We start from the raw sequence: 113509 nt of genomic DNA on the forward strand, positions 1-113509 counted from the left end.
GCCAAAGCCATGTCCAATGATGAAGCCGGAGGAGAATGCCGGGATTTACGAGATAGAATAGGCGAAAAGGTGTGGCAAGGTGTGGCAGAGACGTTGATTTTTCAAAGGATTTTATTTCAGGCCAAGTGTGGCGGCATCCCTGGCAAACGTTTGAAAGCGCTAGACTTGGTTATTCCGGGCGAGGCTCCCAAACTTTCTCAATGCTTTGACATTTCGGCGTTAGATACAATTAGGCAAGCTTTTGTAGCGAGTGACTGGTACGGTTCACCGGTGGACGCATTGGCCGCGTCTAATTTCATCCCGATTTTTAGCTCGGGCGTACCTCGCGATCATGCCGGCCGGGCACCTCTTGTCGTCGTATAGAACGGCCTCGCCTGGGGCTAATGATGAAACTGTCGGTTTTTGCTTTACGACCTTCATTGCAGCCTCTACCGGCGCGAAGCCAGCCGAGAACAGAACTGCCGATGCGTGCGTTTCATTGTCCCCTCCGTCCATTCGTGAGTGCTAATAGATATAGCGGATTGGACTCGAAGGAAACTTCGCAATCGGATTAGCTCGAAACCGTAACAGGTCGGAGATTTTTAAAGCGGGTGCATCCAGCGTCCGCCAAGCAATTATTTGACAAACAATCATATTTTTGAAAATGAGCGCCTCTCCAGGAGTAAACCTCCAAGGCAAAAGCCGGGCGCTGCGGTCTGGCTGAATTGCCGAAATCAATCCGCTGTGATCCGATATGCCGGCCATTGAACAGGAAATTCGACAGGACGCGCGCATTCCGCCCGGCTATAGCGTTCGGGAGCTTCTGGCGTCGCCGCTGTTTGCAATGTCGCTGACGGAGGCGGCGAGCCGCCTCATAGCCATTTATCATGAGGCGCCGCGCGCGGTGCGCTATACGTCTGATCTGCGCCGTTGGCTCGTCGCCCAGGCCGCGCTCGCCTTCTATTTCGAGCGTCGGACGGATGCGAGCGGCGAGGATCTGACGGTGACGCGTCTTACCGAGTTCGCGCCGCTGCACCAATTCGCCAGCAGGAATACGATCGCTTCCTATATAGCGCAGATGCGCCAGTACAAGCTCTTCACCGAACTGGAGAGCCAGGACAAGAGACTGCGGCCGTTGGCGCTTTCCGAAGCGGCGGAGCATCTTATCCGCAACTGGTTCGACAGCCATATGGCATCGCTGGACAGGTTGGACGGGGGGAGAGCGGCTTGCTCTTTCCCAGGCCGACCCACGGCTGCTTTACTATTCCCATCCGCCCGCTGCCCGGGCACTCATCGCCGATCCGCGCTGGAACGATCCGCCGGAAAGCGTGAAGACCTTCACGTTCACCAATCTCGGCAGCAATGTGATTCATGACCTGGTGGCCCGTTTTCCCTCGGGCAATACGCTTTCCGAGCGCTGCTATGGTGGCGAACTGAGGCCGGGAGATCTTGCAAGCCGCTACCATGTCTCGCGCACGCAGATCGTGCGCGTGCTGAACCGTGCGAGAACCCTCGGCGACATCGGCTGGGACGGATCGCAATATGGCGAGAAATTCTGGATTTCCGCCCGCCTGATCGAAGATCATCGGGGATGGCAGGCCGTCAAATTCGAAGCGCTGTCGAGGTCGATGAGCGACGCTTGCGCGCAGATATACACATAGTGCGGCGTTCAGGCGCGATGCACTTCGCAACTCTGGGCGCACTGACGCTATCGTGTCGTCTCGCTGTCCAGCAGCCCGCAGCAGAATATGGCGATCAGCGCTGCGATGATGAAGAAGTCGAACAGCGTGAGATACTCGAAAAAGGCAGACATGGCCTGCACCTCCTCCATTTCCTCCGGTTGTAAGAATACCACAAACCAACTTTTTGTTCCAAACAAGAGTTGCAGTCCCGGCCGCGCCGGACGGCAGCCGGTTCAAGCGGGAGGATTCTTGCCGCAGTTGTTTACTGTGCCTTGAAAGCGCACGCCGCGGAGATTAAGAGGACGGGTGACAATGCCGCGTTCAACGGGCGAGAGGATATGATGGATTTCGAAGCAGCACGCGCAAAGATGGTCGACAACCAGATCCGTACGACGGACGTCACGTCGCATTCCGTGCTGACGGCCTTCCTGACGGTGCCCCGCGAGGCCTTCGTGCCGGAGAAATCCAAGGCTCTGGCCTATATCGACAACGATGTCGAAATCTCCCCGGCAGCGGGCGGCAAGTCGGCGCGCTTCCTGATGGAAGCTTCGCCGCTGGCAAAGCTGCTGCAACTTGCTGCCATCACCACGGACGATGCGGTTCTCGAAGTCGGCTGTGGCACGGGCTACACCTCGGCTCTGCTGGCCATGCTTGCCGGTTCGGTGGCTGCGCTTGAATGCGACGAAGCGCTTGCAGCCGAAGCAAAGAAGAACCTTTCCGGCTACGCCAACGTTTCCGTCGTCACCGGCGCGCTGGAGCAGGGCAACAGTGCCGGCGCGCCCTACGATCTGATCTTCGTCAATGGCTCCGTCGAGGAGATCCCCGCTGCCCTTCTTGACCAGCTCGCCGAGGGCGGCCGTCTTGTCACCGTTCAGGGCTACGGCAACGCCGCCCGCGCCAAGGTGTTCTTCAGCGAAAACGGCGCTGTTTCGGAAAACGTGTTCTTCAATGCTTCGGTCAAGCCGTTGCCGGGCTTTGCCAAGGTTCGAGAGTTCGTCTTCTGAGCGCAATTTTCAGGATTTATGAAGCGGGCGCCTCGGGGCGCCCGTTTTGTTTTCGGCCTGTCGCAAAAGCGTCAGCGGCGCTGGCCTAGACTGCCGCAACAAAACTGTGCACGGGCGCATTCATTTGATTCGCGCTGATTTTTTTCATGTCTGGGGTATTCTAAGGTCTGGGTGATTCGGATGCCCACTCCACGCAATCCGATCTTGTTGCAGGGATAACGGGGATAGATATGGCTCAGCCAAGCGTAGTGCGTGAACCGTCCATGGAAGAGATTCTGGCGTCGATCCGCCAGATCATCGAGAGCAATGAGCCGGGCGCGGGCAGGGCGATTTCGCCGTCCCTGCCGCCTGTCTACGGCGCCGATGACGAGGAGAGCGACTCAAACATCCATCTGACGGTCGACGAGACTTATGCTGACGTCGAGTTCCCCGAGCCTATGATGATGTCCGATCCGCGTTTCGTCGCGGCGAATTCGGCAGGCAGCCGCGAAGCCGAAGCGCCGGCGCCGGCGCGGGCGATGTCGCTTGCCGATGTTGCTGCCCGCGTTCGTGCCGCCTCGGAGCGTACCGCACCGCAACCGCAGCGCGAAGCGCCGCCGGTCTTTCATCAACTGGAACCGGCCGGATCCCCCGACCAGGAAGCCCGCCATCCGGCGGAGGCCGTTTCAGCACCTTTTGGTGCTCCGCCGCCGGCCGCAATCCCGGCACCGGCCGTTGCGCAGGCAGAACGCGTTGACATGCCGCAGCCAGCCGCCGCAGAACCGGCGCAGCGGGCTGCCGTCCCGCCGGCCGCCGACGCTGAAGAAGAGCGTTTGCCGAATGTCGCCGAAGAAACCCAGAGCCTGATTTCGCAGAGCGCCGGCCTGCAGGTTGCACGCTCGTTCGAGGAGCTTGCGCTTGCGATTGATGGCGCCGAGCGCCGCTCGCTGGACGAGATTGCCGAGGACATGCTGCGCCCGATGCTGCGCGAGTGGCTGGACGACAACCTGCCGACTCTTGTCGAACGGCTGGTGCGCGAAGAAATCGAACGCGTGGCGCGCGGCCCGCGCCGCTGACCGGGACCGCTTTTATCGAACAAGCCGCTCCGGTCTCCGGGGCGGCTTTTTTATTGACTTGCCGTCAGCCATCCTATTTACAACCCCCATCCTAAAACCCCGAAGTTTGGTCATAAAATGCTCGACAAGACCTATGATTCCGCCGCAGTCGAACCGAAAATCGCCGCGAAATGGGATGAGGCCGATGCGTTCCGCGCGGGCGCCAACAAGAAGCCCGGCGCCGAGACCTTCACGATCGTCATCCCGCCGCCGAACGTGACCGGTTCGCTGCACATGGGACATGCGCTGAATAATACGCTGCAGGACATCATGATCCGCTTTGAGCGCATGCGCGGCAAGGACGTGCTCTGGCAGCCGGGCATGGACCATGCGGGCATCGCCACACAGATGGTCGTCGAGCGCAAGCTGATGGAACAGCAGCTGCCGGGCCGGCGCGAGATGGGCCGCGACGCCTTCATCGAGAAGGTCTGGGAGTGGAAGGCGGAATCGGGCGGCTTGATCTTCAACCAGCTGAAGCGCCTAGGTGCTTCCTGCGACTGGTCGCGCGAACGGTTCACGATGGACGACGGGCTCTCGGAGGCGGTTCTCGAGGTTTTCGTCACCCTCTACAAAGAGGGTCTGATCTACAAGGACAAACGCCTCGTCAACTGGGACCCGAAGCTTCTGACGGCGATCTCCGACATGGAAGTCGAGCAGGTTGAGGTCAAAGGCAATCTCTGGCATTTGCGCTATCCGCTTGAAGAGGGCGTCACCTATCAGCATCCCGTAGCCTTTGACGAGGAGGGTAAACCCACCGACTTCGAAACGCGCGACTACCTGGTTGTTGCGACGACGCGGCCCGAGACCATGCTCGGCGATACTGGCGTCGCGGTGAATCCCGAAGACGAGCGCTACAAAGCGATCATCGGCAAACACGTCATTTTGCCGATCGTCGGCCGCAAGATTCCGATCGTTGCCGACACCTACGCCGATCCGACGGCCGGCACCGGCGCCGTCAAGGTCACCCCTGCACACGACTTCAACGACTTCGACGTTGCCAAGCGCACGGGCCTGCGTGCGATCAACGTGCTCAATACCGATGCTTCGGTTACCATCAAGGACAACGAGGACTTCCTGGAAGGTCTCGGCCATCCGGCCGCCTTGCATGGCGCCTGGGACCGGCTGGAAGGCCAGGATCGCTTCACGGCACGGAAGATCATCGTCGAGATTTTCGAGGAGGCGGGCCTGCTCGACAAGATCGAGCCGCACATACATACGGTCCCGCACGGCGACCGTGGCGGGGTGCCGATCGAGCCGCGTTTGACCGAACAATGGTGGGTGGACAACAAGACGCTTGCGAAGCCTGCCATCGCATCGGTCCGTGAAGGCCGCACCCAGTTTGTTCCGAAGAACTGGGAGAATACTTACTTCCAGTGGATGGAGAACATCCAGCCCTGGTGCATTTCCCGCCAGCTCTGGTGGGGCCATCAGATCCCGGCCTGGTATGGTCCGGACGGCCAGGTCTTCGTCGAGAAAACCGAGGAGGAGGCGCTGCAGGCTGCGATCCAGCATTACCTCTCGCACGAAGGCCCGATGAAGGCCTATGTCGAGGACCTCTTGGAAAATTTCAAGCCGGGCGAAATCCTGACGCGCGACGAGGACGTTCTCGACACCTGGTTCTCCTCAGCGCTCTGGCCTTTCTCCACTCTCGGCTGGCCGGAGCAGACGCCGGAACTGGCGCGGTACTACCCGACGAACGTTCTCGTCACAGGCTTCGACATCATACCGTTTTGGGTGGTTCGTATGATGCAGATGGGCCTGCACTTCATGAAGGACGAGGACGGCAATCCGATCGAGCCCTTCCATACCGTCTATATCCACGCGCTCGTCCGCGACAAGAACGGCCAGAAGATGTCGAAGTCGAAGGGCAACGTCATCGATCCGCTCGAACTGATGGACGAATACGGCGCCGACGCATTGCGCTTCACGCTGGCGATCATGGCTGCACAGGGCCGCGATGTTAAGCTCGATCCGGCCCGCATCGCCGGCTACCGGAACTTCGGCACCAAGCTTTGGAACGCCACGCGCTTTGCCGAAATGAACGGTGTCAAAAGCGATCCGAACTTCGTACCGGAGGCGACGGGGCTGACGATCAACCGCTGGATCCTGACGGAGCTTGCCCGTACGGAACGTGACGTAACGGAAGCAATCGAATCCTACCGCTTCAACGATGCGGCCGGTGCGCTTTACCGGTTCGTCTGGAATCAGGTCTGCGACTGGTACCTGGAACTGCTGAAGCCGGTCTTCAGCGGTGAAGACGAGGGCGCGAAGAAAGAGGCTCAGGCCTGCAGCGCGTATGTTCTCGAAGAGATCTACAAGTTGCTGCATCCGTTCATGCCGTTCATGACCGAGGAGCTTTGGGCGCATACAGCAGGCGAAGGCGTCGAGCGCGATACGCTGATCTGCCATGCCGAATGGCCGGCGCCGTCCTATGCCGACAATGCTGCAGCCGACGAGATCAACTGGCTGATCGACCTCGTCTCCGGCATCCGCTCGGTTCGCGCCGAAATGAACGTTCCGCCGTCGGCGACTGCGCCGCTGGCGGTCGTCAAGGCCAACAATCTGACGCGCGAACGGCTTGCCCGTCACGAGGCCGCGATCAAGCGCCTTGCCCGTGTCGAAGCGATTACGCTTGCCGATAGCGCCCCGAAGGGGGCAGCGCAGATCGTCGTCGCCGAAGCGACCGCCTGCCTGCCGCTCGGCAGCCTGATCGATCTTTCGGTTGAAAAAACTCGCTTGGAAAAGGCAATCACCAAGACCGAAGGAGAGATCGCGCGCATCAACGGCAAGCTTTCCAACGAGAAGTTCGTCGCCAATGCCAATCCGGACGTAGTGGAAGCGGAGCGCGAGAGGCTGGCCGAATTCCAGAGCCAGATCGCAAGCCTCAAGGTAGCGCTGTCGCGCGTCATTGAAGCCTAGGCTTCCCCTTGGCGTATAATACCTGAAGGCGTCCGGTTTGGTCGGACGCCTTTTTTACGCCGTTGGAATGATTCGATCGTCCTGGCTGAATATTCCCGGCTGCAAACATACAGTTTTGCGAATTTATGAAATGAACTGCCTCTCGGGGCGAAAATCACGACTGTTGTCAGATTGATACAGATCACCCGATGTGTGGAATGACAATCCAAAAATACCCATAAATGATTAGGGTATTAGGATAAAATTTTATGAACAAAAAATATTGACGTGCCCGTCAATTCCTTACGTCAATTTAACACCTCTCCCGCATTGTGGCTGCAAGAAGGCGCAAGTTGCCATTTATCACGATCGCCTGCACTCTGCCGCCATTGGAGTGCTTAAGTGGGGGAGACACAGTTGGCATCTCGTATGTTTTTCAAAGGCGTAGCATCGCTCGCCGTCCTTTCGTCCATCGCCTCGCCATCGTTTGCGGGCGGGCTGGAGCGCGGCGGGTATAATATCGATCTTCTGTTTGATCCTTCGCGCTTTGCGGTCGAATCCACGGCCACTTTCGTGATGCCGCAGCGCAAGCTGAAGAATGTGGATGATATCAACCCTGCGAACGGTGATCTCAACGCGATCCCGGGATACTCTACCTCGGCGGATGACAGCGAAGATTACTGGTCTCCCCGTATCGGCGCCAAGGCTGCAATCGGCGATGCGGACTGCATGTTCGATTATTCGCAGCCCTATGGTGCTCACACCAATCCAGGTGCTCGCTGGGCGGGCGCAAACGACAACATCGAGACGAAGGTCAACAGCGACAACTATGCTCTGACCTGCTCTTACAAATTCGACATGGGGCCAGGTCAGTTTCGCGTGATTGGTGGCGCCAATTACCTCGAAATGGATGGTTTCAAGGAACGCCTCCTAGTTCCACCGGAGCTCCTTGGCCTTCTGGGGCTTCCTGGAAGCGGTGTGGGTCGTCTTGATCTTGAGGGGGACGGCTGGGGATGGCGAGCCGGCGTGGCTTACGAAATTCCGGAATATGCGCTTCGTGCGAGCTTGATGTACTACAGTGAAGTCAAGCTCAACGAAGTCACGGGAACGGTGGACTTGACGCAGGTGCCGGCCGCCCTTCATCCCCTCGGAGGACTGATCATTCCGGTAGAGGGATCGACGGCGATGCCGGATGCTGTCGAACTGAAGCTCCAATCAGGGATTGCACCAGATTGGCTTGCATTCGGCTCAGTCAAATGGACGGACTGGAGCCAATTGCAGCGCATCCCGTTCTACAATAGCGGTGTCGAAATCACCTCCCTCGATCTGGGTTATCGAGACGGCTGGACAATCACCGGCGGTGTCGGTCACAAGTTCAATGATCAGTGGAGCGGCGCCGTCAGTGTCACTTGGGACCGCGGCACATCTCAGGAATTCGGTTCGCAGACCGACAGTTGGCTGCTCGGTGCCGGTGTTTCCTATTCGCCGAACAAGAACGTCGAGTTCCGCTTTGGTGGCGTGCTCGGCATCTTGACGAGCGGGGATTCGTCTCCGACCACGATTGACGGTGTTGGTGTGGGCGACGAGGCGACATACGAGTTCGACAACGATCTGGTGACGGCGCTCTCGACATCCCTCAAAGTCAAATTCTGATCTTGCATCAACGACGTAGAAGAGCCCGGCAAAAACGCCGGGCTTTTCTTTGCGCCCGCCGTATTAACCTTGCTCCAAGTCATCTCATTTTGTGACGATTCAGCAACACATTTTTACGACAGTTCGCATATCATGCCGGCGGGGCGAGTTTGTCCATTTCCCGCCACAAACAGGGCGCAGCGATATTTGCGGGCGAGGGAATGGCAGGCGTAGGGTACGTTTAAGAAGCAAGATGGGTCGAGTTTTTTCCGCGACGGGCAAAGAGCGTATGAGCGCCGGCTTTGATGCCGCTTCTTGTGCGATTCAGCTTTTCCCGCAAGGCGATTCCGCCCAAAAAATTCACTCAGAAGTCACGCACCCAAGCTGTCTTTCCCCCGATGATACGGCGCCCATTGTCGCCGCACGCAGGCACCGCGATCACGCCAGCACCGGTTTGGTCACATTTGGTGTTTACGAATATTTGAAAGGCGGAAGGACGCTTGTTCGCTCCGCAGGAATGACGCCGCAGGCATTGCAGGCGGACCAGGCCGGAACGCGGGTGGTCTATCGCGATGCGCAAAAAATTCAGGCTCTCGAAGAAGGGCCGAAGGCTGGATGCGACGCGGGCAAAGGGGCCATTGAGCCCGCCGCGGGATCGCTCGCCTGGAGGAATACGCCGGGAAGCCGGGCAGCGGAGTATATGCTGCCATGGCGGTCTGCGATGGAAGCGAAAGAAACCGAGTGAAATGCTGACATCCGAGTTCAGACTTTTCAGATTTACGCTTATGGGGCTGTCTATCGCGCTTTCGGCGGCGATATCCTCCCCGGCCAAGGCATTCGATATCAATGCAGGCGTCACCAAGGAATCCGGTCCCTTCGATCTCTTCAAGTTCGGCTTCAAGGCCTATAAGAGCGGCCAGAAGGAAGAGGCCATCGAAGCCTATAAATACGCCGCCGAAAAGGGCCATACCGGTTCGCGCTGGGCGCTCGCCAATATGTATGCCGACGGCGATGGCGTCGCCCAGGACGATTTCGAAGCCTTCAAGATATACAGTGAAATCGCCCAGCAGGGCGTGGAGCCCGGCTCCGAAGATACCGGCTTCTTCATCAACGCGCTTTTGTCGCTCGCCAACTATTACAAGCACGGCATTCCCGGCAGCCCGGTGCGGACCGATCTCAGCCAGGCCCGCCAGCTCTATTTCCAGGTCGCATCGACCTTCGGCGTCGCTGAAGCGCAGTTCCAGCTCGCGCAGATGATGCTGTCGGGCGACGGCGGCACGCGCAGTCCGCAGCAGGCGAAGAAGTGGCTGAACCAGGCCCGCAAGAGCGGCCACCCCGGCGCCATGTCGGTCTTCGGCAATATTCTCTTCCAGGAAGGCCAGTCGGCACGCGGCCTGGCGCTGATGACGGCGGCGCTCGACCGCTGCAAGCCGAAGGATTGCGGCTGGATGGAATCGCTGCAGGAGCAGGCCTTCTCGGTCGCGACCGAAGGTGATCGCCGCACGGCTGTTTCGCTCTCCCACAAGATCGCGACCGGCAGCGATTAATCTGCGACCTTAAGCTGCGAAGTCGAAATAGGCGACGACCGGAACGTGGTCGGACGGCTTTTCCCAGGCCCGTACATGCTTTTCGATCGCCACCGACGTCATGTGATCGGCGGCCTCCGGCGAAAGCATCAGGTGATCGATCCGGATGCCGTTGTTCTTCTGCCAGGCGCCGGCCTGGTAATCCCAGAAGGAATAGAGCTGAACGGCGTCGCTCGAGGTGCGGACGGCATCGGTAAGCCCGAGATTTTCGAGCCTGCGGAAGGCCTCGCGCGTTTGCGGCAGGAAGAGCGCATCGCTTTCCCAGACCTTCGGATCGAAGCAGTCGTGCGGTTCGGGGATCACGTTGTAGTCGCCGGCGAGGATGAAGACGTCCTCATAGGCGAGGCGCGAGACCGCAAATTGGCGCAGCCGCTCCATCCAGGCGAGCTTGTAAGGATATTTTTCGGTGTCGACGGGATTGCCGTTCGGCAGATAGAGGCAGCAGACGCGAAGGGCGCGATTGCCGGGGATCGAGAACACGGCTTCGAGAAAACGCGCCTGCTCGTCGAGAGCATCGCCCGGCAGCCCGCGGCTCACCTCGTCCGGCGTGGTCTTGGAAAGGATCGCAACGCCATTGAAACCCTTCTGGCCATGCGTTTCGACGTGATAGCCCATCGCCTCGATCTCGAGCCGCGGGAAAGCCTCGTCGATCGTCTTGATCTCCTGCAGGCAGACGATGTCCGGATCGGAATCCTTGAGCCATTGCGTGAGGTTGTCGATGCGCGCCTTGACGCCGTTGATGTTCCAGGTCGCGATCTTCATAGGTTGTTCCTTTTGCGGCTTCGTGCCTGATCTTTTATCGTGCCGTCCCACGTGCGGACAAGACGATAAACCAGCCGGAAGGGATACTTCGGCCGGTTCGATGTGGATAGACAGGCAAGCTTTAAATCGAGAAGCTGGTGCCGCAGCCGCAGCTTGCAACCGCGTTCGGGTTCTTGATCTGGAAGGATTGACCGAGAAGGTTGTCGACGAAGTCGATTTCCGAGCCTGCCATATAGACCAGCGACAGGCTGTCGATCAGTACCTTGGCGTTGTTCTTCTCGATGACGATGTCATCGTCCCGGGCATCGCCGGTAAGATCGAACTTGTATGAAAAACCCGAGCAGCCGCCGCCTTCGACGGAAACGCGCAGCGCGTTCTTGCCGGTTTCGGCACCGACGATCGCCGCGATTCGTTTTGCCGCCGCGTCGGAAAGGGTTACACTTGTATCCGTCATGTTTCCTCCTGCCGGGGTCAAGATCCGGAGAGAATTGATACTGGCCGATGAAACGTCAAACGGCCGATATCAAAAGAATTTACCACATGCGTTGTCGGAACGCATTATTCGGCAAAGCAGTTAAGAAAGCGCCTCTTTGCCGTTTATGTTGGCTATAGGTATGAAGAGCGCGATGCGGCGTCAATGGGCGAGGTGGCTGCGCGATGTTGAATGACGGTGAAAAATGAAGATCGACAGGCAGGCGTTGGGTTTTGGAAATGGCGAGCGGGCAACCTATGCGGCAGACCCCTGGACGACGCGCGGAAGGCTTTATGCCGAAAGCTGCAGCCCGACGCGTTCCGAATTTCAGCGCGATCGCGACCGCATCGTCCATACGACGGCTTTTCGCCGTCTGAAGCACAAGACGCAGGTCTTCATCGCGCAGGATGGCGATCATTATCGTACGCGCCTGACGCACACGATCGAGGTCGCCCAGATCGCCCGTGCCCTGGCGCGCGCCCTGAAGCTTGACGAGGACCTGGCGGAGGGCGTGGCGCTCGTCCACGACTTTGGCCACACGCCTTTCGGCCACACCGGCGAGGACGCGCTGCACGAGGTGCTCCTGCCCTATGGCGGCTTCGACCATAACGCCCAGTCGCTCCGCATCGTCACCAAGCTGGAGCGGCGCTATGCCGAATTCGACGGCATCAACCTGACCTGGGAGAGCCTCGAAGGCCTCGTGAAGCACAATGGGCCGCTGCTGACGAAGGACGGGCAGGGCACGCGCGGGCCGGTGCCGCAGCCGATCCTCGATTACTGCGAAATCCACGACCTCGAACTTGCGACCTTCGCCAGCCTCGAAGCGCAGGTGGCAGCGATCGCCGACGACATTGCCTATAACACCCATGACATCGACGATGGTCTGCGTTCGGGCTACCTGACGTTCGAGATGCTGGAGGAAATTCCCTTCCTCGCCGGACTGATGGCCGAGGTCCGCGCGCGCTACCCCCATCTTGAGAAGAGCCGGTTCACGCATGAGATCATGCGCCGGCAGATCACGCGCATGGTCGAAGATGTCATTGCCGTCGCCCAGGAGCGCCTGACTGAGGTGAAACCGAAAAGCGTGAAGGATGTACGCGAGGCCGGCAAGGTGATCGCAACCTTCTCGCAGGCGATGTCGCAGACCGACAGGCAGATCAAGCAGATGCTCTTCAAGCGCATCTACCGCCATCCCGACATCATGCGCATCCGCGCAGGCGCCGCAACGATCGTCACCGATCTTTTCGCCGCCTACATGGCCAATCCGAAGGAGATGCAGAGCCATTACTGGGTCGATCATATTGCCGGCCTTGCCGATGCGCCGAAAGCCCGCCATGTCGGCGATTATCTGGCGGGCATGACCGACACCTATGCAATCAGCGCCCACAGGCGATTGTTTGACCGCACTCCGGATTTGCGATAGGCAGCGGGCGCCGCGGCAGGAGCTGCGGCAGAGCCTATGCATGGAAGAGTGCGATGAACCTTTTTACCGACTTCGAAGCCAGGATTAAGAACGCCCTTGAACAGATTGATATCGTCAAGGAAAAGCGATCCGAGCTCGATTTCGGCCGCATCGCCGTCGAGCCGCCGCGTGATGCAAGCCACGGCGATGTCGCGACCAATGCCGCGATGGTGCTGGCAAAGCCGCTGGGGACCAATCCGCGCGCGCTCGCCGAAATCATCATCGCCAAGTTGAAAGAAGATGCCGAGGTAGCCGACGTCTCCGTCGCCGGTCCCGGCTTCATCAACATCAGGCTTTCCATCGGCTACTGGCAGCGCTTGCTTGCTTCGATCATCGAGGCTGGAACCGACTACGGCCGCTCGAAGCTTGGCGCCGGCAAGAAGGTCAATGTCGAATATGTCTCGGCAAACCCGACCGGCCCGATGCATGTCGGCCATTGCCGCGGCGCCGTCGTCGGAGACGCGCTGGCTAATCTGCTTGCCTTCGCCGGCTATGCCGTCGAGAAGGAATACTACATCAACGATGCAGGCTCGCAGATCGACGTGCTGGCGCGCTCGGTCTTCCTGCGCTACCGCGAAGCGCTCGGCGAAAGCATCGGCGATATCCCGCCCGGCTTTTATCCGGGCGATTATCTGATCCCGGTCGGAAAGTCCCTTGCTGGCGACTATGGCGTGCGGCTGCACAACATGCCGGAAGAGCAGTGGATGCCGATCGTCAAGGATCGCGCGATCGCCGCGATGATGACGATGATCCGCGAGGATCTCGCAGCTCTCAACGTGCATCACGACATCTTCTTTTCCGAGCGGATGCTGCATGATGCCGGCGCTGCCGCGATCCGCACCGCGATCAATGATCTGACCTTCAAGGGCTTCGTCTACAAGGGCGCGCTGCCGCCGCCGAAGGGCCAGGTGCCCGAAGACTGGGAAGACCGCGAGCAGACGCTCTTCCGCTCGACGGAAGTCGGCGACGACATGGATCGCCCACTTATCAAGTCGGATGGCTCCTACACCTATTTCGCCGCGGATGTCGCCTATTTCAAGAACAAGTTCGATCGCGGCTTCGACGAAATGATCTATGTGCTCGGCGCCGACCACGGCGGATACGTGAAGCGCCTGGAGGCCGTTGCCCGCGCCGTTTCCCAAGGAAAATCGAAGCTCACCGTTCTGCTTTGCCAGCTCGTGAAGCTCTATCGCAACGGCGAGCCGGTGAAGATGTCGAAACGCTCCGGCGACTTCGTGACGCTGCGCGACGTGGTCGAGGAAGTGGGCCGCGATTCGGTTCGCTTCATGATGCTCTACCGCAAGAACTCCGAGCCGCTCGACTTCGATTTCGCCAAGGTAACGGAACATTCGAAAGACAATCCGGTCTTTTACGTGCAGTATGCGCATGCCCGCTGCATGTCGGTTTTCCGCCAGGCGAAGGAGGCGTTTCCGGATCTTGACCTATCGCCCGCAGACCTTGCGGAAGCGGTCTCCGGCATCTACGATCCCACGGAATTGCAGCTGGTTGCGAAGGCTGCAGAGTTCCCGCGCATCGTCGAATCTGCGGCACAGTCGCAAGAGCCCCATCGCATCGCGTTTTACCTGTATGATCTCGCAAGTTTCTTCCATGCGCACTGGAATAAAGGTAAAGATCAAACGGACTTACGATTTGTTAACGATAAGAACCGAGAATCGAGTATTGCCAGACTTGGGCTGGTGTATGCTGTCGCTTCGGTTTTGAAGTCGGGACTCGCCATTACAGGCACTGCCGCACCGGATGAAATGCGATAACGTCACCATTTCCCCACATTGCGCTGGCATTTGACCGCGTGGGTTTACGGGTGGGATGAGTATGGCTGACAAACAACTGGCGTATGATACGCGAAAGAAGACGGAGCTTTTCGATGAAGGCGATCCGCTGGCTGAGCTTGCGCGTATCGTAGGCTTCGAGCCGCGCATAGCCGCCAATACGGTTGCTGACGTGCCCCGGCAGGAGCCGGCATTCAATCTCGAGGACGAGCTTCTTCGCGAATTCGAGCGTTTCGACGCTCCGCGTCCGCTCGCCGGCCTCGATCGTCCGGCCGAACCTGCCGCCGAGGAATATGACTATCCCGCAGCCGAGGCCATCGTCGAGCCGGAGCCTGTCGATCCGCCGGCTGCCGCATCGCCCGCCGGGGAGGAGGCCGAGGTCCTTTCCGCCGCCGATTGGGTCGCGCCCCAGGCGTCCGAACCGGTTTTCGGTGGCGCCCGCGATCTGATTGAGGAGCTCGAGCTCTCGATCGGCGGTCCCACGGTTCAAATTCCGCAGGCTTCAGCCCCTGCCAAGGCGCCGCAGTGGTCGGCTGCCAGCATCAAGCTTCCGCTTGCAAACTTCCATGCCGCCCGCCGCGACGAGCCGGTTGAAGCGCCCGTAAAAGCCGTTGCGCCTGTCGAGGCGGTCGCCGCTCCCGAACAGCAGCCCGAGCCTGTTGCGCATGTTCAGCCCGTTATCCAGATCCAGCCCGAGCCGGTAATGGAGCCGGTTATGGAGCCGGTCGCCTTTGATCCGGCCGAGGAATTCGAAACGGCTGCTCCGCAGGGCTTTCCGGCCGAACTCGATCGCCATGACGAAGTGGTCATGGATGAAGCGCCAACCCAGGCAATGCTTGCGCCGGTGGAGGCGCCGGTTGCGATGGAGCCGCGGGCTGAAGCTGAACCCTTCGATCTGGTTGCTGCCGCAACGGAAGGCGTCGTACAGGCGGACGCCGCGCTGACTGAAGCACCTCCCGAAGATCAGCCGATCGCCTTCGATTTCGATGATCTGCTGGCGGACGTCTCCCGTTATCCGGTTCCTCAGCGCGCGGCCTCTGCGCCCGAGGAGCCGAAGGCGGCACCTTTCGAGGAGTGGGAGCCGCTGGTCGTCACGCCCGTTGCTGCTGCACCTGTCGCCGCTCCAGTGGTTGCTGCTGCTGCTGCCGCCGCCGAAGTTCCCGCTGTGGCCGCACCTGCCAAGCAGGATGCTGACAGCGAAGATCCGTTTGCCGGCCACGATTTCGAACTCGATCTCGAAGGCATCGAACTCGAACTCGCCGATCTAGATTTTGCCGAGCCTGCAAAGGCGCCGGAACCTGCTCCTGTCGTTACGGCAGCGCCGCCTGCCGTGGTTGTCGCGCGGCCAGTCGGGCAGGTTGCTGCCGCTTCGCTTTACGATGGGCCGCATCCCGCAGCCGTGGAGAGCGTGACCGCTGCAGCCGATGCCGATGAAGATCTGCCCTTCGATGCCTCGATGATTGCTGAGGCCGACCATCATCCCGAGACTGTCGAGGACATGCATGTGCCGTCGCTGCCGCCCGTCGAGCAGCCGGCGCCGGCTGCGCCGGTAAACGACTTCGATTTCGACGTCGACGCGGAAATTGCAAGCCTCTTCGAAACGTCGGTCCAAAAGGAACCGGCTGCGGCGGCACCTGCTTGGGCTCCAGAAGCGGCACCCGCTTGGGCTCCTGCAGCAGCCGCTGCCGTTGTTGCAGCAGCGCCGGTGGCGGCTCGGCCGCAGTCGGCCGGCGGACTTGACGAATTCGAGCGTGCGCTCGAGGAGGATTTCCGCCGCAGCGTTCGTGAACCCGTTCGCCGCGCCGAAGCGCCGGCCGAGGTCCGTATCCAATCCGCGGCCGAGGCCGAGGACATGGGCCGCGCCCGTTCCATGAAGCGGTTGCTTGCGGCTGCCGCTCTGATCGTCGTCTTCGCCGGCGGTGCCTACGGCGTCTATTCGGTTGTTACCGACGGCGGCCTCGGCATTGCTGGCGGCGAACCGCGCGTGATCGTGGCCGACAAGGAACCGGTCAAGATCGTCCCGGAAAATCCGGGCGGCAAGACTGTGCCAAACCAGGACAAGGCGGTCTATGACCGCGTTGCCGGTGCCACCGAAGCGCCGAAGCAGAAGGCGCTCGTTTCATCCGACGAAGAGCCCGTCGATGTCGTTCAGCGCACCCTGACGCCCGAAGTTCTGCCGGAAGACAACGACGGACCCATCGCCGATAATCCGGCAAGTACGCCGGTCGGCGATACGCAGGACCCGCGTCTGCTTCCGAACGAGGACACGGCGCAGAACGGTGCTGCGGCCGAAGAGGGCCCCGATGGCGATCGTCCGCCGGCCGTTGCACCGCGCAAGGTTCGCACAATGATCGTCAAGCCGGACGGAACGCTGGTTGCCCGCGAAGAGCCTGCCGCACCGGTTGAAGAGCCCGCCGTTCAGCCGCCTGCCGCTGTGACGGCCTCTAAAGGTTCGGCGGCAAGCTTCCCGGCGGCCAACGAGGTCGCCTCTGCCGATATCCGCGCGACGCCTGTTGAAACGACCACCGTCGCGCCGCTGCCTGCCGCTCAGCAGCCATCCACGTCTACCCTGGAAAAGGTTGCCGCTGCAGATCCGGCAAATGCAAAGGTCGATCAGCCTGTTCCCCCGGTTCAGGCACCGCCCGCCGCTGAAAAGCCTGCCGATACGGCGCCGGTACCTATGGCCCGTCCGGCCGAGCAGCCGGTCGATGTCGTCGGCACCGTGACCGAAAGAGGCAATGTCCGCCCGGCCGAACAGCAGCCGAAGCCGGCTGAAGTGGCATCCGTCGAGCCTGCCGCTGCCAAGCCGCAGCAGGCTGCAACGGCTGGCGGATACGGCATGCAGATCGCGTCGTTGCCGTCCGAAGCAGAGGCGAACAAATCCTATGCGAGCCTGTCGAAGAAGTTTGCAAGCGTTCTCGGCGGCCGCAGCTTTGAAATCCGAAAGGCCGAAATCGCCGGTAAAGGCACGTTCTACCGCGTCCGGATCCCGGCCGGCTCGAAGGACGAGGCCGCAGCCCTTTGCCAGCAATATCGCTCAGCCGGAGGCAGCTGCCTGATTTCGAAGTAAACGATTGATCGTTTGATCCGGAGCGGCGGGCATGTCCCGCCGCTTTTTTTGTGTGCTGCTTTCCTGTGAATGGCGCTTGACCTTACTCGCAATTCCCCGACAGGCCTCTATGATTCGGACATGACCGAATCAAAAGCGATGATCCTGGGCTGTAGCGGCCTGTCACTCACCCCTGAAGAAAAGGCCTTCTACAAGGCTGAGCGGCCCTGGGGCTTCATCCTCTTCGGCCGCAATATCTCCGAACCGCAGCAAATCGCCGATCTCGTCGCCGAAATGCGCGAAAGCGTCGGCTGGCACGCGCCTGTGCTGATTGATCAGGAAGGTGGTCGCGTGCAGCGCATCCGCCCGCCGATCCTGCAGCACTATCCCTCCGGCCAGGCGCTCGGGGATATCTACCGGCGCAATCGCGAGCAGGGGTTGCGCGCGGCATGGCTGATGTCGCGGTTGCACGCCTTCGATCTTCTCAAATTCGGCATCAATGTCGATTGCCTGCCTGTTCTCGACGTGCCGGTCGAAGGCAGCAGCAGCGTTATCGGCAACCGCGCCTATGGCGGCGATCCGAAAACCGTCGCCGATATGGGGCGTGCCGCGGCCGAGGGGCTGAAGGCCGGCGGGGTGCTGCCGGTGATGAAGCATATGCCGGGCCACGGCCGCGGCTTTGCCGATTCCCACCACGAACTGCCGGTCGTCACGGTCTCGCGCGATGAACTGGAAGCGCACGACTTTCCCCCCTTCATCGCCATGAAGGACGAGCTTGCGGCAATGACCTGCCACGTCGTCTTTACGGCGATCGATCCGGACAATCCGGCGACGACCTCCAGCAAGGTGATCGACGGCGTGATCCGAAAGCGCATCGGTTTCAAGGGCCTGTTGCTTTCCGATGATACGTCGATGAACGCCTTAGCCGGGACAATCGGCGAGCGGGCTGCAAATATCATTGCAGGCGGATGCGATATCGTGCTGCATTGCAATGGCCATATGGACGAGATGCAGCAGGTCGTGGCAAACACGCCGGTATTGGCGCATGCCGCGCTGGAGCGGGCAAATGCCGTGCTGGCGGGCTTCCCAAAAGTCGACCAGGCGGACGAGGCGGCGATCCGCGCCGAATTCGACGGAATGTTCGCAACCGTCTGAGCGATGGAAGAGAGGCAGAGGTGAACACGGTCAAAGGCACAGAGTGGACACAGGCGGCGGCAACGCCGATGGACAAGCTTTGGCAGGACAATGGTGCCGACCGCGCGAGCCATGAGCCGGCGCTGGTGATCGACGTCGCCGGCTTCGAAGGCCCGCTTGATCTCCTCCTCTACCTCGCCCGCAACCAGAAGGTCGATCTTTCGCGCATTTCGGTGCTGGCGCTTGCCGAGCAGTATCTGCAGTTCATCGAAACCGCTCGCCGCATCCGCATCGAGCTTGCCGCCGATTATCTCGTGATGGCGGCGTGGCTCGCCTATCTCAAGTCCCGCCTGCTGATCCCGCAGCAGGTCAAGGACGACGGTCCCTCCGGCGAGGAGATGGCCGCAACGCTTGCCTTCCGCCTGAAACGCCTCGAAGCCATGCGCGAGGCTGCAAGCGGGCTCGTCAATCGCAACCGTCTCGGCCGTGATATCTTTGCCCGCGGCGCGCCTGAGCATATTCCGGACCGGCAAAAATCCGCGTACGAGGCAAGCCTTTACGATCTCCTGACCGCCTATGCGTCGCTCCGCCAGCGCCAGGCCGTGACCCAGGTCACGATCGCGCGCCGCACCGTCTGGTCCCTGACCGATGCCCGCGAACTGCTGACGCGCATGATTGGCGACATCGGCGGCTGGACGGTGCTGGAGCATTACCTGCTGCGTTATCTGGCATCGCCGGAAGAGCGCGTCACGGCAATCGCCAGCGCCTTTGCCGCCTCGCTTGAACTCGTACGCGAGGGCAAGCTGGAGATCCGCCAGGACGCCGCCTTCGAGCCGCTCTATATGCGCCGGGGACCGAAGTATGCGACCCTGCAGGTGGTCGAGCAGGAGACGCCCGCTTGATGGATTCCAGAGACGATATCGGCCGTGGTGAAGGCAAGGGCGCTTTTCACGAGAATTTCCAGGCGGAGATGGAGGCCGAGCGCATCGCCGAGGCCCTGGTCTTTGCTTCCTCGCAGCCGGTTTCCGAAGCCTTCATCGCCGATCGCTTGCCGAGAAATTTCAACGTTCGCGCCGTCATGCTCCGGCTCAAGGAGCAGTATGCGCCGCGCGGCGTCAACCTTATCCAGGTGGATGATGCCTGGGCCTTTCGCACCGCCGCCGATCTCTCCTTCGTCATCCGCCGCGACGACAACGAGGTCAAGAAGCTGTCGCGTGCCGCCCTTGAGGTTCTGGCGATCATTGCCTATCACCAGCCGGTCACCCGCGCCGAGATCGAAGATATCCGCGGCGTGCAAACCTCACGCGGCACGCTGGACGTGCTGATGGAAGCAGGCTGGGTGCGCTTCCGCGGCCGCCGCCGCACGCCCGGCCGGCCGGTGACGCTCGGCACGACCCGCGATTTCCTTGATCATTTCGGCCTCGAGGAACTTCGCGACCTGCCCGGGTTGGAGGAGCTGAAGGGTGCCGGCCTTCTTTCCGGCCGCATTCCCGCGAATTTCAACATCCCATCGCCCTTGATGAGCGACGAACTGACCGAGGACGAGGATCCGATCACGCAGATGGACCTTGAGGAATTGGGCCTTCTCGCGCCCGGCGGCGCCTCCGAAGATTAGTGTCATCCGGTCTTTGTTTTGACACCGACGACGAAAACAATAGAGATCACTATAATTCGATACCCGGACGACTTGTCATTATGGGCGAAGCCGTGACATTAAGCGTCAATTCAAGGGGAGTTTCGATATTGGAAACGATGTCGGAAACTCTTACATCGAAGAAAGATCGCAACAGGGAGTATGCGTAATGGGTTCTTTTAGCATGTGGCACTGGTTGATCGTTCTGGTCATCGTGCTGTTGCTGTTCGGCCGCGGTAAGATTCCGGAGCTCATGGGCGACGTTGCCAAGGGCATCAAGAGCTTCAAGAAGGGCATCAACGACGAAGAAGCGCCGGACACGGCGAAGACCGTCGATCACAAGGCCGACGAACCGAAGTAACAAGTCCGGGAACGGGTGGCTTTTGCCCCGCTTCCCCTCCAGGAGCCTTGAATGTTCGATATTGGCTGGACCGAGTTGCTTGTCATCGCGGTCGTGTTAATCGTCGTCGTCGGTCCGAAGGATCTGCCGCCGATGCTGCGCGCTTTCGGCAAGATGACGCAGCGTGCCCGCAAGGTCGCCGGCGAATTCCGCGCCCAGTTCGACGAGGCGTTGCGGGAGGCGGATCTCGATGACGTGCGACAGACGATCAGCGATGCGCAGCGGCTTAATCCGGCAAACAGCCTGCGCGAGGCGATGAACCCGCTTCGCCAGATGGGCAACGACATCAAGGCCGACCTGCAGAAGACAACGGCGGTCGAAAACAAGGCCGAAGCGCCGCCGGTTACCGTGCCGGCGCCGTCGATGAGCCTGCCCGAAACGCCGCCTGTCGTCGCGCCGGCTCCGGAAGCGGCGCCCGCACCAGCCGTCGCCGAAAAGCCGAAGGCCGTGCGCAAGTCGCGCGCTGCCGCCGAAAAGGCGCTGCCTGCGGCTGCAACCGGGGTTGCTCCTGCTGCACAGCCGAAGCGTGCGGCTGCTGCAAAGACCGCCGCCGCCGCGACAGAACCGGCCGCAGCAACAAAGGCTGCGCCAGCAAAGCCTGCTTTGGCAAAGAAGACTGCAGCCGCTCCGAAGAAGACGGCGACCAAGAAGAAGGACGAGGCATGAGCGGTGATATCGAAGACAAGCCGCAGCCGTTGATCGAGCACCTGATGGAGCTGCGCACGCGGCTGATCTGGGCGATCGGCGCGTTTTTCGTCGCCTTTATCGTCTGCTTCATCTTCGCCAAGCATCTCTTCAACGCCCTGGTCTACCCTTACAAATGGGCAGTCAGCTGGGCGGGCCTCGATGTAACGAAGGCGCAGCTCATCTATACGGCTCCGCAGGAGTTCTTCTTCACGCAGGTGAAGGTCGCGATGTTCGGCGGCCTTGTGATCGCCTTCCCAATCATTGCCGCGCAAATCTACAAGTTCGTCGCCCCCGGCCTCTACAAGAACGAGCGCGCGGCCTTCCTGCCGTTCCTGATCGCATCGCCGGTCCTGTTTCTGCTTGGAGGCGCACTCGTCTATTTCTTCTTCACGCCGATGGTCATGTGGTTCTTCCTGACCATGCAGCAGGCGCCGGGAGAAGGCGATGTCGCGATCTCGCTGCTGCCAAGGGTTTCGGAATATCTGAGCCTCATCATGACGCTCGTCTTCTCCTTCGGTCTCGTGTTCCAGCTTCCGGTCGTCACGACGCTGCTTGCGCGCGTCGGCCTGCTCACCTCGCAGTGGCTTGCCGAGAAGCGCAAGTTTGCGATCGTGCTCGCCTTCGTCGTCGCCGCCGTGCTGACGCCGCCCGATCCGATGTCCCAGATCGGCCTTGCACTGCCGACGATCCTTCTCTACGAGATTGCCATCTACGCTGCGCGAATCGTGGAGCGCCAGCGTTCCCGGCAGGCGGTCGAAGAGGCGGACGGGTCTGCGGACGTTGCCAAGACGGACAGCGTCTGAGCGGTTCTCCGAAATTCCCTCCTGAACGCATGCAAAATATCCGGTCGAGGCCCGGTCAGGCTTTGGCCGGTCATGTCCTTCGTAACGACCCGGAACGACAATGCTCGATATCAAATGGATCCGTGAGAATCCCGAGGCGCTCGATGAAGCACTGGCCAAGCGCGGTGCGGAGCCCTTGGCCCAAAGCCTCATAGCTCTCGATGAGAAGCGCCGCTCCGCCGTACAGAAGGTGCAGGACCTGCAGTCCCGCCGCAACGCCGCCTCCAGGGAGATCGGCGCGGCGATGGCGCAGAAGAACAGCGAGGTTGCCGAAAAGCTGAGGGCCGAAGTCGCCGAGATGAAGGTTTCGCTGCCGGCGGCCGAAGAGGAAGACCGCCAGCTGACGGCCGAGCTCAACGACGCGCTGGCGCGCGTTCCGAACGTGCCCCTCGACGACGTACCGGTCGGCAAGGACGAGCACGACAACGTCATCGCTCGCACGGTCGGCGAAATGCCGCGCTGGAACCACACGCCGAAGGAACATTTCGAAATCGGCGAAACCCTCGGCTACATGGATTTCGAACGTGCCGCCAAGCTTTCCGGTTCGCGCTTCACGGTGCTGACAGGACCGCTTGCGAGGCTCGAGCGGGCGCTCGGTCAGTTCATGATCGACCTCCACACGACGGAACATGGCTATAGCGAAGTCAGCTCGCCGCTGATGGTGCGCGACGAGGCCGTGTTCGGCACCGCACAGCTTCCAAAGTTCGCGGAAGACCTCTTCAGGACGACGGACGGCCGCTGGCTGATCCCGACGGCTGAAGTAACGCTGACAAATCTGGTCTCGGGTGAGATTCTCGAGCAGGAAAAGCTGCCGCTCCGCTTCACCGCGCTGACCCCGTCCTTTCGTTCTGAGGCAGGTTCGGCAGGGCGCGATACGCGCGGCATGCTGCGCCAGCACCAGTTCTGGAAGTGCGAACTCGTCTCGATCACCGACGCCGAGAGCTCGATCGCCGAGCATGAACGCATGACGGCCTGCGCCGAAGAAGTGCTGAAGCGCCTCGGCCTGCATTTCCGCACGATGACGCTCTGCACCGGCGACATGGGCTTCGGCTCGCGCAAGACCTACGATATCGAGGTCTGGCTGCCGGGGCAGAACGCCTATCGCGAAATCTCGTCCTGCTCGGTCTGCGGCGATTTCCAGGCGCGGCGCATGAATGCGCGCTATCGCGGCAAGGATGACAAGAGCACGAAGTTCGTTCACACGCTGAACGGCTCCGGCACCGCCGTCGGCCGCTGCCTGATCGCAGTGCTCGAAAACTACCTGAACGAGGACGGCTCGGTGACTATCCCCGACGCGCTGCTGCCCTATATGGGCGGTTTGACGAAGATCGAACGGGCGGCCTGAAGCGATGCGCATTCTGCTCACCAATGACGACGGCATCCATGCCGATGGTCTCGCGGCACTTGAGCGGATTGCGCGCACTCTTTCCGACGATGTCTGGATCGTCGCGCCGGAAACGGATCAGAGCGGCCTGGCTCATTCACTGAGCCTTTCGGAGCCGCTTCGTCTGCGTCAGGTGGCCGACAAGCATTTCGCGCTCCGCGGCACGCCGACCGACTGCGTCATCATGGGCATCAAGCAGGTGATGGACATCAAGCCTGACCTCGTGCTTTCGGGCGTCAATTCAGGCTCGAACGTCGCCGACGATGTCACCTATTCGGGCACCATCGCCGGCGCGATCGAAGGCACGATGCAAGGTGTGCGCTCCTTTGCGCTGAGCCAGGCCTATAGCTATTCCGACGGCGCGCGCATCGTGCCGTGGGAGGTCGCCGAGGCCCATGCGCCGGCGCTACTCGACAGGCTGATGACGGTCGACCTGCCGGAAGGCACTTTCCTCAACCTCAATTTCCCGAACTGCCGTCCGCAGGATGTGCAGGGTGCCGAAGTCACAGCCCAGGGCAAGCTCGCCTTCAACCTGCAGATCGATGCGCGCTCCGACGGCCGCGGCTTGCCCTATTATTGGCTGAAGTTCGGCGAGCGTGGCGGCGCCTTTACAGAGGGCACGGATATTCACGCGCTGAAGCATAATAAGATTTCGGTAACACCTTTGAAACTGGATCTGACCGATTATTCCGTGAAGGACCGCGTGGCGCGGGCGCTTTCAGGTACGGAGTAGGACGTTTTGACGGCACGGCTGGTCGAGAAGGAAGGTTTTGCGGCACTCGTCTTGAGGCTGCGGGCGGAGGGTATCTCAGACATCGATCTCCTGACTGCCGTCGAGCAGACGCCGCGCTCGCTTTTCGTGCCGCCGCAATTTTCCGACGACGCCTATTCCACCCGGACGATCCCGATCGAGTGCGGCTCGTTCCTGGAAGGCGTCGATCTTGCCGTTCGCATCCTGCATCTTCTGAAGGTCAAGCCCGGTCAGCGTGTGCTCGAAGTGGGTACCGGCAGTGGCTTCACCGCAGCTGTCATCGGCCGCATCGCCGAGCGCGTGCTGACGATCGACCGCTACAAGACGCTGACGGCCAATGCGCAGCGCCGCATGGATCAGCTCGGCCTTCGCAGCATCGTCGTCCGGCAAGCCGATGGCAGCAACGGCCTGCAGGGCGAGGGGACTTTCGACCGCATCCTGGTGACGGCTGCTTTCAATTCCATGCCGCGCTTTTATGCGGACCAGCTCGTCTCCGGCGGTTCGATGATCGCGCCGCTGATGATCTCCGAGGGCCAGTGCCGCATGGTCCGGCTGACGAAGACCGGCAGCCGCTTCGAGCGCGAAGAGCTTTTCGACGTACCTTATTTGCCCATCGTGCCGAGATTGGCTTCCCAGCTCTGAGGCCATTTTGGCGAGCATTTCCAGTGTGTCCGGCGGCTATGATTTCTCACCCGCAAAACTATGGTTATCAATTCCTCAAAAAAATCGCACTGATTCCAGCGCTTTAACCGGGTGGTAACACTAACGCGCTTTAATATACCCACGAATGGTTGAGTTATGAGTGGGTCGAGTCATGCGTTTTAGCGTTTCGCCAAAGTTCGGAAAGCCGGCCGGCAATCTCTTGTTTATTGCCTTGCTGGCAAGCACCGCGACGGGCTGCAGTTCGGATGTGACCCGCTTCGGCGGCCTCTTTGCCGGGTCGGGCCAGGATCAGATGACGACCGGTTCTGTACCGAGGCGGAACATGAGTGGCTCGCAGGGCGATCCGGTCCCGAGCGCCGATCTTCAGTCCGGAATGGCTCAGCCCTCATACAATGCCAGCAATGACGCACTGAATCAGCCCTATCCGGCGACGACCGGAACGACAAGCTCCAGCGCGCGCCTTGCGTCTGCTCCAGTTTCTGTCCAGCGCACCGAACTTGCCGCGCCGACGGGCGCATCCCCCGCGCCGTCGCGCGAAAAGCAGATCGCCATGGCGCAGCCGTTCCCGGCGGCTCCTTCCGGCTCGCAGGCTCCCCGCCAGAGGCAGGCTGCCCCGAAGCTGGCTGCGCCCGATCCGATGACGACAGGCACGACGCCGAAGGTGTCCGGATGGTCGGCGGCCAACGCGCCTGCTGTCCTGGTGCGTCCGGGCGAAAATCTCGCAACGCTCGCCAACCGCTACGGCGTTCCCGAAAAGGAAATCCTCCGCGTCAACAACATGAAGTCGGCGGCTGCCATCAAGCCGGGCGAAACGATCCTCATCCCGACCTTCAACGGCGGCAGGAATGCTGCCAAGGCTTCCGCGCAGGCCGCCGACCTTTCCAAGACCGGGAAGCTTCCGCAGCCTTCGAAGACGCCGGACCAGAATCTCGCGGTGTTGCCGGGCGCAAACGCTGCTCGCGACAAGTCGCAGGCAAGCGCGGATGCTGCCGCGGGCAAGATTGCGGCCGGTGCCGGAAAGGACCCGAATGCGGGCGGCGGCACTTACACGGTCAAGCCGGGCGATTCCCTGGCCAAGATTGCCAAGGCGACCGGCACGAAGATCGATGATCTCAAGGCTGCGAACAACCTTTCCGCAAGTTCGATCCGCATCGGCCAGACACTGACGATCCCGAACGGTTCTAGTTCCGCCGATCAGACGAAGACTGCGTCCATTCCGGCCAAAGCCGAACCGAAGCCTGCTGCTCTGGCCGCAGTTGAAACGGCGTCCGCTCAGCCGGCCGCCTACCAGGCGCCGGTCGCAACGCAGACCGTCGACGAAGTCGAGAAGAAGTCCGATGTCGCCTCCGCAGCCCCCGAATCGACCGGCATCGGCAAATATCGCTGGCCGGTGCGCGGCGCCGTCATCGCCGCTTACGGCGCGAACGTCAATGGCAGCCGCAACGACGGTATCGACATCTCGGTGCCGCAGGGCACGCCGATCAAGGCCGCCGAAAACGGCGTGGTCATCTATGCCGGTAACGGTTTGAAGGAGCTCGGCAACACCGTCCTCATCCGCCACGACGACGGCACGGTGACCGTCTACGGCAATGCCGACACGCTGAGCGTCGCCCGTGGCCAGAAGATCCAGCGCGGCCAGACCGTCGCCGTCTCCGGCATGAGCGGCAGCGTCAAGCAACCGCAGGTCCACTTTGAAGTCCGCAAGGACGCCTCGCCGGTCAATCCGATCACCTTCCTCGAGTAGGTAAAGCGTCTCGGGGAAGTGCAAAAGCCCGGCTGACCGCCGGGCTTTTGTCGTTTTGCAGCAGCCGTAGCTCGGCTCAGTCGCGGGCGAGCACGACGCGCATGCGCCCTGCGAGATCCTGGATGTACTGCCATGCGACACGCCCGGAGCGCGCACCGCGCGTGGTCGCCCATTCCAGCGCTTCCGCATGCATCTTCTTTCGATCGAGCGTCAGCTTGAAATGCTCGGCATAGCCGTCGATCATCGTGAGATAGTCTTCCTGGCTGCATTTGTGGAAGCCGAGCCAAAGGCCGAAACGGTCGGAAAGCGATACCTTCTCTTCGACGGCCTCGGATGGATTGATCGCGGTCGACTGCTCGTTCTCCATCATATGCCGCGGCAGCAGGTGGCGACGGTTGGAGGTAGCGTAGAAAAGCACGTTGTCCGGACGGCCTTCGATGCCGCCGTCCAGCGCTGCCTTGAGCGACTTGTAGGCGGTATCGTCATGGTCGAAGGAAAGGTCGTCGCAGAAAACGATGACGCGATGCGGCACCTCCTTCAGGATATCAAGCAGGGTCGGAAGGCTCGCAATGTCTTCGCGATGCACTTCCACAAGCTTCAGCGAAACGCCGCTTTCGCGCCGCACGTCCTCATGCACGGCTTTGACCAGCGACGACTTGCCCATGCCGCGCGCGCCCCAGAGCAGCACGTTGTTGGCGGCAAATCCCTCGGCAAAGCGCACCGTGTTTTCGTGCAGGATGTCACGCACGTGGTCGACGCCGCGGATGAGCTTCAAGGCAACACGGTTCGGCCGCGCGACGGGCTGCAGATGCGTGCGGGCAGGCGACCAGACGAAACAGTCGGCGCCATTCCAGTCGTTGACGCCGGGCGCCGGGCCTGCCAGCCGCTCGACCGCATTGGCAAGCCGCCTCAGCTCCTGCAAAATGACGCTGTTCAATTCTTCGGCCATTGCATGTCCTCCTGAATTTCCTGCCGCGGCATGCGCGCCCGAGGGTTTCGACGCGCAGTAGCATGGCCTTTCCACAGCGGAAAGGTTATGAGACAGGGGAATCGGTACGCCCGCAGGCTGTTTTTGTTGCATTCGTTCTTGCCGCAACTATAGTCCGGCCACCCGAAAAAGAGAGGCGGATATACGCCGCCCGTAGTTGAGGAGCTTATCCATGTTCATCACCCCGGCATTTGCCCAGGCCGCACCGGATGCCGCTGCGTCGCCCTTCGGCTCCGGCTTCGAAATGATCATCTTGTTCGTGCCGCTGATGGTCGTCTGGTACTTCCTGCTGATCCGTCCGCAGCGCGCCCAGGCCAAGAAGCGTGCAGAAACCTTAAGCGCGATCCGCCGCGGCGACCAGGTCGTCACGGCCGGTGGCCTCGTCGGCAAGGTAACGAAGGTCGTCGACGACAAGGAACTGGAAGTCGAAATCGCTGAAGGCGTGCGCGTTCGCGTGGTCCGCAGCGGCATCGCCGACGTTCGCGTGAAGGGCGAGCCCGTAAAGGCAGACGCCGCGTAATTCCGGCAGGCAGATCAGCCGGATCAGAGGTGTCGAGACTGAAATGCTCCATCTTTCCCGTTGGAAAACAGTTCTGATCTGGCTCATTGTCTTTGTGGCGGCGCTCGGCGCCGCCCCAAATCTTTTCACGGACGTCTCGCTGCCGGGCTGGATACCGCACAAGCGGGTGGCTCTCGGCCTCGATCTTCAGGGCGGTTCGCATATCGTGCTGAAGGCGGAGCGATCCGACATCGTCAGGAAGCGGCTCGAAAACACCGTTGCGAGCGTGCGCGGCAGGCTGCGCGAAGCGGGAATTCGCTATACGGGCCTTGCCGGCAATGGGCAGACCATTCGGGTCCGCATCACCGATCCGAACCAGATCGATCGGGCCGTCAGCGTTCTGACGCCGCTGATAGCTGCCGCAACCGGAGCCCGGGATCCCGACGTCACGCTCTCGAAAGGCAATGACGGCCAGCTGACGCTGCAAATCACCGGCAAGGCGATCGGCCGAAGCCTGTCGGCGGCGCTCACACAATCGGTCGATATCGTTGGCCGCCGTGCCGTCGAGGCAGGCGGGATCGATCCTGTCATCGAAACCCGCGGCCCGGATCGATTGTCCGTGCAGGTGCGGGGTCTCGCCGACCCGCAGCGGTTCAAGGATCTTTTGAGCCAGGATGGCCGGCTTTCCTTCCACCTGATCGATAGCAGCATGTCGCCGCAGGATGCGATGAGCGGCACCGTGCCGGCGCGCTCGCGGATCGTCTATTCGCAGGACGACCCGCCGAACGCCTTTCTTGTAGAGCGCACGGAAGTGCTGTCGTCGGCCGATCTGAGCGATTTCCAGGTCGAGCCTGGCAACGACGAAGACAGTTCCATCCTGACCTTTCGCTTTAATCCCGAGCGTGCCAGGCGATTTGCCGAGCTGACGCAGAACAATGTGGGGCGGTCCCTCGCGATCCTCCTGGACGATCAGGTCATTGCCGCACCCGATATCCGCGAACCGGTCACCGGCAATAGGGGCGAGATACCGCTCAACTATTCGCAGGAAGAAACGGAAGACCTCGCCGCAATCTTGCGCTCCGGGGCGCTTCCCGTAACGCTGACGATTGTCGAAGAGCGGACGATCGATCCCGGTCTCGGCGCCGGATCCATCCTCTCCGGCCTCGTCGCAGGGTTTGTCGGCGCCGTTTTCGTGATCGGCCTGATGGTAGCGTTCTACGGTATCCTCGGTGTGATTGCCGGCGCTGCGCTTGTGGTCAACATCATGATGATCCTTGCGATTCTCAGTCTGTCGGGAGCGCCGCTGACCTTGCCGGGTGTTGCAGGCATCGTGCTGACGATCGGCATTGCGGTCGATGCCACCGTTCTGATCTACGAACGCATCCGCGAAGAGGTCAAAGGCGGCGCGCATCTCGATCAGGCGATCGGCGTAGGCTATTCCAGAGCCTTTATGACCGTCGTCGATGCCAATATCACGACCTTGATTGCCGCCGCGATCCTCTTCTACCTCGGAAGCGATGCGATACGCGGCTTTGCGGTCACGCTTGCGATCGGCATTCTAACGACGGCGTTCACTGCCTTCCTCTTCACACGCCCGCTGGTCGTTGCCTGGGTGCGCCACCGCCGCCTCAAGCATCTGCCGAAGAGCGTCCACACCGATCTCTTCGACGGCACGAACATCCGCTTCATGGGCATCCGCCGCTACAGCTTCACCGCGCTTGCGGCCCTTTCGCTCGTTTCCATGCTGGCCGTAACGACGATTGGCATGAATCTCGGCATCGATTTCACGGGCGGCTCCGTCATCGAAGTGAGATCCAAGCAGGGACCGGCCGATCTTGAGGATATCCGTTCGCGGCTGAGCCAACTGAATATAGGCGATATCCAGGCCAGGCGCCTGCGCGATGCCTCAAACGCCATCATCCGCATTGAAGCGCAGGGCGGCGGCGAAAATGCCGAGCAGTCGGCAATCACCCTCGTGCGCAGCGAGCTTGCGGACCAGTATGATTTCCGCCGCGTCGAAGTCGTCGGCCCCGCCGTTTCCGGCGAGCTGACGAAGACGGCGACGCTCGGCGTTCTTGCTTCGCTTGCGGCGATCCTCGTCTACATCTGGTTCCGCTTCGAGTGGCAGTTCGCCGTCGGCGCCATCATCGCGACGCTGCACGACGTCATCCTGACGCTCGGTTCCTTCGTCGTCACCGGGATCGAATTCAATCTGACGAGCATCGCCGCATTGCTTGTGATCGTCGGCTATTCGCTGAACGACACCGTCGTCGTTTACGACCGCATGCGCGAAAACCTGAAGCACTTCAGGAGGATGCCGCTACCGATCCTGATCGACGCCTCGATCAACCAGACGCTGTCGCGCACGATCCTGACGTCTGCCACGACGCTGCTTGCGCTGCTTGCGCTCTACCTCTTCGGCGGCGAGGTCATCCGCTCCTTCGCGCTCGTCATGCTTTTCGGCGTTGCCGTCGGAACCTTCTCCTCCATTTATATTGCAGCACCGGTACTGATCCTCTTCAGGCTTCGCCCGAAGACCCTCGACGAGAAAGAGGATGGGGCCACCGATGAAAAATCCGGAAAGGCCACAGTGTAAGCCATGGCTAAAGGCATCGAAATCCGCGAGGCCCATTTCCCCGGCCGCGCTCCCGTCGACACGTACGGAAATGGCGGCTTCCGCTTTGCCGATATGTCGCATCGCGGCTCCATCCTCTGCCTTCCATCCGGCATCTACGGCTGGGACATGGATATGTCGAAGGCGCTCTCCGTCGAGAGTTTCCGGAGAGTGCTGGATGAGGCAGATGACATCGAGGTTCTGCTCGTCGGGACAGGCACCGAGCTTCGCCGCTTGCCGCCGGAGCTGAAGGATGCCCTGAAGGCCCGCGGTATTTCCTCCGACCCGATGAGCACGGGTGCTGCCGTCCGCACCTTCAACATCATGCTCGCAGAATCGCGCGCCGTCGCGGCGGCCCTGATCGCGGTCTGACAATGACGGACAAACCGATGAGCAACCAGGAGATCTGCCTGGCGATGCTGCGCGACAGCGACCGCGATCGCTATCTCGCCTGCCTTTTGTCTCCGCAGGACAAGCGCGGCGCACTCGCAGCCCTTTACGCCTTCAATGCCGAACTCGCCCGCATCCGCGATCTCGTGCACGAGCCGCTGCCCGGTGAGGTGCGCATGCAATACTGGCGCGATCTGCTGGAAGGCAGCGCCCACGGCTCGACCGAGGCCAATCCTGTTGCCGCATCCTTGCTGAGCGCGATCGAGGCCCACCGCCTGCCGCGCCAGACGCTCATCGACATGATCGATGCGCGCATCTTCGATCTCTACGACGATCCGATGGAAACGCGCACCTCACTCGAAGGCTATGCCGGAGAGACGGCCTCCGCGCTGATCCAGCTGGCAAGCCTCGTCTTGTCGGCGGACGAGGCGGCGAAATCCGCGGAGGCCGCGGGCCATGCCGGTGTCGCACAGGCTATTGCCGGCATGCTGCTGCTGATGCCGCTGCACCGCCATCGCGGCCAGCTCTATATTCCGCTCGAAATTCTGAGCGCCACCGGACTCGATCGCGATAGCTTTTTGGCGGGCAAGGACAAGGCGCGCATTTCCGCTGCTATCGAAGCCTTCGTCGGTCTTGGCCGCGATCATCTCGCAAAGGCTCGTGCGGTCGTGCTCCCGCCCGCCATTTTCCCAGCCTTCCTGCCTGTGACGCTTGCCGAGCCAATGCTGATGAAGGCGCAGAAGGCTGGTGCTGCACTGTTTGATCAATCGCTGCAACAGCCGCAATGGCGCCGTCAGCTCGGCATGACGCTGGCGCTGATGCGCAAGAAAATCTGAATCTGTTCAAATTCGCGCAAGGCTCGGACACTATAAGCGGACAACCGCTAAGCCTGAATCGGAGAAAACGGCGTTGAGCATGATCGTCTGGTCCGTCATTTTTGCCCTTGTGGTCTTCCTGGCCTTCGTCGCGACCCGTTTGGCGGCGCAGAACAAGGATGAGGAGGGCTTTCACGATACCGGTCTCGCCATCCTGGAATTCAATCGTGCCTTCCCGCACGAGGCGATCCGCCAGCTTCAGGCGACGGCCGACGGTCAGGTGGTTTTCGTGCGACTGCACGACAACAAGGCGGGCTTCATGCGCAATATGCACCGCCACTTCTCCTGCCATGTGCTGGAGCCGGGCAGGGTGCGCGTCGTCAGTTCGGAAACGGGAAGGGGCCTGGTCATCGATTTCCTCGATCACCCGCATCACAACGGCGTTTTCGAATTCGCTTCCGCCAAGGAGGCGGCCGAAGTTTCGCTCTGGCTGCTCGGCAATTACGTCGCCGACGCAGACCTTGCGCTCCCGCCGACCGAAAGGCCGGCAGCCAACAATCAGTAAAACTCAGGCGCTCTCTGCAAAGGGCGCGCTCTGGCCGAGCCATGCGGCGCAATCGGCAAGCGCGCGCTTGGCGATCAGCTGCCGCTTCAGGATGGTCTTGTCCTTGCCGCGGAAGCGTTTGACGCCCTCCGGCTTGACGATCGAGCCGGGCTGCAGGTCCGGAAACAGGCCGAAATTGATGTTCATCGGCTGGAAGGAGCGCTTGCCCGGTTCCTCGTCGGTGACGAGATGCCCGCCGGTGATATGTCCAAGCAGCGAACCCAGAGCCGTGGTCGCCGGCGGCAGCAATACCGCTTCGCCCTTGCGTTCGGCGGCGGCGAAACGCCCCGCCATCAGCCCGACGCTGGCGCTTTCGACATAGCCCTCGCAGCCGGTGATCTGGCCGGCAAACCGCAGCCCCGGCCGCGACTTCAAGGTCAGCGACGGATCGAGCAACGTCGGCGAATTGATATAGGTGTTGCGGTGCAGGCCGCCGAGGCGGGCGAATTCGGCGTTCTGCAGGCCCGGGATCATCCGGAAGATTTCCGCCTGCGCGCCGTATTTCAGTTTCGTCTGGAACCCGACCATGTTATAGAGCGTACCTAGCGCATTGTCCTGACGAAGCTGCACGACGGCATAGGCTTTGACGGATGGATTGTGCGCGTTGGTCAGCCCCATCGGCTTCATGGGCCCGTGGCGAAGCGTCTCGCGACCGCGCTCCGCCATCACTTCGATCGGCAAGCAGCCGTCGAAATAGGGCGTGCCTTCCCACTCCTTGAAGCCGACGGTGTCGCCAGCGATCAGCGCGTCGACGAAGGCATTATACTGCTCCTCGTCCATCGGGCAGTTGATATAGTCCTTGCCGGTGCCGCCGGGACCGACCTTGTCGTAGCGCGACTGATACCAGCAGATGTCCATGTCGATGCTGTCGCGATAGACGATCGGTGCAATCGCATCGAAGAAGGCAAGCGCGTCCGCACCCGTTTCTTCCTGGATTGCCGCAGCCAGTGACGGCGCCGTCAGCGGTCCGGTGGCAACGATGGCCAGATCCCACTCCTTCGGCGGCAGCCCGGTCACTTCCTCGCGAACGACGCTGACGAGCGGATGGTCGTCGATCACCTTCGTCACCGCGTCGGAAAAGGCCTCGCGATCGACGGCGAGCGCCCCGCCCGCTGGAACCTGATGCTTGTCGGCGCAGGCCATGATGAGCGAGCCTGCCATGCGCATTTCGGCGTGGATCACGCCGACGGCATTGCTCGTCGCGTCGTCGGAGCGGAAGGAATTGGAGCAGACGAGCTCCGCAAGGCCGTCGGTCTTATGCGCATCCGTGCCGCGCACGCCACGCATTTCGTGCAGGATGACCGGCACGCCGGCATTGGCAATCTGCCATGCGGCCTCCGAGCCGGCGAGCCCGCCGCCGACGACGTGGATAGGGGAATAGGAAGAGGTCTTGTTCATGCGCGGCTGATATCACGCCCGGCGCGAACAGGGAACTCCCGGCGTGAAAAAGCCGAACCAGGCGGCAAATGCCACAAGATACCGATCCCGAAATTGTGGCTGGCGATTGCACCAGGGGATCGTGTGTCGCAGTCGTCGAGGAATTGCCCAGCACTTCCTCCTTGGCGTGGATTCCGTCGAATCCATAGGCTCTCTGGCGAGCGCCACGCGGATCTCGTGACGCGCGTGCCAGTCTATATCGGTGCGGCAGTCTCTGTGAAAAAGCATGGCCTCATGCCGGCACCAGTTCCGTCGCTCCGCACTCGAATTTTGCCGAAACCCTGCCGGTCTGGTCCCGTCGCGACGTCTTCTGCCGTTTGCTTGCAGCAACCGGCGCCGCTGCGGCCTGTTCGGTTTCGCTGACGATCCGCCGCAAAGCCTCGCGCGACTTTTCAGCGAATTTCCGCTGCACTGGATTGTCGTAGTTATATTGCTCGACCATGGCGAAGACGCGTGCAGCCTCCGGCTGGCGGCCCGCCGCCGCCAGTGCCACGCCTTGCTTGTAGTACGCCTGCGCGTCGTAGGGCGAGCGTTCGATGATGCGGCCGAAAGTCCTCGCAGCCTCCTCGTAGCTGCCGAGCGCGAGTTGCGTGTCTCCAAGACGCAGATAGACCGGATTCGGGTCGTCGATGCGGCCGATAAGCGCCGTGAAGCCGGCCTCGGCTTCGTGCAGCTTGCCCTTCTCGAACATCAGGCTCGCCAGCCCGAACTCCGCACCCATATGGCTGGGGACGGTTTCGAGAAGCTGCCGGAACGCCGCTTCGGCAAAAGCTTTGGCGCCGTCGCGGTACATCTGCAGCGCTTGGTCGTAGACGAAGGGGATGCTGCGGGGATGGATCACGTCACCGAGATTGCGGCCGCTGCGCGTGCGGAACAATGTGCAGCTGATCCGGCGCTCGTCGGGGCCGAACATGTATTTATAGGGCTCGTTGCCGCGCAGGAAGTCGTATGTCTTGAATCCGTCCGCGATCGCCCTGCGAATGCAGTAGCCATGCAGGATGAGGCCGGGCGAGGGCGTCTTCCAGGTCTCGTCGCGGCCGGTGATGTAAAAGAGGATCGACTTCTTCTGCCGGTCGACGATGTTGGCCAGTGCGCCGAGCGGCCGGTCGCCGTACCACATCACCGGCACATCGAGATTGCCGTCCTTGAAGCTGTCCATCAGCAATTGGCGCGTCGCGCCGATCAGCCGTTCGGTGCGTTCCTTGCCCTTCCGCCCAATCCACTTCGTGCGCCACAGCTCGAAGAGAATATCGAGGTCGCGGTCGATGGTTTCCGGCGTCGCCATCGTGATGCGATAGTCGTCGTCGCTCTCGACCTTGCGCAGGAAGCGCCGCAGTTTCTGGCGCGTCTGGCTGCTCATCTTCTGTTCCAGATAGTCGTCAAAGCTCGGTGGCAGCGTGACGACCGGGCAGATGCAGTTGTCTATGTTCTCGGGATTTTGCGGGGAGCTGTCGCGGAACATCACCTCCGGCCCCTGCAGCGCGCGAACCAGTGCTTCGCGCCGTTGCGGAGGGCCGCTGAAATACTCCAGCTTCAGATGCGTCCAATTCTGCCGTTTCAGATAGGCGGCAAATCCGGCGATCGCGTGCTGCTCATAGTCCGGCTGCGCGATGAAGCCGGTATAGTCGGCCGAAAAATTGCCGGCCATGATGATCTCGTCGAAAAAGACGCCGGTCTTCTTGTCATGCTGGGTGGTGACACGCAGAGGAAAGAAGGCGACGTAGGGAGAGCGATCCTCCCGTTCGCGCAGCGCTAAGATGAACCAGCGTTTGCGATGAAAAAGATAGGACTTGAGCCATATCCAGGACAGGAAGTGTTGCGCATGAGGATCGTCCATATAGACCCGATCCCAGTCTTCGCGGACAGCCTCGAAGCCGGCCTCGGTGTCGATCACGTCAATGCGCATGGTCCCCTCCCAATACCCATAACACATTCGGGAGGCTTCATTCTAAGGGCAAATGCAGGGCTTCAAATATGCCGTTCGGATGAAACGTTTGTATTAAATATGATTAGCCGCCGGGGGTTAGGAGCAGGGGCTAAAGCTCGCCGGATACATGCGAGCTTGCGTTGATGAAGCTCCAGAGCGATTGGCTGATCGAGACGATCTCGGCGATCGATTTCTCCAGCGCCGCAATCTCCTTTTCGTCGAGTTGCTCGACCTTGCCGTAGCTGATTTCCTTGTCGTCCTCGACGAAGCGCATCAGTTGCGTGCCGGAGATCTGGCCCTTGTCGTCGAAGGAATAGATGCAGTGGTTATACTTGTTGCGCATCTTGGATTCCTTCTTCATGCGCGACATGGCGTGAAGAACGGCCTTGCGGTCTGCTGCTGGCGTGGAATGCAGCTTTGCGAGGCGCTCGACCAGGTCGATCCTCGCCCGTGTCGTGTTGAGCGTCAGGAACACGACGATCGCCGCGTCCTTCTGGATTTTGAGAAGGTGGGCAATGATGTAGATCAGCAGGCTTTCCGTATTGGTCCAGACATAGTTCAGGCGGCCGACCCGCAGCAGCACGTCAGACATAGCCGCCATGAAAGCCTCCCTCCGTCGATCCTCTGGTGAAACGATACTTCAGATCGCCGTGAGAGGCTTTTGTTTTCTTTTGCTGACTGCTGCCATCAGCGTTCCTTGAATGCACGCGACATGCTGTCGGTGATCGGTTTCGTCAGATACTCGAAGAAAGTGCGTTCGGATGTCTGGATCAGCACGTCGGCCGGCATGCCGGGCACCGGATGGAAGCCGTGAACCCGGCTGATCTCGTCGTCGGGTATTTGGACACGCACGATATAGACATCCTTCACCTGCTGGCCGGCATTTTCCTCGATCGAGTCTGCGGAAACGTAGAAGACGTTGCCGTTGAGCACCGGCGTCGTGCGCCGGTTGAGCGCCGAAAGGCGTATGGCCGCCGTCTGGCCCTCATGCAACTGGTCGATCGACGTGCGCAGTACCTGCGCTTCGATGATGAGCGGCACATGCGCGGGCAGGATTTCCATGATCGGCTTGCCGGTGGTGATGACGCCGCCTGCGGTGTGATAATAGCTGCGCACGACGGTGCCGTTGACCGGCGAGCGGATGACCGTGCGCTCGAGGACGCCTGCTGCTTCGCGAACCTGCTCGCGCACGCTGTCGAGCTCGGATTCGGCAGTTTCCAGCGCGTCGAGTGCGGCCTGCTTATTGGAGTTGACGGCGATGACCGCTTCCTGACGGAACTTGGCGACTTCCGCCTCGCTTTCATTGAGCTCGCCCGTCAGCCGCGATATATCGCCCAGTGCATCGGCCATGGCGCGTTCGATCGCCAGAAGGTCGGTCTTGCGCATATAGCCGACCTTGACGAGACGCGCCTTGGAATCGCGCTCTTCGGTCAGAAGAGACAGCTGGCGCTCGAAGGCCTCCTTCTGGCCGTTGTATCCCTTGAAGCGGTACTCCAGCGATTTGATGTTCTTATCGATGAGGTTGAGCTGTTCTTCCAGCTTGATCTGCTTGCTGTGGAAAACAACGTTCTGGCTCTGGATGATCGCGTTGACGTCTGGGTCGCTCGCCTCGGCCATGACGATGTCGGGTATCTTGAATTGGCGGGCGCCTTGGGCCTCGGCGCGCAGCCGAGCCACCACCGCTTCAAGGCGCAGGCGCCGCAGCTTCAGCATCCGCTCGTTGGAGAGCGCGGCCGTCGGGTCGAGTGTCACCAGAACATCGCCTTCCTTGACGACATCGCCTTCGCTGACGCTCATTTCCTTGATGATACCGCCTTCGAGATGCTGCACGATCTTGTTGTTGCCGGTTGCGACGAAGCTGCCCTGCGCGATGATTGCGGAGGCAAGCGGTGCGGTTGCCGCCCAGAAGCCGAAGCCGCCGAAGGAAGCGAAAAGGACGCCGAGCCCGATGATGCTGTGATAGCGGATGGAGCGCGGCACCTCGCTGTACCATTCGATCGGGTTGCCGGCCGGTTGCGGCTTTTTACTCACCATTGTCGTTACCTTCGATACGCGGCGGCTGCCGGCCGTTACTCTTGGAAAGCGCTTCCATGACCTCGGTACGCTCGCCGAACATGGCGACGGAGCCCTCCTTCAGAAGCAGGATCTTGTCGACGCACTGAAGCAGGGCGGGGCGCTGCGTGATCGTTACCGTCGTGATGCCCTTTTTCTTCGCATGGATGAGGGCACGTGCAAGCGCTGCCTCGCCCTGCGAATCGAGGTTGGAGTTCGGCTCGTCGAGAACGACGAACTTCGGATCGCCGAAGAACGCACGGGCAAGCGCGATACGCTGTTTCTGGCCGCCGGAAAGCGGAGCACCATCGGCGGCAACGATCGTCTCGTAGCCCTGTGGGAAGCTCGCGATCAGCTCATGCACGTCGGCAAGCACGGCCGCCTCGTAGATCTGCTGGTCTTCGACGTCGTCGCGCATGCGCGATATGTTGGCCTTGATCGTACCGGGAAAGAGCTGAACGTCCTGCGGCAGATAGCCGATGCTTTCGCCGAACTGCCGTTGGTCCCAGTTGCGCAGGTCCATGAGGTCCAGGCGCACGTTGCCGGAAGTCGGCAGGATCGAGCCGACGAGCATCTTGCCGAGCGTCGTCTTGCCGGAGCCGGAATTGCCGATGATCGCCAGCGATTCGCCCTTCTTCAGGGAGAAGGAGATGCCGTTCAGGATCACCTTCTTCTGCGGCGGCGGTACGAAGAGAATACGCTCGACATCCAGCCGGCCTTCCGGATTGGGCAGCCGCAGCCGCGGAAAGTTCAGCGGCGAGGTGATCAGCAGCTGCTTGATCCTGCCAAAGGCAGACGCCGACTTGTTGAACTGCTGCCAGCCTTCGATTGCACCTTCGATCGGCGCCAGCGCGCGGCCCGAAACGATCGAGGCCGCAATCACCATGCCGCCCGTCATCTCGCCCGAAAGCGACAGATGCGCGCCCCAGCCGAGCAGCGCGACCTGCGTGATCATGCGGCAGGCCTTCGAGACGCCGGAAAAGACGATATTCCGGTCCTGCGCCGAGACATGCGATTTCAGCGAGCCGGCCGTCTCTCGGCCCCACATCTTCACCGCCTCGGGGATCATGGAGAGCGCATTGATGATCTGCGAGTTGCGCGACATGGAATCGAGGTGGAAGTTCGCGCGGCTGAGATAGCCGTTCGCCTCCGCGAACTGCCGCGCCGTGAACTTCTGGTTCAAATAGGCGATGACGAAGAGCACTGCGCAGCAGGTCATAATGATGAGACCGAGATGTGGATGCACCAGATAGACCACGACGACGAAGAGCGGCATCAGCGGTGCATCGAGAAAGGCGATGAGCGTGCCAGAGGTCAGGAAGGACCGCAATTGCTGCAGATCCTGCAGCGTCTGGTAGTCCCTGCCGTTGCCGTGCAGCGATGCGCGAGCGGCGGCACTCAGGATCGGCGCCCCGAGTTGCACTTCGAGCTCGACCGCCGTGCGCATCAGAATGAAGCGCCGGATCGAATCCATGAAGGCCTGCAGGATGACGGCGCCCAGAACGGCAACCGTGAGCATGACCAGCGTATCGATCGAACGGCTCGTGAGCACGCGGTCGGAAATCTGGAAGAGATAGAGAGGGATCGCAAGCAGCAACACGTTGATGGCGATCGTGAAGGCCATGACGATGACCATGTTGCGCCGGACAGCTGCGATACCCCTTGCGAGACTAACGGCAAAGTTCACCGGTTCGCTGCGCTTGTGGAAGCTGGCGCCGCCACCGCCGCCACCGCCACCACCGCCAAAATCGGGGGTCTTGCCGTTGTTGCCGCCGTCGTTACGCTGGCGGCGCTCGTTCTCCCTGATTGGCCCGCGATTGCCGTCGATCGTCTTGCCGAAGGGAATTGCGGGATTGGCCTTTGCCTCGCTCTGATCACCCGGCGTCTTGAGCGGCACGATGGGCGTGTCAGGCGTTGCCTTGGCAACGGTTTCCCCGGCCTTCGCCTGTTTTGTCGACCGCTCAGGACCTGGGATGGCGCGCGAGCGTAGCGGGATCAGCGGGACCGTCTCCTCGGCAGGATATTCGATCGGCTCAGGGGCTTTTTCGGCCTTCGGCTCGGCGGGCGAAACGGACTGGGCCGGCGCCGTGCGGTTCTCCGTGAGCTTCCGCAGGCTCGCAACGGCTTCGTCGATCGCCGACATGCAGGCAACCGTCAGCGTTTCGTCGACGCGGCCGGTACTGCCAAATCTGAGCGAGCGATCGGCGGAAAGCGTCTGTTTTGAAATATGATTCACGTAACGTCTCCCTCTGGCTCCGGTTAGGCGACGACGGTTTGCATTACGTCGGCCGGTTGAGCCAGCGTCCATGAAAGGTCATGACCTGCGTTGATGACCGCGTCCTCGGATCCACCAAGCGGCTCGTCCTCCCCGAGGAATGCGATAACTTCATTGGCGAGATGATCGCTGTTCGGCTGTGGCTGCGATGTGTCGTGCTCCACCAGGCCGCCCTGGATCAGGATGGCATCCGAATAGAGCTGACCGGCAAGGTAGGTCGTCTGGCCGAAGCTGTCGTAATCGGTAATCTGCGCGATGTTGACGACCGCATTGCTGCCCGTGTCGATCGTTATATCGGCGCCCTGGTTGTGCTCGAGAATGTTCGATAAGGCCTGTGTCACGTCGTCGGAATCGCCAAGGATGCTCACCTGCTTGATGATGTTCACATCGTAGAGATTGCCGGTGATGTAGAGGACGTTGAGGCCGATATAACCTTCGAAATTGCCGTTATGCGATAGCCCCGACGGCATCGCCGCATCGCGGTCCTCGATTGCCTTTTGCGTCTGCACCACATAGTCGGGCATCGCTTCGAAACGGTCGTTTGCGCCGACGTTATGGATAGATGCGAGGTTCCAGATCAGATTGTTGCCGGATTGCACGGTGGCTCCCGGAGCCCCGTCCTCGGCGCGCACCCAGTCGTTGTCGTAGAGCAGGGCGATCTGCGAAATGACATTCATGTCGAGAATGTCGCCGCCGACGATGATCAGGTCGTACTGCATGCCGATGCCGAGGAAGGAGGCAAGGTTGACGGCGGCATTGCCACCTGTCAGCACGGTTGCCTCCGAACCGGTCGTCGTTACGGTCATCGTGTCGTTGTCGCTGATGAAGTGATACTGCTCGATCCAGTTCACGAAGGAAACATCGCCTTCGATCACGCTGACGCGCCATGCGGTCGGAAAGATCGTCTCAGCCGCCGGTTCTGCCGTGTCCGGCTTTCCGTCGTCGTAAGTGCTGCGCTCGAAAATCGCGATGTTGTTCGCAACGGTCGTCGCGCTATCGTCATGATTGAAGACGGAAGCGATCTCGTCGCGATCGCTGTAGACGTAAAACTGCGAAATCGCATCGATCTGATGGTAGTTGCCCATCACGGCGATAACTGGCGATATGATCGCCGTCTCGGTGATCTCCACCACGTTTGCAAGCACATTCGCGCCTGCGGCCACATCGAGGCTGTTTTCGCTGCCGCCGTCCTGTTCCACGGGTACGTCGCTTTTCTCAGGCTCCGTGGGCGGCGTTGCGATCCCGCGGTCGGGCATGAAGTCGTCGATCGAAGGCGCTTCTTCGACGAGCTGACCGTTCACATAAGTATAAGTACTAATGCCGTCGATCTGGTTGTCTGGGAGTACGATGATCTGCGGTTCGCCGCTTTCCATCGTCGTGGCGCTGCTCTCGCGCGCCGCCTGGATGTACTCGTGGATATCGTCCGCGATCGCCCGCAGGCCCTCCTGCGTATCGACGCGATCATAGGAAGAGAAGGGCGTAAAGGCGTCCGCCTTCTCGCTGAATTCCATGAGGCGGTGTGTGACGAAGCTCGTGTCGCGCAGCTCCGGCTGATCGCCGGTCATATTCAGGTGGTCGTCGTCGATCAGCATATTCGCCTGGGCGACATGGCTGATGACCGAGCCTGGTCCCTGGAAGACTTCGAGTTCTTCTTCCTCCTCCTCGCCGGGAAGGTAGACATTGGCGCCGAAGTGTGGAGCGCTGAGATCGCGCGATGCAATCTCGGCCAGCTTCTTCAGGGTCTCTTCGAATACGCCGCCGAAGTGGCGCGGATCTCCGTAGTTAATATCATAGCTGACGGATCGGTAATCGACGCCTGGATCGTAATCTTTCAGCTGAAGGTTCGAAGTAAAGGCCGGGCTGAAAGCCTCGTCCTCTGAAAGCGAAGGATCTGCTTCGCGCGGACGGGCGCCGTCCAGGTAATTGCTTCGCATCCGCGCTTCGTCGGTTGCAGCGCCGAATAAGCCGATAAAATGGGCAACGATTTCCGAAATCTTCTCTGCATGCATGACGGCCCCCCGGTTCAACACGGTGTCCGGCCCGAAAGGCAGCAAACTCATCGATGACGAGCTATTCTTCTCAGCCGCTTCTCAAGCCACCAAACTGCACCGGCGGATTGCCGGTGCAGTTTGTTTCCGCACTGGTTGGAGGTCAGGCTCCAGAGTCTGCGTCGTCTCCCGCCAGGTTGCCGCCTACGACGCTGCTGTCGAAGGTGTTGGAGAGCAGGTTGGCGCCCTGAACGACTTCCAGATGGAAGCCGGAATTGGCAATGATCGCCGAAGCGTCTGCCGTGCTCGTGCCGGTGACGTCGTCGCCTGCGCCGCCATCCCAACCGCCGTCGCTGATGTCGATGCCTTCCGAGCCGAAGGCCTTGCCGCCGTCCGCTTCGAGATGGTTGCGGGCCCCTTCGTTATCCATCTTGATGTTCCAGGCACTGTCCTGGTCGGCAAGATGATTTGCCTGGACAGCGCTGAAGCCGTTGCCGCCAGCACCGAGCGAGCCGTTGAGGATGTTGTCGACATCAAGCGTGAACGAGAAGTTGTCACCGATATTGAGGTTGCCGCCGGCGATCCCGAGGTTGTCGAAATCCTTGACGTCTTCAAGAACGGCGAAGTCTGTGTCCGTCTTGTTGAAGCTGTCGGTCGTCGTCGTATTGTGGCTGTTGGTATCGGTGATCGTCTTGATATCGGTGTCAGTATCCGTGATCGTCTTGATATCGGTATCGGTAATGGTCTTGATGTCGGTGTCCGTCTTGGTGCTGGTGAACGTGTCGTTGTCGCTGTACGACTTGCTGTCGTAGCTCCAGTCATAGTCGGTCTTGACGTCCGTATCGGTGATAGTGGTCGTCTTGGTGTTGGTGATGTTGTCGTTGTCGCTGTACGACTTGCTGTCGTAGCTCCAGTCGTATGAGTTGTCGCGGTTGTCGCCGTTGTTGGCATCGACATCGATCTTGGAGTCCACGTCCACATCGACGCTGCTGTCGCTGTTGTTGCGGTTGTCGCCGTTTGCCACACCGCCGACATAGCCAGTGGAGCCGTCATCTACGTCAGTATCGTTGATTGCAGTATTGGCGAAGCCGTCGGCAAGTGCGCCGACATTCGTTTCATCGCCGCCATTCGGATAATTGTAGCTCATTTCGCATTTCTCCAAAAAAATTCGGAGCAGCTTTCGAAATCCCTTTCATCTCAACGGGATTTTGCTCGCGCTTGCTCCGATACTGTTACAGATCGGCAGATGTAAGCACTACCTTGTCACCTGCGTTTGATGTTCCGGTTTGTAGATCAAACCCTCATTGAACTGCGCGTTACTAAGTACAAAGGCGCAGGTATCCTGATCCGCAATTGTAAGATTGCAGACTTGATGCACTTATTTCTTTGAGTTTACCCCAGCTAAGGCGCCGCGATACCGCAGACACTAGGTGGTATTCGACGCCTCCCATGTCGCCATTTGGCAACGATGCGACTGTGGCCGAGAAAATATTATGTTGATAGATACCAATTCGGGCTAGCGAATCAGGAATTACTGCAAGCAGCCGGAAGTAATCATGGAAAATAGACCAGCGAAGCACTCGGGCATCCAGTCGCGCCCTCGCATACTGATGCCGCAAGGCCGCTGGCCTGGCGTTCCGAAGGTTCAGCTTGCTGGTTTTGCGGCCAGAACGTTTTCATAAGTAACTTCTTAGTTCGCTGCCGCGATGGTAAAATACCAAAATTAGTCTGTCTTTTATATTGGCACACAAATACCATTTCGAGGCAAAAATATTGGAACATATAGCCCACAAGTTAGCTGTACTTACGCCGATACAACCGGAACAATAGGAAATATCACTTTAAATCTGCAAAAACTAACCCATTTGGGCCATTTATTTTCGTATCTGTTCATATTACCATAATTAAGAAATGGCTAACTAACTAAGACGGAAATTTTTAGGGCACACCTCTTTGGGTGTTTTCACATTATCGCCCAAAGCATCTGTAACGTGTAACGCTATGGGGAGGCGTAAATGTTCATGACGGCGTCAAAGACGGGGGATGCCGACCAAAGCCGAAAGTTCGGCCCGGCCGGAGATACAATACTGGTCATTGCAAATGCGGATTTGTTCTCCGAATGCCTGGCAGAGGCTTTGGCGAAGAAATTCGCAGGCTGCGAAGTGGTGAGCAAGGGCTATTCAAAAGCCATGCTGGAAAACGACGCAAATGACGCCAAGCTCGTGCTCTTCTATCATATAGCGGGCCCCGAGCTGAACGAGGCGCTTCAGGTCGTGCGGGAAAACCACCCGTCGACGTCGATCGGTCTCGTCGTCGAGGCGATCGACATGCTGGAGCCCTATATAAACCGGCTGGTCGAAGCGCGGGTCATCGATGGCGTGCTGCCGCTCAATCTCCGCCTCGACGTGTTCATGGCGGCGGTCGACCTTCTGATGAAGGGCGGCGAGCATTTCCCCTCGGCGCTGCTTAACCGGCTCACGGCCGCGCAGCCGGAAAAATCGCTTTACGACACGAAGTCGGTTGCTGCAGCCGGTGCCGGCACTTTGAGGCTTCGCCAAGGCGATCTTTCCGCGCTCACCACCCGCGAAGTCCAGATCCTGGATCTGATCTGCAAGGGTACGCAGAACAAGATCATCGCCGATGAGCTGCACCTTTCCGAAAACACAGTGAAGGTTCACGTACGCAACATCTATAAGAAGATGAATGTCCGCAACCGCACTGAGGCCGCTTCACGCTTCTTCAACAATGAAGCCGGCAACGCATCGGGCAGGTGGCGAAACTAGACCCTCAGGGTCGTCAGGTGGCCGGTCGCGCGAAGCAGCGCGACTTCTGGCCGAACCCGCTCGGCGTGCAGATCCAGGGCGCGGACCCATAATAAACCTTGGACCCCGCGCTCACTGGCGTCGCTTTGTTGCTCGCCACCGCATAGCTGTAGACCTTGCTGCTGCGCGGCACTTTGGTAACCACGGTTTTTGCCGGCTTTGCATTGGACGCAAGTGCCAGGTCGTCATCGACGGCCGCACATGAAATCGGTCCTGCAGCGATGAGCATTAGCCCAAAAGCTAGCGCAGTCCTGCGAACGGCATCCGACGTCCGCATTCCGGTGAAATCGAAGTTCCGCATCGCTCGTTCCCCTCAACAAGGCAGCCTTTTGCCTGCCTTCCGCTCCCATGTCTAGAACGTATTGGTTGAGCGAAGCTTGCATTGTCGATTCTATAATCAAATCCAACATGGTTAAGCATGATTAAACACGCTTATATCAACTGTATTACAAGAGTAATCAATTCGAAATAGCCCACGCTTTTCATATTGACGGAATATAAAAGCCTAATATCATCAACCATAGATAGACTTGAATTGGCGGGTTAGGCCAAAAACTACTCGGATAGCTCAAGTATTTATCTATTTTGCTTCGGAGTAATTCTGGAGACTGAAGGAGATCTATTAAAAAATAAGGATCAGTGTTCTTGGTCCTATTGGGAAGGGGTTTGTAATGCGTAGTTTCGTTCCCAACGAAATATGTTCCGGTTATGATAATCTATCGGGCCGGACACCGAAGAAAGTGCTCGTCAACGGAGGCGCGGGATTCCTCGGCTCCCATCTTTGCGAGCGGCTTCTCAAGGGCGGCCACGAAGTCATCTGTCTGGATAATTTCTCGACCGGCCGCCGATCCAACGTCCACCATCTCCGGCCATTTTCACGTTTTCGGATCATCGAGCACGATGTTCGCAGTCCCTTTGACGTGGATGCGGCGCTGATTTTCAATTTCGCGTCTCCGGCCTCTCCGCCGGATTATCAGCGCGATCCGGTTGGAACCTTGCTCACCAATGTGCTCGGCGCCGTCAATGCGCTCGATCTCGCACGGCGCAACGGGGCGACGATCGTGCAGTCCTCGACCTCCGAGGTCTACGGCGATCCGGAGCACACCCCGCAGCGGGAGAGCTATTGCGGCAACGTCAACCCGGTCGGTCCGCGTGCCTGCTATGACGAAGGCAAGCGCAGTGCCGAGACGCTGTTCTTCGACTACCATCGAACCTACGGCGTCGATATCCGGGTCGGGCGGATATTCAACACCTACGGGCCGCGCATGCGTCCGGATGACGGCCGCGTGGTCTCGAATTTCATCGTCCAGGCGCTGCAGAACAAGAACATCACCATTTATGGCGATGGCTCGCAGACCCGTTCCTTCTGCTATGTCGACGATCTGATCGAAGGGTTCCTTCGTTTCTCGAACGCCAGGAAGAAATGCACCGGGCCGATCAATCTCGGCAATCCGGCCGAAATCCCGGTGCGCCAGCTCGCCGAGATGATCCGCGAGATGACGAACTCGCGCTCGCGTATCGTTCATCTGCCTCGGGTCACAGATGACCCGAAACAGCGGCGGCCGGATATCTCGCGGGCCCAGGCAAAACTCGGCTGGCAGCCGCGTGTCGCGCTGGAAACCGGCCTTGGAAAGACGATCGAATATTTCGAGGCACGTCTTTCCGCGGCAAAGGTAGCGGAGGCCGTATGAGATGTCTCCCTACATCATCGTCACGGGTGGTGCCGGCTTCATCGGCAGCCACATCTGCAAGGCGCTGGCCGGCGCGGGGTTCACGCCGGTCGCATATGACAATCTCTCGACCGGCCATCAGGATGCCGTTCGCTGGGGACCGTTGATCGATGCCGACATCGCCGATGTCGGCTCCCTGAAAAAGGCGCTCGGTAGGTTCGAGCCGGTATGCGTCATCCATTGCGCGGCGAATGCCTATGTCGGCGAGTCGGTCGCAGACCCGCGCAAGTACTATCGCAACAATGTTTCCGGCAGCCTTGCGCTTTTGGAAGCATGCCTGGACCAGCAAGTCGATCGCATCGTCTTTTCGAGCAGCTGCGCGACCTATGGCATTCCGGCGGCATTGCCGATCCGCGAGGAGATGGTTCAGCTGCCCGTCAATCCATACGGACGAACGAAACTGATCTTCGAAATGGCGCTGGAGGATTATGCCGCCGCCTATGGCCTTCGTTTCGTGTCGCTGCGTTATTTCAATGCCGCCGGCGCCGATCCGCAGGGCGATCTTGCCGAGCGTCATGAACCTGAAACGCATCTCATCCCGCGGGCGTTGCTGGCGGCTGCACACCGTCTGCCGTGCCTGGAGGTTTTCGGCAATGACTACGAGACCGAGGATGGCACCTGTGTTCGCGATTACATCCATGTCAGCGATCTCGCGCAGGCCCACCTTGCCGCCGTCGACTACCTTGCAAGCGGCGGCGAAACGCTGCGAGTCAATCTCGGCTCCGGCCATGGCACCTCCGTCGGCGAGATACTGAGCGCCATCCATCGCATCACCGGACACGAGGTTCCCGTTCACTACGATATCCGCCGTGCCGGCGACCCGCCGGTGCTTTTTGCCGATACCGCACGGGCGCGGGCGGTTCTCGGCTTCACGCCGCAGTTCTCCGACATCGACACGATCATCCGCACGGCGAGCCCGACCTTCGGTCTGGAGGTACGCGCATGAACGTGGCGCCATTCGTGACCAGACAGAGAAGGTCGACGGCGGCTCGTGCTGCTAGGCAGGACGCGCTCGAGCCCATCTTTGCAGGCTGGAGCCGCGCCGCCTACTGGTTCGGCGTCGCCTGCTGGCTCGCCGCGCTTGCCTATTTCTGGACATGGTGGCTGCAGCCCGCCCATGTGATCTCAACGCCGGCATTCATCATGACGACGGCGACCGTTGCCTGGGTCACGCTGATCCCGGCCTATTTCATCTTCATCTTCGTCAATGCGAAGCGGATGAAGCCTTCGGCAGCCGTCCCCCTGGGCCGCATCGCCATGGTGGTCACCAAGGTGCCCTCCGAGCCCTTCGAGGTGGTGCGGAAGACATTGCTCGCCATGCTGGATCAGAAAGGCGTCGAGTTCGATATCTGGCTCGCCGACGAGGATCCGGCGGAAGAGACGAAGCGCTGGTGCGCCCGGCACGGCATCTTTATTTCGACGCGCAAGGGCGTTGCCGCCTATCACCGGACTGAGTGGCCGCGCCGGACGCGCTGCAAGGAAGGCAACCTTGCTTATTTTTATGATCGCTACGGTTATGACCGCTATGATTTCGTGGCGCAGTTCGATGCCGACCACGTACCGGAGCCGACCTATCTGCAGGAAGTCATGAAGCCCTTCGCCGATCCACGCGTCGGCTATGTCTCGGCTCCCAGCATCTGCGATGCGAATGCCGCCGACAGTTGGGCCGCAAGAGGCAGGCTCTATGCCGAGGCAAGCCTCCATGGTTCGCTTCAGGCGGGTTACAATGGCGGCTGGGCGCCGCTCTGCATCGGCTCGCATTATGCCGTGCGCACCGCAGCGTTGCGTGAGATCGGCGGCCTCGGGCCGGAGCTTGCCGAAGATCACTCGACGACGCTGATGATGAATGCCGGCGGATGGCGCGGCGTGCATGCGCTCGATGCGATCGCCCATGGCGACGGCCCGGCGACGTTTGCCGATCTCGTCGTCCAGGAATTCCAGTGGTCGCGGAGCCTGGTGACGATCCTGCTGCAATATTCGCGCACTTACGTGCCGAAGCTGCCGCTGAAGCTGAAGTTCCAGTTCCTGTTTTCGCAGATCTGGTATCCGCTGTTTTCGGCGTTCATGGCGCTAATGTTCGCCTTGCCGGTCTTGGCCTTGCTGACAGGTCACGTCTTCGTCGGCGTCACCTATCCGGACTTCCTGCTGCATTTCTCGCCGCTGTCTCTTGTGCTGATTGCGCTTGCTCTCTTCTGGAGGCACAGCGCAACGTTCCGGCCATATGACGCCAAGCTTTTCGGCTGGGAAGGCATTGCCTTCGTTCTCCTACGCTGGCCGTGGTCGCTTGCCGGAAGCCTGGCTGCGCTGCGCGATCACGTCACCGGCTCCTTTGTCGATTTCCGCATCACGCCAAAGGGCACGCAAGCGCAGAGGACGCTGCCGCCGGTCGTTCTGCTTCCCTATGTGCTGCTGGCGGGTATTTCCCTTGCCGCGATGGTGCTGGCACCTGCCGAAGGCGCTGCCCGCGGCTTTTATATCTTCGCCGGCATCAACGCCGTGATCTATGCCGCGCTGACCATGCTGATCGTCGCGCACCACGCACGCGAGAACGGCTTGCCGTTTATGCCCCGCTCACGCGGTCTAAGGCTCGTGGCGGCCAGCGCGCTGACGCTTCTTGTCGCCGGCAGCGGCGAAATCCGCCTGCACGGCCTGAGCAGCCTCGAAGCGCTGTCGCATGGCCAGGGCATCGTCAGTTTCACGGAAGCAAAATTCGCAGTCGCAGGCGCCGGTCTCGGCGGCGGCAAGACGCGGATCGTCAAATTCCGCTTCAAGTGGAATGGGTTCCGGCAGCAGGCTGCCGCAGGATCAAAGAGAGTGGAGCCGAGCGCGTAGAGTCAAAGCCATGTCGGCGGGTGCGCTTCGGTTGAAGGAGGGTGCAATGAGAATAGGAACAAGAACATATGGCGCGGCGGCTGCCGTCCTTAGCCTGGTACTTTGCTTGCCGGGCGCGGCGGCGGGAGCCGAAGCGAAGAAAGCGCCGATGCCGCTCAGCGCCTACGAACTCTACCAGCTCTATCGCGACAAGACCTGGACCTGGGGCGCCGGCGGCGGCCGCTTCATGGACGAAGGCCGCCGCTTCGTCGCCTGGACGAACGACGGCGGAAAACAATGGGTGGCCGAGGGCCGGTGGGCCGTCGACGATCTCGGACAGATGTGCATGCGCGCCACCTGGACGAACGAACAGGGCCCGGCCCGCGTCAGCACCTGCTTCGGTCACCGCAAGATCGGCAGGGTGATTTATCAGAAGCGCCAGCCCGACGGCAATTGGTACATCTTCCGCCACGCCTCAGCGCGCGCCGGCGATGAATATCTCAAGCTCGTGCCGGCCGACACCGTCAGCGCCAATGCGGATGCCTACAGGCAGAAGCTGATGGCTCGCAGGTAAGAGGAGAAAGCCATGAAGAAGCTAAGGGAAAGAATAGTCTCGGCCACCGTGATCGCGCTGCTGCTGTCGGTCGCAGCTGACCCCGTAACGCCTAGCCTGGCGCAGGAAGCAGCTGGAGTTCCAGCACCCTTGAACCAGACAATCGTTGACAAGCGTCCCGTTCTGCATGCGGACGGCATCAAGTTCGGCGCCTATGACCCGCACGGCGATTTCACGTCGCAGCAAGGTGTCGCGACCGAACACCTGTTCCTGCCGTGGGAAGACGTCGATCTCGAAACGCTGAAGGCGGCAGACGCCTATGCGCAGGCGAGGGGACGCAACCTGCTGATTTCCGTCGAACCCTGGTCATGGGATGTCGACTGGCGGCTGACCTCCGATGAGCTGCGCCAGAAGGTCCTACGCGGCGATTACGATGTCAACATGCGTGCGATCGCCCAGATGATCACAAGGCTCAAGAGCCCGGTCATCGTCCGCTGGGGGCAGGAAATGGAAGATCAGAACAGCCGGTTCTCCTGGGCTGGCTGGAACCCGCGCGACTATGTCACCGCATACCGGCGGATGATGGATATCGTGCGTGCCGAGGCACCTGGGGTGGAAGTGATGTGGTCGCCGAAGGGACTGGACGGACTCGATGCCTACTATCCGGGTGACGATTATGTCGATCTCGTTGGCCTCTCCGTCTTCGGCCTGGAGCCCTACGACACACTCGCTTATGGCGGTCCGCGTGACTTCCGCCAGGCGCTGACGGACGGCTACCGCCGAGTCTCGGGATACGGCAAGCCCATCTGGGTAGCCGAACTGGGCTATGAAGGGAGAGACGCCTACATGCGGCCGTGGATCGATACCGTCACGTTGAAGCACAGCGATTTTCCGAAACTGGAAGAAGTCGTCTATTTCAACGACCGCGACGTCCATGCCTGGCCCTTCAATCTCGGCCGTCCCAACTGGAGGGTCATCAAGGGCGACGAGACGAACTAGGCGTCATCGACCAAGAGCTGTGGATGGCTAGCCCGGTTTCTCACGACTGCACCGGGCTGGCGCAGGCCAGCAGAAGTGGATTATAAGCGAGCTATCGACCCCGATCTGCTGATAGGCACGCCCGGCATGACACACTCTGGCTCGGTGATCGACTGGCTTCTCCACTCCGACCCATCGATCCGATGGCAGGTGATGCGCGACCTGATTGACGCCCCGGAGCCGGAGTGGGCGGCGGAGCGGACGAAGGTGGAGACCGAGGGCTGGGGCGCCAGGCTTCTTTCCTACCAGGACGAGGACGGGCAATGGGCGGGCGGCTCCTTCGTCCCAGCCGATTTTGATTCTCGCGAGTGGAAGGAGCACGGTCAGCCGTGGACGGCCACGACCTTTTCGTTGTCGCAGCTGCGGGAGTTTGGTCTCAATCCATCGTCGGATCGGGCCAAACGAACTGTCGAATTGATCGGCGCTAACGCACGTTGGGATGAGGGCGGCCAGCCCTACTGGGAGGGCGAAGTCGAGGAGTGCATCAACGGCCGGACCGTTGCCGATGGCGCCTATTTTGGGGTTGACGTCTCGTCCATTGTCGACAGGCTGGTAGGCGAGCGTCTCGCTGACGGCGGCTGGAACTGTGAGAGGCTCAACGGCTCGGTCCGCTCGTCATTCGCCAGCACGATCAACGTGCTGGAAGGGCTCCTGGAGTACGAGAGAGCCACGGGGGGTACGCGTCAATCTCAAGAGGCTCGTAAGTCTGGCGAGGAGTATCTCCTGGCGCGCAACCTCTTCCGCCGTCTCGGCACGGGTGAGCCGGCAGACGAGCGGTTTCTGCGCTTCCTGCATCCGAACCGTTGGCGCTACGACGTCTTGCGTGCGCTCGACTATTTCCGCTTCTCTGCGATGTTGACCGGCGCCGATCCCGACCCGCGACTTGGCGAGGCTATCGGCCACGTCCGTTCCAGACGCCTGGGGAACGGCACCTGGCCCCTCGACTGGAGCCTGACGGGGCGGGTGTGGTTCGAGGTCGACGACGGGCAGGGCGAGCCCTCGCGATGGGTGACCCTCCGGGCGATGCGGGTGCTTAGGTGGTGGGAGAGTTAACCGATCGGGAAATATTCCCACCAGGCCCACGAACGTTTCACCAAGTGAGAGATCGAGGCTGCTCGTTTCGCTGGCGCGCAAAGCCTGGGGCTGACAGGGCCTAAAACGAAAACGGCGCCAAAGCGGCGCCGTTTTTGGTGTATCACGCCTGCCGCGATCAGCGGAACGAGCGGGATGCGATGTTGCGGATCTCGTAGCGGCTGATGCCGATGTCGGAGAGCGTCTGGTTCGAAAGGTTGCCCAGCTCATTGAGCGTGCGGCGGTAGCTAATCCAGCTCTTAGCAATGCGGATCGGGTTCATTGTCATCTTCCTTAGAACGTTGCCTCGCGGGCGGCGCCATCGCCGTCTCTGCGGTTGACATTCATATAGTGGATCCCGGTCATATTGTGCAGTGCAAAGAAAAGGCATCTGCTATGCATTTGTGCAATGTGGTGCACGATAAATACGCAGGAGCCATTTTTTGAGCGGTAATGAGAAGGCGTTTTTCGCTGCAACTGTTGCGAAAGTTAAATTTGAACAAAAGAAAACGCCCGTTGCCGAAGGCACCGGGCGTTTTGAAGGAGGAGATCAGCTTGGGAGGACGCCGATCGCCTTGAATTAGCGGCCAGAAGCCTCGCGAGCAACGCGATGGATGTCCGAACGGTCGATGCCGAGGTCGTGCAATTCGCGGTTGGTCATGCGGCCGAGTTCGGTAACCGTCTGACGGTACTTGCGCCAGTTGTTGAACGAGCGTGAGAAGTTCATTTTAATCCCCTTTCCGAGGGCTTGCCATCTGCCAGCTGCTGCCCATCAGCGCTGGCTTGCGTTTGATGACCAGAATATATGTTGCGCCGCGAAGAACTAACAGAGACAAGATTTCATTCCACCTATGCATTCGACGCAAGTCTCTGGCGGGAAATTACGTGATTCCGCCGCCTTCTGGTCAACGAATAGGCAGAATGTTTTTTGGCGGGCATGCATTAAGCTCGATTTGCTCAAATCGCCGTCAGCCGGCCGCTATGGCCGCTCTCATATTCGAACCACCACCATCTCGCCCTTCGACACAGTTTTGGTATTGGCAAGGGGCCGGCGCGTTTCCCAAACCGTCGGAGCCGGCGTTTCACGACTTGGCGAGGGTCTCGGCGAAATCCTTGCAAACTGGCAGGCTAATCGTTTTATGCCGCGCGAACCAAAACGCCCACCGGGGGAGGATCCGGTGGGCGTCATGTTGGTGACTGACAACTGGGAGGAGGAGTGTTGTCAGTCTATCGGAGGGCGCTGGGAGGAGGAGTGCGCTGCTCCGAATTTCGTTGCGGACATCATCTGCTGGCATCCGGTAAACCGGGCCGGGCTGCCATACCCGCGCTTCTTGATGGTCAATATAGTATGACTAATGATTATTTTGCAGTGCAATATTTTCATGGTGGCCATGCGTTTCATGCATGCCTTGTCTGCAACGACTCTATACTAGCTCGCTGCTGTTAATGCCCGGTTAATTCCGTACCAAGTTCGCACAGTGAAGTATCTTGAACGGCATAGGTTCGGGAGATTGCGAAAGAAGCTGCTCCGTCTATAAGATTGATGGGAAAGCCGCTGGAATCGGCACGGAGGCAGGCATGTATCGGGGTCGGTTGGAGCGGGATCTGTCGCTCTGGGTGGAAAAGGGTCTGCTGCCCGAGGCGATGGCGGAATTGCTGCTTGTCGAATATGACAGCCGGCCTGCAAGTTTCAGTCTCGGCAATGTGCTGATGGTGCTTGCCGCGGTCTTGCTTGCGGCGGCAGTCCTGCTGCTCATCGCCTCCAACTGGGAGGCGATCCCGCGGCTGGTCCGCGTCGGCGCGATCCTCGCCCTGATCTGGGCTGTTTATCTCGGCGCCGCACTATTGTTTGCCCGAGGGGCTTCGGCGGTTGCGAGCGGCCTCCTCGTCGTCGGTGCCCTGAGCTTCGGCGGCGCGATCTCCCTCATCGGCCAGATGTATCATCTGTCGGGTGACGAGCAGACTGTCATGTATCTCTGGTTCGCGGTCGCGACCGTGTCTGCCGCGCTCTTCCGCTCAGGTGCCGTGACTGCCATAGCCGGCTTTCTGTCCTGGGCCTCATTCGCTGTCTATCTGACGGACTACGGCGCGCGTTGGGTGGGCTTCGATCCCTGGGCGCCGCCCGTCATGGCCGTGGTCATTGTCGCACTGGTGCGCTTTACCGGCGCCGATCGTGCACGGCATCTTGCCTATCTGCTTGCTGTGGGCTGGCTTGCATGGCTCTACACCTTGCATGAAGATATCCGGATGGCGTTCGCCTTCGTGCTTTGCGGCATGGCCGCGTTCGTGGCCGTCAGCCTGCCGCCGCTGCGTGGCCTTGCATTCATAAGGACTGCGGGTGCTGCGCCGGCCTTTTACGCATTCTTGGTGGCGGCAGTCGGATTGCTGTTGCTCAACATAGAGCACGATGAAGGCTGGCCGCTTGTTGTGGTCGGCATGGCAACGCTCGCAATGGCCGTGCTTGCGATCGCGCTGCAGGGCCGAGACAACGGCGCCGTGCGCTATCTTGCCTACGCCACCTTTGCCGCCGAGGTTTTCTATCTTGCTTCCGTCACAGTCGGTTCGATCCTCGGAACGTCGAGCCTCTTTCTTCTGTCCGGTCTGCTGGTGGCGATCGTCGCCTGGGTGGTGATCCGCCTCGAGAGACGTTTCGGTGCAAGGTCGACGGAGGTGACGGAATGAATGCGTTGTCTTCAAAACGTCAATCGGGCAGGGCTTACCTGATTGCGGCGGTCATTGCTGCCGCCCTCCAGACCATCATTCTGGGATACATAATCGAAAGCCGCGCGGCGATCCTGCGTAGCGGCACCGAAGTCCTGCTGAAGACGACACCTGTCGATCCACGTGATTTCCTGCGTGGCGACTACGTCGTGCTGAATTACGAGATTTCGTCGGTTCCGGCACAGACGGTGGTCGGCGAACTGCCCACCGTACCGGGCGAGCAGACGCTCTGGGTCCGCTTGAAAAAGCAGCCGGACGGCTTTTGGGCAATCGCCGAATCGTCGTTCCAGCCGCTCCCCGAGGCAGCGGAAAGCGCCGTGCTCAAGAGCCGTCCATTTTACAGCTACGGTGTGCGCACGGCCGACACGATCCGCGCCGAATACGGGATCGAACGCTATTATGTGCCGGAAGGCCAAGGCAAGCCGCTGGAGGAGGCCCGGCAGGACGGCAGCGTTTCGATTGCTGCGCGTATTTCAAGCGATGGCACGGCTCAGATCCGCAGCTTGCTCGTAGACGGCAAGCCCGCCTATGAGGAGCCGCTTTACTGACTTTGGCGAAATGCCAGGAGAGGGGCCTTGCAGCCCAAAAAATCCCTGTCATTTGGCCTTCATTTTTCCTTTGCCTCCACCAAATCGGGTGATATAGAGACGCCGCGCTCCGGAAGGCCTCATGTGCAGGCAAATGCATTGCGGTTTTGCGAACGCGGGTATGGTGAAATTGGTAGACACGCCAGATTTAGGTTCTGGTGCCGCAAGGCGTGGGAGTTCAAGTCTCTCTACCCGCACCAAAGCTGGCTTGCAGGTGGGAGGACCGGGATAGGTCGCCCCAATTACCCGGCAGGATGGCGCCGTCCCCCCTTGGGTGGGATGCATTGGAATCTGACAAAAGCCACGCGCGGCAATTTTCCGGCGTCGTGCTCATCGAAACGAACGGCGTCTGGGCACGGCCGCCACGAAATGAAGGTAGGAAGACATGCAGGTTATCGAAACGCTCGCTGAAGGGCTGAAGCGCGAAATCAAGGTCGTTATCCCGGCCAAGGACATGGAAAACAAGATGAACGAGCGCCTTGCCGACGTAAAGGACAAGGTGCGCATCAATGGTTTCCGTCCGGGCAAGGTCCCGGTCGCCCACCTCAAGAAGGTCTACGGCAAGTCGATCATGGCCGATCTCGTCAATGAGATCGTTCGCGAGCAGCCGACCCAGATCCTTTCCAGCCGTGGCGAGAAGTCCGCCACGCAGCCGGAAATCGCAATGACGGAAGACAAGGACGAAGCGGACAAGATCCTCGCCGCTGAGCAGGACTTCGAATTTACGCTCTCCTACGAAGTTCTGCCGCCGATCGAACTGAAGTCCGCCGAGGGCATCAAGATCACTCGCGAAGTTGTTGATATTTCTGACGAAGAAGTCAACGAGCAGGTTCTCAAGGTTGCCGAAAGCGCCCGTTCTTACGAAACCAAGAAGGGCAAGGCTGCCAATGACGACCGCGTCACGATGGATTACGTCGGCAAGGTCGACGGTGAAGCCTTCGAAGGCGGCACCGATCAGGGTGCTGAACTCGTCCTCGGCTCAGGCCGCTTCATCCCGGGTTTCGAAGACCAGCTCGTCGGCGTCAAGGCTGGCGACGAGAAGACCATCACTGTGACCTTCCCGGCCGACTATCCGGCAAAGAACCTGGCCGGCAAGGAAGCCACCTTCGACGTCACCGTCAAGGAAGTTGCTGCTCCGGCCGACGTGGAAATCAATGACGAGCTGGCAAAGAAGCTCGGCCTCGAATCCGCCGATCGCCTGAAGGAAATCGTCCGCGGCCAGATCGAGTCGCAGTATGGCTCGCTGACCCGCCAGAAGGTCAAGCGCCAGATCCTCGACCAGCTCGACGAGATGTACAAATTCGAGACCCCGAAGTCGCTCGTCGAAGCCGAATATAACGGCATCTGGAGCCAGGTGAACAACGATCTCGCTCAGTCCGGCAAGACGTTCGAAGACGAAGACACGACGGAAGAGAAGGCCAAGGAAGAATACAAGACACTCGCCGAACGCCGCGTCCGCCTCGGCCTCGTCCTCTCCGAAATCGGCGAAAAGGCCGGTGTCGAAGTGAGTGAAGACGAAATGCAGCGCGCGATCTACGAGCAGCTGCGCCAGTATCCGGGCCAGGAGAAGCAGATCCTCGAGTTCTTCCGCAGCCAGCCGGGCGCCGCCGCTTCGATCCGCGCGCCGATCTTTGAGGAAAAGGTCATCGATCATCTGCTGACCGAGATCGACGTCACGGACAAGAAGGTCACCAAGGAAGAGCTGCTCGCCGACGAAGAAGGCGAAGGTTCAGCCAAGGAAACCAAGAAGGCCGCGCCGAAGAAAAAAGCAGCCGCAAAGGCTGAAGCTTCCGAAGGCGAAGAGGCCGCTGCTCCCAAAAAGAAGGCCGCTCCGAAGAAGAAGGCCTCCGAAGGCGACGCCGAGTAATCGGTTCTTTAAGGACTGAAATTTAAGGCCCTGCCGGGTTCGGCGGGGCCTTTTCTTTGGGCGGCAATGCGAGAGCTGTGCTGGGCAGCGCTGGCCGAATGAGGCGGGCGGCTCAGAGTTCCGACTTGATGTCGCCCATGCGGTTCCAGGCGTCGAGGCCGGCGATTTTGTAGGCTTCCGCAAGCGTCGGATAGTTGAAGGTATTCTCGACGAAATACTCGACGGTGCCCTTGAGGTTGAGCACCGCCTGGCCGATATGCACGAGTTCGGTCGCCCCTTCGCCGACAATGTGAACGCCGAGCAGACGGCGTGTCTTCAGTGAAAAGATCATCTTCAGGAGACCGGTTTCGAGGCCCATGATGTGACCGCGCGAGGTCTCGCGGAACCGGGCGATGCCGCATTCGTAGGGAATGCCGCGCTCCTTGACCTCTTCTTCCGAAAGGCCGCAGGTGGAAATCTCCGGCACGGCATAGATGCCGTAAGGAAAGTATTTCGGAGGCTCCTTGGCGATCGCGCCGATGGCGACGCGGGCGGCGATGCGGCCCTGCTCCATCGAGGTCGAGGCGAGGCTCGGAAAGCCGATGACGTCGCCGGCGGCATAGATGTTCGGCACCGAGGTCTGGAAGGTTTCCGGATTGACCTTCAGTCGGCCGCGGCTGTCTGCCTCGAGGCCTGCGGCGGCAAGGTTGAGCGCGTCCGTCGCCCCCATGCGTCCGGCGGCAAAAAGCACCATGTCTGTCGTCAGGTGGCGACCGTTGTCGAGCGTCAGCGCGACTTTGCCGTTGTCGAGCGTCTCCACCTTGTCCGCCTTCTGGCCGAGCAGCAATTTCATGTTGCGGTCGCGGAGCTGGTAGGTGAAATCCTCAACGATCTCCTTGTCAATGAAATCGAGCATGGTCGACTTGGGATCGAGCAGGGTCACGGCCGTATCGAGGGCGCTGAAGATTGTCGCATATTCGATGCCGATAACGCCTGCGCCGATGACGACCATCGAACGCGGCAGTTCCTTGATATCGAGCAGTTCGTCGCTGTCGATCACGCTCTTGCCGTCGAAGGGGATGTAGTCCGGGCGGAATGGCTTGGTGCCGACGGCAAGCAGGACGCTGGCGCAGCTGACCTGCATGGTCTCCCCGTCATCCTTGATCACCTGCAGCGTCGAGGGATCAACGAAGCTTGCCCTGCCGCGGATATGCTGGACGCGGTTGCGGGCGAACTGGTGCTCGAGCACTTCGACCTCGTGGTCGAGCGTGATCAAGAGGCGGCGGCGCAGATCCTCGGCGCTGATCTCTTCCTTGACGCGATAGGCACGGCCGTAGAAGCCGCGCTCGCGCCAGCCGGAGAGATTGAGAGCCGTCTCCCGCAGCGTCTTGGAAGGGATGGTGCCGGTATGAACCGAAACACCGCCGACACGCTTGCCCTGTTCGATGACCAGGACCTTCTTGCCGAGCTTCGCAGCCTGGATGGCGCCTCGGCGTCCCGCCGGACCGCTGCCCACAACAACAAGATCGTACTGAAACATGGCTCGGCCCCGGAATTGGAATTTGGAATCATATATTGCGACGCAAAATGTCGCTCATCCACGGGTAGCTGGTCAATGTTACAGATTGTCTTTCGGCTACTGTCAGGAATTGCCGAAAACGAAGGTCTCCAATTTCTCGAACGTGCGATCCATCGCGAAAGCGCGGCTGAACGGGAAGGGCAGGTGCCCGTAGAGAAGCGACAACTGGCCCTCGGCAGCCTCTTCGTCCTTGCCGGCGACGGCGGCCAGATAGAGAGCGGAGGCAAGCCCGGTGCGATCGGCACCGGCGCGGCAATGGATCAGCAGCGGTTTCGGCGCGTCCCGCATGATGGCGATGAGGTCCTTGGCCTGTTCCGGGCTCAGTTCCCTTCCGGCGGACATTTTGAAGTTGATATGGACGATGTTCAATGCTTTCGCCTGCTGAACCTCGTCGGCGTACCATTTGGAGCTGTCGGCTTCACCCCTGAGGTTGAGGATCGTCCTGATGCCATACTGTTTTTCAAGCTCTGTGATTGATTGGGCGGACGGCTGCGACGAACGGTAGACTTCGCCGGCAACGACCGTTGCGAAATTGTCCGTTGCCTGCAGATAAAGGAAATAGCCGCCTGCGGTGAGCAGGAATAGGCCGAAGAGCCTTAGCGCTGCCTTCCCGTAGCGTGGCAGGAATTTTATCGTCATCGAATGCCTCTGCCCCGGAACGCTACCTGCGAGGCAGCATGCGCTCATTGCGACCCGAAGCTGACAGACACCTGAATGGTGGCGCTTTTTAAGCGTCTGCCCCTCGATTGGCGGCAGGCCCGTCCTTGCCGATAATGATGTGGTCGTGGTTATTCAAGAACTTCTGCTGGGATTGGCTTCTGTTCGGCAAAAATTTTTGACCTTGTCAAGGATGGCAGCGACAACGTGCGCCCAGCTGTTCGCACGCTTTCGAGGCGAAGAAGCTCGGGTCCCGCGCTGCCGCGCCCTTCAGTCTTCAATCAGTTCCCTCGCACCAAAAGGGTGTGGGACGATGGGACCTGCTGAGATGGCGTACGACAACTCTTCTTCTGCGACGCAGCATCGCCGATGTGAAGGAAGACGCCCTTCGACCGCGGCGCGGAAGATCGTACCAAAACCAGATCGGTGCTGCGCCACTATCGTTTCGAGACGGAGGGGTCTGCGATACGATCCGTAAGGCGGCGCAAAACCATACCGCCGTGGTGCAAGGTATTTGCGTCGACGAAGTCGCCATCGGCGGTGAAGCCGGTGTCGTCCCAATATTCGATATGTGTGCCGGTCACTTCGTAACGCCCTTCATAGGCGCGTTCGCGTTTGCCGCGTGCTTCGACATAACGCCCGCTCGGCAGGAGTTCGTGGCGGACATGGCCGTCGTCGGTCACCCACATGCCGGTATACGGATGGCTAGCCTGCAATTTGGATTCCTCGGCTTGTACGGATTCACTCAAGAGTGTGGCGGTCAACACGATTGCAAATGCATGCCGCATGATCGGGCTCCTAAACATTTATTTTATATCTTGGCTGCCGGAGCCGAATTAGGTTCTGCATGGGCCTGGGGTCCGGCTGTCTTGGCGGCTGACGATGCCAGAGGCCGGCCCACAGGCGAACTCATGACCGCCGGCTATTGCGCACGCGGCTCGTTGTTCTCGACAACCTGCTGGTAGGCGACGAGATCCAGAAAGGCCTCGGCCTCGACGACAGAGCCGTCCTTCATCCGGAATATCCAAACGAACTGATTGCGATAAGGTGCTCCCGAGGTTGTCGTGGCCGTGCCGTCGAAGCGGATGATGACCATGTCTCCATCGGCCATGATGTCATGCACCTCCGGCAACACAGGGGTCGTGAGACGGCTGACCAGGGGGGCAGAGGCTCGCTCGACGAAATCCTGGAGACTACGGTAGGTGCCGGCTACGGGGCCGGAGCCATGGATTGTCCAGACGACGTCGGGCGCGAGAAGCTCTGCAAAGACGGAACCGCCTGCACGCCATTTCTCAAACGCCTTGCGCACGATGGCCTTGTTCTGCCTCTCGATATTGGTCTCCTGGATCTCGACACGGGCGTCCGGCGCGCTGGTCTCGGCATGCGCCGGTCCGATGCTGGCCAAGAATGCTGAGGCGACCAGCAGTTTGCGGCCCGCGGCGGTGAGGCGATCGGTCAGTGAGGAAAGGGTCATGGAATCATTCCTTTCTTGGGTTGCTGAAAGGCCGCTGTCTGGGCAACCGCCTTCACGCATGTTGGTCTTCTTCGTCTGAGTTCAGATGCGGCGAGCCACGGAAGCTCCGCCGAAGATGAGTTGCTGAACCAATGGGCGATTTACGAAACGGGCAGGGAATATCGGACCTGGGTCGCTTACCCGGTTCAGGCGATCGAGCTGCTCCGGCGACAGCGCCACTTCCAGAGCGCCCAGATTTTCCTCCGCCTGGGCGACGGTGCGGGCGCCCATGATGGGCGACACGACCGTGGGATTGGCCAGGGTCCATGCAAGCGCTACCCGAGACGGTGTCGAGCCCATTTCCTGGGCAACGGTGCGAACCTCGTGCGCGATCTCGATCGAGCGCTCGTTGAGATGCCCCGACGAGGCGATGACGCCCTTGCGGCTGGGAGACACGGCCGCTTCTCGGGAATCCTGAACGTCCGCTCGGGAGTATTTGCCGGCCAGCACGCCGCCGCCTAGCGGCGACCACGGGAGCACGCCGAGTCCTAAGGATGCAGCCATCGGCATGAGCTCATGCTCGACGGTGCGTTCCACGAGACTGTATTCGATTTGAAGCGCGACGAAGGGGGACCAGCCGCGCATGTCGGCGAGCGTCTGCATTTCGGCAATCCGCCATGCCGGCGTATTGCAGATGCCGATATAGAGAATCTTTCCCGACCGAACGAGATCGTCGAGGGCGCGCATCACCTCGTCTGCCTGGGTCGTCATGTCCCATCCGTGCAGATAGAAGAGATCGATGCGATCAGTGCCAAGCTGCCTGAGGCTTTGCTCGACAGAGCGCATCATGTTGAGGCGATGATTGCCGCCCGAATTGGGGTTGCCAGGCTCGCGGGCCATCGTGAACTTCGTCGCGAGGACGAGCCGCTCACGCTTGTCGCCGACGAATTCCCCGAGGAAGCGTTCGGCGGCGCCGTCGGTGTAGTTCACCGAGGTATCGATGAAATTGCCGCCTCGATCGACATAGAGATCGAAGATGCGGCGGGCTTCGATACTGTCGGCGCCCCAACCCCAATCCGACCCGAAGGTCATGGTGCCCAGGCTTATGGGCGAAACACGCAATCCTGAGCGTCCTAGCAGTTTGTAGTTCTCGAGCATCATCTTGGTTAGCCATCTCCAATTCACCGAGCCAAAAGTAGCGGCTGCTAGAGGAGCAGACAACTTGCCCAATCGTAACCAGGCTGGTAAGTTAGACTAACCAATGGCTGTGGATCTGAATGGCATCTCTGTTTTTCTGGCCGTCGCGGAGGCACGAAGCTTCCGCGCGGCCGCCGAGCACTTAGGTGTCACGCGGCCAGCGGTGAGCCAGACGATCCGTCGCCTCGAGGATCGGCTTGGCGTCGCGCTCGTTCAGCGAACAACCCGAAGCGTCAGCCTGACAGAGGCTGGCGAGCAGCTTTACCAGCGCGTGGCGCCAGCCATTGCAGAGGTCGGCCTGGCCCTGAACGCCACCGCGGATCGAGACATCGCTCCGAGCGGCCTTTTGCGGCTGGCAGTGTCCTCGATCGCAGAACGGTTCATCTCAGGACCGCTGCTGTCGAGCTTTGCGGACGCCTATCCCGCCGTTCAGATCGATCTGTCCGTCACGGACGAAGAATTCGACATTGTGGCGGAGGGATATGACGCGGGGGTGCGGCTTGGCGAGGTGATAGACCAGGATATGATCGCTATCCCGGTGTCCGGCGAGCAACGTCAAAGCGCGGTTGCCGCGCCTTCCTATATCGAGCGCTTCGGGAAGCCGTCGCACCCCTCGGAACTGGCCCAGCATCGCTGTATTGGCTGGCGTCCCGCACCGCACACCGCGCCTTACCGCTGGGAGTTTGGCGAAAATGGACGTGAGTTCGACGTGGCGGTCAATCCTCAGATCACCACCAATGATATGTGGCTGATGATCCGCACGGCCTGCGCGGGGGGAGGCATAACGTTTGGCATGGAGGAGACCTTCAGACCCTTCGTCTCATCCGGCAAACTGGTGCCTCTCCTCCAAGAGTATTGCCCGCCGTTTGCGGGCTTTTTCCTCTATTTTCCCAACCGGCGGAATCTCGCCCCGAAGCTACGCGCCTTGGTTGAGCATGTAAGGCGGTGGCGATAGCGCCGACGATCTGCGGTTCGAGTGAACCTTAGCAAGCGGATGTCGCGTCGATGCCAGGACCGACCGGAAGCCGCGATGTGGTGACACAAGGCTGAAGGACCCCGGCTCGGGCTCGCCCAAGCCGGCCGAAGCCGTTGCGCGGCCTGCCGTCAGGCTTGCAGACGATCGCGCGGGACTGACAGCCGAATGACGAGGCCTTCCGGCTTCCAGTCTCGCTGGATTTCGCCGCCGAGCTGGCTACGGACCGTGGCGCGGCCGAGAGTCGTGCCGAAGCCGTCCCCGTCAGCGGCCTGCATTACGGGCGGGCCGTCTCGCTCGGTCCAGGTGAGGATGAAGGTGTCGCCTTCCTCTTCGCACGCGATTTCGACGCAGCCCTTGTCGGTCGACAGCGCCCCATATTTCGCGGCATTGGTCGCAAACTCGTGCAGCAGGAGCGCGAAGCTCGTGAGAGACCCCCCGGAGATCGTCGCGTCGGGGCCACTTACGACCGCATGGGGTGTGGTTGCGTCCGCGCCGCGATCATATGGCGCAAGGATCGTCCGCAACAGGGTATGGAGCGTGGTCGCCTGCTCGATGCGGTCCGACGCATGGGACGTCCGCGTCACCGTCAAGGCGTGAGCTTGGGCGAGCGCTCCCAGCCTCTGAGACACTGCTGTGGCGAGCTCGCGCGGTGTCGTCGCCCTTTTCGCGCTCAGCGACACGACGCTGCTCGCCAGCGCGAAAAGGTTCTTGACGCGGTGATCCATCTCTCGGAGGAGAAGGTGCTGCTGCTCTTCCGCGCGCCTGCGTTCGGTGATGTCACGCGCGATCTTGGATGCGCCGATCACTTGGCCTGCGCGATTTCGGATCGGCGATACCGACAAGGATATCTCGACAAGGCTCCCGTCCTTGCGCCGGCGGATGGTCTCGTAGTGGTCGATCTTTTCGCCCCGTCGAAGCCGGGCGAGGATGTTGGGCTCCTCATCGGCTCGATCCAGCGGGATGAGCATGGTGACCGAGCGGCCGATGGCTTCTTCGGCGGTATAGCCGAAAAGCCGCTCGGCGCCGCGGTTCCAGTCGGTGATTGTGCCGTTGAGATCCTTTGCCAGGATGGCGTCGTCGGATGATTCGACTATAGCTGCGACCCGCTGTGTGGCTTCGTCGGCGACAGCAGCGTCCGATTGATCGACGAGCATGTTGACCGCACCGACCAGCGTGCCCTCGGCGTCGAAGATCGGTGTAGGAAAGGCCCGGAACAGGACCCGGCGGCCATCCGGTCGCTCGGCAAATGCTTCGAGCCCTCGCACCGGGCGCTTTTCGCGCAGCGCCATGGCCATAGGGCATTCGTCATGTGGCAGAGGCGTGCCGTCCGGCCAATATAGCTTCCAGGAGCCGCAGAATTCGCTCCTCCCGAGCTCCGGCCTCACTCCCCACAGCTCGGCGGCCGCGTCGTTGTAGAAGGTTATCAGCCCTGAGGCATCGGTCGTATAGACGGCTTCCGGTAGAGCCTGAAGGATGTGCTCGATCGCCATGTTCGCGGGGATCGCGACGATTGCTGAGTGCGGTTCCGCCTCGTGACGGGACTTAGTGAAGGGCGTCTCGCTCTGGCCCAGGGGCTTGTTCATGCGATACTCCTTGCGGACTTCGTGACGGTCACATTGCTATTGGCTCTTCCCCGGATGTCCGCACGATCTGGCCGCTGGTGCGGCTGAAGGTAAAGGCCCGTAAGGCGAAGGCCTAAACCTACCGGATGCAGCGGAGGTTTGATAGGGCCTGTCGTCACAACAGCAGTCTGGATTTGACGACACTAGCGGAAATCCCGCGTCTTCACCTTAATCGTGTCCAGATAAAGTTCGGGAATGTAGATGTCGCGCGTGCGCAGTCCTTTGGGCGGCAAACCGGTTCAGTTCACCGTTCGGGTGGAACACAGGACCTTTCGCGATCTGCGTTCACCCGTTGAGCGGCAGGCCTGGCCGGTCGAGGCCGCCGGGCGAAAGCGTGAAGATCTCGCAGCCGCCGGCCGTGACACCGACGGTGTGTTCGTATTGCGCAGAAAGCGACCGGTCGCGGGTGACCGCCGTCCAGCCATCGGCAAGCACCTTCACATGCGGACGCCCGAGATTGATCATTGGCTCGATCGTGAAGATCATGCCTTCGCGCAGCTCCGGACCCTCGTTGGCCCGGCCGTAATGCAGGATGTTCGGCGAATCGTGGAAGAGGCGGCCGACGCCATGGCCGCAGAAATCGCGGACGACCGAGCAGCGTTCGCTTTCTGCGTAGGTCTGGATCGCCTCGCCGATCGCGCCGGTGCGCGCGCCGGGGCGGACGGCGGCAATGCCGCGCATCAGCGCTTCATGCGTGACTTCGAGGAGACGTTCGGCGGCACGCTTGATCTGCCCGACCGGATACATGCGGCTGGAATCTCCGTGCCAGCCGTCGAGCACGAAGGTGACGTCGATATTGACGATATCGCCTTCGCGAAGCGGTTTTGCGTCCGGAATGCCGTGGCAGACGACATGGTTGATCGAGGTGCAGGTTGATTTGGTATAGCCGCGATAATTGAGCGTCGCCGGATGGGCGCCGTTGTCCATACCAAATTCGAAGACAAACCGATCGATCGCGTCGGTCGGAAGCCCCGGCCTGACGATCGCCGCGAGTTCGTCGAGGCAGCGGGCGGTCAACTGGCACGCCTTGCGCATGCTCTCGAAGGCCTCGGGACCATAGAGCCGGATGGCGCCGGTATTCTTCGGCGGCGCGGAAGAGGCTTCGATATAATTCACCATTGCAGGGCCTTAGCGGAGATTGTCCTCATCGTACATAATGCAGCTATGCCGCGTTCGTCCATCGCGATCAACCGCAACCACGAGATTTGTACCACTTCGATACGGTGCATCGGTATGCCTTTCCAGTCACGCGGTGGGCTTCACCCGTATCTTGCGTCTTGCGTTCCACTCAAACGGCGCGCTGGAAATTGCCGCGTTGAAGTGAAATATATGACGATTGCCGGCACCCCGTTCGGCGGTTTTTTCCGCAACTCGGCCTCTCTGCTCGGATGCCGCGCCTTATTGGGGCGCAGGGCTTTGGGATGAGCGGCTACCCAGTCCCGGTCTTTGCGGGAGGAAGGGTGTAAAGCCGCACCAGCCGAGCACGTGCGGAAACACCGGCCAAGCACTGCTGCCCGACCGCCTCCCGAATGCCAGGTCTTGCGGATTTCCCTTCGCACCCGGCGCCGGTCCCGTCTCGGCGCGACGCCGCGCGGTGCATTCGTGACGGGACAGCGGCAGTATCGCATGGGTGCCAAGTGTGGCGATGAAATGGTGGCAGTGGCGCGCAATTCTCACGAACATCTAATCGGACTTGGAGGAACTGGCAGCGCGCTCGAATATCGCATCCAGCTGACCTTCTTTGTTAAGGGGCCGGTTCCCGATGGCGGCGTTCTGAGTTCTCCCAATTTTCGCCTGGACGTGATGGACGTTCTTTGCCGAGCATTGCCCGAAGCACTGCAGCCATAACGACCCGCCGCGCTCGGAGGTGATCGGGGTTGCAGCTCTTGCACAATCCACGATCGTTGTTGAGATCGTTGCAGTCGCGGCGCTGCCGGATTAAGCCGAGACCGCTCGAATGCTTCTAACGGCAGCCAAAATACTTTTCGCAGCGAAACGGACATTGCGCAAATCGCGCTTACAGAACCGGATTTATTGACGACTTGCCCTAGCTTTGCTGATTGGACACTAGGAGACGCGGCGGGACATCATGAGCGAAACGCGACGCAAGCTGACCACCATCTTCTGCGCCGACGTGCAGGATTATACGCGCCTGATGGGTGCGGATGAGGAGGGCACGCTGGCGATGCTGAAGCGGTATCGCGATGCGATGTCGCGGCTCATCGCGTTGCACGGAGGGCGGGTGATCAATACCTGGGGCGACGGATTGATCGCCGATTTTCCGAGCGTCGTCGAGGCGGTGCGTGCGGCAGTCGACGTTCAGAACGAGCTCGCGGGCATGAACGCTACGCGGCCGGCGGACGGTCGCATGCTGTTCCGGATCGGCATCAATCTCGGCGATGTGATCGTCGAAGGCGCCGATCTCTATGGCGACGGCGTCAATATTGCCGCGCGGCTGCAGGCGTCTGCCACCGCCGGCGGGATCGTGATATCGAATACCGTCTACGACCAGGTCCGCAACAAGGTGGCCGTCGGTTTCGATTTTCTCGGGCCTTTGGTGGTGAAGAATGTCACGGAGCCCGTGCCGAGCTACGCCGTGCGCATCGGCGAAGGCATAAAGAGCGCCCCGCAGCCGGAGGCTGCAGCAAACCGACCGAAGGCTCCGGCAGTGACCAATTGGCCGCTTGGCGCAAAGGCTCGCAAGATGTTTGGTCTGCTCGCCTTGTTGAGCGCTGTGCTGGTTGTCATTAATCTTCTCTCCTGGCGGGGCGTCTTCTGGGCGGCATGGCCGCTTCTGGCCTTTGCTGTCCTGACGGCAATGATATGGGTGCGGAACCAGAACCGCGTCGATCGGGGCATTGCCGCCCTCGGCGTCGCCGGGCTTGGCATGATCGCGATCAACCTTCTGTCGTGGCACGGGATATTCTGGGCGATATGGCCAGTTCTGGGGCTGGCCGCCGCTGCCGGCGTTCGGTGGGTGATGCGAAACTGACCCAAGAGTGCATTGGCCGTGATTACGAGGCGGCGTTGCCAGTGCTTCCGAATTGCATACCTTGCAGCGCGGCTCGATGATCGACGAAAGCCACCATGACAACGGAAAAGTTAGATCAGTTCCGGGACATCATTCTCAGCGAGTATCCGGACTTGGCCGCATCGACGTTCGAGCTCGCCCCGGTAGGCTGGGATTCGATCGCCGTTGACGTGGATGACCGGCTGATCTTCAAGTTTCCCCGCAATGAGGTCGCACAAAAGGCGCTTGTGAGAGAGGCCGCACTGCTTGCAGTCGTCCGGCCCAGGGTCACAATGGCCGTCCCGGAGCTGCGCATTTTCGAGAGAGGCCGGCACCTGTTTTCTCTTCATGAGAAGCTGAGGGGCGAACATCTGCTTACGGCCGAATATGACAGGCTTCCGGAGGATGCGCGCCAGTGCCTTGGCGAGGCATTGGGGCAGTTTTACACCGAGCTTCACCGGCTCGACAAGGAGCAAATGGCGGATGCCGGCGCCGCGCCAATCGGCGCATGGCAAAGCCCTGCAACGCTTCGCGGCAAAGCCGTGCCGGCCCTTCCGGTCGAACTTCGTGGCGTGGCAGAGGATATCATCGCAGGACTCGAGCGGCTTCCGCCCGATCCCCACGGACAGACCTATGGCTTTTTCGACGGCCATGGATGGAACATGGCTTTCGACCGTGTGCGGGGCCGCCTCAACGGCATCTACGATTTTGCTGATTCCGGCTTTGGTCCGGTCCACCAGGAGTTCATCTATTCGAACTTCATATCGCCGGATCTCACCGAGCGGATCGCTGCGGCTTATGAAAAGGCGTCGGGCCGGACGCTCGACCGGCGCCGTATCGCGATCCTCACCGGTATTCATAGGCTGTCGGAACTGGCAGAGCTACCGGACGATTCCCGCCATACTCCGGCAATGACCCGCCATACCGTGATATGGCTCGAGACGATGTCGGACCGCGGTTTCGCTGCGAGCTAATGGCGAAAGAGGCGGCGGAGACGATTTTCAGACAACGGAACCAAAGAACCGAGCCGCGATGCTGGCGACTTCGTCGTGAATAGAACGCCGATCGATGCCGTCGGCATCCGTGAAAATGTCCGGTGCCAGTTTCCTGCCTTGAGGCGTCGGTTCCGGCACAAAAACGTAATGGTCAACTCCGCCTTTGAGAATATCCAGCCCAGCGCCCGGCAGATGGCTGTGCAGCCAGCTGCAGCACTCCTGCGCAGGCGCGATGGTATCCGCATCACCGCCGACAATTCGAACCGGCTTTGCGATCCGCTTCAAGCTCTCGGCCGAAAAACCCAACACCGAGCGGCCAGGCGCAAGGACGAGGGCAGCATCAAATCGAGGGTCGCTATAGTCCTTTGATCTGCGGCTCCACGACGCGCGAAAAACGGCGCTGCGCTCCAGCAGGGGAGATATGTGGTCCGCCAGATCGGGAAGCTCCCGCGGTCCACGGTGCGGACTCTTGATCGGGTTTGCAGATTCAAACTGGGAATAGGCCACGCGTGCGCCCATGAGCAACATAGCCGTGTAGGCACCGGCGGAAAAACCAGCGACGCAGGCGTGAGCGCTGATCATTCAGCCCAGTTGCCTTCGCCAGCTGCGGTCGTCGAGCATTGCACTTATGTCGCTTGCCCGTTCCCAGAGGCAGAGGAAGCCTTCCGGTCTATGGGGTTCGGCACCGGTGTGGCCGTGATGATTGACGGCAAGGGCGACGAAGCCCCGCTGCGCCAGGCGATGGGCCAGCCATTCGAGACCGGCGGCAACTCCACCGGTGCCATGAGAGAGCAGCACGAGGGGATGGGGCCTCGCTGCCGGTTTAAGAGCCGCGTCACGCGCAACAGGCTTCAAACAAAACCAAGATGCGTCAGATACGGGCGTCTCGACTGCGCCGTCATCCGCAGGATACCAGGCCGCCCAGGAAAGAGGCCGGGGGCCGCTACCCTCCCAATTCGTCCTGTTCGCATCAAGGCAGAGGCCTTTTGCAAAGCCCACCGGCATCTCATTGCTCCAATTCGCCAGCTATCCCGTCGCGTCCTACTTTCGCAAGAAGATGGATCAAAGGCCATCCAGCCAGGCGAGGCGCTGCTTAGCTTCGTTTCGAAAACAGCGATGCGAGACTTGGACGTGGAGAGGGCGGGTTTTTCAGGCGCGGCACGACCACGAGGCGTTTGACTTCGCCGCGCTTGAAGGCGGCAAGGAAGCGGCGGTAGTCCTTGAACGAGACGCATCCGTTGGAATCGCCACGCTTGCCGAGCATGTAGGTGTGGGCGAGCAGGCCGACGCGACCGTGGATCTTCTGCGGGCCGCCGACGGGATGGAGGCGGATCGCCTCGACGCCATGGAACAGCGCTTCGCGCATGGCGAGGTCATAGGTGTGCGGCGGGGTGGGGCCGCGCATTTTCTTGTCGGCGTAGCGCGACTTGTCGCGCATGGCGCCGAGGCCGGAATGGGCTTCGAGCTTGTCGCCGTTCGGCAGATAGACGATGCTGGCCTCGATATCGTAGATCGCCACCCCATTGCGGGCGCTCGGCATCAAGGCCGGCTTGGCGAATGCCGGCATCTCCTCGTCGTCATCTTCCGTTCGCGCATAGGCAAGAGCCGGTCCGGCTTCGGGCGCGTCGATCTTCGGCTTGCCGGGGCGTGCCATCGGCAGCGGAATATCGGTGCCAGGGCCCAGAACGAGGCCGAAAGGCTCATCGGACGTTGCCGTTTCGGCGGAGGCGGTTTCGACAGGAGCGACGGCGGATATCGGCTGGGCGGAAGGAAGCGTCGCCGCAAGCGCGAGGCTTGACGCCGGTTCAACCGGCTTGGCGGAGGCGGTCCGGATCGAATAATCAGGTGCCGGAAGGGCCGCAGGCGCGGTGACCGCCGGAACAGGTGCGGCGCTTGCAAGCACCTGCGCCTGCTGCTTCAGCGCTGCGGCCATCGCCGCGCTGTTGTTGCGCATGGCAAGCAGCGACAGGCCGCGGCGCTGCAAGAGGGCGACCATATCCTTGGAGGATTTCGGCGAGGGTTCGGCAACCATGCGGTCCGAAACCGTCGTCTTGCCCGGAAGGCGCGAGAACTTGCTGACGCGGATCAGCGGATGCGCAGGCGTGGCAACGTGCGGAGCCGGCTTTCGGGCGATCGCGACATCGGCGATCGTCGCAGCTGCGGGTTGCGGCATGGCGGAGGTGTGCATGGCCGCGATAGAGGCAATCGTCCAGGCGGACAGAGTGACCGCGATGCCAATTGCAGCAGTTCCGGATATGAGCCGGAGGGGTCTGGCTGAGCGAAAAAAAGCCCAGCCGAAAGGGTTGACGCTTTCATGCGTCTCAACAGCAAACGCCATACTACTCGGTTTCCCAACGCGTCACATTACCGGCGGCTTACGCGGAACGCCCCCGCCGGAGCCGCTAATGAAGCAAGAGGGCCAAAATGAGGCCCCGATGCGACTTGCCGACTACCGAGAAGCATGACGCACTATGGTAACTAATTCCTTTACGGGATTATCTGGCTGGCCGAAATGGCCCGGCTTGCCGGTTTTCGCGATGCGGGAACAAAGGAGCTGGCGCCGTCGCCGGCGAGCCTCATCGCCCTTCAATGAACGCGTTTGCCTTGCGAGGCGTCCCGTCATGCCCGCTCCATGACGTAGCTGCCCGGTGCTTCCTCGATGGCGTTGAGCGCCGTGCCGCCGGGTTTGCGCGCGGGCACGCGTTTAGCGTCCTTGGCATCGATCCAGGCGTGCCAGTGCGGCCACCAGGAGCCGGGGTTTTCCTCGGCTTTGGCAAGCCAGGTATCGTAATCGCCCCTGGTCGGGCCGCCGGTCCAGAACTGGTATTTCTTCTTGTCGGGCGGGTTGACGACGCCGGCGATATGGCCGGAGCCGGCCAGCACGAAATCGACTTTTCCGCCGAAGAACCGGCTGCCGAGGAAGACGGAATTCGCAGGAGCGATATGGTCTTCGCGTGTCGCCAGATTGTAGACCGGGATCTTCACGTCCTTCAGCGATACGGTCTTGCCGCCAAGCATCATTTCGCCGGCGGTGAGCGCGTTCCTGAGATAGCAGTTGCGCAGGTAGAAGGCGTGGTTGGCGGCCGCCATGCGGGTGGAATCGGCATTCCAGAAGAGTAGGTCGAAGGGCATCGGCATTTCGCCCTTCAGGTAGTTGTTGACGAAATAGGGCCAGATCAGCTCGGAGGCACGCAGCATGTTGAAGGCGGTTGCCATCTTCGAGCCGTCGAGATAGCCGGTCGCCTGCATATGCGCCTCGAGTGCTTCCAGCTGCTCCTCGTCGACGAAGACCTTGAGGTCGCCCGCATGGGTGAAGTCGACCTGGGTGGTGAACAGCGTCGCCGTCTTGATGCGCTTGTTTTTCTCCTTGGCGTGCAGCGCCAGTGTTGCCGCAAGCAGCGTGCCGCCGACGCAATAACCGACGCTATTCACATCCTTTTCATCGGTGGCCTTCTCGATCGTTTCCAGCGCGAAATCGATGCCCTCGCGGGCATAGGCCGTCCAATCCTTCCCGGCATGGCGGGCATCAGGGTTCACCCATGAGATGACGAAGACGGTATGGCCCTGGTCGACGCACCATTTGATGAAGGATTTCTGCGGGTTGAGGTCGAGAATATAGAATTTGTTGATCCACGGCGGGCAGATGAGGAGAGGGCGTTTCAGCACCGTATCCGTGGACGACTCGTACTGGATGATCTGGCAGATGTCGTTCTGCGCGATCACCTTGCCGGGGGTCAGCGCCATGTCCCGGCCGACGGCGAACTTGGTCATGTCGGTTTGGCGCAGTTTCAGGTCGCCGCGGCCGGCCGCGATGTCCTCTGCCAGCATCTTCATGCCGCGCACCAGGTTTTCGCCGCTGGTCGCGATCGTTTCGCGGTAGAGCTGCGGGTTGGTGGCGACAAAATTGCTCGGCGAAAGGGCAGCGGTGATCTGCTTCACGTAGAAGCTCGCCTTATGCCTCGTATGCTCGTCGAGCCCCTCGGTCTGGGCGACGATTTTCTCTGCCCAGTCGGCGGTGATGAAATAGACCTGACGCAGGAAATCGAAGAAGGGGTTCTTCTGCCAGTCGGCGTCGGAAAAGCGCTTGTCCTTGCGCTCCGGCTCGGGTTCGCCAGCCTCGCCCTGCAACCGTTGCATCGAGCGCATCCAGACGCCGAAATAGCTGCTCATCAGCTGTGTTTGCGCCTCGAAAGTCCGGCGCGGATCGGACATCCAGTATTCGGTGACCTTGGAGAGCGTCTTGACCATGTCGGTCATCGGCGCGGCGAGCCGGTCGTTGGTTTCCCCGCTCTTGCGCGGCGCAAGCCAGACGGAGGCCGCCTTGCCGAGGTTTTCCAGGGCGCGGGCAATGTTCACCGCCATCGCCTCCGGATCCTTCAACACGTAAGGATCGAGATTCGGTTCGAAACCCGGGGTTTTCGTCTTCCCGCCATTTTCCTGCTTGCTGTCGGTCACGCGTCTCCTCCGGAGGCAGCAATCCTCTTGCAAATCGAGTTGTACATCGTCCCGGATCGAGAAAACAAGTTCAACGCAAGCGCACTCGTGCTATTGCTTTGTTGCTGCGACAAATTTAACAGTCGCTGAGGCTTCAGGATTTGGAAGATCTGGCATGACGACGAACGGCATTTTAGGCATCGCACTCGCAACCCGCATGGCACTCGCTGCCGCGGCCGCAGCGATGACGCTTGCTGGATGCGCATACACGCCGGAGCAGAAGGCGGCCGCCGCGGCGCGCCGCGCGCCTCCGACGGCCGTCGTCATGACGCCGACCAAGGGCGAGGAGCCGGCACAAAGCGGCCTTGCCCATTATCCGGACGGCTATCCGAGCTTCGGCGCGCCGCTGACGGCAGCAAACGCCCAGATGAGCAACGAGGAAGCCGCAAGCTTGGGGCAGAAGCTTTCGGGACTCCGCGTCCAGCGCAAGGCAGGCACGATTTCGGAAGCCGAATATCAGCGGCGGGTGGCCGAATATCGCAAGCTTGCCGCCGAGCACGGCACAGACGCGCTCTCTGCAATCGGCAATTAAGCCTTGCCTTTCAGGCGATTTGGACGCAAAGCCTTCCGCAGCTGGCGGGAGACGCAATTTTCCCGATAATACGCGTCTGTCGCGGCCTTTCGTCAAAGATTCGCCGCGGGACGAAAGTCTGATGAATACGGCGTTTGCGATTGTGAAGTTCGTGTCGCAGGCAGCCGGGAACAAACGAGCTTCGAGCGCGGTCATGGTGGCCGCATTTCCATGGGGAAAGAGATGGAAGAATTTCACAAAGTCCGGCGTTTGCCGCCTTACGTTTTCGAACAGGTCAACCGTTTGAAAGCGAGCGCGCGAGCGGGCGGCGCCGATATCATCGATCTCGGCATGGGAAATCCGGATCTCCCCACTCCAAAGGCGATCGTCGACAAACTGTGCGAGGTCGTCCAGGATCCGCGCACGCACCGCTATTCCTCCTCCAAGGGCATTCCCGGCCTTCGCCGGGCACAGGCCGCCTACTACGCCCGCCGTTTCGGCGTGAAGCTCAATCCGGATACGCAGGTCGTCGCGACCCTCGGCTCGAAGGAAGGCTTCGCCAACATGGCGCAGGCGATCACCGCGCCGGGCGACGTCATTCTCTGCCCGAACCCGACCTATCCGATCCATGCCTTCGGCTTCTTGATGGCGGGCGGTGTGATCCGTTCGATCCCCGTCGAGCCGGACGAGAACTTCTTCCAGCCGTTGGAGCGGGCCGTGCGCCACTCGATCCCGAAGCCCTTAGCGCTGGTCCTCAACTATCCGTCCAACCCGACGGCCCTTGTCGCGACGCTCGATTTCTACAAGGATGTCGTTGCCTTCGCGAAGAAGCACGACCTCATCGTGCTGTCGGACCTCGCCTATTCGGAAATCTACTTCGATGGCGAGCCGCCGCCGTCCGTCCTGCAGGTTCCTGGCGCCATGGATGTCACCGTCGAGTTCACCTCGATGTCGAAGACCTTCTCGATGCCCGGCTGGCGCATGGGTTTTGCGGTTGGCAACGAGCGGCTGATCGCGGCCCTGACGCGCGTCAAGTCCTACCTCGACTACGGCGCCTTCACGCCGATCCAGGTAGCGGCGACGCATGCGCTGAATGGCGACGGTTCCGACATCGCGGAAGTCCGCAACGTCTACAAGCGCCGCCGCGACGTGATGGTTGAGAGCTTCGGCAAGGCCGGTTTCGACGTGCCGCCGCCGGCAGCCACGATGTTTGCCTGGGCCAAGATCCCGGAAAAGTTCCGTCATCTCGGTTCGCTGGAATTCTCCAAGCTGCTCGTCGAAAAGGCCGATGTCGCGGTCGCACCGGGCGTCGGCTTCGGCGAGCAGGGCGATGATTACGTGCGTCTGGCGCTCGTGGAGAACGAGCATCGCATCCGCCAGGCCGCCCGCAACATCAAGAAGTTCCTGTCGACGGCCGACGAGACGATGCACAACGTCATCTCGCTCAACGCGCACCGCTGATATCTTCACACTTCAACGGCAGCCGCTTTTTGGCGGCTGCCTCTCATAAAACACGCAGGATCGTTCCATGACAGACGCCCTCAAAATCGGCATTGCGGGCCTTGGCACCGTTGGTGCTTCGCTCGTCCGTATCATTCAGAACCGCAGCAACGAGCTTGCTGCCACGTGCGGGCGGCCGATCCTGATTACGGGCGTTTCGGCTCGCGACAAGACCAAGGACCGCGGCCTTCATCTTGCCGGCATCGAGTGGTTCGACCGGCCGGAAGACCTGGCTGAAAAAGGAGACATCGACCTTTTCGTCGAGCTCATCGGCGGCGCCAACGGCCCGGCCAACAGTTCGGTGCGCGCCGCTCTCGAACGTGGTCTCCATGTGGTGACGGCCAACAAGGCGCTGCTTGCCTATCACGGCGTCGAACTGGCGATGATCGCGGAAGAAAAGGGCACGCTGCTGAATTTCGAAGCGGCCGTGGCCGGCGGTATTCCCGTCATCAAGGCGCTGCGTGAATCGCTGACAGGCAACACGATTTCGCGCATCTACGGCATCATGAACGGAACCTGCAACTACATCCTGACCAAGATGGAGAAGGAAGGCCTCTCCTTTGCAGATTGCCTGAAGGAAGCACAGCGTCTCGGCTACGCTGAAGCCGATCCGGCCTTCGACATCGAGGGCAATGATACGGCGCACAAGCTCTCGATCCTGACGACGCTTGCCTTCGGCAACCAGATCGCGGCTGACGACATCTACCTCGAAGGCATAACGAATATTTCGATCGAGGATATCCATGCGGCGGCCGAGCTCGGCTATCGCATCAAGCTGCTCGGCGTCGCACAGCGCACCGATACCGGCATCGAACAGCGCGTGCACCCGACCATGGTGCCTGTCGATTCGGTCATCGCCCAGGTGGACGGCGTCACCAATGCTGTGGCGATCGAGTCCGATATTCTCGGCGAACTGCTGATGGTTGGCCCGGGTGCCGGCGGCAATGCGACTGCATCCTCGGTGCTTGGCGATATTGCCGACATCGCCAAGAGCCAGCCTGGCGCGCAGCGTGTACCGGTTCTCGGCCATCCGGCAAAGGCGTTGGAGTCCTACCGCAAGGCCCGGATGAAGAGCCATGAAGGCGGCTACTTCATCCGCCTGACGGTGCTTGACCGCACCGGCGTTTTTGCAAGCGTCGCGACGCGCATGGCGGAAAACCACATTTCACTGGAATCCATTGTGCAGCGGTCGCAGCAGCACCTGGCGCCGTCGCACCACCAGACGATCATCCTCGTCACCCATGCGACGATGGAGGATTCCGTGCGCAAGGCTGTTGCTGCTATCAAGGGCGAAGGCTACCTCGTCGGCGAACCGCAGGTGATCCGCATCGAGCGTCCCAAAGAAGATTGAGAACCCGTCTTCCTTAAAAGAACTGATGAGCGAGGCGGCCGGGGCATTCTCGTCCACAGCTAACATGCGCCTTGGCGTCCAAAATCGTTGTGTGCTCCACCAAAGCCACATAAATCTGCCGACAGCGCCCCGGTCCCGGGGCGGTGACAAGCGATGGGCGATCAGAGGGGCGTTGTGGATATAGCCGCCGATCCGGTACAGCGGGCATTCCTGGGGGTGGAGAAATCCGTCCTCGATAACCGTTGGGTGTCGCGCCTGGATCAGGCGGGACAGAACCGCGCGCTTGCCATATCCCAGGTGCACGGCCTGCCGGATTTGATTGCGCGCGTGCTTGCCGGGCGGGGCGTCGGGGTCGACGAGGCCCTGGAATTTCTCGATCCGACTATCCGCAGCCTAATGCCTGATCCCTATACGCTGACGGATTGCGAGAAGGCGGCCAGACGCCTGGTCGAGGCAATCCGGCGCGGCGAGAACGTTGCGATCTTCGGCGACTATGACGTCGATGGCGCGGCTTCCTCGGCGCTGATGTACCGTTTCCTCACGCATTTCGGCGTGAAGGCCAATATCTATATTCCCGATCGCATCTTCGAAGGCTACGGACCCAATCCGGCGGCGATCGATCAGCTGATCGACAACGGCGCGCAGCTGATCGTGACGGTCGATTGTGGCTCGACCAGCCACGAAGCTCTGGGGGCTGCCGAAAAGCGGAATATCGACGTCGTCGTCATCGATCACCACCAGGTGACACATGATCTGCCGCACTGCCATGCTCTGGTGAACCCGAACCGCGAGGACGATCTTTCGGGGCAGGGGCATCTCTGCGCTGCGGGTGTCGTTTTCCTGGTACTAGTCGCGGCGCTGAGGCTGCTGCGCGAGGCGGGCGACAAGCGAATTCCGGCGATCGACTTGCTGCAATGGCTGGACATCGTGGCGCTGGCGACGGTCTGCGATGTCGTGCCGCTCAAGGGGCTGAACCGGGCCTATGTCGTCAAGGGCCTGGTCGCCGCGCGCCACCAGAGCAATGCCGGGCTCACGGCACTTTTTCGCAAGGCGGGCCTTTCCGGGCCGGTGACGCCCTATCATTTCGGCTTCCTCATCGGTCCGCGCATCAATGCCGGCGGCCGCATCGGCGACGCGGCACTCGGCAGCAGGCTTCTGACGCTGGACGATACCGGCGAGGCGGAGGTCATCGCCCAGCGGCTGGACGAGCTCAACCGCGAGCGCCAGGCGATGGAAGCGGCGATGCTGCAGGAGGCCGAGGCGGAGGCGCTTGCCGAGTATGGAGACGGCGAGGGCGCTTCGGTGATCGTCACCGCACGGGACAAGTGGCATCCGGGCATCGTCGGCCTGCTGGCTGCGCGGCTGAAGGAGAAATTCAAGCGTCCGGCCTTCGCCATCGCCTTCGACCCGTCGGGCCGCGGAACGGGCTCCGGCCGCTCGATCAACGGTTTCGACATGGGCAGGATGGTGCGCGCGGCGGTCGACGAAGGCCTGCTCCTCAAGGGCGGCGGACATGCGATGGCTGCGGGCTTGACCGTCGAGCGCGAAAAGCTCGGAGCCTTGCGCAACTTCTTTACAGAACGTGCCGAAAAAACCGTGGCGGCGTTGGTCGCCAACGAAACGCTGAAGATCGACGGCGCGATCGGCGCCAGCGGTGCCACGATCGAATTGATCGACCGGCTGGAAACGGCCGGGCCCTACGGCTCGGGGCATTCGCAGCCGATCTTCGCAGTGCCCGCGCATCGCCTGCGCGACGCGCGGATGGTCGGCGAGAAACATGTGAAGGTAACGCTTGAGGCGATGGACGGCTCCCGCCTCGACGGCATCGCTTTCCGGGCCGCGGACACCTCGCTTGGCAACCTCCTGCTCAATTCCCGCGGGGCGAACCTGCATGTCGCGGGAATGCTGGGCGCCGAGCATTATCAGGGCGCGCGACGCATCCAGCTGCGTGTCTGCGACGCGGCGCCGGCGCGGTAGTCACCGAGCGGCTCACCAGTCGGAGGAGAGCTTCGTCAGATATTGACCGTAGGCGCTCTTGCCGAGCCTTTCGGCGAGCTTGGCGAGGTCATCCTGCGAGATGTATCCCATGCGCCAGGCGACTTCCTCGGGACAGGCGATCTTGAAGCCCTGGCGTTTCTCCAGCGTGCTGACGAAACCTGCGGCGTCGAGCAGGCTGTCCGGTGTGCCGGTGTCGAGCCAGGCATAGCCTCGGCCCATCAGTTCCACGAAGAGCTGTCCGCGCTCGAGATAGGTGCGGTTGACATCGGTGATCTCCAATTCACCGCGCGGTGACGGCTTCAGATTGGCGGCGATATCGACCACCTGCTGGTCGTAGAAATAGAGGCCGGTCACCGCCCAGTTCGATTTCGGCTCATTGGGCTTCTCCTCGATCGACAGCGCATTCATGTTCGCATCGAAGCCCACGACGCCGTAGCGTTGCGGATCGGTGACGTGATAGGCGAAGACCGTCGCGCCTTGAAGGCGGCTCGTGCCGGATTTCATGATTTCCGGCAGGCCGTGGCCATAGAAGATGTTGTCGCCGAGGACGAGTGCCGAGGTGTCGCCATGCACGAAGTCGGCGCCGATGATGAAAGCCTGGGCGAGGCCGTCCGGGCTTGGCTGCACGGCATAGGTCAGCGAAATGCCCCATTGCGATCCGTCGCCGAGAAGGCGCTTGAAGGCTTCGACGTCATGCGGCGTGGTGATGATCATGAGGTCCCGGATGCCGGCGAGCATCAGCGTCGTCAGCGGATAGTAGATCATCGGCTTGTCGTAGACCGGCATCAGCTGTTTCGAGACGGCCTGGGTGATCGGGTGCAAACGAGTTCCGGTACCCCCCGCCAGAATAATCCCCTTCATCCATATCTCCCTAAAAGCTTTTGTTAAAAATGACTTGCATGACAATCCTCATGGATTGCTTCCAGTCCGGTAGGCGGATTCCGTATATGCTGGCGAGCTTGTCGCCACTGAGGCGCGAATTGGCGGGACGCTTCGCCGGGGTCGGATAGTCCGCCGTCGTGATGCGTTCGACGCGAATGCTCTTGCCGCCGGATTTGTGAAGTTCGGCGAATATCTCCTCGGCGAAATCCGCCCAGCTCGCTTCGCCGCTGCCGGTCAAGTGAAAGGTACCGCGGAGCGATGGTGCCGGATCCGTGACGAGGCGCGATGCGATCGCAAGGATCGCCTCGGCGATGTCGAGCGCAGACGTCGGGCATCCGGTCTGGTCGGCGACGACGCTAAGATGATCGCGCGTCTCGGAAAGCCGCAGCATCGTTTTCAGGAAATTGGCGCCGAAGGGCGAATAGACCCAGGCGGTACGCAGGATCACGTGATTTGGGTTTGCCGCCGCCACGGCCCATTCACCCGCAAGCTTCGACTGCCCGTAGACGGAGATCGGCCCGGTCATATCCTCTTCAGTATAGGCTGACGGCTTGTCGCCACTGAAGACATAGTCGGTCGAAATGTGGATGACGGGCACACCGATCCGTGCGGCAGCTTCGGCAACCGCCGCAGCACCTGCCGCGTTGACGGCAAAAGCGAGGTCGGGCTCGCTCTCGGCCCTGTCGACCGCCGTATAGGCTGCAGCCGAGACGATCACATCGGGATGCACGAGCGAAAAGGCGGCTGCAACGCTGGCGGGGTCGGCAAGGTCCATTTCCGGACGCCCGACTGCGATGATTTCGACGCCCTTCTCGGCGCCGCGTCTCATCAGCGACTGGACGGCCTGGCCCTGTTTGCCGGTGACGGCAATGCGCATCGCTATCGCCCCTTGAAGACGCCGAGGCGTTCGCCGGAATAGACGTTTTCGCGCAGCGGCCGCCACCACCATTCATTTTGGAGATACCAGTGTACGGTCTTCTCGATGCCGGTTTCGAAGGTCTCTTCGGCCTTCCAGCCGAGTTCGCCTTCGAGCTTGGAGGCATCGATCGCGTAGCGTGCGTCGTGTCCGGGGCGGTCGGTGACGTTGGTGATCAGCTGCGCATGCGGGCCATTGTCCTTGTAGACGCCGTCGAGGATGGCGCAGATGCGCTGAACGACATCGATGTTCCGGCGCTCATTGCGGCCGCCGACATTGTATTTTTCGCCCGGGCGGCCTCGGGAGGCGATGGTGTAGAGCGCGCGGGCGTGGTCTTCGACGTAGAGCCAGTCGCGGACATTGGCGCCGTTGCCGTAGACCGGCAGCGGCTTGCCTTCCAGCGCATTCAGGATCATCAGCGGAATGAGCTTTTCCGGGAAGTGGTAGGGACCGTAGTTGTTGGAGCAGTTGGAGACGACGACCGGCAGGCCGTAGGTGCGGTGCCAGGCGATCGCCAGATGGTCGCTTGCCGCCTTGGAGGCGGAGTAGGGCGAGGACGGATCATAGGGCGTCGCCTCCTCGAAAAGACCCTCGTCGCCGAGCGAGCCGTAGACTTCGTCCGTCGAGACATGCAGGAAGCGGAAGGCACTCTTTCCACGGGCGTCAAGGCCCTCCCAATAATGCCGCGCGATATCCAGCAGGCTGAACGTCCCGACGATGTTGGTCTGGATGAAATCGGCAGCGCCCGAGATCGAGCGGTCGACATGGCTTTCGGCGGCGAGATGCATGACGATGTCCGGGCGGAAGGAGGCGAATGCTTCCTGGATCTTGGCGCGGTCGCAGATGTCGGCGCGCAGGAACTGGTAGTTCGGCGCCGATTCGACGGACGTCAGTGATGCCAGATTGCCGGCATAGGTCAGCTTGTCGACATTCAGCACCTCGGCGCCGATATCGCCGACGAGATGGCGCACCAGTGCCGATCCGATGAAGCCCGCTCCGCCCGTGACCAGTATGCGCATCGTCGATCAATCCTTGGTTTGTTTTGCTGAGTAAGAAAAGTAGTTAGGCAAGTCGGCGAGCCTCGGCAGCGTCCTGTCCTTGTCGGACAGCACCATGGCTTTCTCGTCGACCGGCCAGCGGATGCCGATCGCCGGGTCGTTCCAGGCAATGCCGCGATCATGCTGCGGGTTGTAGGGAGCGGTCACCTTGTAGTTGATGAGGCTGTTGGGCTCGAGCGTGGCGAATCCATGCGCGAAGCCGGGCGGCACCCAGAGCTGAGTGCCGTTTTCCGGCGAGAGCTCCTGAGAGAGCCAGTTGCCGAAGCTCGGTGAGCCGGTGCGGATATCGACGACGACATCCATGATCCGGCCGGCAAGGCAGCGCACCAGCTTGCCCTGTGCGAAGGGCGGTATCTGGAAATGCAGTCCCCTGACGGTGCCGGGCTCAGCCGAAAGCGATTCATTGTCCTGGATGAAGGTGACGTCGGCCACATTTTCTCGGAACCAGGCATCCTTGAACACCTCGGAAAAGTAGCCGCGGTGATCGCCGAAGCGTGGCGGCGTGATCGCGACGATGCCCTCGATGGCCGTGGTCTCAATAAGCATGACGCACCTTTTCTGCGGTTTTCATCGAGCGTCGGCCTTCATGACGCTCATTAGCATGTCCGCCTGCGAGCGGCTTTGCATTGCCGCAAAACCCTTTGCGGCAATGGTATCGCGCTCATCGGCATCTGCGATCAGCTTGTGGCAGCGCTCGATCAAGGCGTCATAGGGCTCGATCGCCAGGCCGCCGATGAACGGCTGGAGGTCCGGATCGCGGATGTCGCCTTCGGTCAGCACGCAGACGCAGTTGGCGAGCAGATAGGAAATGCGCACGATCTCGAACACGCCGCTCGCATAATGATGGATGTTGATGACGATCTTGGCGCGGGCAATGGCCGCATCGCGTTCCGCACCATAGATGTTGAAGAGATGTGCGACCTTCAGCCCGCCCTGTAACAGAGTCTTCAGGATATGGTGGCGGCGCTCGTTCATCGAGCCGTAAAACAGCACGTCGATGTCCTTGACGGGGGCGTGCTTTATCTGGCTGAGGCAGCGGCTGTAACCGATTTCGAGCACGCCGGCGTGTTCAATGCCCTTGGCGGCGAGGTTTTCCCGGTTGCGCGGGCTGTAGTCGAGAACCGGCAGCGACTTCAGGATCGAGGTGTAGCGCGAATTGATCCAGATGCTTTCTTCGGAGACCTGCTCGAGATTGATGACGACGCTGTCCTTCGGTAGGTGTCCAACGATTTCGGCAGAAAGAAGATTGCCCCCGTAGATGATCGGCGCACGACCCGCGAAAGCGTTCATGTCGCGGACGATCGGTGCGGAGCCACCGAGTTCCTCGAAGGCGCCCTGCAGGCCGAGCGCGACCTCGTCGAAGGCGTGGCTATGGTTGTAATTGGCGGGTGTCACGATCCAGATGCAATGACGGTCCTTGTGCGCCTGCCATCCGCCGGCAAAGGGCTGTATTGCGTTGCGGAGTGGCTGCTCGATCTTCGGTGCGGCAGGCGCCACGGGCATTTCGGCATGTCCCGCTTGCTGCTTCGCCGGGGCGGTGCCAGAAGGCTGCGGAGCATCGGCGCGCATCAATTCGCGGCCACCGATGAACTGGCCGCGCGGCATCCAGGCAGGCGGGTCGTCGGCGCCCCAGATGAGATGCGGCTGCTTGATCAGCGGCTGGCGGCCCTCTTGCCAGGAAGTCAGGAGAGCTTGGTCGCGGCTTTGCAGAAAGGCTTCCTTGGCGGCGAAGAGGCTATGCAGCATGCGGCCGAGGCGGACGCCGAACTTCCACTCGAAATCGGCGACTGTCGGTACGAAGGCGGTGATCTTCAATCCGGAGGCGGCAGCCTCCTGGACATAAAGCCCGAGCAGACGCTCGATCACGAAGGGACGCATATTCGCATTGGCATCGCGTGAATAGTGGGCCGCACCTGCATAGGCGGTGCCCGCCGCCGTTCCGAGACGCGCTTCGTTTTCCAGCGATTCGAGAATGCGTTCGCAAAAGGCGAAATACCCGGACCAGAATTTCCGGTTGCCGCAGAAATAGTTGCAGAACATGAAGGCCGTCTTGTCCTGCGGCGGCGCGATTGGATGACCGAGCTTCTGGATATGCAGGAAGATCGGCTCCATGCCGGGATGACCGCCGAGCAGAGAATGTTCCCAGACATTGCTGTAGATTGCCGCATGGCCGATCAGCGGATTGTAGAGATAGGCATCCGCACCTTCCGCCCTGGCCCTTTCCGCCTCGGTGACGAAGGAGGCGAAGCTGGTGACGGACTTCATCTCGAATTTGCTGGAAAGGAGCCCCCAGAACACGTCGTCGCCAAGGCCGATCGCCTCGTGATGGTGATGCAGGATGCGGAAGAGCTCGTATTCGCGGGTCGAAGCCTGCGTATTGAATGAGATGTCGAGCGGCACTGCGGCTTTGTCAAGCTGGCCGCGCTGCGAAGGATCGAGATAAGGCTGATAGATAATGACCGATCCGGTGTTGGCAGCTTTTTCCGTGAGAAACGCCAGATCAGGAAGGCCGGCCGGCAGAGCGGAAATGGGCTGATTGATCGTCAAGGCATCGTCCTTCGCACATGGCTGCCGTCTCCGTGATCCACGAACGGCATTCGGGCTTGTTTGGGTGCCGACTATTGGACGTGAAGCTTGCGCCACACTGTTCGCGCGGACTTTCGCTGGTCAGCCTGGGAACAGGTTGAAGCATGATGTTGGACCAAGCCCACTTTGCGCGATATGCCCAACCTCTGGACGGCGGTCATGAAAAACGAGAAGATCTTTGTAACGAGACCCAGTCTGCCGCCGCTCGAGGAATTCATTCCATCGCTGGAAGCGATCTGGAACAACCGCATCCTGACCAATGGCGGACCATTTCATCAGCAATTGGAGCAGGAACTCTGCAGCCATCTCGGTGTGAAGCATATCAGTCTGTTCTCCAACGCCACCGTTGCGTTGCTGACTGCACTTCAGGCACTCCGCATCACCGGCGAGGTCATCACCACGCCTTATTCCTTCGTGGCCACCTCGCATTCGCTTCTCTGGAACGGCGTGAAACCCGTCTTCGTCGATATCGATCCGGTGACGCTCAATCTCGATCCGGCAAAGATCGAGGCGGCGATCACGCAACAGACGACGGCGATCATGCCGGTGCATTGCTACGGCCACCCCTGCGACGTCGACGCGATCCAGAAGATCGCCGATCTCTACAATCTCAAGGTCATCTATGACGCCGCCCATGCCTTTGGCGTGGAAGACGAGCGGGGAAGCGTTCTCAACCACGGCGACCTTTCCGTCCTAAGCTTCCATGCGACGAAGGTCTTCAACACATTCGAAGGCGGGGCGATCATCTGCCCGGACGCGAAGACGAAGACCCGGATCGACCAGCTGAAGAACTTCGGTTACGTCGATGAAGTGACCGTGGTGGCGCCGGGCACGAACGGCAAGATGAGCGAATTCAACGCCGCGCTCGGCCTGCTGCAACTGAAATACATCAAACTCGCGCTCGAACGCCGCGAGGTGATCGACCGCGCCTATCGCGAGCGGCTTCGCGGCGTTGCAGGCATCGAATGCCTGGACCGTTCCGGCGAGACCGTCTCCAACTTCTCCTATTTCCCGATCCTCGTACGCCCTGGCTATCCCATCTCGCGCGACGGACTGTATGAGAGGCTGAAGGAGAACGGCATTCACCCGCGCCGCTACTTCTATCCACTGATTTCGAGCTTCTCGATGTATCGCAGTCTGCCGTCCGCGCAGCCATCGAACCTGCCGGTCGCAACCGAAGCCGCCCAGCAGGTGCTCTGCCTTCCCATTTATCCGGACATGGAGATGGAGATCGTCGACAAGGTTTGCGCGCTCATTGCTTCATTGAGCACAGGTGCTTTCACCGTAAGTAGGGATATATGAGATGAAACTGGCTATCATGCAGCCATATTTCTTCCCCTATATTGGCTACTTTCAGCTAATCCACGCGGTCGATAAATTTGTTGTCTACGACAACATAAAATATACAAAAAAGGGTTGGATTAATCGAAACCGCATACTGCAGAATGGAGAAGATTTCACATTTTCTCTACCAATCAAGGCCGCGTCGGACAGCTTAGATATATGCGACCGCACGCTGTCGACAGAGTTTGATCGCAATAAGCTAGTCAATCAAATTCAAGGCGCCTATCGACGTGCACCATTTTTTTCACATGCTTTTCCAGTGATAGAACAGGCAATTCGCTTCCAAGACAGCAACCTCTATTCCTACATATTCAATTCAATCACGAAAATCTGCGATTATCTCGGCATCAAGACAGAATTCATCGTCTCTTCCAAAATGACAATAAATCACGGTCTTAGGGCAGAGACAAAGGTGTTGGCTCTATGTGAAGAGGCCGGTGCAAGCGTCTATATAAACGCAATCGGGGGAGTGGAACTTTATTCGCGCGAAACGTTCAATGCGCGTGACATCGACCTGAAATTCATCAAATCGAAGCCTTTCGAATATCCCCAGTTTGGAGCGGAATTCATGCCTTGGTTATCGATCATCGACGTGATCATGTTCAACTCAGCCGAGAGTATCCAGACGAAAATACTCAACGAATATGAGCTTATTTAGCCGTAGTCGCGGCGAGGGTGCCTCACTCGGCAGTCCGGACTCCATCAAGAAATCCAGTCGGTGACGTAGATGTTTAAATGGCAAAAGCTGGGCAAGGTGTTCACGCCGCAAGATGTGACGGATCGCCCGTGGCTCAAGGAGTTTGCTCAGGCGCCAGCAACCCTGATTTTCGATGATTTTGTGCGCGTATACTTTTCCTGCCGGCCACCGGCAGACGAAGCCGGGCAATATGTGTCGCATTCCGCTTATATCGACGTGGACAGAGCTGATTTGTTCAAAGTCAGGCACATCAGCGAACGTCCCGTTCTGGAATTAGGTGGCCTTGGTGAATTTGACCAATTTGGTACCTATCCGATTTCCGTAGCAAGAGATGGCGATATCGTTCGGGCTTACTATGCCGGCTGGACTCGTTGCGAGTCCGTGCCTTTCAACGTCGGTATCGGCCTGGCATTAAGTACCGATGAAGGTCGAACCTTCGTGAAGGCAGGTCGTGGACCAGTGCTGCCATATTCGCCCGACGAGCCGTTTGTTTTGAGCGGTCCCAAAATTCGGCGCTTTAACAATACCTGGTACCTCTTTTACATCGCTGGCTCCAAGTGGAAGATAGCCGACGGGCGCGCTGAGCCTGTCTACAAAATAAGGCTCGCTACATCGGAAGACGGCATCCGTTGGACAAAGCTAAATAGAAACCTGATCAACAGCGTTGTCGAAGCTGACGAAGCACAGGCCAGCCCCGATGTGATTTTTGCCGGGGGGAAATACCACATGTTCTTCTGTTACCGGTATAGCACGAATTATAGAGGTAAAGAAAAAGGCTATCGAATCGGCTATGCGTCGAGCGTTGATCTGATCAACTGGCATCGCGACGATGCCAAGGCCGGCCTAACTGTATCGGATACGGGATGGGACAACGAGATGGTCAGCTATCCGCACGTCTTTGAGTTCGATGGCAAGACCTACATGGCTTATCTCGGCAATCAGGTCGGTCGCAATGGCTTCGGTCTTGCTATTCTCGACGGAAAGCTGGGTGATGTATGACGAAGATGCGCTGGAAGAAGCTAGGCAAGATCTTCGATCCCACCCGCCATCAGCTACCGGCAGGATGTGTCGAATATGCGCAGTCACCTCAAGCACTCGTTTTCGACGACTTTATCCGAATATACTTCTCAACTCGCGCCGTTGACACGAATGGCAAATACCTCAGCCATATCGCTTTCGTTGATATGGATAAGACAATGGATCGGATTGTTCGAGTTTCCGACCGGCCCGTTATAGAGCTTGGGAAACTAGGCTGTTTCGACGAGCACGGCATCTTTCCCATGAACGTGATACGACATGAAGGAAAGATCTACGGCTACTCGTGCGGTTGGAATCGAAGGGTTGCGGTATCGGTTGATACTGCAATCGGCCTCACCGTCAGTGATGACGACGGGTTGTCGTTCAAGAGGATCGGCGATGGGCCAGTTTTGTCTGCGTCGCTCGGCGAGCCTTGCTTGGTCGGCGATGGCTTCGTAAAGCTCATCAACGGCGCCTTCCACATGTGGTACATTTTCGGAACTGGATGGAAAGTATATTCCTCCGAAGCCGCGCCAGACCGCACCTATAAAATCGGTCACGCAACATCCCGGGATGGCATCAATTGGCAGAAGGAAGAAGCCCGACAGATTGTCGCTGATCGGCTTGGTCCAGATGAAAGCCAGGCTTTACCTACGGTCATCGAGATCGAGGGGCGCCATCATATGTTCTTTTGCTACCGGCAATCGTCAGATTTTCGCACGAATAAAAGCCGTGGCTATCAAATCGGCCACGCCTGTTCGGACGACCTGATTAACTGGTCGCGCGATGACGTCGAACTAGCAATCGAAGGAACAAGCGGTGAGTGGGATTCTGACATGCTTTGCTATCCGCATGTATTTGAGTCAGACGGTGCTATTTACCTTTTGTACAATGGAAACCAGTTCGGTCGGTATGGATTCGGCGCCGCGATCTTGGAGCGGACCGCTTGACCCCAAATTGGAGCCGCAACTTCGCTTCGGTAGGTGAGATAGCCCGACACTTGAATGAGTGTGGCGGGAATTTTGCAACTGGGCTCAGTGCAAGAATCGACATTGGGATCTATGCGCAGAAAATTCTTCTAAATGCCGAGCGCTTCGAGGCATGGTCGAACGGCATTTTAGTCGGATTCTTGGCTATGTATTGCAACGACGACAAGCAGAAGTCGGCATTCATTACGAATGTGAGCGTGCTTGAGGATTGGCGAGGCCGTGGAATAGCGGGGACGTTGCTTGAGCAATGCATCACTCACGCAGACGAAAAAGGCTTCGACACAATACGCCTTGAAGTAGAGGCAGCGAATGTGGCCGCAGTCGCAGTCTACGGAAAATTTGGGTTTGTGCCTTTGGGTGGCGGGCAGTCAACGCTCATGATGAAGATGGATTTGGGGGCAAAAAAGTGACCGACAGGCGTGACTATAACAATGAAATAAAAGACACGAGTGATCATCGTTATGCTTACAATTTCGATTTCGATGTAATGCATCATTATATGCTGAAGTCCTTTATTCCATTCTTTCGTCGGGGGAGTTTACTTGAGCTTGGAAGTTTTCGAGGCGATTTCACAAAACGAGTGATGCCGCATTTTGACGACGTCACCTGCGTCGAAGCATCCGACGAGGCGATAGCCATAGCGAAACGCGATCTAGGCGACGGGCTGATATTTATCAACGACGTATTCGAAGGCGTGACGTTGCCCAAGCGCTATGACAATATTCTGCTGACGCACGTTCTCGAGCATCTGGATGATCCTGTAAGAGTGCTTAGACGCGTCAACGAGGAATGGTTGTCGGAAGGTGGTAGGCTCTTCTTGGTTTGCCCAAATGCGAACGCTCCATCACGTCAGATCGCGGTCAAAATGGGTTTGATACGTCACAATTCGGCTATAACGCGAGCGGAGTTGGAACACGGTCACCGGATCACATACTCGTTGGACACCTTGGAGCGTGATGCTAAATTGGCGGGACTAAATGTGGTGCATCGCTCTGGCATTTTCTTCAAAGCGTTGGCCAATTTTCAGTGGGATCGGCTGTTGCAGACCGACATTATCTCCAGCGAATATCTCGAGGGATGCTATCAACTGGGACAAATCTATCCCGATCTTTGCGCCAGTATTTTCCTTATGTGTGAAGCTGGCGGGACGCGGTAATTGCGTCCAACTCCAATCTTCTTAAGTCCGGAGGGTATCGATGCCGCGTGTATCGATCTGTATTCCCGCATATAACCCTGATTATTTCGAGTTATGCCTTCGAAGTGCGCTGGCCCAGAGCTTTGTCGATGTTGAAATTCTTGTGTCCGACGACTGCCCGACCGATGCGATCAAGGTAATATGTGAGAAATATGACCCGTTTGTTCAATATAGCCGTAATGCAAATCCCGGGCCGGAGAGCAACGTGCGTCGACTGGTGGAGATTGCGAACGGCGAATTCATAAAATTCCTGTTCGATGATGACGTGCTCCATCCTTTTTGCGTACAATTCCTGTTGGAGGCACTCGATGCGACAAAGGATAGAAATACGCGCCTTGCGTTTTCGCCACGCCATCTGATCGACGAGCGAAATCATACGACTGGTTTCGTCAACCATTTCAACGCTTCCGGAGACGGCCTAAAAATGGTTTCCGGCCGTGATTTCCTAAGATTGACGGCCCTCAATCATGCGAATCTTGTTGGGGAGTACACAACGGCGTTATTTCGGAAGGCGGACGCATTTGATAGCGATGGACAATTCCGATTGTATCGCATGGAAGGTGATCTCTTCCGAGGCTTGATTGACCTGTCGGCGTGGGTTGAATTGGCTCAACTCGGCGATTTCGTCATCCATCCCACGCCGCTCTCGTACTTTAGGCGTCATGAGAAAGCCACCTCGAACCCGCAGATCAACTGGAAGTTCATCTATGCGATCACCTATTATGAGGACGTGCTTAATCTTGCCTTTGAAAAAGGCTATTTGCCAGCAAGCGATTTGCCTGCGTCATATCGCAACCTGCTGAATACCTACCGTTATTGGCAGAATTCATTCCCGCAGCTTAATGCAAGAATTGCACAGATCGAAGATGCATTGACATAGAGCTAGAATGGCACGCCCTAGGGGCGTGCCAACAGAATTGAATTCATTGCGCAAATTACGGGCGCAAATTGCCAATGTTTCCATGCTGTTCCGCTATTGTGGGCGCGTCCGGCGCGTCCGGCGCGATCGCGAAAGCGCTCGATGCTGCCGAGAAGGAGGCAAGGAACCTAATAGGGCAGCAAACCCCGCCAGCCGCCGCTAAAGCGCGCGCTAACGCTGCGCCGGTATCCAACATCGGGAATGGCCTTGCGCGCCTGTGCCTTCCATACGCCCCCACTCTCGCTCCAAGCCGGGTTTCGGGTTCCGTTGGTGCTTGGAACATCTTTAGGATGAATAATGCCAAAAAAGGTCCGTGTGGACTCAACCGCCATGCGGTATGCCCTTCAACCGTAAGAAATCCTTGGAGGGACTTATGTTTAAATTTATCGTTGCAATAGTGCTGGTCACCGCTTCTCTGACACCGCAGTCTTTCGCTGGCAGTTGCGACCATTCCTGGCAGAGAGCCAAGGACGGTTCAAGCTGCGGCGGTCGCGCATCTGACCAGCGCGACGGCGGCAACTAAGCCAACACGAAAATAAACTCAATCGAAAGGCTCGCTCACACGGGCCTTTCTCTTTGGTTGGCAACAGACATGATCACCGAAGCAGCAATTAGACGAGCTTTCCGCCGTTTCGAAGCCGGCGAGCGTCCTGAAACGTACGGCACACCCAAAGCCTGGTACGTCATCGACAATAGGTCAGGACGACTTTATCCCCTGAAGGCAATTTGGGCGTTAGCGAATGATGTCCCGACCCGCTCGTTCAACACCAGCACACCAATTGCTGAATTGCCACGGATCGGCGCTGGGTTTCAGGTCATCCGGTCCGTTTCGGAAAATGACGCAACCAACTTCCAAGCCGCAGTTCGGGCCTCTGCGTCAGAAAGCTCGACGGCACGACAAAAGCGACTGGCGAAGGCGCCGAAGAGGCCCGTTTTTTATTACCAAGCTGTTCGCGCGTATGTACGAAACCCAGACGTCGTGGCCGAAGCTCTTTTCCAAGCGAAAGGCACCTGTGGCTCATGCGGATCAAAAGCCCCGTTCGAGCGTCGATGTACGCCGTACCTAGAGGTGCATCACGTCAAACCTCTTGCCGAAGGCGGTGACGACACTCTTGAGAACGCGGTCGCGCTTTGTCCAAACTGTCACCGAGAAGCACACTTCGGATAACGTCTCAGTTAAAGTTCTGTACTTTTGCCCACGCGGTGATTTCCTTATCTATGCAGTATGCAATCATCGCGTACTTGTCGGCATGGTCTCCCCACGTTGCCTCACAACGCGCTTTGATTTCGATCTTGGTCTCGGTCGGAACGTCGCTCGGCTTGACGTCGCGAGCGAAGGACGGGGCAGTGGTTGCGGCCAAAGCACATACAGCAAGCAGCACTCTCATTAAATAAATCTCCGTTTGAACGTTTCATCTGACGCCGCACCCAAATCTGAATACTCGCGATGGGCGGCTCGCCATGGTCCCCCGTCGCATTTCGGAAGTTTCGGCACAATCGCAAATTATTATGATCGTTTCCGACGTCTTCTATGCGACCCCGGCACGCCCACAGATCGGTTCGGGGCTTTAGCCCCGCTTCATCGATGAAATCAGCAAGAGGCTAACGCTTGAAGCTAGCGCCACGATTCCTGCGATAGGCCATATGCTCGCTTTACTCTCCGCCGGGCCATCGAACAAAAACAGGGCGGACAGCGTGTACGCTCCCAAAGCGATCAGGAACGAAACAGCGACCGTGGCCATGGTTGGTTGGCGTACGCACAGGTTCTTGACGATAAAGTATGTCAGTCCGAATGATAGAATTGCGGTCGGCAGCCCATAGATCATCACGCCAAAGATTTGCCTGAAGAATATTTCTGACATCGATTCGCCCCCAAGAGTGGAAGGCAACCGTGCAGCTACTTCGATGCGGAGTCCAGATATGCAAATGTTGACGGTTGCTTGGCAGCTTTCAACGCGCTGCGCACAGTGTGCCGCCCTACTGTTGCTGATAGTGGAAACAGCCGTGGCGGGCGGCTATAAGACTCGCCCAACGCCGGACGGATATGCTGTCAGCAAGCCGGATGGGCAAATCGTTCATCACCACTACAATCAACGCCTTGGCGGCTATCCTGCCCCGCGCTGCCACCGGAACCGGCAAGCGGACGGATTGCTATTGGAAGGCCCCGCCCGGCAGACGGAACATGCCTGCTCGATGAATCGAGGGGGTTAGCTTGCCGCCCGCCGAAAAGCCCGAAAATTGAAGCGTCCAGTTCCATCCGGCATGGTTTCGAACGAGCAACTGACATCGTCCGGGTTGCCTTCCGCAAGATCGACCAGGCGGGCGGCAAGTTGCCGCAACGCGGCAGTGGCCTGGTTAAGTTCGCTTTTGGAAAAGAAATCGTCAGCCGGAATCTCGCTGCGGCTCTCGAATGCTGCAAGGCTGGTCTCTTTCATGGCGGGCTTCCTTTCTCTAACAACGGCGGCGCTCATGGCCGCCCCTTTTTGAGCGCAGCAATTTTCGCCCGGAGGATTCGCACTTCGGTAACAAGCTGCGCATGCGTGCGGCTTTCAAGCCTGCGCAGCGCTTCGTTGGTGACGCGGCGTTCGTCGTCCAGCAGTTTGGCAAGCTCGTCGCCGAGCGCTTCGCAAAATTCGGGAGGGACGAGAACCGGTTTGCCCATGGCGATCACCATCCGATTTCTTCGACAACGGCGATCCGGCCGGGCTTCCGCATTTGCCATGTTGTCAGGGCAAGCATCCTCAAGCCGATCAAGCCCTGTTGCCACAAGCTGACGGATGATTGCGCCATGACGTCCGGAACCGGCTGACTGTCGTTCAGGACGAGCACGGCGTCTTCCGAAATATCGAAAATCAGATCACCGGAAGCGACGGCTAAATCGTTTGCGTCGAGATAGGCGATTTGATCGGCAGCGAGCGCTGGGGCGTTGACGATATCGAGGCCCACCAGCCCCGGCGATGTCGTTAAAAGCTTCACGCGCGTTTCTTCCCGCATCAGCCATACCGGTCGAACAGCCGATGGAACCGCAGCCGCAAGCGCCGCCAAATCGGTGGACATGGCCGCAAGCCCGCCGCCTGTCTCGCCGGTAATCGGCGTGGCACCGAAGAGCAGCCCTGAAGGCCGGATGGCAGTCTCGGCGGTGGCGTCGAGAAGCGCCGTATCGACGGTGTTGCGGGTATCCTCGGCGATGGCGTCCCTCGCGACGATCTCGAAGTTTTCGGCGGAATAGGACGCCATTTCCTTCGTGAAACTGACGATCACACCGATTTTGTGCGGAAGCATTTGCGCAGACGTGAGCGTGGTTCTACGAACCGGAATTGCCGAATCCTCGGCAACCCAATCGCCGCTCATATCGCCTTCGCTTGATCGGCTTGGAAGCCGTGCAGCGCTGAAACCATCGAAGGAGAGGCTAACACCTGCGCGGCGCTGTAGCTGACTGTAGGTGGCGGCGGGAGCGAGTAGCGAGATCGGCGCGATTACCGCGCTAGCAGAGAGATCGGCGGCCCAACCCGCGCCGGTGGTTGCGGCCGGTTGGGTGACTGCCTTCGTCGGTTTTTTAGCAATCTCAATGATATTCTCGGCGACGGCCTGCGGATAGTGGGCCACCACAAAATCATCGATTGACCGGCGCGCGACCGTAGCCCGTAGCGATGCGGCCATGGCCTGAATAAGCGCTGCAGAAGGATCGGGCGATCGGCCTTGCGGGCGGTTTGCCTGCCGAAGCCCGTCAAGTCGCCTTTGCGCGCTGACGGCGGCAGATTTGGCGTGTTCGGTCTTTCGGGCGAGGTCTAAGAATTCGCTTCTTGAAACGGCGTCGTTCGACATAAAAAATCCCCCTCGCGTGGCTGGGGGATGGCCGTCGATCCGAATAGTGCCGTTCCCGCGCGGCCATCCCTGGGAAGTTCAATTAAAAAACTACCACGTTCCATAAAATCTGGCCAGCATTTTTGCAATTATAGCGGAGCTATAGGATTAAAATTAATCAACTGTGGGGTGCAGCCGATGCTGCTTCGGTTTCGAGGGGTCCAAATATTTTTTTCGCGAGTTTTCGTAAGAGAAAGAGGGGGCGGTCAGGAACCGGGTATGGCCTACTTTTCGAACTCCCCGCCCCGGGATGCAACCGTCCCGCGTATTTGACCAAGCGTGTGGCATTTAATTGCCGCCGCCTTAGGTTTTAGCCATACTAAATGTGCATATCTCATCAGCAGTACGGTGACCGCGATCTAGACCGAACGCCGGGAGAGTGGGCGTGGCCTTGGCTGGCGATCAAGTGGGACGGCGGCATTGCGCCAATTCCAGTCATTGACAGCAGGTGCAACAAATGGCCGGATTCGACCCTTCTCAGACCTTGCCGCGGAGAAGTTGACGGACAAGTCCAGACCCCGTTGCGGTCGTTCAGTGCCCATCGTAGCACGACGCTGTGCATTGCCTCGGAGGCCCACGCATCCTCCATCCGAAGGAAGGCTACTCCATTTGACGGAGACACGCGGAACGTGGCTCGGCACGCTAATTGTGGTATCTTAGTTGAAGAGGCAGTTGCTCATGCGTCGGCTACGGCATGAGCTTGGAGGAGTCCGGGGCATCGGCGATCGAAGATGCAGCCTCGTCCCAGGCGCTGTCGCAGCCAATCGGGCTGACTTACGACCGCACGCTTGATCTCGATCTGGGGAACAGGCGCTCGGTGAAACCACACACGTCTCGAGCGCAAGCAGGTCGCCTCTAAATCTGCGGCGGCGCTGAGCATCGGCTTGGATCCACCGCTCGCACCATGGAGGAACCAATGAAACCCACAATCGCGGCATGCGCCGCAGCGATGACACCTGTCAAAACAGCGCTTCTCTCCGGATTACTCCTGGGCTTAGCTCCTGGAGTCGTCCTCGGACAGCCGATCGAAAAGAAGGGGACCACGCCCTATGTCACGCATTTCGTTTTTCGGCCTTTGATGAGCATTGACATTCCCGGAGTCGGTACGGCCACCGCGCTGGAGGCGGTCGGGACCACCGAAAATATGAAGGGAGAGGCGATGCTCGACAAGATGTCAGCACATTGCACGGCGGTAAGCGTTGCTTCGGGCGACAAGAACTACATTGATGGCGCTTGTGTGCTGGCCGATCGGGACGGCGACAAGATCTTCTCGACCTTCGATACACGCGATCTCGACAAGTCGCAGCCGGAAATGGATTGTGGCACCCATATTATCACCGGCGGCACCGGCAAGTACGCGGGCATCACGGGGCGTGAGCCCTTTGCTTGTATAGCGATGCCTGCGCTGGCTGGTCCCGGCGGCTATACTGCGATGGACATCCCGCATAACACGACGTGGGAGATCAAATGACAGGAACCTTGATGTCCTATCGCAAACTCGGCGGCCGACAACCGGTCCCAACAAGGTTGAATGAGGGCCCGGCCCGACAGCCGGGCTTTTTTCTGCACGGGATCAATGGCTGATGAAGCACAGTAGACCTAGCACAAGAATCTTTGGGGACGTCCTCAGCCTTGCCCTGCAAATCGCAGGGGCCATTGGGGCGTCAATGTCCGTTCGTTGTTCATCTGCGTCATTCACCTGGCTCGAACAAATGACCACTTCCACCCATTGCTGCCATTCGATCTGACGCGGGCGAACGGCAGCAATTGGGCCGTAAGCTGCTGTGCTACCGAATACAGCGGGCGCGGACGCAAGTACGAAAACCCTTCCATAAATCGCACGGTTTCTGGAAATCGCATATTCGAGGCGCGGCTTGTTCTGAAATACGCGCCCGGCGACGTTGATAAAATCAAAGCGGGCGACGAAGCCGAGGGCGTTATTGCCGGGTTGCCGTTTCAGGCAGCACTTCGCAAGGCCGAGGCCAACCGCACCAACGCGTCGGCAAATCACGGCACGCTTTAGAATCGTAGACCGGACGGATTTCTAAAATGTCGGCACGCCGAAATCGATGCTTTACCCCGGCATCTATGAAAACGAAGTCATCTTGGAATGTCAGACCTGTAGCAAGAAAGTTACGCTCGTCCTCACCCTCAAGTATCGACACAACAAACATTTGATTCGCCCTATGTATTAGCTGAACGATACATACATTGATACACGCAAGTTAAATTTGTCCTTCCGTTTTGAGCAAGTCCTAGAAATTGTAGAATAGTTCTGGTCGGCGAGCGCCGCCGCCATATGAACAAAGGTCAGCGGGCAATGGTCGTGGCCATGGCAAACCCGGAAGGCCATCAGGGCAACGCCGCAACCTTTCCCCAAATGGGCGAGGTTTCAAATACCCATATTTCCCGCGCCGCGTCGTCTATCGCTATGCGCGTTCACGGCCTCGGCTGGCGATCTGTGGGGGTGCCCGCTTAACATGCCCGCTCCAATATTCCCGGGCATGCCGAACGCGATTGAACCATTCCAGGCGATGATAAATAGGTGTAGCTACGATCGTCATTCGATTTGCGATCGGAAGCTGAGAGGGCAAACCAAGATTGAAAACCGCGTTCCTGTTTATGGACGAGAGCAAAGCGCAATCCGGCGCGCGAGGAAAGTTGCGCGTCACCAAGCTTACAGGATTGCTTGTCCCTTCTGAATCACATCGCGCGTTTAGGACAGCTTACTACAATGCGCTGGTTCGAGTTCAACCGGCTCAGCACGCGACTGTTCCCGCTCTCCCGGAGGTACACGCTATGACCTTATTTAGCGCGCTACCAAACGTGAGCGACAGCGATCGAATTGGCTTTGCGAACGAATTGGTGGATATTCTCTTGAACCTGGAAATTGCGGTTCTCAACAGTGGTTACCTAACGAACAGTATGACCTATGCACGCTCAGAAAATCAAATAGTTGGCCTATGTTTCCTCAATTTCCTGTGGGCGCTACACACAACACTAGATGAGGCGATTATCTGGCCGGTTATGGAGACCGACAACACCCGAGAGCAGGATATGCATTTCGCCGGTTCGCTTCAAAACGTTGAACACTTGGTGTCACAAGCGCCCCGTCTCTCAGGCTCAGTTTCGATAAACTTCAAAAACTTGGGAGAAGTCCTATACGTCACAAAGCGTTCGGCGTTCGGGGCTACCGCTGACGTGATTGGTTACATCCTTCACAAACGGTGGCTAAGGCAGCAGGGCGTAAACCTTTCTGTGTTTGCCGGTGCCCTAGCAGATATCGCAGAACGACTACATCCAGTTTTGGTGGCCGATGAGATAATACGCATGAAGGTGGCGTAAAGAGCCCCGGTTATTGTGCGTGCGCACAGTGAGGCCGAAGCCCCGCGAACCTTCAACAACCGCTATGGCGACACGGCGGTTAGAATGCCGCGCCAATCAACGCCGGGCGGCCCGGCAATATCACGGACAATATCGCATACGAAACTCCCATGTCGCCTATCGTGCCGTTGCCGATGCGCTCGCAAGACGAAATCGACGCGCGGCTATTGAATCGTCTTCAGCGTCGTCGGCTTGCCGTTCAACCATCCATCGTCTTCAATCAGGCTGAACGCCTGATCGCGAGCCTCTAGAAATTCAAACCTTGTCATACTGCCAAAACGCTCAAGCGCGTCCTGGAACATTGATCTTTCCAAGTCGGCATAGAGCGCAGCAAGCCAGCGGCAACGGTAATCCGGCGTATCGGGATTATCTTGAAGCTGATCGAAAACATCCGAGAAATCGACATCTGGGAAGGCCGCGCCAAAAGCGCCGGTTGCCGTGTTGGTGTTTGCACACAACCTGTCCGCCAGAAACGCCGCAAGCGCCCCGTCTCGATCATTCATGCTCATGACCATGTTTATTCCTCCTGAATCGCCGGGCCGTCGCCCCCGGCGTTGGCGTCCATGCGAACCTTGATTCCGGGCTTTCGATGCCGTTCGCATCTCCTGTTCGGCGAAACGATGCCGCGCCGAACCGTCGTCGTTATTTCGAACATCGCGCCGCATTCGGGGCATGCGCTTGCCCACCGCGCGATTTCCGTCACGCGCCCGTTGTTGCGGCGTTCGAATGGCTGGATTGCGAAACAGACGTAGGCTTGGCTGTTGAACTCGACGTGGGTGCCGACTGTTATGCGCGCCATGGCCGAACTCCCATGCTTCCGGGAATGGCGCTCGGTCTGGATTTCGTGATGGGCCGATTTTTTGGGAGGCTCCCGAAATTTGGATTTTCGACCAATTCAAGACGGGTTCTGTCTTCTCTGTGCTTCTCGCTCATGACCTATATCCATATGGTAAATGTATATGTGTCCCTCTGACGGGACTGTGGATTTTGAAAAAACGCCCTCACGGTCCTTCTGGTGGGACTGTGAAGCCATGTTTCTCACGCCCTGTTGCCTTCACGGTCCCTCCGCTGGGACTGTTTGTCCTTCTGGCGGGACTGTTGTTTGAATTTTCGGGGGTCCATTTCATGAAGTCCTTGGTTGCCGTTCCCGGTCGGTCGTCCAATTCGTATTCGGTCAGTTGCCACTCGGTCGCGATGCGGCTTTTGACATTGAACCCGCTTTGTTTGACGAGAACGATGAAACCTCTTTCTTGAAGGCCTATAAGCGCGCGGCTCGCCGTACTCTTCGAAACATGGACGGCTTCGGCCAGTGTCCGGACTGCCATTCCGATACGACCATTGTTCTTGCCGTCGTAGGCCCATTTCAGTTCGAGATACGCGGCCCGCTCAATCGCGGATAGCGAGCGCCAAGCCGCCGAACGGAGCAAATACCCGTCCAGTGCAACGAACTTAGACTTGCCCTTGCGTTTGTGTCTGTTCGCCATTAGGCGCTCCCCGAAACGAATCGTCGTGATGAGGATGGGGGTGCTTGCGATAGGTTTCGGGTGATGCCATTATCGGGCCGTTCTCAAGGACCGTTGACATGCCCGAAGCCGCCGTGGTCGCAGCCCCGGTGGCTTCTCTCATTCGGCTGTTTTTTGTGAGGGCGGCTTTTTCGGGCGACCGCTGTTACGCTCAGTCGGTTCGGACAACGCCGAAGGCTTGAAGGCTACAGCCGCGTCCCGCTCTGCTGCTAGCCGTTCTTTCCAGAGCCTGTAATCGCGCTTGAACCAGCGAACGGAGCGTTTGCCGATCTTCACCGGCGGGGGGAATCGGCCCTCTCGGCAATCCGCCCAGACGCTCTGCCGTCTCTTGCCGGTGTCGTCTTCAATATACTTGTAATCAATGAAATCGAAGTCGTCTGGGTAGGTCTTCTCATCGATAGTCATCACCGGCGTCTCTCGCTTTTTTGAGGGGCGTTCCGTTACTTTTGGGAACGTTGCAAGAGAGATCGTGACGAAAATCTGCGCTGCAGCCAATCGAATTAATTTGAGGTTTCAACGTCGATTTATACATCTTTTCATATACTTACTTTAGTGGCACTAAAGGTTGGGATCGTCTTTCTATAGGGCTTCTAAAGTTTCGCGGCCTTATGGTTCAATTTTTTTGAAACAGCGCTTTTCGGCATCCCAAGAGCTGCTTGCGACGCGTGGAAAGCGCGTCAATATGATCCGCAGCCTTAAACACACCGCAACCCTCCAAAGCCCTGAAAGGAAAATCCCATGGCTGAAATTCACGGAAGGAATTTCCATGATCAGGCCCGATGCGATTTCCTATCCGCCGCGCGGGTTAAGCCGGGAAGAGGCCGCGAGATATATTGGCGTGTCCAGTTCGAAATTTAGCGAGCTTGTCGCCGATGGCCGCATGCCGAAGCCGCGCCGCATCGACGGGCGCACGATATGGGATCGTTTCGCACTGGACGCTGCCTTCAACGATCTACCCACCGAAAAGTCCGGGCTTGAAGAACTCATGAAACGGCACCCGCTGAAATCGGTTTAGCAGGCGCGAGGGGCACCCGCAAAAATAGCCGTTCGGAGGACTTCCGACTACGCTTGGTGCGTAATATGTGTCAGCGGGTCACCACCAACGGAAAGGGATTCGGATGACAGATGAGGAAAAGCAAAAGCTTGCGGCCGAGGTCAAGGTATGGCGCGGCAGGAGCACGTCAAAAGAGGCGGCGGCGGCGCTTGGTATTCCGCCGCGGACATTGGAAGGCATCGAGCAGGGGCGGGGCTTTTCCTATCCCGGCTTGTTGCGGCTGGGCATGAGGGCATTGAAGATCGGAGGCGATTATGGGACGCGCGCATAAATATCCGGACCATCCCGGCATCGCATCTCGGGTCGATCGCAAGGGCGAAATCTATTGGCGGTACCGCGCCAAGGGCTCCCCAGAAATCAAGTTGCCCGGCGCCCCCGGCGATGAGTGCTTCGAGATCGCCTATCAGAAGGCTGTGCGCGGCCAGTTGGCCAAATTCGAGATCATCGATCTGCCGGGCAGGGCGCTCCTCAAGACGTTCGGTCATGCCCAGCGGCGGCTTGAGGCAACCATGGAATGGTGCGATTACGACGAGAAGACGCGGGCCTACAACACGCGCCTGATTGAGCGCTTTCTTGAAATGCCGGTGGACGCCAGCAAGTCGGCGCTGAAATGGCGGGATACGCCCGTCGAATTCATGACCGCCGATCATCTGCGCGGCATCGTCGAGGGCATTTTCAGGACGCATCGAACCACGGCCAAGCATCTGCTCAACGCCGTCCGCAAGCTTTTGTGGATCGCAACGGACGTGGAGAAATGGATCAAGCCGGAAGCCGATCCGTCGCTTTCGATCCGGGTTCGTCCGCCGAAATCGGTCGCGAACCCCGCATGGCAGCTTGCCGCTCGCGAGGCGTTCGAGGCGCAGCATCCACCCGGCAGCGCGGCGCGTACCTGCTACAGCCTCGCGTTATGGATGGGAAACCGGCGCGGCGATGTTGCGAACATCGGCTGGGATGATTTGGTTGTCGAGGAGATCGAGCTCTGCAGCGGCGAAATCGTCGTCATCGAGGCGTTTGATTTCCGGCAGGGCAAGGGGCGTAACCGCCATGGTGGCCGCGAAATGTTTCTTCCGGTGATCGACAAGCTCGCCTCGGCGCTTGAGCCGTTGGAGCGCACGCCCGGTGCCACGGTACTGCGCACAGCCTATGGCAAGGCATTCAGCGAAAAGAGCCTGACCACCGCCATGCGCAAATGGACCGAGCAGGCCGGGCTTCCAGCAGGCCATACGCTGCACGGCTTGCGCCGTACCTTCGGCACCATGATTGCGGAATGCGGCGCGCAGGCCCGGCAGATCATGGACGCCCTCGGGCATAGTTCGATGGCGGTATCAGACTCGTATGTCCGCGACGTCAACAAGCGCCGCGCAATGGTCGACATCACGCGGGCGGTCAACGAACGCGAGGAAAGGCGCGATCAGGCAAGGCGGCGCGGCAACCTTCGCGTTGTACGATGAACCGGCTTTTCATTCGGGAAACGGGCGCTCCCACAAAATAATGGGCGCATTTTGGGCGGAGTGTTAGAAAGCCCAATAATTTCAAGAAAAATGGCACGCCCTAGGGGAGTCGAACCCCTCTTCCCAGAATGAAAATCTGGTGTCCTAACCGATAGACGAAGGGCGCTTCCTTCGCGGTGGCGCCCTTATAGTCAGCACATTTGTGCACCGCAAGCGGCAAAATGCGAAAATGCAGATTTTTTCGAGGCTTGTGGAAAAGCCGGTGTTCGCGCCGGCGTTCCGTGTGCCACCCGATTTTGAATTGATATAAATCAGCGCGATAGCCGCGTTGCGGCAGGCCGATCCGGAAATCATCCTGCACCTGGCCGCGCAACCCTTGGTCCGCACTGGAATGACGTCTCCGCGGGCGACAGGCCGCGCGAAATGCCCCTGGCTCGGCCTCGATCCGTCGCGGGCGGCTGCGCTTCTCGGCTGTAGCCCCGGTTCAGCCAGCCCGAAGAAATGCCGCGAGACCCCTGGTATGACGGCTGGCGGAACGGTGGAACGCTTTGGAGCTTACCCGCAGCCGGATCAATGCTTTCGTGAACGGCCTGTAATTCCGATGACGTATCATTGCCGGTTCTGCCGCGCGTCCCTTGCGACGGTCTTTGCCGATCTTGGGCAGACGCCATAGTCGAATCCCTTTCTGCCGTGGAATCTCGAAAGCAAGATCACCTCGGCGCGGGGCGGACGTTTCGTCGTCGCCATCCCGCGGCTGCGGATTATGTGACGCCAAGAAGGTTTAGAAACCGCTTGTGTACGGGAACCCGCCAGGCTCAGGAGGCTGGCGCGCTGCACGCGCGTGGTACGCCCTAGGGGAATCGAACCCCTCTTTACAGAATGAGAATCTGTCGTCCTAACCGATAGACGAAGGGCGCGTTGCGTCGGCTGCAAATAGGAACGCGCAGCCGCTTTCGCAAGCGTACTGATAAATAGACAAAATGGAAATAAAAAGTGGCACGCCCTAGGGGAGTCGAACCCCTCTTCCCAGAATGAAAATCTGGTGTCCTAACCGATAGACGAAGGGCGCTTCCTTCGTGGTGGCGCCCTTATAGTCAGGCGCTTTGGATCCCGCAAGCGGGAATTTCGGATTTCTTTCAAAAAAATGACAGGAAATCAGAGCCTGTGTGGGAGGCCGATTATCCGATCTGAATCAATAGGCTGCCGACAATTCCTATAACGGGATGCTGCGGCGTTGCCGCAACGTGATGCGGGATGCCGCGCTGCCGTCAGATGGCTCTTGCGTTCGGTGTCCTGGTACGTCCGGCGCCACAGCTCCAGTTCCAGTCACGGCTTTTACCGGTGTCGAGATGGACCGATTCGGTGTGGCAATAGGTGCCGACGCCGCCGCGGTTCGGCAGCGATCGGATAAAGGCGGCGATATCCCATTTGGACACGCCGTCGATCTTGATATCGGCGGCATCGCAGGTCTTGTGCATCGATTCTTCGGCGCCGCCGACCATGCGGTTATGCCCCGCGTCGCGATATCCTGAGGTGACGATGACCGGCTTGCCGAAATGGGTTTCGACCGCCTTGATGACATTGAGCATCCCGGGCTTAAAGCAGCCGACTTCGACATTGCCATTTTGGATGTGCAGGCCGTTCGGTGCCACGCGCGTCATGCCCGGCAGAGACGCCTTCTCAAGGAGCCCGGCGAGGCCGCCGACGAGGTTCTGCTTCGGAGCGGCATAGAGCGCATTCATCGACCCGCCTTGCAGGTTACCCGTCGCGAGCGATGTCGTCTGATAGGCAGGTGCAAGGCTTGTGCTGGTTTTTTCGGAGGATTGCTGCGGCAGAAGCATCTCGCCGCCCTGTGCCGGCTGGGCGGGCGGCGGCGCGCTGAAGACGCTGCTGCGCGCGGCATCGATGCCCTGAACGGGCGCATAGGCGTTGGCGTCCGCCGGCTGTATGATCGTTGAGGTCGTGTTGTTCTGCGGCCTCGCCGGCTGGGCGGAAAAGATGCTCATGGCGTTCGCATTGATGCGGCTTGGCTGCATCGCCAAGCCGCCGATATTGGCGGGCTGCGTGGCCGCAGTGCCGGCGGACATGGTGGCGGCGTCGGTATCCTGCGCTGCCGCCGTCTGCTGCGCGTTCGACACATTCGTGACCATCGGATCACGATAGGCGCCGTTGGCGGTTTTGCCCGGCGTGTTCCCGGCAAGCTGCTCGGCTGAAGGATCGGCAGCCACGGCAGCTGCGGAATCGAGGGCCTTCTGGTTCGAGACGCAGCCCGACAGCGCAACCGCGGCAACAGCGATGAGAAGCGCGCCCGTGGCGGGCATCCGCTTTTGGAGAATGAGCAAGCGACGGTCTCCGTTGGTGCGGAGAACGATTCAACCGTGTCGTCTTCCGCTTCGAGTCGGCCGGAGAGTGCCTACCGGGCGGGCTTGCGGCAAGCGCGAAGCGGGCGCGGCGGCCCGAAATCGCAAAAACCACAAGCCTCGCAAAAGCCTCAGCTTACCAGGCGCCGGTATTGCCCATCGAAAGCCACGGCTCGGCCGCCGGAAGGCTGCCATTCTTCTGCAGGATTTCGATGGAAATCCCATCCGGCGAACGAACGAAGGCCATGCGGCCGTCGCGTGGTGGACGGTTGATGGTGATGTCATTGTCCATCAGATGCCGGCAGGTCGCATAGATGTCGTCGACCTCGTAGGCGAGGTGGCCGAAGTTGCGTCCGCCGGTATATTCCTCGGGATCCCAATTGTAGGTAAGTTCGAGGCAGGGGGCGCCATTTTTCTCTGCATTTGTGATATCCTCGTTTGCGGCGAGGAAAACCAGGGTAAAACGGCCGCTTTCGTTTTCGGAGCGCCGGATTTCCTTCAGGCCGAACAGCGTGCAGTAGAAATGCAGGGAGGCATCCAGATCCTTCACGCGGATCATAGTGTGGAGATAACGCATTCTATTTCCTCTCTAAAATGTGGGAGCTGCTTCGTTATGTGGCGGGGGGTCAGCTTCGGGCAAGGCATGCGACTAAAATGAGCAGTTGGGAATAACCGAAAACAGGACTTGCGCTTATCCGTTACCAAGATGTTAATCTTGATTTCAAGAATCAGTTAACCGTAACAGTGTGACGCGTATTGAGGGGCTGGCGACATGGCTGACAGGATTTCATCGAAGGAATTCACCGATATCGACGAGCTGTCCGGGGATGCCGTCGACCTCGTTGAAATCACCGGTGTCGTCAAGTGGTTCGATGTCGCCAAGGGCTTCGGCTTCATTGTCCCGGACAACGGCATGCAGGATGTCCTGCTGCACGTAACCTGCCTTCGCCGCGACGGTTACCAGACGATCCTCGAGGGCACGCGCATCGTCGCGCTGATCCAACGCCGCGAGCGCGGCTATCAGGCCTTCAAGATTCTCTCCATGGACCAGTCGACCGCCGTCCATCCGTCACAGCTGCCGCCGGTGCGCACCCACGTGCAGGTCACCCCGACGAGCGGCCTCGAGCGGGCACTGGTGAAGTGGTTCAACCGCACGAAGGGCTTCGGCTTCTTGACGCGCGGCGAGGGTACGGAAGATATCTTCGTGCATATGGAAACGCTTCGCCGCTTTGGCCTGACGGAGCTTCGCCCCGGCCAGGTCGTCCTCGTCCGCTACGGCGATGGCGACAAGGGCCTGATGGCAGCCGAAATCCACCCGGATATGCCAAGCCCGGCAAGCCGGTCGCACTGATGCCTCGCGGCATGGCAATGCAGGCCATCAAAGGCGCCTTTCTGGCGCTTTTTTTCATCCTGGCCGTCTCCGCCTTTGCCCAGCAGCAACCGCATTTCGACAAGGAGCCGTTGGTGATCCAGACTGCCTCCGGCAGGATGCTGAATTTCACGGTGGAGATTGCCGCCAGCAATGAGCAGCGGCAGTACGGCCTGATGTTCCGCAAGGAAATGGCCGAGGATGCCGGAATGATCTTCGACTTCGGACAGCCGCGGCGGGTGACCATGTGGATGGAGAACACCATTTTGCCGCTCGACATGCTCTTCATCGATAGCGGCGGCACCATCCGCCACATCAAGGAAAATGCCGTGCCCTATTCGAGGGCGATCATTGATTCGATGGGTGAGGTGAAATACGTCGTCGAGCTGAATGCCGGCATCGTCAGGAAATTCGAAATCAAGGTCGGCGACAAGGTCGCAAGCGCCACGGTGACGAGGAAAAAGTAGCGGCGCCGAAGCGTCCGCCCGATCTCTCTTAGAATTACTGCTTTCTCACCGGTTTGGCCTTGGCCTGGATCAGTCGCTCCATGAACAGCGCCATCTTGCGCTTGATGGTGCCGTAGGTGCCGAGTTCGAAGTCGCAGTGATAGCAGGTGATGATGTCGCTATCGAGCGGCTGCGGGCGCGGAAAGTTCATCCGGGTCTTGCCGCACTTGGGGCAGGGGACTTCAACTTGCATTTACGGCTCCTGCGCAGGGCCATTGGCCGTCTGCGAAGACAACATTTTTTGAAAGGATGGTCGGAGTGGAGAGATTCGAACTCCCGACCCTCTGGTCCCAAACCAGATGCGCTACCAGACTGCGCTACACTCCGTGAGAGGGGGCAATACACGCTTCACCCCGGCCCCGCAATATCTAATTCGCGTCTTCAACACGGCATTGTCGTTTCAATCACCAAGCCCTCCAGCGGACTGGATCCTGGCTTGCGGCGCAAGCATTCCCCTCAGTTGGCTTTTTTCTTGAAAGTGGAGAGATTCGCGGCTAAGCAAAATTCATCTCTTCGCGTTATCGAGGCGATGAAGACCATTCCGGAGACGGGTGGAAGGGTAAGTTACAGCGGGTCAGGCCCGCATATCCGGAGGCGTGCAGCTGATGTCTGCCAAGATCTACCGTCCAGCCAAGACCGCCATGCAGTCCGGCAAGGCGAAGACGCATCTTTGGGTGCTTGAATTCGATCAGGAGCAGCCGCGCAAGATCGATCCCATTATGGGCTACACGTCCTCCGGCGATATGCGCCAGCAGGTGAGGCTGACCTTCGAGACGCAGGAACTGGCGGAAGCCTATGCCAAGCGCACCGGCATCGAATACCGCGTGATCGCGCCGAAGGAACCGGCTCGCCAGACAGTCGCTTATCCTGATAATTTTCGCTATACCCGCACGCAGCCCTGGACGCATTGAGCGCTCAGGCATGCCGCTTCTCGCCGCTGCACGGACGCAGCGGCCGGATGGCCCCTTAGCTCAGCTGGATAGAGCACCTGCCTTCTAAGCAGGTTGTCGCAGGTTCGAGTCCTGCAGGGGTCGCCAAAAATGCTGTGTCCGACCCGGAGATGGGGTATTCGGCTTGCGCCCCATCTTCTACGGTGATGCAGGGAGGTGCTGCGCTTCGAGCTGATGATAGAACGTGGTCTGTTCAAACAGAGCCACAAGCATCAGGAAAGGAAGCGCAGCATGAAGCACTTTATTGGCCTCGATGTCTCGGTGAAAGAGACCGCCGTTTGCATTATCGACGAATCCGGCAAGCTCTGCCGTGAGGTAAAGGTGGTCAGCCACCCTGACGATCTCATTGCGGTGCTGAAGGGCCAGACCTGGAACGTCGAGCGGGTCGGGCTTGAAGCCGGACCTTTGTCGCAGTGGTTATTCGAGGGGCTGGCCAGGGCGGGATTGCCGGTCATCTGCATCGAGACCCGCCATGTGAAGGCATTCCTGAAGGCGCAGCCCAACAAGACGGATCGCAACGATGCGCGCGGCATCGCGCAGATGATGCGCGTCAATCTGTATCGCCCAGTGCATGTGAAGACGCTGACGAGCCAGAAGCGGCGGGCGCTCTTAACGGCCCGCAAGCTGCTGCAGGAAAAGGCGATCGCCATCGAGAACGACATCCGCGGCCTTCTGCGCAATTTTGGGCTGAAGGTTGGCGCCGTGAGAACGGCGAAGTTCGAAGAGCGCATTCGCGAGCTCATCGAAGGCATGCCTGATCTCGCGGCGATCATGGAGCCATTGCTTGCCGCCCGATGCGCACTTTGCTCTATGAGGCCGCCCAGCTGCTGCTGACGCGCGTGAGGAAATGGTCGTGGCTGAAGGCCTGGGCGATGAAGGTCGCCAAGCGGCGCGGCATGGCGAAAGCGAAAGTAGCACTCGCTCGTCGCCTAGCGGTCGTCATGCATCGCATGTGGCTCGACGGCACTGAATTCCGCTGGATGCGGGAAGCCATGACATCAGCGAACTGACCAAAGGCCGGAAGGAGAACGACACAAAGTTCCGCCAGTCGGCGGAAGGACGTCCTTCGCAGGACGATGGATGAGGCAAGTTCGAACCGATGTCTGTGCCGATCGCATCACGCGGTAATCACGTCCCGGAGATTGAACCGCCTCATTCTCCTAACCCCATGCTGGGAGGGCGAAACGCCGATCCCGAAGAGAAGCGAGGACCTGCGGAAGATGTCATGCCCCGAAGAGGCGGAGACGCTCGTAAGCGCTTGACCCCAACACGCCGAATAGAGAAGACATGGGTAACAGATCGTACCTAAGACATAGGTGACAACCTCGTGCCGAACGGGTTGTCGATGGTTTGCAAGGTCCTCTGCTCCAGGTCGATATATCCCAGATCATAATGCATGAAGCTGACGAGCAATGCCGTCGTCGACTTCCTTGAGTCCCAGTTTCTGGCCGGCCAGCACGGTCGATATGTTGATCTTCCGATTCGCCGCATGGGGCAAGGGAAAGGATTATTCCATCACCGCGCCTCATGCTGCGCTTCCTTTCCTGATGCTTGTGGCTGTTTGAACAGACCACGTTCTATCATCAGAGCTTGAAAAGAGCGCGGGATCGGAGGTGAGACGGAGCCTGGACCTTTACCCAGCTTTCGGAGCTTTCGCCGGTGGGTCGACGACAGCATCGTTGCGGCGGCCAATTCGGCGAGCGGCTGCGGGAAGGTGGACGTGGCGCCGCGGGACGCTATTTGCTGGCCGGCTTAGCCTTTCCAGAAGCGCCAAGACATCGGCTTGATATTTAGCCACATAGTTTCGTACCCAAGTATCAGTTCCTGCCGGTGCGGAATCTCCCTTCGGTGACGTTCAAGCGCCTCCGCCACTACAGCATAGGCTTCGAAGAGGTCGTCCAGCTCGCGTCTCCTCATGTGTCGGAGCAGGTCTCTATGACGGGGCATGGCTAGCGCCAGGCGAGCCCTACCGTTCCGAACCAGTGACATGCGTTCAATCCGTAGCGCGGTTCTCCGCAAGCAAGCTCGTCCCTGAGGTCTCGAGTCCGAGCATGGTTGCGAGGGGGATCGTGGTGGCGGGCCCGCCGTTTCGAGACAAGTTTCGGCCCACGAAGTGTGCCCGAGAATCTAACGGTAGCGGTAGTCGCGTTATAACGTCTGGTGCGGTGCGGCGCTCCATCTCGGAGAAGTCCCAGAGCTTGCCAGAAGGGACTTTTCGGCAGGTCTGGGAGCTCTTGCTAGCCGCCATGACGTGAGCGGCGGCTAACCGTCTTGGACGGCTGCGACTGCGGCTTGCGCGACCTGGAGGTCCTGGGCGACCGCCCCTCCGGACACGCCGACCGCGCCGAGCAGTACGCCGTTCTCGTCGCGGATCGGCAGGCCGCCGGCGAAGACGACGAGCCCGCCGTTCGTCAGCTCAAGGCCGGGCGATGTACCGCCCGGTTTGCTGAATTCCCCAATCGCCTCGGTGCTGAGCCCGAACAGGGCAGCGGTCCTGGCCTTCCCAAGAGCGATGTCGATTGAGCCCAGCAAGGCCCCATCCATGCGGGAGAAGGCTTTCAGATGAACACCGGCGTCGAGGACGGCGATGTTCATCGGAACGCCGATTACCCCGGCGGCCTGCCGGGCCGCGGCGAGCGCCGCTTCGGCCTGAGATTGGTTAATGCTCATGTCAGTGCTCCTCGAGAGAAAGGTCCGGCCGTAACGTGACGGGGCAGGGGTTGTTCGCATTACGGCCGGATGGGGGTCAGATCTGATTTTCCCAGGCGGCGAGTTGGTGTTCCTTCAGCAAATCCTCGATCTTCTTCGGAACGACGTTGCGGAATTTGCCGGTGTCGGCCGGGACGATTTCGATCATGCGCTCGATCATCTCGGCGGGGTCCATCCGACCCTCGGGCGTGGCGAAGAAGTCGTCAAAGCCCTTGCGCAGGTCGGCGCGCTTGGTGAAGTGCTTGCTGTCGTCGAGCCAACGGAACGGATTGTCGGCCATGGTTTCGTTGTAGCCAGTGTAATAGGCGCCAGGATTGATCGTCTGGATCTTGATCCCGTATGCGGCCAGCTCCTGCTGCAGCGCCTCGGCGATCGATTCCAACGCATGCTTGGTCGAGACGTAGGTGCCCCAGTTGGCCGGGGTGAACAGCCCGCCCATAGACGAGGTGAAGACCACCTTGCCCTTCTTGCCCTCCGACACCCAGCGGCGCAGCACGCCCTGCGTGAGGACGAGCGGCAGAAAGACGTTCACTTCGTAGTTCTTGCGGACGAGGTCGATAGGGATTTCCCAGACCGGGCCGGCTTCGCCCATGCCCGCGTTGTTCCAGAGGACATCGAAGTCCCACGCCTGAGCCTGGGCGATGTCATAGTGGTCGGTCAGGTCAAGCCGTTCGACGCGGACATTGTCGAGCTCCAGCGCCTTCAACTCCTCACGCAGTGGCGTAACCTGCGACGACACATGGACGGTCGCGATGATGTCGTGGCCGTTCTTGGCCATGCCGATGGCGGCGCCCTTGCCGAAGCCCGAGCCGGCGCCGGTGATGAGGATGGTTTTCTTGCTCATGATCAGTCTCCTTTTCTGCGGTGAGGCGTTGTTGCCGTCGAGGAAAAGAATTACGTATTGTGCGGAAGTCGGGCCGTCGCTCGGTTGCGACGAATGTTCGTAGATTGCGGCTATCGCTCTCTGAGAGGGGTTGATGACATTTCCAACGCGAGCAACGACTGCGGAAAATGCCCGCGATAAGGCATCCATTGGCCTGGCTGGTGATGCCGTCGACAGCATTGGCAGGATCCTGGACCGTCCACCCGCCCTGGTGGGCGAGGCGCTTCGAAGTGAAACCCGACTGACCACGCGCTGGAGCCATGGGGCGCTGCATGATTCGCTGCCAGGGCTGTCGAGCCATGTGGTGATGACCTATTACGGTGCCGACCAGGAGATATCCTGGCGTTGCGGTGGCACGCGCCATGCTTCACGGACAAGGCCCGGAACGATCACGCTGATTCCCGAAGGTCATGACGGGCGCTGGGATATCGCCGGGCCGATCGAGGTGTCGCACGTCTATTTCCCTCAGGAGCGGCTCCAAGCGAGCGCTGATCTCCTCGCCGGCGGCAAACGCGTCGAGTTGATCGGGCGCGTCGGCTTCGAAGACCCTTCGGCTGCGCGCATTCTCGAATTGTTGAGCCGCGAGGCGCGGCTGGACGACCCGTCGTCACGGTTGTTCGTGGAGCAGGCCATTGACCTCCTGTGCCTGCAACTCGTGCGTGGACACTCCTCCTTTGGGGCGCTGACGGTCGAGGAACCTCGCGGAGGGCTCGCGGACTGGCAGGTGAAGCGCGTGACCGCCTATATGCGCGAGCACCTTGAGGAGGAAATCGGGCTCGATGAACTAGCGGCAACGGTCAATCTCAGCCGCTTCCATTTCTGCACCGCCTTCCGGCGTGCCACAGGACAGACGCCGCACCAATGGCTGGTCAATTTGCGGATTGCGCAGGCGCGGCAGTTGCTGGCCATGCCCGAGCTGCCGGTGACAGAGATCGCCCTCTCGGTTGGCTACCAGACGCCCTCGGCATTCGCTGCGGCGTTCCGTAAGGTCACAGCCACCACGCCGACGGAGTATCGCAGAGCGCTGTTGGGGGGCGGGCTGGGGACCTAAGCTCATTCAAGCAAGGGCGGCACCCAATAGAGGTCTCGCCTGTTTGGCAGCCCATACTTGCTGGCAAACAGTTGTAGCCTGCAAGATACTCTGGCCGGGCGGCTACCTGCCGCCGGTGCTTCCAAGCGTGCTCGTGTCGCTCGGATCGTCGCCAAGCGCGAGCACTATCGAATGGGCCCGGTGGCGATGGCCGGCAAGTTCATAGCCGACGATCGTAACCACTGGCGCCAGCATCAGGATGATCAGGCACACGGACATAGGAATGCCTGCCAAGGCAGCGGCAACGGACGCCGCCAGCACCAGAGCCGTCCCCGACAGGAGCCAAGTATGGAGGCGGTCCGAACGGCGCAGCAGATAAGTGTATATCGCGTAGATCAGCGCCACGTAGATCGCGACCGGAACAGCAACAGTCATCACGGTCGCCACCGAGGAAATATGTGCCTTGTGCTCGATAAAGTAGGCCGCGACGTGCAGCCCAGCGCCGGTCGCAACAATCGAGGCGAAAATCGGGATGTGTCCGTAGCCCCAGACGAAGCAGCGATCGCGAAACCGGTGCAGGATCTCCGCGCTCGGAAGCAGGAAATAGATCCACCACATGCCGAAGGTCAATCCTGTCCCGGCGATGCAGACGAGAGCGACGTCGAGGTTCCAGCCTTGCCCTTCGACAACGGCCGTTACTGAGGCAACCGTTCCGACCACTCCCTCGCCAAGCGCGATGATGGCAAGCAGGCTGTGGCGCTCGGCGATGTGATGGGCATGCCAGGGCGTTCCTCCCTGGTGTGATTCCGCAATCACGGGCCCGGTCATTTCGACCGCCGTTAACACGACAACGAAAGCAAAGGTCATGAGAAGCGAGAAGTCGAGGAAAATCAGCACTCCCCAGCCAAGCTGGGCAATAGCGATCGCCGCCGCATAGGTCATGCAGGCCTTGCGGCGCAGCGGATCCTGGTGCGCCGCCCGAAGCCACTGGAAAACCATCGCAACGCGCATGACGACATAGCCGAGCACCATGATGCCGTTGTCCAGATGCTCGCCCTTGTCGATCGATTCGAACATCGGAGGCAGCCCGACGGCGAGGATCAGCACTCCGACCATCTGCACCATCGTCACCATGCGGAAAACCCAGTCATCCGTGTCATAGGCGGACGCGAACCAGGAGAAGTTCACCCAAGCCCAGCAGATCGAAAAGCTGGCAAAGCCGAAGCCGATCAGGCCGGCGTTGAAATGCCCGTCCGCCAGGAGGTGTGCGAGCTGTGAGGCAGCCAGACCGAAGGCAATCACGAAGGTCAGATCGAAGAGCAGTTCCAGCGGGGTTGCCGCACGATGGCCGTCATGTGGATCGCGACCGCTCATTCTCGATACGTGGTGCGCATGCGAATGCGCCGACGGCTTGGTCTTGGACATTTTGAGCGCTCCTCATCGAGGTTGTCCGAACGGTTGCTCAGAATACTCGGGATCGGTGACAACCCCTCGCACTTTTGAGTGCCCGAGTCGCCACGCTTGAAGCGCGCCGGCAGGCGGTGTACGCCGGCGCGCACGAACTCAGGCGTTCGCCGGCTCAGGCGCGGCAAAGTCCGTCGAAAGCGAGACCTGCCGCCATTCTGCCACGATCGCTGAGTCGGCGGCGTGCTTCGCTTCGATTGCAGCGACAGTGTCGCTCCCCAGCGGCAGCCGCACCGGCGGATTGAGCGCATCCGCAAAGGCGACGAGCACGCTGGCAAGCTTGGCTGGATCGCCGGGCTGGCTGTGGTTGAGGTCGGTTGCGCGGCCGCGTGTGGCGCCAGCCGTGCCGTTGTAATCCTCAATGCGTGTAGGGCTCACCGACAGAGACGACGAATCCAGGAAGTCGGTCCGGAAATAACCTGGCTCGACGACGGTGACATGGATGCCGAGCGGCGCGAGCTCCTGGTTAAGTGCCTCGGAGAGTCCTTCTACCGCGAATTTGGTGGAGCAATAGACGCCGAAGCCCGCCGCGCTGCGATAGCCGCCGATAGAAGAGATATTGAGTATGCGTCCGGAGCGTTGCGCACGCATGGAAGGCAG

107 protein-coding genes, 6 tRNA genes and 2 pseudogenes (1 of these 115 cut by a window edge) are annotated in these 113509 nt (G+C 59.8%); 67 read left to right on the forward strand and 48 right to left on the reverse strand.

Annotation, left to right across the window (positions count from 1 at the left end):
* Positions 1–9: 9 nt before the first annotated feature.
* The 9 genes from QA644_RS06935 to exoR all read left to right on the forward strand — a co-directional run bounded on the left by QA644_RS06935 (position 10) and on the right by exoR (position 9836).
* Positions 10–363: a hypothetical protein gene (locus tag QA644_RS06935; protein ID WP_283071629.1), complete on the forward strand. Its 354-nt coding sequence runs from the start codon at positions 10–12 to the stop codon at positions 361–363.
* Positions 364–733: 370 nt separating this feature from the next.
* Entirely contained in the window at positions 734–1354 is a 621-nt protein-coding gene (locus QA644_RS06940; protein ID WP_283071631.1) for a hypothetical protein, read from the forward strand.
* On the forward strand, positions 1308–1640 hold the full coding sequence (locus QA644_RS06945; protein ID WP_283071633.1) for a hypothetical protein: 333 nt from the start codon (positions 1308–1310) through the stop codon (positions 1638–1640). The genes QA644_RS06940 and QA644_RS06945 overlap by 47 nt, the downstream gene beginning before the upstream one ends.
* 359 nt (positions 1641–1999) lie before the next feature.
* Positions 2000–2665: a protein-L-isoaspartate O-methyltransferase gene (locus QA644_RS06950; protein WP_283071635.1), complete on the forward strand. Its 666-nt coding sequence runs from the start codon at positions 2000–2002 to the stop codon at positions 2663–2665.
* A 230-nt stretch (positions 2666–2895) separates the two neighbouring features.
* Positions 2896–3720, forward strand: a complete 825-nt coding sequence (locus QA644_RS06955) for a DUF2497 domain-containing protein (RefSeq protein ID WP_283071636.1) — start codon at positions 2896–2898, stop codon at positions 3718–3720.
* Positions 3721–3837: 117 nt separating this feature from the next.
* A complete protein-coding gene (locus QA644_RS06960) occupies positions 3838–6678 on the forward strand; it encodes a valine--tRNA ligase (protein WP_283071638.1) in 2841 nt (946 codons plus the stop codon).
* Between the two features lie 396 nt (positions 6679–7074).
* The gene (locus QA644_RS06965) at positions 7075–8310 is read left to right on the forward strand and encodes an OmpP1/FadL family transporter (RefSeq protein WP_239599017.1); all 1236 of its coding nucleotides are present in this window, start codon (positions 7075–7077) and stop codon (positions 8308–8310) included.
* Positions 8311–8578: 268 nt separating this feature from the next.
* Positions 8579–9034, forward strand: coding sequence for a hypothetical protein (locus tag QA644_RS06970; RefSeq protein WP_283071640.1), 456 nt, complete (start codon positions 8579–8581; stop codon positions 9032–9034).
* 1 nt (position 9035) lies between these two features.
* Positions 9036–9836 carry an exopolysaccharide production regulator ExoR gene (exoR, locus tag QA644_RS06975; RefSeq protein WP_022715350.1) on the forward strand — a complete coding sequence of 267 codons (801 nt, stop codon included), beginning with the start codon at positions 9036–9038 and terminating at the stop codon, positions 9834–9836.
* Positions 9837–9845: 9 nt separating this feature from the next.
* Here exoR and xth read toward each other — a convergent pair whose 3' ends face one another.
* Both xth and erpA read right to left on the reverse strand, forming a co-directional pair.
* Positions 9846–10637 carry an exodeoxyribonuclease III gene (gene xth / locus QA644_RS06980; RefSeq protein ID WP_194729560.1) on the reverse strand — a complete coding sequence of 264 codons (792 nt, stop codon included), beginning with the start codon at positions 10635–10637 and terminating at the stop codon, positions 9846–9848.
* Positions 10638–10758: 121 nt separating this feature from the next.
* Positions 10759–11091 carry an iron-sulfur cluster insertion protein ErpA gene (gene erpA / locus QA644_RS06985; RefSeq protein ID WP_022715352.1) on the reverse strand — a complete coding sequence of 111 codons (333 nt, stop codon included), beginning with the start codon at positions 11089–11091 and terminating at the stop codon, positions 10759–10761.
* Positions 11092–11314: 223 nt separating this feature from the next.
* Here erpA and QA644_RS06990 point away from each other — a divergent pair, with 223 nt between their 5' ends.
* From QA644_RS06990 to QA644_RS07050, 13 genes are all read left to right on the forward strand, one after another.
* The gene (locus QA644_RS06990; RefSeq protein ID WP_074067765.1) at positions 11315–12532 is read left to right on the forward strand and encodes a deoxyguanosinetriphosphate triphosphohydrolase; all 1218 of its coding nucleotides are present in this window, start codon (positions 11315–11317) and stop codon (positions 12530–12532) included.
* Between the two features lie 53 nt (positions 12533–12585).
* A complete protein-coding gene (argS, locus tag QA644_RS06995) occupies positions 12586–14343 on the forward strand; it encodes an arginine--tRNA ligase (RefSeq protein ID WP_283071642.1) in 1758 nt (585 codons plus the stop codon).
* Between the two features lie 61 nt (positions 14344–14404).
* On the forward strand, positions 14405–17431 hold the full coding sequence (locus QA644_RS07000; protein ID WP_283071643.1) for an SPOR domain-containing protein: 3027 nt from the start codon (positions 14405–14407) through the stop codon (positions 17429–17431).
* 120 nt (positions 17432–17551) lie between these two features.
* Positions 17552–18565 carry a beta-N-acetylhexosaminidase gene (gene nagZ, locus QA644_RS07005; protein ID WP_283071644.1) on the forward strand — a complete coding sequence of 338 codons (1014 nt, stop codon included), beginning with the start codon at positions 17552–17554 and terminating at the stop codon, positions 18563–18565.
* A 20-nt stretch (positions 18566–18585) separates the two neighbouring features.
* Entirely contained in the window at positions 18586–19446 is an 861-nt protein-coding gene (locus tag QA644_RS07010) for a ScpA family protein (protein ID WP_239599009.1), read from the forward strand.
* Between the two features lie 68 nt (positions 19447–19514).
* On the forward strand, positions 19515–20159 hold the full coding sequence (scpB, locus tag QA644_RS07015) for an SMC-Scp complex subunit ScpB (RefSeq protein WP_237361833.1): 645 nt from the start codon (positions 19515–19517) through the stop codon (positions 20157–20159).
* Positions 20160–20346: 187 nt separating this feature from the next.
* Entirely contained in the window at positions 20347–20538 is a 192-nt protein-coding gene (locus QA644_RS07020) for a twin-arginine translocase TatA/TatE family subunit (RefSeq protein WP_022715359.1), read from the forward strand.
* Positions 20539–20589: 51 nt separating this feature from the next.
* The gene (gene tatB / locus QA644_RS07025) at positions 20590–21243 is read left to right on the forward strand and encodes a Sec-independent protein translocase protein TatB (protein WP_239599007.1); all 654 of its coding nucleotides are present in this window, start codon (positions 20590–20592) and stop codon (positions 21241–21243) included.
* The gene (tatC, locus tag QA644_RS07030) at positions 21240–22067 is read left to right on the forward strand and encodes a twin-arginine translocase subunit TatC (RefSeq protein ID WP_239599004.1); all 828 of its coding nucleotides are present in this window, start codon (positions 21240–21242) and stop codon (positions 22065–22067) included. The genes tatB and tatC overlap by 4 nt, the downstream gene beginning before the upstream one ends.
* Positions 22068–22167: 100 nt before the next feature.
* Positions 22168–23451: a serine--tRNA ligase gene (gene serS / locus QA644_RS07035; RefSeq protein WP_239599001.1), complete on the forward strand. Its 1284-nt coding sequence runs from the start codon at positions 22168–22170 to the stop codon at positions 23449–23451.
* Positions 23452–23455: 4 nt separating this feature from the next.
* Entirely contained in the window at positions 23456–24223 is a 768-nt protein-coding gene (gene surE, locus QA644_RS07040; RefSeq protein ID WP_283071645.1) for a 5'/3'-nucleotidase SurE, read from the forward strand.
* A 6-nt stretch (positions 24224–24229) separates the two neighbouring features.
* Positions 24230–24883, forward strand: coding sequence for a protein-L-isoaspartate(D-aspartate) O-methyltransferase (locus tag QA644_RS07045; RefSeq protein WP_074067785.1), 654 nt, complete (start codon positions 24230–24232; stop codon positions 24881–24883).
* 172 nt (positions 24884–25055) lie between these two features.
* The gene (locus QA644_RS07050; RefSeq protein WP_239598999.1) at positions 25056–26648 is read left to right on the forward strand and encodes a LysM peptidoglycan-binding domain-containing M23 family metallopeptidase; all 1593 of its coding nucleotides are present in this window, start codon (positions 25056–25058) and stop codon (positions 26646–26648) included.
* Positions 26649–26724: 76 nt separating this feature from the next.
* On the opposite strand, the gene QA644_RS07055 is transcribed toward QA644_RS07050, so the two are convergent.
* Entirely contained in the window at positions 26725–27597 is an 873-nt protein-coding gene (locus tag QA644_RS07055) for an ATP-binding protein (protein WP_194729569.1), read from the reverse strand.
* A 211-nt stretch (positions 27598–27808) separates the two neighbouring features.
* Between QA644_RS07055 and yajC the strand changes: the two genes are divergently transcribed.
* The 5 genes from yajC to QA644_RS07080 all read left to right on the forward strand — a co-directional run bounded on the left by yajC (position 27809) and on the right by QA644_RS07080 (position 32519).
* Positions 27809–28156, forward strand: coding sequence for a preprotein translocase subunit YajC (gene yajC / locus QA644_RS07060; protein ID WP_022715367.1), 348 nt, complete (start codon positions 27809–27811; stop codon positions 28154–28156).
* A 43-nt stretch (positions 28157–28199) separates the two neighbouring features.
* Positions 28200–30731 (forward strand): protein translocase subunit SecDF, encoded by a 2532-nt coding sequence (secDF, locus tag QA644_RS07065; protein WP_283071646.1) that lies wholly within the window; start codon positions 28200–28202, stop codon positions 30729–30731.
* 3 nt (positions 30732–30734) lie between these two features.
* Positions 30735–31121: an Mth938-like domain-containing protein gene (locus QA644_RS07070; protein WP_074067794.1), complete on the forward strand. Its 387-nt coding sequence runs from the start codon at positions 30735–30737 to the stop codon at positions 31119–31121.
* Between the two features lie 2 nt (positions 31122–31123).
* Positions 31124–31975: a phytoene/squalene synthase family protein gene (locus QA644_RS07075; protein ID WP_074067796.1), complete on the forward strand. Its 852-nt coding sequence runs from the start codon at positions 31124–31126 to the stop codon at positions 31973–31975.
* A gap of 73 nt (positions 31976–32048) precedes the next feature.
* Positions 32049–32519: a hypothetical protein gene (locus QA644_RS07080; RefSeq protein WP_074067798.1), complete on the forward strand. Its 471-nt coding sequence runs from the start codon at positions 32049–32051 to the stop codon at positions 32517–32519.
* Between the two features lie 3 nt (positions 32520–32522).
* On the opposite strand, the gene trmFO is transcribed toward QA644_RS07080, so the two are convergent.
* The 7 genes from trmFO to QA644_RS07115 all read right to left on the reverse strand — a co-directional run bounded on the left by trmFO (position 32523) and on the right by QA644_RS07115 (position 43384).
* Entirely contained in the window at positions 32523–33956 is a 1434-nt protein-coding gene (gene trmFO / locus QA644_RS07085) for a methylenetetrahydrofolate--tRNA-(uracil(54)-C(5))-methyltransferase (FADH(2)-oxidizing) TrmFO (protein WP_239598997.1), read from the reverse strand.
* Between the two features lie 271 nt (positions 33957–34227).
* On the reverse strand, positions 34228–35901 hold the full coding sequence (locus tag QA644_RS07090) for a GNAT family N-acetyltransferase (protein ID WP_283071647.1): 1674 nt from the start codon (positions 35899–35901) through the stop codon (positions 34228–34230).
* 130 nt (positions 35902–36031) lie between these two features.
* On the reverse strand, positions 36032–36523 hold the full coding sequence (locus QA644_RS07095) for a hypothetical protein (RefSeq protein WP_039844726.1): 492 nt from the start codon (positions 36521–36523) through the stop codon (positions 36032–36034).
* A gap of 86 nt (positions 36524–36609) precedes the next feature.
* Positions 36610–37956: an HlyD family type I secretion periplasmic adaptor subunit gene (locus QA644_RS07100; protein WP_074067804.1), complete on the reverse strand. Its 1347-nt coding sequence runs from the start codon at positions 37954–37956 to the stop codon at positions 36610–36612.
* Complete coding sequence (locus QA644_RS07105; protein ID WP_239598994.1) at positions 37946–40210, reverse strand: type I secretion system permease/ATPase; 2265 nt, start codon at positions 40208–40210, stop codon at positions 37946–37948. Before QA644_RS07105 ends, QA644_RS07100 begins: the two co-directional genes overlap by 11 nt.
* A 23-nt stretch (positions 40211–40233) precedes the next feature.
* Complete coding sequence (locus QA644_RS07110; protein ID WP_283071648.1) at positions 40234–42258, reverse strand: hypothetical protein; 2025 nt, start codon at positions 42256–42258, stop codon at positions 40234–40236.
* 142 nt (positions 42259–42400) lie between these two features.
* Positions 42401–43384, reverse strand: a complete 984-nt coding sequence (locus tag QA644_RS07115) for an MSCRAMM family adhesin SdrC (RefSeq protein WP_239598990.1) — start codon at positions 43382–43384, stop codon at positions 42401–42403.
* An 868-nt stretch (positions 43385–44252) separates the two neighbouring features.
* Between QA644_RS07115 and QA644_RS07120 the strand changes: the two genes are divergently transcribed.
* A complete protein-coding gene (locus QA644_RS07120) occupies positions 44253–45020 on the forward strand; it encodes a response regulator transcription factor (RefSeq protein ID WP_283071649.1) in 768 nt (255 codons plus the stop codon).
* 13 nt (positions 45021–45033) lie between these two features.
* Here the strand turns inward: QA644_RS07120 and QA644_RS07125 are convergent, their stop codons facing one another.
* Complete coding sequence (locus QA644_RS07125) at positions 45034–45360, reverse strand: hypothetical protein (RefSeq protein WP_156886407.1); 327 nt, start codon at positions 45358–45360, stop codon at positions 45034–45036.
* Between the two features lie 370 nt (positions 45361–45730).
* Between QA644_RS07125 and QA644_RS07130 the strand changes: the two genes are divergently transcribed.
* The 6 genes from QA644_RS07130 to QA644_RS07155 all read left to right on the forward strand — a co-directional run bounded on the left by QA644_RS07130 (position 45731) and on the right by QA644_RS07155 (position 52244).
* Positions 45731–46750 carry a UDP-glucuronic acid decarboxylase family protein gene (locus tag QA644_RS07130; RefSeq protein WP_283071651.1) on the forward strand — a complete coding sequence of 340 codons (1020 nt, stop codon included), beginning with the start codon at positions 45731–45733 and terminating at the stop codon, positions 46748–46750.
* A 1-nt stretch (position 46751) separates the two neighbouring features.
* On the forward strand, positions 46752–47735 hold the full coding sequence (gene galE, locus QA644_RS07135) for a UDP-glucose 4-epimerase GalE (protein WP_074067814.1): 984 nt from the start codon (positions 46752–46754) through the stop codon (positions 47733–47735).
* Positions 47732–49621 (forward strand): glycosyltransferase family 2 protein, encoded by a 1890-nt coding sequence (locus tag QA644_RS07140; protein ID WP_283071653.1) that lies wholly within the window; start codon positions 47732–47734, stop codon positions 49619–49621. Before galE ends, QA644_RS07140 begins: the two co-directional genes overlap by 4 nt.
* Before the next feature lie 46 nt (positions 49622–49667).
* Complete coding sequence (locus QA644_RS07145) at positions 49668–50174, forward strand: DUF995 domain-containing protein (protein WP_092587260.1); 507 nt, start codon at positions 49668–49670, stop codon at positions 50172–50174.
* A gap of 12 nt (positions 50175–50186) precedes the next feature.
* Complete coding sequence (locus QA644_RS07150; RefSeq protein WP_283071655.1) at positions 50187–51152, forward strand: glycosyl hydrolase; 966 nt, start codon at positions 50187–50189, stop codon at positions 51150–51152.
* A 126-nt stretch (positions 51153–51278) separates the two neighbouring features.
* Positions 51279–52244, forward strand: coding sequence for a squalene cyclase (locus QA644_RS07155; protein WP_283072345.1), 966 nt, complete (start codon positions 51279–51281; stop codon positions 52242–52244).
* A 157-nt stretch (positions 52245–52401) separates the two neighbouring features.
* On the opposite strand, the gene QA644_RS07160 is transcribed toward QA644_RS07155, so the two are convergent.
* A complete protein-coding gene (locus QA644_RS07160; protein WP_074061123.1) occupies positions 52402–52545 on the reverse strand; it encodes a DUF1127 domain-containing protein in 144 nt (47 codons plus the stop codon).
* Positions 52546–52705: 160 nt separating this feature from the next.
* Here QA644_RS07160 and QA644_RS07165 point away from each other — a divergent pair, with 160 nt between their 5' ends.
* Positions 52706–52846 carry a hypothetical protein gene (locus tag QA644_RS07165; RefSeq protein ID WP_283071658.1) on the forward strand — a complete coding sequence of 47 codons (141 nt, stop codon included), beginning with the start codon at positions 52706–52708 and terminating at the stop codon, positions 52844–52846.
* On the opposite strand, the gene QA644_RS07170 is transcribed toward QA644_RS07165, so the two are convergent.
* Entirely contained in the window at positions 52843–52989 is a 147-nt protein-coding gene (locus QA644_RS07170; protein WP_239598976.1) for a DUF1127 domain-containing protein, read from the reverse strand. The genes QA644_RS07165 and QA644_RS07170 overlap by 4 nt on opposite strands.
* 851 nt (positions 52990–53840) lie before the next feature.
* Between QA644_RS07170 and QA644_RS07175 the strand changes: the two genes are divergently transcribed.
* From QA644_RS07175 to tig, 4 genes are all read left to right on the forward strand, one after another.
* Complete coding sequence (locus tag QA644_RS07175) at positions 53841–54944, forward strand: DUF2157 domain-containing protein (RefSeq protein ID WP_283071660.1); 1104 nt, start codon at positions 53841–53843, stop codon at positions 54942–54944.
* Positions 54941–55531 (forward strand): GDYXXLXY domain-containing protein, encoded by a 591-nt coding sequence (locus QA644_RS07180; RefSeq protein ID WP_194729585.1) that lies wholly within the window; start codon positions 54941–54943, stop codon positions 55529–55531. Before QA644_RS07175 ends, QA644_RS07180 begins: the two co-directional genes overlap by 4 nt.
* Positions 55532–55685: 154 nt before the next feature.
* Positions 55686–55770 (forward strand) — tRNA-Leu (locus QA644_RS07185).
* 185 nt (positions 55771–55955) lie between these two features.
* On the forward strand, positions 55956–57437 hold the full coding sequence (gene tig, locus QA644_RS07190; RefSeq protein WP_283071662.1) for a trigger factor: 1482 nt from the start codon (positions 55956–55958) through the stop codon (positions 57435–57437).
* A 112-nt stretch (positions 57438–57549) separates the two neighbouring features.
* On the opposite strand, the gene sthA is transcribed toward tig, so the two are convergent.
* The 5 genes from sthA to QA644_RS07215 all read right to left on the reverse strand — a co-directional run bounded on the left by sthA (position 57550) and on the right by QA644_RS07215 (position 62266).
* Positions 57550–58956, reverse strand: coding sequence for a Si-specific NAD(P)(+) transhydrogenase (sthA, locus tag QA644_RS07195; protein WP_283071664.1), 1407 nt, complete (start codon positions 58954–58956; stop codon positions 57550–57552).
* 102 nt (positions 58957–59058) lie between these two features.
* Positions 59059–59634 carry a dual specificity protein phosphatase family protein gene (locus tag QA644_RS07200; RefSeq protein ID WP_074067828.1) on the reverse strand — a complete coding sequence of 192 codons (576 nt, stop codon included), beginning with the start codon at positions 59632–59634 and terminating at the stop codon, positions 59059–59061.
* Between the two features lie 455 nt (positions 59635–60089).
* On the reverse strand, positions 60090–60440 hold the full coding sequence (locus tag QA644_RS07205; RefSeq protein ID WP_283071666.1) for an Atu4866 domain-containing protein: 351 nt from the start codon (positions 60438–60440) through the stop codon (positions 60090–60092).
* A 134-nt stretch (positions 60441–60574) separates the two neighbouring features.
* The gene (locus QA644_RS07210) at positions 60575–61126 is read right to left on the reverse strand and encodes a nuclear transport factor 2 family protein (RefSeq protein ID WP_283071668.1); all 552 of its coding nucleotides are present in this window, start codon (positions 61124–61126) and stop codon (positions 60575–60577) included.
* Between the two features lie 81 nt (positions 61127–61207).
* A complete protein-coding gene (locus QA644_RS07215; protein ID WP_283071670.1) occupies positions 61208–62266 on the reverse strand; it encodes an aldo/keto reductase in 1059 nt (352 codons plus the stop codon).
* Between the two features lie 100 nt (positions 62267–62366).
* Here QA644_RS07215 and QA644_RS07220 point away from each other — a divergent pair, with 100 nt between their 5' ends.
* Positions 62367–63257: a LysR family transcriptional regulator gene (locus tag QA644_RS07220; protein WP_283071672.1), complete on the forward strand. Its 891-nt coding sequence runs from the start codon at positions 62367–62369 to the stop codon at positions 63255–63257.
* Between the two features lie 149 nt (positions 63258–63406).
* On the opposite strand, the gene QA644_RS07225 is transcribed toward QA644_RS07220, so the two are convergent.
* Complete coding sequence (locus QA644_RS07225) at positions 63407–64861, reverse strand: PAS domain S-box protein (RefSeq protein WP_283071673.1); 1455 nt, start codon at positions 64859–64861, stop codon at positions 63407–63409.
* 324 nt (positions 64862–65185) lie between these two features.
* Complete coding sequence (gene map, locus QA644_RS07230) at positions 65186–66019, reverse strand: type I methionyl aminopeptidase (RefSeq protein ID WP_194729590.1); 834 nt, start codon at positions 66017–66019, stop codon at positions 65186–65188.
* Between the two features lie 420 nt (positions 66020–66439).
* Between map and QA644_RS07235 the strand changes: the two genes are divergently transcribed.
* The 3 genes from QA644_RS07235 to QA644_RS07245 all read left to right on the forward strand — a co-directional run bounded on the left by QA644_RS07235 (position 66440) and on the right by QA644_RS07245 (position 68884).
* Positions 66440–66748: a hypothetical protein gene (locus QA644_RS07235; protein WP_283071675.1), complete on the forward strand. Its 309-nt coding sequence runs from the start codon at positions 66440–66442 to the stop codon at positions 66746–66748.
* 241 nt (positions 66749–66989) lie between these two features.
* Positions 66990–67892 (forward strand): adenylate/guanylate cyclase domain-containing protein, encoded by a 903-nt coding sequence (locus QA644_RS07240; RefSeq protein ID WP_283071676.1) that lies wholly within the window; start codon positions 66990–66992, stop codon positions 67890–67892.
* Between the two features lie 95 nt (positions 67893–67987).
* Entirely contained in the window at positions 67988–68884 is an 897-nt protein-coding gene (locus QA644_RS07245; RefSeq protein ID WP_283071678.1) for an aminoglycoside phosphotransferase family protein, read from the forward strand.
* 27 nt (positions 68885–68911) lie between these two features.
* Here QA644_RS07245 and QA644_RS07250 read toward each other — a convergent pair.
* From QA644_RS07250 to phaC, 3 genes and pseudogenes are all read right to left on the reverse strand, one after another.
* Positions 68912–69910, reverse strand: a pseudogene (locus QA644_RS07250) (hypothetical protein).
* 88 nt (positions 69911–69998) lie between these two features.
* Positions 69999–71243 (reverse strand): tlde1 domain-containing protein, encoded by a 1245-nt coding sequence (locus tag QA644_RS07255; RefSeq protein WP_283071679.1) that lies wholly within the window; start codon positions 71241–71243, stop codon positions 69999–70001.
* 281 nt (positions 71244–71524) lie between these two features.
* On the reverse strand, positions 71525–73360 hold the full coding sequence (gene phaC, locus QA644_RS07260; protein ID WP_283071680.1) for a class I poly(R)-hydroxyalkanoic acid synthase: 1836 nt from the start codon (positions 73358–73360) through the stop codon (positions 71525–71527).
* A 154-nt stretch (positions 73361–73514) separates the two neighbouring features.
* Here phaC and QA644_RS07265 point away from each other — a divergent pair, with 154 nt between their 5' ends.
* From QA644_RS07265 to recJ, 4 genes are all read left to right on the forward strand, one after another.
* Positions 73515–73931 (forward strand): hypothetical protein, encoded by a 417-nt coding sequence (locus QA644_RS07265; protein ID WP_074067843.1) that lies wholly within the window; start codon positions 73515–73517, stop codon positions 73929–73931.
* A 222-nt stretch (positions 73932–74153) separates the two neighbouring features.
* Positions 74154–75371 (forward strand): LL-diaminopimelate aminotransferase, encoded by a 1218-nt coding sequence (locus QA644_RS07270; RefSeq protein WP_074067844.1) that lies wholly within the window; start codon positions 74154–74156, stop codon positions 75369–75371.
* A 67-nt stretch (positions 75372–75438) separates the two neighbouring features.
* The gene (locus QA644_RS07275; protein ID WP_074067846.1) at positions 75439–76761 is read left to right on the forward strand and encodes a homoserine dehydrogenase; all 1323 of its coding nucleotides are present in this window, start codon (positions 75439–75441) and stop codon (positions 76759–76761) included.
* Positions 76762–76914: 153 nt separating this feature from the next.
* On the forward strand, positions 76915–78738 hold the full coding sequence (recJ, locus tag QA644_RS07280; protein ID WP_283071683.1) for a single-stranded-DNA-specific exonuclease RecJ: 1824 nt from the start codon (positions 76915–76917) through the stop codon (positions 78736–78738).
* Positions 78739–78750: 12 nt separating this feature from the next.
* Here the strand turns inward: recJ and rfbA are convergent, their stop codons facing one another.
* The 5 genes from rfbA to QA644_RS07305 are packed head-to-tail and all read right to left on the reverse strand — an operon-like array spanning position 78751 to position 84162.
* Complete coding sequence (rfbA, locus tag QA644_RS07285; RefSeq protein ID WP_194729598.1) at positions 78751–79620, reverse strand: glucose-1-phosphate thymidylyltransferase RfbA; 870 nt, start codon at positions 79618–79620, stop codon at positions 78751–78753.
* A 10-nt stretch (positions 79621–79630) separates the two neighbouring features.
* Positions 79631–80518, reverse strand: coding sequence for a dTDP-4-dehydrorhamnose reductase (rfbD, locus tag QA644_RS07290; protein ID WP_283071685.1), 888 nt, complete (start codon positions 80516–80518; stop codon positions 79631–79633).
* Positions 80519–80520: 2 nt separating this feature from the next.
* Entirely contained in the window at positions 80521–81576 is a 1056-nt protein-coding gene (gene rfbB, locus QA644_RS07295; protein WP_239598946.1) for a dTDP-glucose 4,6-dehydratase, read from the reverse strand.
* 6 nt (positions 81577–81582) lie between these two features.
* The gene (gene rfbC / locus QA644_RS07300) at positions 81583–82161 is read right to left on the reverse strand and encodes a dTDP-4-dehydrorhamnose 3,5-epimerase (RefSeq protein ID WP_283071687.1); all 579 of its coding nucleotides are present in this window, start codon (positions 82159–82161) and stop codon (positions 81583–81585) included.
* Positions 82162–82182: 21 nt separating this feature from the next.
* Complete coding sequence (locus QA644_RS07305) at positions 82183–84162, reverse strand: glycosyltransferase family 1 protein (RefSeq protein ID WP_283071689.1); 1980 nt, start codon at positions 84160–84162, stop codon at positions 82183–82185.
* 198 nt (positions 84163–84360) lie between these two features.
* On the opposite strand from QA644_RS07305, the gene QA644_RS07310 reads away from it, so the two are divergent.
* From QA644_RS07310 to QA644_RS07345, 8 genes are all read left to right on the forward strand, one after another.
* A complete protein-coding gene (locus QA644_RS07310) occupies positions 84361–85503 on the forward strand; it encodes a DegT/DnrJ/EryC1/StrS family aminotransferase (RefSeq protein ID WP_283071690.1) in 1143 nt (380 codons plus the stop codon).
* Between the two features lies 1 nt (position 85504).
* On the forward strand, positions 85505–86203 hold the full coding sequence (locus QA644_RS07315) for a WbqC family protein (RefSeq protein WP_283071692.1): 699 nt from the start codon (positions 85505–85507) through the stop codon (positions 86201–86203).
* Between the two features lie 69 nt (positions 86204–86272).
* On the forward strand, positions 86273–87241 hold the full coding sequence (locus tag QA644_RS07320) for a glycosylase (RefSeq protein WP_194729605.1): 969 nt from the start codon (positions 86273–86275) through the stop codon (positions 87239–87241).
* Positions 87238–88209 carry a hypothetical protein gene (locus QA644_RS07325; RefSeq protein ID WP_283071694.1) on the forward strand — a complete coding sequence of 324 codons (972 nt, stop codon included), beginning with the start codon at positions 87238–87240 and terminating at the stop codon, positions 88207–88209. Before QA644_RS07320 ends, QA644_RS07325 begins: the two co-directional genes overlap by 4 nt.
* Positions 88206–88658: a GNAT family N-acetyltransferase gene (locus QA644_RS07330; RefSeq protein WP_283071696.1), complete on the forward strand. Its 453-nt coding sequence runs from the start codon at positions 88206–88208 to the stop codon at positions 88656–88658. Before QA644_RS07325 ends, QA644_RS07330 begins: the two co-directional genes overlap by 4 nt.
* Positions 88655–89404 (forward strand): class I SAM-dependent methyltransferase, encoded by a 750-nt coding sequence (locus QA644_RS07335; RefSeq protein WP_283071697.1) that lies wholly within the window; start codon positions 88655–88657, stop codon positions 89402–89404. The genes QA644_RS07330 and QA644_RS07335 overlap by 4 nt, the downstream gene beginning before the upstream one ends.
* A gap of 40 nt (positions 89405–89444) precedes the next feature.
* Positions 89445–90323: a glycosyltransferase family 2 protein gene (locus tag QA644_RS07340; protein ID WP_283071699.1), complete on the forward strand. Its 879-nt coding sequence runs from the start codon at positions 89445–89447 to the stop codon at positions 90321–90323.
* Between the two features lie 631 nt (positions 90324–90954).
* Positions 90955–91530 carry an HNH endonuclease gene (locus QA644_RS07345; protein WP_283071712.1) on the forward strand — a complete coding sequence of 192 codons (576 nt, stop codon included), beginning with the start codon at positions 90955–90957 and terminating at the stop codon, positions 91528–91530.
* Positions 91531–91534: 4 nt separating this feature from the next.
* Here the strand turns inward: QA644_RS07345 and QA644_RS07350 are convergent, their stop codons facing one another.
* The 5 genes from QA644_RS07350 to QA644_RS07370 form a co-directional block, all read right to left on the reverse strand.
* A complete protein-coding gene (locus tag QA644_RS07350) occupies positions 91535–91750 on the reverse strand; it encodes a hypothetical protein (protein ID WP_283071713.1) in 216 nt (71 codons plus the stop codon).
* A gap of 180 nt (positions 91751–91930) precedes the next feature.
* Positions 91931–92224 (reverse strand): hypothetical protein, encoded by a 294-nt coding sequence (locus QA644_RS07355; protein ID WP_283071715.1) that lies wholly within the window; start codon positions 92222–92224, stop codon positions 91931–91933.
* A 345-nt stretch (positions 92225–92569) separates the two neighbouring features.
* On the reverse strand, positions 92570–92797 hold the full coding sequence (locus QA644_RS07360) for a hypothetical protein (protein WP_283071717.1): 228 nt from the start codon (positions 92795–92797) through the stop codon (positions 92570–92572).
* Between the two features lie 32 nt (positions 92798–92829).
* Positions 92830–93024 (reverse strand): hypothetical protein, encoded by a 195-nt coding sequence (locus QA644_RS07365; protein ID WP_283071719.1) that lies wholly within the window; start codon positions 93022–93024, stop codon positions 92830–92832.
* A 5-nt stretch (positions 93025–93029) separates the two neighbouring features.
* The gene (locus tag QA644_RS07370; RefSeq protein WP_283071721.1) at positions 93030–94187 is read right to left on the reverse strand and encodes a phage major capsid protein; all 1158 of its coding nucleotides are present in this window, start codon (positions 94185–94187) and stop codon (positions 93030–93032) included.
* A 955-nt stretch (positions 94188–95142) separates the two neighbouring features.
* Here QA644_RS07370 and QA644_RS07375 point away from each other — a divergent pair.
* From QA644_RS07375 to QA644_RS07385, 3 genes are all read left to right on the forward strand, one after another.
* Positions 95143–95697, forward strand: a complete 555-nt coding sequence (locus QA644_RS07375) for a hypothetical protein (protein ID WP_022715542.1) — start codon at positions 95143–95145, stop codon at positions 95695–95697.
* Between the two features lie 207 nt (positions 95698–95904).
* The gene (locus QA644_RS07380; RefSeq protein ID WP_283071723.1) at positions 95905–96249 is read left to right on the forward strand and encodes a hypothetical protein; all 345 of its coding nucleotides are present in this window, start codon (positions 95905–95907) and stop codon (positions 96247–96249) included.
* A gap of 578 nt (positions 96250–96827) precedes the next feature.
* Positions 96828–97571 carry a hypothetical protein gene (locus QA644_RS07385; protein ID WP_283071724.1) on the forward strand — a complete coding sequence of 248 codons (744 nt, stop codon included), beginning with the start codon at positions 96828–96830 and terminating at the stop codon, positions 97569–97571.
* Between the two features lie 203 nt (positions 97572–97774).
* Here QA644_RS07385 and QA644_RS07390 read toward each other — a convergent pair whose 3' ends face one another.
* The 4 genes from QA644_RS07390 to QA644_RS07405 form a co-directional block, all read right to left on the reverse strand.
* Entirely contained in the window at positions 97775–98125 is a 351-nt protein-coding gene (locus QA644_RS07390; protein ID WP_283071726.1) for a hypothetical protein, read from the reverse strand.
* A gap of 2 nt (positions 98126–98127) precedes the next feature.
* A complete protein-coding gene (locus QA644_RS07395; RefSeq protein ID WP_283071727.1) occupies positions 98128–98409 on the reverse strand; it encodes a hypothetical protein in 282 nt (93 codons plus the stop codon).
* 202 nt (positions 98410–98611) lie between these two features.
* Positions 98612–99094, reverse strand: a complete 483-nt coding sequence (locus QA644_RS07400) for a helix-turn-helix domain-containing protein (protein ID WP_283071728.1) — start codon at positions 99092–99094, stop codon at positions 98612–98614.
* A gap of 138 nt (positions 99095–99232) precedes the next feature.
* Complete coding sequence (locus QA644_RS07405; protein WP_283071729.1) at positions 99233–99538, reverse strand: AlpA family phage regulatory protein; 306 nt, start codon at positions 99536–99538, stop codon at positions 99233–99235.
* Positions 99539–99899: 361 nt separating this feature from the next.
* On the opposite strand from QA644_RS07405, the gene QA644_RS07410 reads away from it, so the two are divergent.
* The 3 genes from QA644_RS07410 to QA644_RS07420 all read left to right on the forward strand — a co-directional run bounded on the left by QA644_RS07410 (position 99900) and on the right by QA644_RS07420 (position 101638).
* Positions 99900–100148, forward strand: coding sequence for a helix-turn-helix transcriptional regulator (locus QA644_RS07410; RefSeq protein ID WP_283071730.1), 249 nt, complete (start codon positions 99900–99902; stop codon positions 100146–100148).
* Between the two features lie 103 nt (positions 100149–100251).
* The gene (locus QA644_RS07415; protein ID WP_283071732.1) at positions 100252–100458 is read left to right on the forward strand and encodes an XRE family transcriptional regulator; all 207 of its coding nucleotides are present in this window, start codon (positions 100252–100254) and stop codon (positions 100456–100458) included.
* A complete protein-coding gene (locus QA644_RS07420; RefSeq protein WP_283071734.1) occupies positions 100442–101638 on the forward strand; it encodes a site-specific integrase in 1197 nt (398 codons plus the stop codon). Before QA644_RS07415 ends, QA644_RS07420 begins: the two co-directional genes overlap by 17 nt.
* 91 nt (positions 101639–101729) lie before the next feature.
* Here the strand turns inward: QA644_RS07420 and QA644_RS07425 are convergent.
* The 5 genes from QA644_RS07425 to QA644_RS07445 all read right to left on the reverse strand — a co-directional run bounded on the left by QA644_RS07425 (position 101730) and on the right by QA644_RS07445 (position 104575).
* Positions 101730–101804, reverse strand: a tRNA-Glu gene (locus QA644_RS07425).
* Between the two features lie 676 nt (positions 101805–102480).
* Positions 102481–102555: transfer RNA gene (locus tag QA644_RS07430), tRNA-Glu, on the reverse strand.
* A gap of 77 nt (positions 102556–102632) precedes the next feature.
* A tRNA-Glu gene (locus tag QA644_RS07435) sits at positions 102633–102707 on the reverse strand.
* A 199-nt stretch (positions 102708–102906) separates the two neighbouring features.
* Entirely contained in the window at positions 102907–103980 is a 1074-nt protein-coding gene (locus tag QA644_RS07440) for a D-Ala-D-Ala carboxypeptidase family metallohydrolase (RefSeq protein WP_283071736.1), read from the reverse strand.
* Between the two features lie 154 nt (positions 103981–104134).
* Positions 104135–104575, reverse strand: coding sequence for a VOC family protein (locus QA644_RS07445; protein ID WP_074067892.1), 441 nt, complete (start codon positions 104573–104575; stop codon positions 104135–104137).
* Positions 104576–104770: 195 nt separating this feature from the next.
* On the opposite strand from QA644_RS07445, the gene QA644_RS07450 reads away from it, so the two are divergent.
* Together QA644_RS07450 and QA644_RS07455 are read left to right on the forward strand one after the other, a co-directional pair.
* Positions 104771–105349, forward strand: a complete 579-nt coding sequence (locus QA644_RS07450) for a cold-shock protein (RefSeq protein WP_022715433.1) — start codon at positions 104771–104773, stop codon at positions 105347–105349.
* An 11-nt stretch (positions 105350–105360) separates the two neighbouring features.
* On the forward strand, positions 105361–105834 hold the full coding sequence (locus tag QA644_RS07455; RefSeq protein WP_156886409.1) for a DUF192 domain-containing protein: 474 nt from the start codon (positions 105361–105363) through the stop codon (positions 105832–105834).
* Positions 105835–105868: 34 nt separating this feature from the next.
* On the opposite strand, the gene QA644_RS07460 is transcribed toward QA644_RS07455, so the two are convergent.
* Together QA644_RS07460 and QA644_RS07465 are read right to left on the reverse strand one after the other, a co-directional pair.
* Entirely contained in the window at positions 105869–106066 is a 198-nt protein-coding gene (locus QA644_RS07460) for a hypothetical protein (RefSeq protein ID WP_132552593.1), read from the reverse strand.
* A gap of 57 nt (positions 106067–106123) precedes the next feature.
* Positions 106124–106200, reverse strand: a tRNA-Pro gene (locus tag QA644_RS07465).
* A 278-nt stretch (positions 106201–106478) separates the two neighbouring features.
* On the opposite strand from QA644_RS07465, the gene QA644_RS07470 reads away from it, so the two are divergent.
* The 3 genes and pseudogenes from QA644_RS07470 (at position 106479) to QA644_RS07480 (ending at position 107833) form a co-directional block, all read left to right on the forward strand.
* Entirely contained in the window at positions 106479–106784 is a 306-nt protein-coding gene (locus QA644_RS07470) for an ETC complex I subunit (RefSeq protein ID WP_283071739.1), read from the forward strand.
* 49 nt (positions 106785–106833) lie between these two features.
* A tRNA-Arg gene (locus QA644_RS07475) sits at positions 106834–106910 on the forward strand.
* A 144-nt stretch (positions 106911–107054) separates the two neighbouring features.
* Positions 107055–107833, forward strand: a pseudogene (locus QA644_RS07480) (transposase).
* A 1252-nt stretch (positions 107834–109085) separates the two neighbouring features.
* On the opposite strand, the gene QA644_RS07485 reads toward QA644_RS07480, so the two are convergent.
* Both QA644_RS07485 and QA644_RS07490 read right to left on the reverse strand, forming a co-directional pair.
* Positions 109086–109493, reverse strand: coding sequence for a heme-binding protein (locus QA644_RS07485; protein WP_283071741.1), 408 nt, complete (start codon positions 109491–109493; stop codon positions 109086–109088).
* Positions 109494–109569: 76 nt separating this feature from the next.
* Positions 109570–110376 (reverse strand): SDR family oxidoreductase, encoded by an 807-nt coding sequence (locus QA644_RS07490; RefSeq protein ID WP_283071742.1) that lies wholly within the window; start codon positions 110374–110376, stop codon positions 109570–109572.
* Between the two features lie 133 nt (positions 110377–110509).
* On the opposite strand from QA644_RS07490, the gene QA644_RS07495 reads away from it, so the two are divergent.
* A complete protein-coding gene (locus tag QA644_RS07495) occupies positions 110510–111466 on the forward strand; it encodes an AraC family transcriptional regulator (protein WP_283071744.1) in 957 nt (318 codons plus the stop codon).
* Positions 111467–111568: 102 nt separating this feature from the next.
* Here QA644_RS07495 and QA644_RS07500 read toward each other — a convergent pair whose 3' ends face one another.
* The gene (locus QA644_RS07500; RefSeq protein WP_283071745.1) at positions 111569–112870 is read right to left on the reverse strand and encodes a low temperature requirement protein A; all 1302 of its coding nucleotides are present in this window, start codon (positions 112868–112870) and stop codon (positions 111569–111571) included.
* Between the two features lie 138 nt (positions 112871–113008).
* Positions 113009–113509: the 3' portion of an oxidoreductase gene (locus QA644_RS07505; protein ID WP_283071747.1), read on the reverse strand. The gene runs 348 nt beyond the window's last position; the window shows 501 of its 849 coding nt (coding positions 349–849); its start codon lies beyond the right edge, outside the window; the stop codon is at positions 113009–113011.

This window comes from Rhizobium sp. CC1099 (assembly GCF_029714385.1).
Taxonomy (GTDB): Bacteria; Pseudomonadota; Alphaproteobacteria; order Rhizobiales; family Rhizobiaceae; genus Rhizobium.

What these genes read in the sequence shown, in the direction of transcription:
- QA644_RS06935 (WP_283071629.1), top strand. Translation starts at nt 10, where the DNA reads ATGTCCAATGATGAAGCCGGAGGAGAATGCCGGGATTTACGAGATAGA.
- QA644_RS06940 (WP_283071631.1), top strand. Translation starts at nt 734, where the DNA reads ATGCCGGCCATTGAACAGGAAATTCGACAGGACGCGCGCATTCCGCCC.
- QA644_RS06950 (WP_283071635.1), top strand. Translation starts at nt 2,000, where the DNA reads ATGATGGATTTCGAAGCAGCACGCGCAAAGATGGTCGACAACCAGATC.
- QA644_RS06955 (WP_283071636.1), top strand. Translation starts at nt 2,896, where the DNA reads ATGGCTCAGCCAAGCGTAGTGCGTGAACCGTCCATGGAAGAGATTCTG.
- QA644_RS06960 (WP_283071638.1), top strand. Translation starts at nt 3,838, where the DNA reads ATGCTCGACAAGACCTATGATTCCGCCGCAGTCGAACCGAAAATCGCC.
- QA644_RS06970 (WP_283071640.1), top strand. Translation starts at nt 8,579, where the DNA reads ATGAGCGCCGGCTTTGATGCCGCTTCTTGTGCGATTCAGCTTTTCCCG.
- exoR (WP_022715350.1), top strand. Translation starts at nt 9,036, where the DNA reads ATGCTGACATCCGAGTTCAGACTTTTCAGATTTACGCTTATGGGGCTG.
- xth (WP_194729560.1), bottom strand. Translation starts at nt 10,637, where the DNA reads ATGAAGATCGCGACCTGGAACATCAACGGCGTCAAGGCGCGCATCGAC.
- erpA (WP_022715352.1), bottom strand. Translation starts at nt 11,091, where the DNA reads ATGACGGATACAAGTGTAACCCTTTCCGACGCGGCGGCAAAACGAATC.
- QA644_RS06990 (WP_074067765.1), top strand. Translation starts at nt 11,315, where the DNA reads ATGAAGATCGACAGGCAGGCGTTGGGTTTTGGAAATGGCGAGCGGGCA.
- argS (WP_283071642.1), top strand. Translation starts at nt 12,586, where the DNA reads ATGAACCTTTTTACCGACTTCGAAGCCAGGATTAAGAACGCCCTTGAA.
- QA644_RS07000 (WP_283071643.1), top strand. Translation starts at nt 14,405, where the DNA reads ATGGCTGACAAACAACTGGCGTATGATACGCGAAAGAAGACGGAGCTT.
- nagZ (WP_283071644.1), top strand. Translation starts at nt 17,552, where the DNA reads ATGACCGAATCAAAAGCGATGATCCTGGGCTGTAGCGGCCTGTCACTC.
- scpB (WP_237361833.1), top strand. Translation starts at nt 19,515, where the DNA reads ATGGAGGCCGAGCGCATCGCCGAGGCCCTGGTCTTTGCTTCCTCGCAG.
- QA644_RS07020 (WP_022715359.1), top strand. Translation starts at nt 20,347, where the DNA reads ATGGGTTCTTTTAGCATGTGGCACTGGTTGATCGTTCTGGTCATCGTG.
- tatB (WP_239599007.1), top strand. Translation starts at nt 20,590, where the DNA reads ATGTTCGATATTGGCTGGACCGAGTTGCTTGTCATCGCGGTCGTGTTA.
- tatC (WP_239599004.1), top strand. Translation starts at nt 21,240, where the DNA reads ATGAGCGGTGATATCGAAGACAAGCCGCAGCCGTTGATCGAGCACCTG.
- serS (WP_239599001.1), top strand. Translation starts at nt 22,168, where the DNA reads ATGCTCGATATCAAATGGATCCGTGAGAATCCCGAGGCGCTCGATGAA.
- surE (WP_283071645.1), top strand. Translation starts at nt 23,456, where the DNA reads ATGCGCATTCTGCTCACCAATGACGACGGCATCCATGCCGATGGTCTC.
- QA644_RS07050 (WP_239598999.1), top strand. Translation starts at nt 25,056, where the DNA reads ATGCGTTTTAGCGTTTCGCCAAAGTTCGGAAAGCCGGCCGGCAATCTC.
- QA644_RS07055 (WP_194729569.1), bottom strand. Translation starts at nt 27,597, where the DNA reads ATGGCCGAAGAATTGAACAGCGTCATTTTGCAGGAGCTGAGGCGGCTT.
- yajC (WP_022715367.1), top strand. Translation starts at nt 27,809, where the DNA reads ATGTTCATCACCCCGGCATTTGCCCAGGCCGCACCGGATGCCGCTGCG.
- secDF (WP_283071646.1), top strand. Translation starts at nt 28,200, where the DNA reads ATGCTCCATCTTTCCCGTTGGAAAACAGTTCTGATCTGGCTCATTGTC.
- QA644_RS07070 (WP_074067794.1), top strand. Translation starts at nt 30,735, where the DNA reads ATGGCTAAAGGCATCGAAATCCGCGAGGCCCATTTCCCCGGCCGCGCT.
- QA644_RS07075 (WP_074067796.1), top strand. Translation starts at nt 31,124, where the DNA reads ATGACGGACAAACCGATGAGCAACCAGGAGATCTGCCTGGCGATGCTG.
- trmFO (WP_239598997.1), bottom strand. Translation starts at nt 33,956, where the DNA reads ATGAACAAGACCTCTTCCTATTCCCCTATCCACGTCGTCGGCGGCGGG.
- QA644_RS07090 (WP_283071647.1), bottom strand. Translation starts at nt 35,901, where the DNA reads ATGCGCATTGACGTGATCGACACCGAGGCCGGCTTCGAGGCTGTCCGC.
- QA644_RS07095 (WP_039844726.1), bottom strand. Translation starts at nt 36,523, where the DNA reads ATGGCGGCTATGTCTGACGTGCTGCTGCGGGTCGGCCGCCTGAACTAT.
- QA644_RS07100 (WP_074067804.1), bottom strand. Translation starts at nt 37,956, where the DNA reads ATGGTGAGTAAAAAGCCGCAACCGGCCGGCAACCCGATCGAATGGTAC.
- QA644_RS07110 (WP_283071648.1), bottom strand. Translation starts at nt 42,258, where the DNA reads ATGCATGCAGAGAAGATTTCGGAAATCGTTGCCCATTTTATCGGCTTA.
- QA644_RS07115 (WP_239598990.1), bottom strand. Translation starts at nt 43,384, where the DNA reads ATGAGCTACAATTATCCGAATGGCGGCGATGAAACGAATGTCGGCGCA.
- QA644_RS07120 (WP_283071649.1), top strand. Translation starts at nt 44,253, where the DNA reads ATGTTCATGACGGCGTCAAAGACGGGGGATGCCGACCAAAGCCGAAAG.
- QA644_RS07125 (WP_156886407.1), bottom strand. Translation starts at nt 45,360, where the DNA reads ATGCGGAACTTCGATTTCACCGGAATGCGGACGTCGGATGCCGTTCGC.
- QA644_RS07130 (WP_283071651.1), top strand. Translation starts at nt 45,731, where the DNA reads ATGCGTAGTTTCGTTCCCAACGAAATATGTTCCGGTTATGATAATCTA.
- galE (WP_074067814.1), top strand. Translation starts at nt 46,752, where the DNA reads ATGTCTCCCTACATCATCGTCACGGGTGGTGCCGGCTTCATCGGCAGC.
- QA644_RS07140 (WP_283071653.1), top strand. Translation starts at nt 47,732, where the DNA reads ATGAACGTGGCGCCATTCGTGACCAGACAGAGAAGGTCGACGGCGGCT.
- QA644_RS07145 (WP_092587260.1), top strand. Translation starts at nt 49,668, where the DNA reads ATGAGAATAGGAACAAGAACATATGGCGCGGCGGCTGCCGTCCTTAGC.
- QA644_RS07150 (WP_283071655.1), top strand. Translation starts at nt 50,187, where the DNA reads ATGAAGAAGCTAAGGGAAAGAATAGTCTCGGCCACCGTGATCGCGCTG.
- QA644_RS07155 (WP_283072345.1), top strand. Translation starts at nt 51,279, where the DNA reads ATGACACACTCTGGCTCGGTGATCGACTGGCTTCTCCACTCCGACCCA.
- QA644_RS07160 (WP_074061123.1), bottom strand. Translation starts at nt 52,545, where the DNA reads ATGAACCCGATCCGCATTGCTAAGAGCTGGATTAGCTACCGCCGCACG.
- QA644_RS07170 (WP_239598976.1), bottom strand. Translation starts at nt 52,989, where the DNA reads ATGAACTTCTCACGCTCGTTCAACAACTGGCGCAAGTACCGTCAGACG.
- QA644_RS07175 (WP_283071660.1), top strand. Translation starts at nt 53,841, where the DNA reads ATGTATCGGGGTCGGTTGGAGCGGGATCTGTCGCTCTGGGTGGAAAAG.
- QA644_RS07180 (WP_194729585.1), top strand. Translation starts at nt 54,941, where the DNA reads ATGAATGCGTTGTCTTCAAAACGTCAATCGGGCAGGGCTTACCTGATT.
- tig (WP_283071662.1), top strand. Translation starts at nt 55,956, where the DNA reads ATGCAGGTTATCGAAACGCTCGCTGAAGGGCTGAAGCGCGAAATCAAG.
- sthA (WP_283071664.1), bottom strand. Translation starts at nt 58,956, where the DNA reads ATGTTTCAGTACGATCTTGTTGTTGTGGGCAGCGGTCCGGCGGGACGC.
- QA644_RS07200 (WP_074067828.1), bottom strand. Translation starts at nt 59,634, where the DNA reads ATGACGATAAAATTCCTGCCACGCTACGGGAAGGCAGCGCTAAGGCTC.
- QA644_RS07205 (WP_283071666.1), bottom strand. Translation starts at nt 60,440, where the DNA reads ATGCGGCATGCATTTGCAATCGTGTTGACCGCCACACTCTTGAGTGAA.
- QA644_RS07210 (WP_283071668.1), bottom strand. Translation starts at nt 61,126, where the DNA reads ATGACCCTTTCCTCACTGACCGATCGCCTCACCGCCGCGGGCCGCAAA.
- QA644_RS07215 (WP_283071670.1), bottom strand. Translation starts at nt 62,266, where the DNA reads ATGATGCTCGAGAACTACAAACTGCTAGGACGCTCAGGATTGCGTGTT.
- QA644_RS07220 (WP_283071672.1), top strand. Translation starts at nt 62,367, where the DNA reads ATGGCTGTGGATCTGAATGGCATCTCTGTTTTTCTGGCCGTCGCGGAG.
- QA644_RS07225 (WP_283071673.1), bottom strand. Translation starts at nt 64,861, where the DNA reads ATGAACAAGCCCCTGGGCCAGAGCGAGACGCCCTTCACTAAGTCCCGT.
- map (WP_194729590.1), bottom strand. Translation starts at nt 66,019, where the DNA reads ATGGTGAATTATATCGAAGCCTCTTCCGCGCCGCCGAAGAATACCGGC.
- QA644_RS07240 (WP_283071676.1), top strand. Translation starts at nt 66,990, where the DNA reads ATGAGCGAAACGCGACGCAAGCTGACCACCATCTTCTGCGCCGACGTG.
- QA644_RS07245 (WP_283071678.1), top strand. Translation starts at nt 67,988, where the DNA reads ATGACAACGGAAAAGTTAGATCAGTTCCGGGACATCATTCTCAGCGAG.
- QA644_RS07255 (WP_283071679.1), bottom strand. Translation starts at nt 71,243, where the DNA reads ATGGCGTTTGCTGTTGAGACGCATGAAAGCGTCAACCCTTTCGGCTGG.
- QA644_RS07265 (WP_074067843.1), top strand. Translation starts at nt 73,515, where the DNA reads ATGACGACGAACGGCATTTTAGGCATCGCACTCGCAACCCGCATGGCA.
- QA644_RS07270 (WP_074067844.1), top strand. Translation starts at nt 74,154, where the DNA reads ATGGAAGAATTTCACAAAGTCCGGCGTTTGCCGCCTTACGTTTTCGAA.
- QA644_RS07275 (WP_074067846.1), top strand. Translation starts at nt 75,439, where the DNA reads ATGACAGACGCCCTCAAAATCGGCATTGCGGGCCTTGGCACCGTTGGT.
- recJ (WP_283071683.1), top strand. Translation starts at nt 76,915, where the DNA reads ATGGGCGATCAGAGGGGCGTTGTGGATATAGCCGCCGATCCGGTACAG.
- rfbA (WP_194729598.1), bottom strand. Translation starts at nt 79,620, where the DNA reads ATGAAGGGGATTATTCTGGCGGGGGGTACCGGAACTCGTTTGCACCCG.
- rfbD (WP_283071685.1), bottom strand. Translation starts at nt 80,518, where the DNA reads ATGCGCATTGCCGTCACCGGCAAACAGGGCCAGGCCGTCCAGTCGCTG.
- rfbB (WP_239598946.1), bottom strand. Translation starts at nt 81,576, where the DNA reads ATGCGCATACTGGTCACGGGCGGAGCGGGCTTCATCGGATCGGCACTG.
- rfbC (WP_283071687.1), bottom strand. Translation starts at nt 82,161, where the DNA reads ATGCTTATTGAGACCACGGCCATCGAGGGCATCGTCGCGATCACGCCG.
- QA644_RS07310 (WP_283071690.1), top strand. Translation starts at nt 84,361, where the DNA reads ATGAAAAACGAGAAGATCTTTGTAACGAGACCCAGTCTGCCGCCGCTC.
- QA644_RS07315 (WP_283071692.1), top strand. Translation starts at nt 85,505, where the DNA reads ATGAAACTGGCTATCATGCAGCCATATTTCTTCCCCTATATTGGCTAC.
- QA644_RS07320 (WP_194729605.1), top strand. Translation starts at nt 86,273, where the DNA reads ATGTTTAAATGGCAAAAGCTGGGCAAGGTGTTCACGCCGCAAGATGTG.
- QA644_RS07325 (WP_283071694.1), top strand. Translation starts at nt 87,238, where the DNA reads ATGACGAAGATGCGCTGGAAGAAGCTAGGCAAGATCTTCGATCCCACC.
- QA644_RS07340 (WP_283071699.1), top strand. Translation starts at nt 89,445, where the DNA reads ATGCCGCGTGTATCGATCTGTATTCCCGCATATAACCCTGATTATTTC.
- QA644_RS07345 (WP_283071712.1), top strand. Translation starts at nt 90,955, where the DNA reads ATGATCACCGAAGCAGCAATTAGACGAGCTTTCCGCCGTTTCGAAGCC.
- QA644_RS07350 (WP_283071713.1), bottom strand. Translation starts at nt 91,750, where the DNA reads ATGAGAGTGCTGCTTGCTGTATGTGCTTTGGCCGCAACCACTGCCCCG.
- QA644_RS07355 (WP_283071715.1), bottom strand. Translation starts at nt 92,224, where the DNA reads ATGTCAGAAATATTCTTCAGGCAAATCTTTGGCGTGATGATCTATGGG.
- QA644_RS07360 (WP_283071717.1), bottom strand. Translation starts at nt 92,797, where the DNA reads ATGAAAGAGACCAGCCTTGCAGCATTCGAGAGCCGCAGCGAGATTCCG.
- QA644_RS07365 (WP_283071719.1), bottom strand. Translation starts at nt 93,024, where the DNA reads ATGGGCAAACCGGTTCTCGTCCCTCCCGAATTTTGCGAAGCGCTCGGC.
- QA644_RS07370 (WP_283071721.1), bottom strand. Translation starts at nt 94,187, where the DNA reads ATGTCGAACGACGCCGTTTCAAGAAGCGAATTCTTAGACCTCGCCCGA.
- QA644_RS07375 (WP_022715542.1), top strand. Translation starts at nt 95,143, where the DNA reads ATGAAACCCACAATCGCGGCATGCGCCGCAGCGATGACACCTGTCAAA.
- QA644_RS07390 (WP_283071726.1), bottom strand. Translation starts at nt 98,125, where the DNA reads ATGGTCATGAGCATGAATGATCGAGACGGGGCGCTTGCGGCGTTTCTG.
- QA644_RS07395 (WP_283071727.1), bottom strand. Translation starts at nt 98,409, where the DNA reads ATGGCGCGCATAACAGTCGGCACCCACGTCGAGTTCAACAGCCAAGCC.
- QA644_RS07400 (WP_283071728.1), bottom strand. Translation starts at nt 99,094, where the DNA reads ATGGCGAACAGACACAAACGCAAGGGCAAGTCTAAGTTCGTTGCACTG.
- QA644_RS07405 (WP_283071729.1), bottom strand. Translation starts at nt 99,538, where the DNA reads ATGACTATCGATGAGAAGACCTACCCAGACGACTTCGATTTCATTGAT.
- QA644_RS07410 (WP_283071730.1), top strand. Translation starts at nt 99,900, where the DNA reads ATGATCAGGCCCGATGCGATTTCCTATCCGCCGCGCGGGTTAAGCCGG.
- QA644_RS07415 (WP_283071732.1), top strand. Translation starts at nt 100,252, where the DNA reads ATGACAGATGAGGAAAAGCAAAAGCTTGCGGCCGAGGTCAAGGTATGG.
- QA644_RS07420 (WP_283071734.1), top strand. Translation starts at nt 100,442, where the DNA reads ATGGGACGCGCGCATAAATATCCGGACCATCCCGGCATCGCATCTCGG.
- QA644_RS07445 (WP_074067892.1), bottom strand. Translation starts at nt 104,575, where the DNA reads ATGCGTTATCTCCACACTATGATCCGCGTGAAGGATCTGGATGCCTCC.
- QA644_RS07450 (WP_022715433.1), top strand. Translation starts at nt 104,771, where the DNA reads ATGGCTGACAGGATTTCATCGAAGGAATTCACCGATATCGACGAGCTG.
- QA644_RS07455 (WP_156886409.1), top strand. Translation starts at nt 105,361, where the DNA reads ATGGCAATGCAGGCCATCAAAGGCGCCTTTCTGGCGCTTTTTTTCATC.
- QA644_RS07460 (WP_132552593.1), bottom strand. Translation starts at nt 106,066, where the DNA reads ATGCAAGTTGAAGTCCCCTGCCCCAAGTGCGGCAAGACCCGGATGAAC.
- QA644_RS07470 (WP_283071739.1), top strand. Translation starts at nt 106,479, where the DNA reads ATGTCTGCCAAGATCTACCGTCCAGCCAAGACCGCCATGCAGTCCGGC.
- QA644_RS07485 (WP_283071741.1), bottom strand. Translation starts at nt 109,493, where the DNA reads ATGAGCATTAACCAATCTCAGGCCGAAGCGGCGCTCGCCGCGGCCCGG.
- QA644_RS07490 (WP_283071742.1), bottom strand. Translation starts at nt 110,376, where the DNA reads ATGAGCAAGAAAACCATCCTCATCACCGGCGCCGGCTCGGGCTTCGGC.
- QA644_RS07495 (WP_283071744.1), top strand. Translation starts at nt 110,510, where the DNA reads ATGACATTTCCAACGCGAGCAACGACTGCGGAAAATGCCCGCGATAAG.
- QA644_RS07500 (WP_283071745.1), bottom strand. Translation starts at nt 112,870, where the DNA reads ATGTCCAAGACCAAGCCGTCGGCGCATTCGCATGCGCACCACGTATCG.